General features: G+C 40.5%; 107 protein-coding genes, 1 tRNA gene and 1 pseudogene (1 of these 109 running past the window's edge). 56 read left to right on the top strand and 53 right to left on the bottom strand.

Annotated elements, in window-relative coordinates:
* From pstB to hemN, 8 genes are all read left to right on the top strand, one after another.
* A protein-coding gene (gene pstB, locus PSE83_RS11220; protein WP_004262838.1) for a phosphate ABC transporter ATP-binding protein PstB crosses the window boundary here: on the top strand, nucleotides 1-42 show its 3' portion. 735 nt of this gene lie to the left of the window's left edge; 42 of the gene's 777 nt are visible here — the last part of the coding sequence; the start codon falls outside the window, past its left edge; the stop codon is at nucleotides 40-42.
* Between the two features lie 13 nt (nucleotides 43-55).
* Complete coding sequence (gene phoU, locus PSE83_RS11215; protein ID WP_036958602.1) at nucleotides 56-769, top strand: phosphate signaling complex protein PhoU; 714 nt, start codon at nucleotides 56-58, stop codon at nucleotides 767-769.
* A gap of 539 nt (nucleotides 770-1,308) precedes the next feature.
* Entirely contained in the window at nucleotides 1,309-2,148 is an 840-nt protein-coding gene (locus PSE83_RS11210; RefSeq protein ID WP_004262826.1) for an ABC transporter substrate-binding protein, read from the top strand.
* 110 nt (nucleotides 2,149-2,258) lie between these two features.
* On the top strand, nucleotides 2,259-3,011 hold the full coding sequence (locus PSE83_RS11205) for an amino acid ABC transporter permease (RefSeq protein ID WP_004262824.1): 753 nt from the start codon (nucleotides 2,259-2,261) through the stop codon (nucleotides 3,009-3,011).
* Nucleotide 3,012: 1 nt separating this feature from the next.
* Entirely contained in the window at nucleotides 3,013-3,765 is a 753-nt protein-coding gene (locus PSE83_RS11200) for an amino acid ABC transporter permease (RefSeq protein WP_004262820.1), read from the top strand.
* Between the two features lie 185 nt (nucleotides 3,766-3,950).
* A complete protein-coding gene (locus PSE83_RS11195) occupies nucleotides 3,951-5,285 on the top strand; it encodes an NCS2 family permease (protein WP_004262814.1) in 1,335 nt (444 codons plus the stop codon).
* 452 nt (nucleotides 5,286-5,737) lie between these two features.
* Entirely contained in the window at nucleotides 5,738-6,253 is a 516-nt protein-coding gene (gene yihI / locus PSE83_RS11190) for a Der GTPase-activating protein YihI (protein ID WP_004262811.1), read from the top strand.
* Between the two features lie 332 nt (nucleotides 6,254-6,585).
* Nucleotides 6,586-7,959, top strand: a complete 1,374-nt coding sequence (gene hemN / locus PSE83_RS11185; protein ID WP_004262801.1) for an oxygen-independent coproporphyrinogen III oxidase — start codon at nucleotides 6,586-6,588, stop codon at nucleotides 7,957-7,959.
* Between the two features lie 213 nt (nucleotides 7,960-8,172).
* On the opposite strand, the gene ampC(Phz) is transcribed toward hemN, so the two are convergent.
* Nucleotides 8,173-9,315, bottom strand: coding sequence for a class C beta-lactamase AmpC(Phz) (gene ampC(Phz) / locus PSE83_RS11180; RefSeq protein ID WP_004262799.1), 1,143 nt, complete (start codon nucleotides 9,313-9,315; stop codon nucleotides 8,173-8,175).
* Nucleotides 9,316-9,497: 182 nt separating this feature from the next.
* On the opposite strand from ampC(Phz), the gene PSE83_RS11175 reads away from it, so the two are divergent.
* Nucleotides 9,498-10,379, top strand: coding sequence for a LysR family transcriptional regulator (locus PSE83_RS11175; RefSeq protein WP_004262796.1), 882 nt, complete (start codon nucleotides 9,498-9,500; stop codon nucleotides 10,377-10,379).
* 78 nt (nucleotides 10,380-10,457) lie between these two features.
* Here the strand turns inward: PSE83_RS11175 and PSE83_RS11170 are convergent, their stop codons facing one another.
* The 21 genes from PSE83_RS11170 to glnA form a co-directional block, all read right to left on the bottom strand.
* Nucleotides 10,458-10,745 (bottom strand): helix-turn-helix domain-containing protein, encoded by a 288-nt coding sequence (locus tag PSE83_RS11170; protein WP_004262793.1) that lies wholly within the window; start codon nucleotides 10,743-10,745, stop codon nucleotides 10,458-10,460.
* A gap of 100 nt (nucleotides 10,746-10,845) precedes the next feature.
* Complete coding sequence (locus PSE83_RS11165) at nucleotides 10,846-11,067, bottom strand: helix-turn-helix domain-containing protein (RefSeq protein ID WP_004262791.1); 222 nt, start codon at nucleotides 11,065-11,067, stop codon at nucleotides 10,846-10,848.
* Nucleotides 11,068-11,256: 189 nt separating this feature from the next.
* Entirely contained in the window at nucleotides 11,257-12,243 is a 987-nt protein-coding gene (locus PSE83_RS11160) for a fimbrial protein (RefSeq protein ID WP_004262787.1), read from the bottom strand.
* Between the two features lie 9 nt (nucleotides 12,244-12,252).
* Entirely contained in the window at nucleotides 12,253-12,537 is a 285-nt protein-coding gene (locus PSE83_RS11155) for a helix-turn-helix domain-containing protein (RefSeq protein WP_004262784.1), read from the bottom strand.
* 44 nt (nucleotides 12,538-12,581) lie between these two features.
* Nucleotides 12,582-13,079, bottom strand: a complete 498-nt coding sequence (locus tag PSE83_RS11150; protein ID WP_036958601.1) for a fimbrial protein — start codon at nucleotides 13,077-13,079, stop codon at nucleotides 12,582-12,584.
* A 13-nt stretch (nucleotides 13,080-13,092) separates the two neighbouring features.
* Entirely contained in the window at nucleotides 13,093-13,608 is a 516-nt protein-coding gene (locus PSE83_RS11145) for a fimbrial protein (protein ID WP_004262778.1), read from the bottom strand.
* A 9-nt stretch (nucleotides 13,609-13,617) separates the two neighbouring features.
* Nucleotides 13,618-14,589: a fimbrial protein gene (locus PSE83_RS11140; protein ID WP_181488885.1), complete on the bottom strand. Its 972-nt coding sequence runs from the start codon at nucleotides 14,587-14,589 to the stop codon at nucleotides 13,618-13,620.
* Between the two features lie 13 nt (nucleotides 14,590-14,602).
* Entirely contained in the window at nucleotides 14,603-17,113 is a 2,511-nt protein-coding gene (locus PSE83_RS11135; protein WP_004262772.1) for a fimbria/pilus outer membrane usher protein, read from the bottom strand.
* A gap of 26 nt (nucleotides 17,114-17,139) precedes the next feature.
* On the bottom strand, nucleotides 17,140-17,808 hold the full coding sequence (locus PSE83_RS11130; protein WP_115166388.1) for a fimbrial biogenesis chaperone: 669 nt from the start codon (nucleotides 17,806-17,808) through the stop codon (nucleotides 17,140-17,142).
* Nucleotides 17,809-17,867: 59 nt separating this feature from the next.
* Entirely contained in the window at nucleotides 17,868-18,392 is a 525-nt protein-coding gene (locus PSE83_RS11125; RefSeq protein ID WP_094960816.1) for a fimbrial protein, read from the bottom strand.
* Between the two features lie 632 nt (nucleotides 18,393-19,024).
* Complete coding sequence (locus PSE83_RS11120) at nucleotides 19,025-19,384, bottom strand: helix-turn-helix domain-containing protein (RefSeq protein ID WP_272660853.1); 360 nt, start codon at nucleotides 19,382-19,384, stop codon at nucleotides 19,025-19,027.
* Nucleotides 19,385-19,414: 30 nt separating this feature from the next.
* Nucleotides 19,415-19,693, bottom strand: coding sequence for a helix-turn-helix domain-containing protein (locus PSE83_RS11115; protein WP_181488875.1), 279 nt, complete (start codon nucleotides 19,691-19,693; stop codon nucleotides 19,415-19,417).
* Nucleotides 19,694-19,916: 223 nt separating this feature from the next.
* A complete protein-coding gene (locus tag PSE83_RS11110) occupies nucleotides 19,917-20,414 on the bottom strand; it encodes a fimbrial protein (protein WP_004262753.1) in 498 nt (165 codons plus the stop codon).
* Nucleotides 20,415-20,429: 15 nt separating this feature from the next.
* A complete protein-coding gene (locus tag PSE83_RS11105) occupies nucleotides 20,430-20,945 on the bottom strand; it encodes a fimbrial protein (protein WP_181488873.1) in 516 nt (171 codons plus the stop codon).
* Nucleotides 20,946-20,953: 8 nt separating this feature from the next.
* Nucleotides 20,954-21,949 (bottom strand): fimbrial protein, encoded by a 996-nt coding sequence (locus tag PSE83_RS11100; RefSeq protein WP_181488871.1) that lies wholly within the window; start codon nucleotides 21,947-21,949, stop codon nucleotides 20,954-20,956.
* A 14-nt stretch (nucleotides 21,950-21,963) separates the two neighbouring features.
* A complete protein-coding gene (locus PSE83_RS11095) occupies nucleotides 21,964-24,486 on the bottom strand; it encodes a fimbria/pilus outer membrane usher protein (protein ID WP_272660852.1) in 2,523 nt (840 codons plus the stop codon).
* A 25-nt stretch (nucleotides 24,487-24,511) separates the two neighbouring features.
* Nucleotides 24,512-25,180: a fimbrial biogenesis chaperone gene (locus PSE83_RS11090; RefSeq protein ID WP_036958627.1), complete on the bottom strand. Its 669-nt coding sequence runs from the start codon at nucleotides 25,178-25,180 to the stop codon at nucleotides 24,512-24,514.
* A gap of 57 nt (nucleotides 25,181-25,237) precedes the next feature.
* Nucleotides 25,238-25,768 carry a fimbrial protein gene (locus tag PSE83_RS11085; protein WP_164564313.1) on the bottom strand — a complete coding sequence of 177 codons (531 nt, stop codon included), beginning with the start codon at nucleotides 25,766-25,768 and terminating at the stop codon, nucleotides 25,238-25,240.
* Nucleotides 25,769-26,320: 552 nt separating this feature from the next.
* Entirely contained in the window at nucleotides 26,321-27,793 is a 1,473-nt protein-coding gene (gene glnG, locus PSE83_RS11080; protein WP_004262724.1) for a nitrogen regulation protein NR(I), read from the bottom strand.
* A 9-nt stretch (nucleotides 27,794-27,802) separates the two neighbouring features.
* On the bottom strand, nucleotides 27,803-28,852 hold the full coding sequence (gene glnL / locus PSE83_RS11075; RefSeq protein ID WP_004262719.1) for a nitrogen regulation protein NR(II): 1,050 nt from the start codon (nucleotides 28,850-28,852) through the stop codon (nucleotides 27,803-27,805).
* A gap of 156 nt (nucleotides 28,853-29,008) precedes the next feature.
* The gene (gene glnA, locus PSE83_RS11070; RefSeq protein WP_004262716.1) at nucleotides 29,009-30,418 is read right to left on the bottom strand and encodes a glutamate--ammonia ligase; all 1,410 of its coding nucleotides are present in this window, start codon (nucleotides 30,416-30,418) and stop codon (nucleotides 29,009-29,011) included.
* Between the two features lie 503 nt (nucleotides 30,419-30,921).
* Between glnA and PSE83_RS11065 the strand changes: the two are divergent.
* A pseudogene (locus tag PSE83_RS11065) lies at nucleotides 30,922-31,143 on the top strand (colicin Z C-terminal domain-related protein); the annotation flags it as partial.
* A 25-nt stretch (nucleotides 31,144-31,168) separates the two neighbouring features.
* Here PSE83_RS11065 and PSE83_RS11060 read toward each other — a convergent pair.
* Both PSE83_RS11060 and PSE83_RS11055 read right to left on the bottom strand, forming a co-directional pair.
* Nucleotides 31,169-31,567, bottom strand: coding sequence for a hypothetical protein (locus tag PSE83_RS11060; RefSeq protein WP_036958599.1), 399 nt, complete (start codon nucleotides 31,565-31,567; stop codon nucleotides 31,169-31,171).
* Between the two features lie 146 nt (nucleotides 31,568-31,713).
* Complete coding sequence (locus tag PSE83_RS11055; RefSeq protein WP_232062758.1) at nucleotides 31,714-32,523, bottom strand: PadR family transcriptional regulator; 810 nt, start codon at nucleotides 32,521-32,523, stop codon at nucleotides 31,714-31,716.
* 433 nt (nucleotides 32,524-32,956) lie between these two features.
* Here PSE83_RS11055 and typA point away from each other — a divergent pair, with 433 nt between their 5' ends.
* Nucleotides 32,957-34,780 (top strand): ribosome-dependent GTPase TypA, encoded by a 1,824-nt coding sequence (gene typA, locus PSE83_RS11050; protein WP_004262702.1) that lies wholly within the window; start codon nucleotides 32,957-32,959, stop codon nucleotides 34,778-34,780.
* Between the two features lie 81 nt (nucleotides 34,781-34,861).
* Here typA and PSE83_RS11045 read toward each other — a convergent pair whose 3' ends face one another.
* Entirely contained in the window at nucleotides 34,862-35,464 is a 603-nt protein-coding gene (locus tag PSE83_RS11045; RefSeq protein WP_004262700.1) for a hypothetical protein, read from the bottom strand.
* A gap of 351 nt (nucleotides 35,465-35,815) precedes the next feature.
* On the opposite strand from PSE83_RS11045, the gene yihX reads away from it, so the two are divergent.
* From yihX to fabY, 3 genes are all read left to right on the top strand, one after another.
* On the top strand, nucleotides 35,816-36,430 hold the full coding sequence (yihX, locus tag PSE83_RS11040; protein ID WP_004262697.1) for a glucose-1-phosphatase: 615 nt from the start codon (nucleotides 35,816-35,818) through the stop codon (nucleotides 36,428-36,430).
* 61 nt (nucleotides 36,431-36,491) lie between these two features.
* Nucleotides 36,492-36,929, top strand: a complete 438-nt coding sequence (gene dtd / locus PSE83_RS11035; RefSeq protein WP_004262693.1) for a D-aminoacyl-tRNA deacylase — start codon at nucleotides 36,492-36,494, stop codon at nucleotides 36,927-36,929.
* 23 nt (nucleotides 36,930-36,952) lie between these two features.
* Nucleotides 36,953-37,867 (top strand): fatty acid biosynthesis protein FabY, encoded by a 915-nt coding sequence (gene fabY, locus PSE83_RS11030; protein ID WP_036958598.1) that lies wholly within the window; start codon nucleotides 36,953-36,955, stop codon nucleotides 37,865-37,867.
* A 76-nt stretch (nucleotides 37,868-37,943) separates the two neighbouring features.
* Here the strand turns inward: fabY and PSE83_RS11025 are convergent, their stop codons facing one another.
* Entirely contained in the window at nucleotides 37,944-39,701 is a 1,758-nt protein-coding gene (locus PSE83_RS11025; protein WP_164564316.1) for an AsmA family protein, read from the bottom strand.
* A 126-nt stretch (nucleotides 39,702-39,827) separates the two neighbouring features.
* The gene (locus PSE83_RS11020) at nucleotides 39,828-41,216 is read right to left on the bottom strand and encodes a uracil-xanthine permease family protein (RefSeq protein WP_036958597.1); all 1,389 of its coding nucleotides are present in this window, start codon (nucleotides 41,214-41,216) and stop codon (nucleotides 39,828-39,830) included.
* 235 nt (nucleotides 41,217-41,451) lie between these two features.
* On the opposite strand from PSE83_RS11020, the gene gltS reads away from it, so the two are divergent.
* Nucleotides 41,452-42,666: a sodium/glutamate symporter gene (gltS, locus tag PSE83_RS11015; protein ID WP_004262677.1), complete on the top strand. Its 1,215-nt coding sequence runs from the start codon at nucleotides 41,452-41,454 to the stop codon at nucleotides 42,664-42,666.
* A 97-nt stretch (nucleotides 42,667-42,763) separates the two neighbouring features.
* Here gltS and recG read toward each other — a convergent pair whose 3' ends face one another.
* From recG to gmk, 5 genes are read right to left on the bottom strand one after another with little or no spacing between them, the layout of a single operon-like run.
* Nucleotides 42,764-44,845, bottom strand: coding sequence for an ATP-dependent DNA helicase RecG (recG, locus tag PSE83_RS11010; protein ID WP_096863550.1), 2,082 nt, complete (start codon nucleotides 44,843-44,845; stop codon nucleotides 42,764-42,766).
* 15 nt (nucleotides 44,846-44,860) lie between these two features.
* Complete coding sequence (gene trmH / locus PSE83_RS11005) at nucleotides 44,861-45,574, bottom strand: tRNA (guanosine(18)-2'-O)-methyltransferase TrmH (protein WP_036958596.1); 714 nt, start codon at nucleotides 45,572-45,574, stop codon at nucleotides 44,861-44,863.
* A 22-nt stretch (nucleotides 45,575-45,596) separates the two neighbouring features.
* Complete coding sequence (spoT, locus tag PSE83_RS11000; RefSeq protein WP_004262666.1) at nucleotides 45,597-47,714, bottom strand: bifunctional GTP diphosphokinase/guanosine-3',5'-bis pyrophosphate 3'-pyrophosphohydrolase; 2,118 nt, start codon at nucleotides 47,712-47,714, stop codon at nucleotides 45,597-45,599.
* Nucleotides 47,715-47,733: 19 nt separating this feature from the next.
* Complete coding sequence (rpoZ, locus tag PSE83_RS10995) at nucleotides 47,734-48,009, bottom strand: DNA-directed RNA polymerase subunit omega (protein WP_004262665.1); 276 nt, start codon at nucleotides 48,007-48,009, stop codon at nucleotides 47,734-47,736.
* 56 nt (nucleotides 48,010-48,065) lie between these two features.
* A complete protein-coding gene (gene gmk, locus PSE83_RS10990) occupies nucleotides 48,066-48,689 on the bottom strand; it encodes a guanylate kinase (protein ID WP_004262662.1) in 624 nt (207 codons plus the stop codon).
* Between the two features lie 320 nt (nucleotides 48,690-49,009).
* Between gmk and ligB the strand changes: the two genes are divergently transcribed.
* Entirely contained in the window at nucleotides 49,010-50,734 is a 1,725-nt protein-coding gene (ligB, locus tag PSE83_RS10985; RefSeq protein ID WP_004262661.1) for an NAD-dependent DNA ligase LigB, read from the top strand.
* 26 nt (nucleotides 50,735-50,760) lie between these two features.
* On the opposite strand, the gene PSE83_RS10980 is transcribed toward ligB, so the two are convergent.
* Complete coding sequence (locus PSE83_RS10980; RefSeq protein WP_004262660.1) at nucleotides 50,761-51,375, bottom strand: trimeric intracellular cation channel family protein; 615 nt, start codon at nucleotides 51,373-51,375, stop codon at nucleotides 50,761-50,763.
* 122 nt (nucleotides 51,376-51,497) lie between these two features.
* Between PSE83_RS10980 and PSE83_RS10975 the strand changes: the two genes are divergently transcribed.
* Entirely contained in the window at nucleotides 51,498-52,829 is a 1,332-nt protein-coding gene (locus tag PSE83_RS10975; RefSeq protein ID WP_004262659.1) for a DUF3748 domain-containing protein, read from the top strand.
* 302 nt (nucleotides 52,830-53,131) lie between these two features.
* Here PSE83_RS10975 and PSE83_RS10970 read toward each other — a convergent pair whose 3' ends face one another.
* Nucleotides 53,132-53,446, bottom strand: coding sequence for a YceK/YidQ family lipoprotein (locus PSE83_RS10970; protein ID WP_050763783.1), 315 nt, complete (start codon nucleotides 53,444-53,446; stop codon nucleotides 53,132-53,134).
* 391 nt (nucleotides 53,447-53,837) lie between these two features.
* Between PSE83_RS10970 and PSE83_RS10965 the strand changes: the two genes are divergently transcribed.
* Nucleotides 53,838-55,496, top strand: a complete 1,659-nt coding sequence (locus tag PSE83_RS10965) for a putative transporter (protein WP_004262657.1) — start codon at nucleotides 53,838-53,840, stop codon at nucleotides 55,494-55,496.
* 330 nt (nucleotides 55,497-55,826) lie between these two features.
* Here the strand turns inward: PSE83_RS10965 and PSE83_RS10960 are convergent, their stop codons facing one another.
* Both PSE83_RS10960 and PSE83_RS10955 read right to left on the bottom strand, forming a co-directional pair.
* On the bottom strand, nucleotides 55,827-57,083 hold the full coding sequence (locus PSE83_RS10960) for a valine--pyruvate transaminase (RefSeq protein ID WP_272660851.1): 1,257 nt from the start codon (nucleotides 57,081-57,083) through the stop codon (nucleotides 55,827-55,829).
* A gap of 205 nt (nucleotides 57,084-57,288) precedes the next feature.
* Nucleotides 57,289-57,852 carry a DNA-3-methyladenine glycosylase I gene (locus PSE83_RS10955; RefSeq protein ID WP_004262650.1) on the bottom strand — a complete coding sequence of 188 codons (564 nt, stop codon included), beginning with the start codon at nucleotides 57,850-57,852 and terminating at the stop codon, nucleotides 57,289-57,291.
* Between the two features lie 202 nt (nucleotides 57,853-58,054).
* On the opposite strand from PSE83_RS10955, the gene glyQ reads away from it, so the two are divergent.
* From glyQ to PSE83_RS10900, 11 genes are all read left to right on the top strand, one after another.
* Nucleotides 58,055-58,963, top strand: a complete 909-nt coding sequence (gene glyQ, locus PSE83_RS10950) for a glycine--tRNA ligase subunit alpha (RefSeq protein WP_004262647.1) — start codon at nucleotides 58,055-58,057, stop codon at nucleotides 58,961-58,963.
* Between the two features lie 9 nt (nucleotides 58,964-58,972).
* A complete protein-coding gene (gene glyS / locus PSE83_RS10945; RefSeq protein ID WP_004262644.1) occupies nucleotides 58,973-61,042 on the top strand; it encodes a glycine--tRNA ligase subunit beta in 2,070 nt (689 codons plus the stop codon).
* A gap of 220 nt (nucleotides 61,043-61,262) precedes the next feature.
* Nucleotides 61,263-61,339, top strand: a tRNA-Pro gene (locus tag PSE83_RS10940).
* Between the two features lie 177 nt (nucleotides 61,340-61,516).
* Complete coding sequence (locus PSE83_RS10935; RefSeq protein ID WP_096863555.1) at nucleotides 61,517-63,103, top strand: ShlB/FhaC/HecB family hemolysin secretion/activation protein; 1,587 nt, start codon at nucleotides 61,517-61,519, stop codon at nucleotides 63,101-63,103.
* A gap of 619 nt (nucleotides 63,104-63,722) precedes the next feature.
* Complete coding sequence (gene dppA, locus PSE83_RS10930; protein ID WP_004262639.1) at nucleotides 63,723-65,330, top strand: dipeptide ABC transporter periplasmic-binding protein DppA; 1,608 nt, start codon at nucleotides 63,723-63,725, stop codon at nucleotides 65,328-65,330.
* A gap of 168 nt (nucleotides 65,331-65,498) precedes the next feature.
* A complete protein-coding gene (dppB, locus tag PSE83_RS10925; protein ID WP_004262635.1) occupies nucleotides 65,499-66,518 on the top strand; it encodes a dipeptide ABC transporter permease DppB in 1,020 nt (339 codons plus the stop codon).
* A 10-nt stretch (nucleotides 66,519-66,528) separates the two neighbouring features.
* A complete protein-coding gene (gene dppC, locus PSE83_RS10920) occupies nucleotides 66,529-67,431 on the top strand; it encodes a dipeptide ABC transporter permease DppC (RefSeq protein WP_004262633.1) in 903 nt (300 codons plus the stop codon).
* Between the two features lie 12 nt (nucleotides 67,432-67,443).
* Nucleotides 67,444-68,424 carry a dipeptide ABC transporter ATP-binding protein gene (gene dppD, locus PSE83_RS10915; protein ID WP_094960799.1) on the top strand — a complete coding sequence of 327 codons (981 nt, stop codon included), beginning with the start codon at nucleotides 67,444-67,446 and terminating at the stop codon, nucleotides 68,422-68,424.
* On the top strand, nucleotides 68,421-69,425 hold the full coding sequence (dppF, locus tag PSE83_RS10910; RefSeq protein ID WP_004262626.1) for a dipeptide ABC transporter ATP-binding subunit DppF: 1,005 nt from the start codon (nucleotides 68,421-68,423) through the stop codon (nucleotides 69,423-69,425). The genes dppD and dppF overlap by 4 nt, the downstream gene beginning before the upstream one ends.
* A gap of 193 nt (nucleotides 69,426-69,618) precedes the next feature.
* Nucleotides 69,619-70,317: a HAMP domain-containing protein gene (locus tag PSE83_RS10905; protein WP_036958595.1), complete on the top strand. Its 699-nt coding sequence runs from the start codon at nucleotides 69,619-69,621 to the stop codon at nucleotides 70,315-70,317.
* Nucleotides 70,318-70,486: 169 nt separating this feature from the next.
* Nucleotides 70,487-71,983 (top strand): insulinase family protein, encoded by a 1,497-nt coding sequence (locus PSE83_RS10900; protein ID WP_036958594.1) that lies wholly within the window; start codon nucleotides 70,487-70,489, stop codon nucleotides 71,981-71,983.
* A gap of 66 nt (nucleotides 71,984-72,049) precedes the next feature.
* Here PSE83_RS10900 and PSE83_RS10895 read toward each other — a convergent pair whose 3' ends face one another.
* A complete protein-coding gene (locus tag PSE83_RS10895) occupies nucleotides 72,050-73,048 on the bottom strand; it encodes a serine hydrolase domain-containing protein (protein ID WP_004262614.1) in 999 nt (332 codons plus the stop codon).
* A 209-nt stretch (nucleotides 73,049-73,257) separates the two neighbouring features.
* Here PSE83_RS10895 and PSE83_RS10890 point away from each other — a divergent pair, with 209 nt between their 5' ends.
* On the top strand, nucleotides 73,258-74,319 hold the full coding sequence (locus PSE83_RS10890) for an NAD(P)H-dependent flavin oxidoreductase (protein WP_164564323.1): 1,062 nt from the start codon (nucleotides 73,258-73,260) through the stop codon (nucleotides 74,317-74,319).
* Nucleotides 74,320-74,365: 46 nt separating this feature from the next.
* Here PSE83_RS10890 and yhjD read toward each other — a convergent pair whose 3' ends face one another.
* Both yhjD and PSE83_RS10880 read right to left on the bottom strand, forming a co-directional pair.
* Nucleotides 74,366-75,358, bottom strand: a complete 993-nt coding sequence (yhjD, locus tag PSE83_RS10885) for an inner membrane protein YhjD (RefSeq protein WP_004262608.1) — start codon at nucleotides 75,356-75,358, stop codon at nucleotides 74,366-74,368.
* Nucleotides 75,359-75,562: 204 nt separating this feature from the next.
* Nucleotides 75,563-75,967 carry a DUF1090 domain-containing protein gene (locus PSE83_RS10880; RefSeq protein ID WP_036958592.1) on the bottom strand — a complete coding sequence of 135 codons (405 nt, stop codon included), beginning with the start codon at nucleotides 75,965-75,967 and terminating at the stop codon, nucleotides 75,563-75,565.
* A 233-nt stretch (nucleotides 75,968-76,200) separates the two neighbouring features.
* On the opposite strand from PSE83_RS10880, the gene PSE83_RS10875 reads away from it, so the two are divergent.
* Both PSE83_RS10875 and gorA read left to right on the top strand, forming a co-directional pair.
* On the top strand, nucleotides 76,201-77,043 hold the full coding sequence (locus PSE83_RS10875) for a 23S rRNA (adenine(2030)-N(6))-methyltransferase RlmJ (RefSeq protein WP_004262593.1): 843 nt from the start codon (nucleotides 76,201-76,203) through the stop codon (nucleotides 77,041-77,043).
* Nucleotides 77,044-77,181: 138 nt separating this feature from the next.
* A complete protein-coding gene (gene gorA / locus PSE83_RS10870; protein WP_004266020.1) occupies nucleotides 77,182-78,534 on the top strand; it encodes a glutathione-disulfide reductase in 1,353 nt (450 codons plus the stop codon).
* A gap of 57 nt (nucleotides 78,535-78,591) precedes the next feature.
* Here gorA and PSE83_RS10865 read toward each other — a convergent pair whose 3' ends face one another.
* From PSE83_RS10865 to mobA, 4 genes are all read right to left on the bottom strand, one after another.
* Entirely contained in the window at nucleotides 78,592-79,191 is a 600-nt protein-coding gene (locus PSE83_RS10865; RefSeq protein ID WP_272660850.1) for a glutathione S-transferase family protein, read from the bottom strand.
* 49 nt (nucleotides 79,192-79,240) lie between these two features.
* Nucleotides 79,241-79,939: a helix-turn-helix transcriptional regulator gene (locus PSE83_RS10860; RefSeq protein ID WP_272660849.1), complete on the bottom strand. Its 699-nt coding sequence runs from the start codon at nucleotides 79,937-79,939 to the stop codon at nucleotides 79,241-79,243.
* 78 nt (nucleotides 79,940-80,017) lie between these two features.
* The gene (mobB, locus tag PSE83_RS10855; RefSeq protein WP_096863562.1) at nucleotides 80,018-80,536 is read right to left on the bottom strand and encodes a molybdopterin-guanine dinucleotide biosynthesis protein MobB; all 519 of its coding nucleotides are present in this window, start codon (nucleotides 80,534-80,536) and stop codon (nucleotides 80,018-80,020) included.
* Nucleotides 80,533-81,126 carry a molybdenum cofactor guanylyltransferase MobA gene (mobA, locus tag PSE83_RS10850; RefSeq protein WP_004262582.1) on the bottom strand — a complete coding sequence of 198 codons (594 nt, stop codon included), beginning with the start codon at nucleotides 81,124-81,126 and terminating at the stop codon, nucleotides 80,533-80,535. The genes mobB and mobA overlap by 4 nt, the downstream gene beginning before the upstream one ends.
* A 216-nt stretch (nucleotides 81,127-81,342) precedes the next feature.
* On the opposite strand from mobA, the gene PSE83_RS10845 reads away from it, so the two are divergent.
* From PSE83_RS10845 to PSE83_RS20425, 5 genes are all read left to right on the top strand, one after another.
* A complete protein-coding gene (locus tag PSE83_RS10845; protein ID WP_004262581.1) occupies nucleotides 81,343-81,612 on the top strand; it encodes a YihD family protein in 270 nt (89 codons plus the stop codon).
* A 6-nt stretch (nucleotides 81,613-81,618) separates the two neighbouring features.
* Nucleotides 81,619-82,614: a serine/threonine protein kinase gene (locus tag PSE83_RS10840; RefSeq protein ID WP_272660848.1), complete on the top strand. Its 996-nt coding sequence runs from the start codon at nucleotides 81,619-81,621 to the stop codon at nucleotides 82,612-82,614.
* A gap of 33 nt (nucleotides 82,615-82,647) precedes the next feature.
* Complete coding sequence (dsbA, locus tag PSE83_RS10835; protein WP_004262579.1) at nucleotides 82,648-83,268, top strand: thiol:disulfide interchange protein DsbA; 621 nt, start codon at nucleotides 82,648-82,650, stop codon at nucleotides 83,266-83,268.
* A gap of 397 nt (nucleotides 83,269-83,665) precedes the next feature.
* Nucleotides 83,666-86,458, top strand: coding sequence for a DNA polymerase I (polA, locus tag PSE83_RS10830; RefSeq protein WP_272660847.1), 2,793 nt, complete (start codon nucleotides 83,666-83,668; stop codon nucleotides 86,456-86,458).
* Between the two features lie 366 nt (nucleotides 86,459-86,824).
* Entirely contained in the window at nucleotides 86,825-86,872 is a 48-nt protein-coding gene (locus PSE83_RS20425; RefSeq protein WP_438361642.1) for a hypothetical protein, read from the top strand.
* A gap of 112 nt (nucleotides 86,873-86,984) precedes the next feature.
* Here the strand turns inward: PSE83_RS20425 and yihA are convergent, their stop codons facing one another.
* On the bottom strand, nucleotides 86,985-87,596 hold the full coding sequence (gene yihA / locus PSE83_RS10825) for a ribosome biogenesis GTP-binding protein YihA/YsxC (RefSeq protein WP_036958591.1): 612 nt from the start codon (nucleotides 87,594-87,596) through the stop codon (nucleotides 86,985-86,987).
* 323 nt (nucleotides 87,597-87,919) lie between these two features.
* On the opposite strand from yihA, the gene ppiA reads away from it, so the two are divergent.
* The 3 genes from ppiA (at nucleotide 87,920) to PSE83_RS10810 (ending at nucleotide 90,864) form a co-directional block, all read left to right on the top strand.
* A complete protein-coding gene (ppiA, locus tag PSE83_RS10820) occupies nucleotides 87,920-88,492 on the top strand; it encodes a peptidylprolyl isomerase A (protein ID WP_004262568.1) in 573 nt (190 codons plus the stop codon).
* 431 nt (nucleotides 88,493-88,923) lie between these two features.
* A complete protein-coding gene (locus tag PSE83_RS10815) occupies nucleotides 88,924-89,499 on the top strand; it encodes an aminodeoxychorismate synthase component II (protein WP_004265957.1) in 576 nt (191 codons plus the stop codon).
* Between the two features lie 129 nt (nucleotides 89,500-89,628).
* A complete protein-coding gene (locus tag PSE83_RS10810; protein WP_164564338.1) occupies nucleotides 89,629-90,864 on the top strand; it encodes an aspartate aminotransferase family protein in 1,236 nt (411 codons plus the stop codon).
* A 368-nt stretch (nucleotides 90,865-91,232) separates the two neighbouring features.
* Here PSE83_RS10810 and PSE83_RS10805 read toward each other — a convergent pair whose 3' ends face one another.
* Nucleotides 91,233-92,516: a hypothetical protein gene (locus PSE83_RS10805; RefSeq protein WP_164564341.1), complete on the bottom strand. Its 1,284-nt coding sequence runs from the start codon at nucleotides 92,514-92,516 to the stop codon at nucleotides 91,233-91,235.
* A 193-nt stretch (nucleotides 92,517-92,709) separates the two neighbouring features.
* Nucleotides 92,710-93,342 (bottom strand): cAMP-activated global transcriptional regulator CRP, encoded by a 633-nt coding sequence (gene crp / locus PSE83_RS10800; RefSeq protein ID WP_004262556.1) that lies wholly within the window; start codon nucleotides 93,340-93,342, stop codon nucleotides 92,710-92,712.
* A gap of 356 nt (nucleotides 93,343-93,698) precedes the next feature.
* Here crp and PSE83_RS10795 point away from each other — a divergent pair, with 356 nt between their 5' ends.
* Nucleotides 93,699-94,100, top strand: a complete 402-nt coding sequence (locus PSE83_RS10795) for an OsmC family protein (RefSeq protein WP_004262554.1) — start codon at nucleotides 93,699-93,701, stop codon at nucleotides 94,098-94,100.
* A gap of 90 nt (nucleotides 94,101-94,190) precedes the next feature.
* On the opposite strand, the gene PSE83_RS10790 is transcribed toward PSE83_RS10795, so the two are convergent.
* The 3 genes from PSE83_RS10790 to PSE83_RS10780 all read right to left on the bottom strand — a co-directional run bounded on the left by PSE83_RS10790 (nucleotide 94,191) and on the right by PSE83_RS10780 (nucleotide 96,436).
* Nucleotides 94,191-95,060 (bottom strand): phosphoribulokinase, encoded by an 870-nt coding sequence (locus PSE83_RS10790; RefSeq protein WP_004262553.1) that lies wholly within the window; start codon nucleotides 95,058-95,060, stop codon nucleotides 94,191-94,193.
* Between the two features lie 177 nt (nucleotides 95,061-95,237).
* Nucleotides 95,238-95,456, bottom strand: coding sequence for a YheU family protein (locus PSE83_RS10785; RefSeq protein ID WP_004262551.1), 219 nt, complete (start codon nucleotides 95,454-95,456; stop codon nucleotides 95,238-95,240).
* Nucleotides 95,453-96,436: a hydrolase gene (locus PSE83_RS10780; RefSeq protein WP_036958590.1), complete on the bottom strand. Its 984-nt coding sequence runs from the start codon at nucleotides 96,434-96,436 to the stop codon at nucleotides 95,453-95,455. The genes PSE83_RS10785 and PSE83_RS10780 overlap by 4 nt, the downstream gene beginning before the upstream one ends.
* Nucleotides 96,437-96,537: 101 nt before the next feature.
* On the opposite strand from PSE83_RS10780, the gene PSE83_RS10775 reads away from it, so the two are divergent.
* A complete protein-coding gene (locus PSE83_RS10775; protein ID WP_004262547.1) occupies nucleotides 96,538-97,143 on the top strand; it encodes a LysE family translocator in 606 nt (201 codons plus the stop codon).
* Between the two features lie 77 nt (nucleotides 97,144-97,220).
* On the opposite strand, the gene murP is transcribed toward PSE83_RS10775, so the two are convergent.
* Nucleotides 97,221-98,687, bottom strand: a complete 1,467-nt coding sequence (gene murP, locus PSE83_RS10770) for a PTS N-acetylmuramic acid transporter subunit IIBC (RefSeq protein WP_004262534.1) — start codon at nucleotides 98,685-98,687, stop codon at nucleotides 97,221-97,223.
* Nucleotides 98,688-98,714: 27 nt separating this feature from the next.
* Nucleotides 98,715-99,626, bottom strand: coding sequence for an N-acetylmuramic acid 6-phosphate etherase (gene murQ, locus PSE83_RS10765; RefSeq protein WP_004262531.1), 912 nt, complete (start codon nucleotides 99,624-99,626; stop codon nucleotides 98,715-98,717).
* A gap of 255 nt (nucleotides 99,627-99,881) precedes the next feature.
* On the opposite strand from murQ, the gene PSE83_RS10760 reads away from it, so the two are divergent.
* Both PSE83_RS10760 and adiA read left to right on the top strand, forming a co-directional pair.
* Nucleotides 99,882-100,742: a MurR/RpiR family transcriptional regulator gene (locus PSE83_RS10760; protein WP_004262528.1), complete on the top strand. Its 861-nt coding sequence runs from the start codon at nucleotides 99,882-99,884 to the stop codon at nucleotides 100,740-100,742.
* A gap of 104 nt (nucleotides 100,743-100,846) precedes the next feature.
* On the top strand, nucleotides 100,847-103,114 hold the full coding sequence (gene adiA, locus PSE83_RS10755; RefSeq protein WP_004262522.1) for an arginine decarboxylase: 2,268 nt from the start codon (nucleotides 100,847-100,849) through the stop codon (nucleotides 103,112-103,114).
* Nucleotides 103,115-103,194: 80 nt separating this feature from the next.
* Here the strand turns inward: adiA and PSE83_RS10750 are convergent, their stop codons facing one another.
* A complete protein-coding gene (locus tag PSE83_RS10750; protein ID WP_004262519.1) occupies nucleotides 103,195-105,129 on the bottom strand; it encodes an ABC transporter ATP-binding protein in 1,935 nt (644 codons plus the stop codon).
* A 151-nt stretch (nucleotides 105,130-105,280) separates the two neighbouring features.
* On the opposite strand from PSE83_RS10750, the gene kefG reads away from it, so the two are divergent.
* The 4 genes from kefG to slyD all read left to right on the top strand — a co-directional run bounded on the left by kefG (nucleotide 105,281) and on the right by slyD (nucleotide 108,548).
* A complete protein-coding gene (kefG, locus tag PSE83_RS10745; RefSeq protein WP_004262516.1) occupies nucleotides 105,281-105,835 on the top strand; it encodes a glutathione-regulated potassium-efflux system ancillary protein KefG in 555 nt (184 codons plus the stop codon).
* Nucleotides 105,835-107,643, top strand: a complete 1,809-nt coding sequence (kefB, locus tag PSE83_RS10740) for a glutathione-regulated potassium-efflux system protein KefB (RefSeq protein WP_004262513.1) — start codon at nucleotides 105,835-105,837, stop codon at nucleotides 107,641-107,643. The genes kefG and kefB overlap by 1 nt, the downstream gene beginning before the upstream one ends.
* Before the next feature lie 9 nt (nucleotides 107,644-107,652).
* Nucleotides 107,653-107,856 (top strand): YheV family putative zinc ribbon protein, encoded by a 204-nt coding sequence (locus PSE83_RS10735; RefSeq protein WP_004262510.1) that lies wholly within the window; start codon nucleotides 107,653-107,655, stop codon nucleotides 107,854-107,856.
* An 86-nt stretch (nucleotides 107,857-107,942) separates the two neighbouring features.
* Nucleotides 107,943-108,548 (top strand): peptidylprolyl isomerase, encoded by a 606-nt coding sequence (gene slyD, locus PSE83_RS10730; protein WP_004262508.1) that lies wholly within the window; start codon nucleotides 107,943-107,945, stop codon nucleotides 108,546-108,548.
* Nucleotides 108,549-108,629: 81 nt separating this feature from the next.
* Here the strand turns inward: slyD and PSE83_RS10725 are convergent, their stop codons facing one another.
* Nucleotides 108,630-108,851, bottom strand: a complete 222-nt coding sequence (locus PSE83_RS10725; protein ID WP_004262507.1) for a SlyX family protein — start codon at nucleotides 108,849-108,851, stop codon at nucleotides 108,630-108,632.
* A gap of 245 nt (nucleotides 108,852-109,096) precedes the next feature.
* Here PSE83_RS10725 and fkpA point away from each other — a divergent pair, with 245 nt between their 5' ends.
* From fkpA to fusA, 8 genes are all read left to right on the top strand, one after another.
* Entirely contained in the window at nucleotides 109,097-109,840 is a 744-nt protein-coding gene (fkpA, locus tag PSE83_RS10720) for an FKBP-type peptidyl-prolyl cis-trans isomerase (protein ID WP_004262506.1), read from the top strand.
* Nucleotides 109,841-110,137: 297 nt separating this feature from the next.
* The gene (locus tag PSE83_RS10715) at nucleotides 110,138-110,842 is read left to right on the top strand and encodes a helix-turn-helix transcriptional regulator (RefSeq protein ID WP_004262503.1); all 705 of its coding nucleotides are present in this window, start codon (nucleotides 110,138-110,140) and stop codon (nucleotides 110,840-110,842) included.
* The gene (gene tusD / locus PSE83_RS10710) at nucleotides 110,839-111,243 is read left to right on the top strand and encodes a sulfurtransferase complex subunit TusD (RefSeq protein ID WP_272660846.1); all 405 of its coding nucleotides are present in this window, start codon (nucleotides 110,839-110,841) and stop codon (nucleotides 111,241-111,243) included. Before PSE83_RS10715 ends, tusD begins: the two co-directional genes overlap by 4 nt.
* Before the next feature lie 24 nt (nucleotides 111,244-111,267).
* Nucleotides 111,268-111,627, top strand: coding sequence for a sulfurtransferase complex subunit TusC (gene tusC, locus PSE83_RS10705; RefSeq protein ID WP_004262499.1), 360 nt, complete (start codon nucleotides 111,268-111,270; stop codon nucleotides 111,625-111,627).
* Nucleotides 111,628-111,684: 57 nt separating this feature from the next.
* Nucleotides 111,685-111,972, top strand: coding sequence for a sulfurtransferase complex subunit TusB (tusB, locus tag PSE83_RS10700; protein WP_036958589.1), 288 nt, complete (start codon nucleotides 111,685-111,687; stop codon nucleotides 111,970-111,972).
* Between the two features lie 136 nt (nucleotides 111,973-112,108).
* A complete protein-coding gene (gene rpsL, locus PSE83_RS10695; protein WP_004265905.1) occupies nucleotides 112,109-112,483 on the top strand; it encodes a 30S ribosomal protein S12 in 375 nt (124 codons plus the stop codon).
* Between the two features lie 97 nt (nucleotides 112,484-112,580).
* Complete coding sequence (gene rpsG, locus PSE83_RS10690; protein ID WP_004262486.1) at nucleotides 112,581-113,051, top strand: 30S ribosomal protein S7; 471 nt, start codon at nucleotides 112,581-112,583, stop codon at nucleotides 113,049-113,051.
* Between the two features lie 87 nt (nucleotides 113,052-113,138).
* The gene (gene fusA, locus PSE83_RS10685) at nucleotides 113,139-115,265 is read left to right on the top strand and encodes an elongation factor G (protein WP_165879081.1); all 2,127 of its coding nucleotides are present in this window, start codon (nucleotides 113,139-113,141) and stop codon (nucleotides 115,263-115,265) included.
* Nucleotides 115,266-115,343 lie beyond the last annotated feature (78 nt).

Here is a 115,343-nt window from a genome sequence, read left to right as displayed (position 1 = left end):
ATGAAGCAAACTGAAGATTATATTACTGGCCGCTACGGTTGATATGGAGCCGACGATGGATACGCTGAATCACAACAAACATATATCGGGGCAGTTCAATGCTGAACTGGAACATATCCATACTGAATTGATGACGATGGGGGGGCTGGTCGAAGAACAGCTTACCAAAGCCATTACGGCCATGCATAATCAGGATGAAGCCTTAGCGCGTGAAGTTATCGAAAATGACCATAAAGTCAATATGATGGAAGTGGCCATTGATGAAGAATGCGTTAAGATCATCGCGAAACGCCAACCAACGGCGAGTGATTTGCGCCTGATTATGGCAATTTCAAAAACCATTGCTGAGCTGGAAAGAATCGGCGATGTTGCAGACAAAATTTGCCAAACTGCATTGGAAAAATTCTCTCATCAACATCAGCCTCTGTTAGTGAGCTTAGAATCATTAGGCCGCCATACAGTGCAAATGCTACATGATGTATTAGATGCATTCGCACGAATGGATCTCGAAGAAGCCATTCGTATTTACCGTGAAGATGAGAAAGTTGACCAAGAGTATGAGGGCATCGTACGCCAATTGATGACCTATATGATGGAAGACCCTCGGACGATCCCAAGTGTATTAACGGCATTGTTCTGCGCACGTTCAATTGAGCGCATCGGTGACCGCTGCCAAAATATCTGTGAGTTTATTTTCTACTATGTGAAGGGGCAGGATTTCCGTCATGTGGGTGGGGATAGTCTTGAAAAGATGCTAACGAACAAATAAATGCTCGTCATATTTCGTACTGTGGCGGTGTTGGCTTCGCTCGGCTACTCGGGTCACATACTGGTGTATGCTCCCCGAGATATCCTTGCTTGCCGCCTAGCCACAATACGAACTATTTAGAGCATAAACGCTGGTCATATTTCGTGCTGTGGCGGTGTTGGCTTCGCTCGGCTACTCGGGTCACATACTGATGTATGCTCCCCGAAATATCCTAGCTTGGTGCCTAGCCACAATACGAACTATTTAGAGCATTGATACGTTTGAACAGTTATTTCTTTAATGACTATTGGCGTATATTTTCAGGTACAAAGCATCTAAAAATTTAGCTTAAGATTTTTATACCGACTTTCTTCTTGCTCAATAAGAGTCTATTGATGGTTTAACCATGTTGGGGCCTTTGTACAAAGCTTGCCCCTTTTTTGTGTGGTTTTATATTCTATTTTGTTATAAATATATTATTTAATATTATTTCAAGTGCTAAGCAATAGTTGATAGCTTGTGATGGTCGATTTACAAAAATTTACCGTCAGGGGTGTTCAATGAAAGCTCGTATTCTAACGACTGTTTTACTTACAGGTTTAGCGCTGACAGCGAATGTCGCTAGCGCAGATAAATTAGATGATATCAAACAAGCGGGTGTGATCCGCATTTCAGTATTTGATAGTAACCCACCATTTGGTTTTATTGACCCACAAACTAAAAAATTAGCGGGTTATGATGTTGATATTGCGCAAGAAATTGCAGATGGCCTAGGGGTAAAACTTGAGCTTCGTCCAACTAATCCAGCAAATCGCATTCCACTTCTAACTTCAGGTAAAGTTGACTTGATTGGTGCTAACTTCACCATTACAGATGAACGCGCAAAACAAGTTGATTTCTCAATTCCTGATTTTGCGACAGGCCAAAAATTTATTGCCCGTAAAGGCGTATTAAAAACACCTGACGACATCAAACCACTGCGTATTGGCGCAGACAAAGGTACTGTGCAGGAAGTGACTCTGCGTGAGCGGTTCCCTGAGACTAAAGTGATTTCTTATGACGATACCCCACAAGCTTTCGCTGCACTGCGTAATGGTAACGTCCAAGCTATCACACAAGATGATGCAAAACTGGTGGGCTTATTAGGTAATTTACCTGAAAAAGTGAAAGCAGATTTTGAGATTTCCCCATTTAGCCTGACGAAAGAATACCAAGCATTGGCAGCAAGCAAAGGTGAAACGCGTTTGGTTGAAAACGTCAACGAAACACTGTTGAAACTGGAGAAAGAAGGTAAAGCCGAGGTGATCTATAACCGCTGGTTTGGGCCAGATACCAAAGCTGCACAGCCACGCGGAGACTTTAAATTCGCACCACTGAGTGAGCAACAGCCACAGTCTTAATGGGTAACGGTAAGTACTCAGTGATTTGAAGCCCCGCACTCTGTGTGGGGTTCTTGGTTATAAAGGATGAGTTTTTAATCACAAGCTGTGAAGGCAATAGGTCGTGAACAATGTTTGAAAAATTTTTAAATGGTGATTTTTGGTCTGCCCATTTCTTGGCACCGCAGTATTTAGAATGGTTTGGCTACGGCTTTTTGATCACTATTTGGATCTCGATTTGTACCATTGTTGCAGCCACTGTATTGGGTTTTATAGTTGCATCAGCAAAGGATAGCCAAATTACTCTTGTGCGTTGGGCTGTGAGTATCTACATCTCTATTTTCAGAAATACGCCTTTGTTGGTGCAGTTATTCTTTTGGTATTTCGCTTCTGGTGAAATTTTACCCTCTGCTGCAATGGAATGGCTCAATACTCCCCATGAAGTCCATTTACTTGGAATCACAGTGGGTTGGCCGTCATTTGAATTTTTAGCCGGTTTTATCGGTTTGACCCTTTATACCGTGCCGTTTATCGCTGAAGAAATTCGTGCTGGGATCCGTGGCGTTCGCCAGGGACAGAAATATGCGGCGTTTGCTTTAGGGCTAACCTCATGGCAGGCCATGAAACTGGTGGTATTACCGCAAGCCGTTAAAATCGCGATGCCTCCACTACTGGGCCAATATATGAATGTGGTGAAAAATTCATCATTAACGATGGCGATAGGCGTCGCAGAATTGTCTTATGTCTCCCGCCAGGTTGATAGCCAGACACTGCAAACCTTTGCTGCATTTGGTGTCGCAACCGTTTTGTATATTGCCATTATTGCGGTAATGGAAGGTTGGGGCCAGTGGCGTCAACAGCGTAATTTGGCTCAGGGGGTATAAGATGGATTTTTCGATTATTGAGCAGAACTGGCAATATTTATTGTTTGGTACTTTTCCAGATGGGCCACTCGAAGGCGCTGCACTGACGTTAGTCATTAGTTTACTTGCTGGTGCGGCTTCTATTGTATTAGGAACATTGGGCGGAATAGCTTTAGCCATGCTGCGGGGCTTCTGGGTTAACCTATTTGCGGCGATTTTAGGTTTTTTCCGTGCAATTCCGGTCATTATGTTAATTTTCTGGACCTATTTTCTGTTGCCAATCTTATTGGGTATGGAAATTCCGGGTATTGCAACAGTCGTCTGTGCATTGGCATTAATTACTTCTGCATATTTGGCTCATGCCGTGAAAGCCGGCATTTTAGCGATAGGAGCAGGGCAGTGGCAGGCAGGGTTATCTTTGGGGTTTAGCCGCTGGCAGGTATTGTGGAATGTCGTATTGCCACAGGCCTTACGTATGATGGTTCCTTCATTTATTAACCAGTGGGTAGCATTAATTAAAGATACCTCGTTGGCTTATGTTGTTGGTGTTGCGGAGCTTTCTTTCTTAGCAACCCAAGTGAATAACCGTGAAATGGTTTATCCTCTCGAAGTTTTCTTATTCGTAGCATTTATTTATTTTGTTATGTGTTTTGCGGTAGAAATTATTGCGAATAGGGTGGCGACAAAGCTGAGTGCGCAACATCAACCCCAGAAACTGGCTGCGAAACATCGTTTATTGTTTTGGCGCCGACAAAAATTGTTAGCACTTTCCTAAATCAAAAGTGGTGGTGAAATACTCACCACTTTTTCACTCCACTATTTTGGTTTCTATTATTATTTCATCTTGGCGTATCAGTTAGTTAGGACATTTTTGCCCCTTATAGTTTACGCAATCGTTTTCTTTTGTGATTTTTAATTGTAGTATAGGGCGAAAAAAACTTTTTTTGGGCGCAATATCTAATGAGTAATCAATCTTCTAGCTCGGCACAACCGCAGGGCTTGTTTCAGCGTGTTTTTAAATTGCAAGAGCACGGCACGACAGCACGGACAGAAGTTGTTGCAGGCTTCACCACCTTCCTAACGATGGTATATATCGTTTTTGTTAACCCTCAAATTCTCTCAGTTGCAGGCATGGATATCAAAGCTGTGTTTGTCACCACCTGTTTGATTGCGGCTATTGGTAGTATTTTGATGGGGCTGTTGGCAAATTTACCGATTGCAGTAGCACCTGCTATGGGGCTGAATGCTTTTTTTGCTTTCGTTGTAGTTGGCGCGATGGGCTATTCATGGCAAGTTGCAATGGGGGCCGTATTTTGGGGGGCAGTCGGGTTATTTATTCTGACATTATTCCGTATCCGTTATTGGATTATCGCCAATATCCCGCTTAGTCTTCGCGTCGGGATCACCAGTGGTATCGGCCTATTTATTGCGATGATGGGGCTGAAAAACTCCGGTATCATTGTCGCTAACCCAGACACGTTAGTCTCTATCGGTAATTTGACTCACCATAATGTTTGGCTGGGAGCCCTCGGGTTCTTTATTATTGCAATCTTAGCGGCTCGTAATATTCATGCCGCGGTATTAGTTTCTATTGCAGTGACCACCTTGATTGGCCTAGCTCTGGGGGATGTGAAATATTCTGGGATATTCTCAATGCCGCCAAGTATCACGAGTGTCGTCGGGCAGGTTGATTTCGCTGGCTCTTTAGACTTAGCGTTATCCGGTGTGATTTTTGCCTTTATGTTAGTAAACCTGTTTGACTCATCAGGCACCATGATAGGTGTGACTGACAAAGCTGGTATCACAAATGAACGCGGAACTTTCCCACGGATGAAGCAAGCGTTATATGTGGACAGCTTGAGCTCTGTTGCAGGTTCAGCGATGGGGACATCTTCTGTCACCGCCTATATTGAAAGTTCTTCTGGTGTTTCTGTTGGTGGGCGTACAGGTTTAACTGCGATTGTCGTTGGTATTCTATTTCTATTGACTATGTTTATCTCACCTCTTGCCGGTATGGTTCCTGCTTATGCAACTGCGGGTGCCTTGATTTACGTGGGCGTGTTGATGACGTCAAGTTTAACCCGCGTGAAATGGGATGACTTAACTGAGTCTGTACCCGCATTTATTACCGCAGTGATGATGCCATTTAGCTTCTCAATCACAGAAGGTATCGCACTAGGCTTTATTGCGTACTGTGCAATGAAAATTGGTACAGGCCGCTGGCGTGATCTGGGGCTGTGTGTGATTTTAGTGGCGGCGATGTTTCTACTAAAAATGGTGCTCGTCGACGCCTGATATTCGTCATACTTCAAGCTGTGGCGTTGTTGTCTTCTCTCGGCTACTCGGGTCACATACTTATGTATGCTCCCCGAGATAACCTCGATTGACGCCTAGCCACAACTTGAATTATTTAGAATATTGCTCAAGATGACTCTCTATTTTCTGTCCTCTAACGGTACAGCTATTTAGAGTATTGGAACGTTTAGGCAGCTTGAATTAATTAGTGTATTGGCGAAGTGATCATTTTCTGTAGGTAAAGCTATTTAGAAGATTAATCCCCCTTCAGATGGCTTTCCCGTCTTGTTACTTGCATGCAACTCAAATTATTTAAGGTATAATCATTAAAGTACTATTGCGAAGGCAGGGTGGAGTAAAAAATCCGCTGAAATTGCAAACTAGTGCTTTCCCCCTTTATGGGATCCTGCTAGATTTCGCAGCAGAAACTGACTTTATCAAGGTATCAGACCATGAATGCACCAAAAAAACCGGCTGCTAAGCCAAAGAAAAAATACCGTAAAACTAAAGAAGAGATAAATGCGGAAGGCCGTGAGCGTAAGCGCGAGAAAAAACATCGTGGTCATAAATCTGGTAGCCGTAACCAAGAATCTGCTTCTAACAATGCTAAAGGTGGGATATCTACCACCACAGACCCGCGTATTGGTAGCAAAAAACCGATTCCATTAGTTGTGGATGATAACAAACCTGTAGCGCGTCCAGTGGTGAAAGAGAAGCCAGTCGCTAAAGAAAAACTGACGCCAGAAAAAGAGTTGGAAATGCTAGAAAGCGATGACCGCCTAGATAGCATTTTGGCGCGTCTGGAGGATGGCGAAACTATCACTGCGCAAGAACAGCAGTATGTTGATACCTGTTTAGACCGTATTGATGAACTGATGAATATTCTCGGTATTGAATATAGCGAAGAAGAAGAGGAAGAAGACGAAGAAAAACTTGATGACATTATGCGCATCTTAAAAAGTAAATAATTTCGTTTAAAAGATCCCTCGCGCTAGCGGGGGATTTGGCTATTTTTTCTGCTAACTCACTTTTCTTTGATGTTGAATCAAGTCTCTTTTCTCTAACATATTTATACTCGTCATATTCAAAGCTGCAGCGTTGTTGACTATGTTCATTCGCACGAGTCTCATACTTATGTATACTCCTAGCGACTCATTCACTTGTCGCTTAGCTGCAACTCGAAATATTTAGAGTCTATAATGCTTATGCAGGTTATAAAATTTTCACTCTCATCGAATAACAAATTAAATAGAGTGAAGTCATCGTTATAGTTTGAGCTTTTGGTCAATTGAGGAATGTTATGTCAGAGCAAAATATTGTTTGGGATCTTTCTCTCATTCAAAAATACAATTATTCAGGGCCTCGTTATACCTCGTATCCCACAGCCTTGGAATTCAATCAAGATTATGATGAGAATGCGTTTGTTCAAGCAACACAACGTTATCCTGATCGACCTTTATCGCTCTATGTCCATATCCCTTTTTGCCATAAACTTTGTTATTTCTGTGGCTGTAATAAATTAGTGACACGCCAAAAACATAAAGCCGATGAATATCTTAAAGTAATTGAAAAAGAAATTATTCAGCGCGCAGCTTTATTAAAAGGTCGTATTGTGACCCAGATGCATTGGGGCGGTGGTACTCCGACTTACCTCGATAAAGCTCAAGTCAGCCATTTGGTTGGTTTATTGAAAAAGCATTTTCATTTTGCGGATGATGTTGAAATGTCCATCGAAGTCGACCCGCGTGAAATTGAACTGGATATGATAGACCATCTGCGCCATGAAGGGTTTAACCGCTTAAGCATGGGAGTTCAGGATTTTAATAAAGAAGTTCAGGTGCTGGTTAACCGTGAACAGGACGAAGAATTTATTTTTGCCCTAATTAAACGAGCCAAAGAAACGGGTTTTACCTCAACGAGTATTGATTTGATTTATGGTTTACCTAAACAAACTCCTGAAAGCTTTGCATTTACCTTAAAGAAAGTGGCTGAATTATCACCAGATCGCTTAAGTGTGTTTAATTACGCGCATTTGCCTAATTTATTTGCGGCGCAGCGTAAAATTAAAGATGCTGATTTACCAAGTGCAGAGCAAAAACTCGATATTCTGCAAGACACAATCGCAACCCTCACCAGAGATGGCTATCAATTTATTGGTATGGACCACTTTGCTCGCCCTGAAGATGAGCTCGCTGTGGCCCAACGAGAAGGGGTTTTACACCGTAATTTCCAAGGTTATACGACTCAAGGCGACTGTGATTTATTAGGATTAGGCGTTTCTGCGATCAGTATGTTAGGCGATAACTACGCGCAAAATCAGAAAGATTTGAAAACCTATTATGCGCAAGTTGAAGAGCAAGGCCAAGCGCTGTGGCGAGGTCTCGTCTTAACCGATGATGATTGCTTGCGCCGTGATGTTATTAAAACCTTAATCTGTAACTTCCAATTGGATTTTGCACAAATTGAAGCAATCTATCCAATTGACTTTAAATCTTATTTTAAAGAGGATTTAGAGCTATTGAAGCCAATGGCAGAAGATGGATTAGTCGAAATGACAGACAAAGGAATTAAAGTTACGCCGCAAGGGCGTTTACTTATTCGTAATATTTGTATGTGTTTTGATGTTTATTTACGTAGTCAGATGAGGCAGCGGCAGTTTTCCCGCGTTATCTAAATGCTCTTCATAATTCGTGCTGTCGCGTTGTTGTCTTTAATACTCTTCATATTTCGCGCAATAGCTGCGTTGGCCTTATTCGGCTACTCGGGTCATATACTTTTGTATACTCCCCGAGATAGCCGAATTTTGCCGCCTTGCTCTAGCACGAACTATTTTGAGTATTACTGGTTCGTTATCTGATTATTTAGAACATTGGATGTTCTGCGTGGGCTAGTGTTTCGCTTTTTCGATTAGCTGGTAGGCCGCAGTGATGCGGTCAGGGATTGGATACCATTTGTTGGATAAAATAATAATACCCACTTGGTTTTCCGGAATAAATGCTGCATAGGTTGCAAAACCATTGGTTGAGCCGGTTTTGTTGTAGAAAGCCTGTGTTTCAGGTGGCATTACTGGTGTAATTGCTTCGACCTTTTGTGGCTGTAATGCCATTTCATTTCGGTTACCTTGCTGTAATTGAGCAAGAGATACTGGCCATGAATAGCTTTCCCACATCATATCTTGCATAAATGAATCGGTCATATAGAACCCAGTATGGGTGTTCTCTACGGCTTCTTGCCATGGCTTAGCGACTTTCTTCGTTTGCATATTAATATCTAAGAAGCGAATTAGATCTTTAGCATTAGATTTCAAACCATAAGATTCAGCATCTAAAATTTGTGGTGCCACACGAATGGGCTGATCGTGCTTATTATAACCTTGAGCATAATTTTTATGTTGGTTTTTAGGGACATGAATATAGGTATGTTTTAGCCCAAGTGCAGGCAACATTAATTTTTCCATCGCTTGCTCAAATGGCATTTTGAGTTGTTTAGCGGTAACGATACCGAGTAGCCCCACGCCAAGATTTGAATAAGAGCGATATTGCCCAATGGCTTTGGTCGGTTTCCAATGTTGGTAATAACGGATTAATTCCGCTGAATTAGTAATGCTATCAGGCACAAATAACGATAAACCGGAAGTGTGAGTAGCCAAGTTCATTACTGTGACTTGGTCAAAAGCAGACCCTTTTAATTCAGGAAGATAGTGGCTTACCTTTTGCGAAAAATCGAGTTTTCCTTGGTCTTGTGCATAGGCTGCGAGTGTGGCAGTAAAGGTTTTAGACAAAGAACCAATCTCAAATAAAGTCTCATCACTGACAGGTACTAAGCTTTGCTTAGACTGCACACCATAGTGATAAATATAGTGTTTCCCTTCAACGGAAATTGCGACAGACATCCCAGGGATCTGTTTTTGTTCCATCAGAGGTTTAATAATGTCATCCACATCCTTTTGAGTGAACGCATTAGCGGATAGCGTGGTTAATGCCAAACTCAGTGCGACAAAAATTCGCCCCTGACGAAAAAGAGTTTTCATAGAGTTATTCCAATAAGTACAAGTTTAAGTTATTGCTAACAGGAACTGAAAGCACTTCATTGTAAATTTAAAGTGCTTTAATATAGGCTATTAGGCGGTTAAACCGCGATTGCAAAGCAGTATGCATGCTTTCGGTCAGTATTTAAAACGATATAAAATTCGATGAGGTAAAAGAAAATCTTATGGCAGAAAATTATCGTCATCGGCTTCCACTCAATGCGCTTAGGGCATTCGAAGCTTCAGCACGGCATTTAAGTTTTACACGAGCAGGAATAGAGTTGAATGTCACTCAGGCAGCTGTTAGTCAACAAGTTAGGTTGTTAGAGGAGCAGCTGGGACTAGAACTCTTTATTCGCTTACCTCGAGGGCTTGCATTAACTGATGAAGGGCTTGCATTGCTACCCGTATTGAGCCGCTCTTTTGACCAGATTGAGTCACTACTACTGCAATTTGAAGATGGCCATTATCGAGAAGCTTTAAGTATTTCAGTGGTCGGTACATTTGCTGTGGGCTGGTTATTGCCAAGGTTAACCCAATTCTCGGAACTATACCCTTATATTGATTTACGCATTATGACTCATAACAATGTGGTGAATCTCGCTGCCGAAGGCGTTGATTTTGCTATTCGCTTTGGGGAGGGCTTATGGCCACTGGTTGAAAATATCCCCCTATTTTCAACAGCTCATACTGTACTTTGTTCAGAGAAAGTCGCAAGCCAGCTCAGACATCCATTAGATTTAAAATCCCACCAGTTAATGCGTTCATATCGTAAAGATGAATGGGAAAAATGGTTTTTAGCTGCGGAGATTGAACCTTGGCGTGTCAAAGGCCCAGTATTTGATTCATCGCGTTTAATGGTTGAGGCTGCGTTATTAACTGACAGTATAGCATTGGTGCCAAGTTGCATGTTTAGTCATGAATTAAGTGCTGGGGCGTTAGTTCAACCTTTTGATATATCTGTAACACTGGGTGGATATTGGTTGAGCCGTTTAAAGTCGAGAGTCATGACACCAGCAATGGCGATATTTCGTCATTGGTTGGTGGAGGAGTCTAAAAAAGAATAATAAGTCGGTGCTATACTATAAATAGAAATAGCACCGATATTTAATTTATTGGCATATTATAATGCTCATATTTAGAGGTTAGAATACCAAAGCTTCAGCAGAGAAATAATTCTTTTTATTAACAGAGAGCTCTGTACTATTAATATCCGTAATGGTTTCAGTAAAGAAATAGGTCGGCGAAACATTAAATATTTGTGCCAACTGGTAAATAGTATCGACATGAATATTAACCTCACCATTTTCATAGCGTGATTGGTGTTGTTGGCTAATGCCTAACAATATGCTTAAATCTTTACCACTCATTCCGTGACTTTCTCTTAATGATCTTATTTTTAAACCGACGGATTTGGATATTTTTCGTTTCATGATTTTCTCTCTAATTTATTTTAAATATTATAATGTGAATATAATTAAATATTTTTAATGTAATTGGATCTTCTAGTGATATGTATTATTACTTAATTTATTAAAAATCATGGGACTGAAAGAAGGTTTTAATATCAATTTCAAAATACGTTGCATACTGGAACAATCTATCTAAAGTAATTCTATTTACTCCTCTTTCATATCGTGACTGTTGTTGTGGGCTGATGCCAATAACCTCGGATAGTTCATTAACTGAAAGTCCATTCGTTTTCCGATAATAAAGTATTTTTTTGCCAATTAGGTGAGATGTTGAATAAGGCATATATACTCCTATAATTATATTTTTTATTTCTAACTAAACACGATGAAAGATTACCTCTCTATCTTAACCATTTTAATAAAATAGTAAATTTGCTATTTATCAATTGTTCGATGATATTTTTCGATGTTAGCAATAAAAATCAAGTTATAAATAAATTAATATCTTTTTATGATTAATGTTGGATGCTATTTATTCATATCTTATGTTAACCGAAGCTGTTGAGTTTGCAGTTCCTGCAGTTATATTATTAGCAGTCTTAATATATCTAGCTTTCCAATTAAAAATATAATCGCCACCTGCAACATTGTTTTGCAAAGTGAACTTTGAGTTGAGCTTTATCGGGTTACTATTTCTATCCAATAATTGAATGGCGACTCCGGTTGCTTGCCCTTGCCCAGACAATTTAATCTTCCCTGTATTGATATCAACATACCCAGCACTACTTGTGACTGTCACTTTTAGATTGGTGCCTGCAGCGCAGCTTAATGTAATGGGTATATTGACACTATTGCTAGTAGAGCCAATAGCTTTAAACTGAGTATCATACCAAGTCCCTAAGTTAACATTGTAACTTGTCGCTTTTGTTGAGCACTTTAATACATTAATTTTGATAGTACCTGCTGGAATATTCAGCGATGTTAAATTCCACGTACTGTTATGTGGCGCAGGGTTACGCTGTGTTAGTCTTCCCACATGCCCTGCCTTTAAATTTCCCCCTTGTGTGACTTGTCCTGTTTTTTTTATGGTAATCGTCCAATATGGGTTAGCAATAGTCCAAGCGGCTGGGTTAGCTGCTGTTGGTGGTCCATAACGTGTATTTAAAAAACCGATATTGGTTGCTTTCACTTGAATGCTGATGCCCGGTATATTACTGGCTGCAATTTTATTGCCGTTTGGTACCCAACCATTGACATAGTCAGCGTGTAAGTAGGCATCACCACATTGACCATTACTTTTTGGGCCTGAAAATGTATTGACTTGTGAGCCTTTAAAATTGACCTGAATAGTGGCTAAATCGCGAGCCCCTGTATCATCATATTGCAGCGAATAGGTTCTTGCTGGTACATTCACCACAACATTCCGTAAATTAGGATTTTGAATACAGGCCGCTTGTGTATATGCAGAATAAGCAAAAACCGAGCCTATTATTACCAGTAAAATTTTCTTTTTAGTCATAAAATATCCTTAACATTTACTTTTTTTATTTAAATATTTTTCTTCTGCATGCTCAATCTCATTGATCTCTCTAGAATTGAAAATAAAAAAAGCCATAATATCAATTTCAAATATCTTAGAGTAATGATAAAGCCTATCAATATTAATTCGATTAATACCACGCTCATAGCGTGACTGTTGTTGTTCACTCACACCCACGATATTAGATAAATTTTCTAATGTCATGCCTTTCATTTTTCGGTAATAGGTGATTTTATTGCCAATTATTTTTGATATAAGATAGTAATTAGGCATACCGCTTTCCCCTATTAAAACTGATATAATTAAAACAAACTTACTTACTGATATGTAAATGTAAATTCTAAATGGCTTTTAAATGAACCTGCAACCATACCACTTCCATAACCCGAGACTCTTGCCGATAATGGGATTTCAACATTTCGCGTTTGAGTATTAACATTCGCGGTAATGGTATCGCCATTTTTTATTGTTGTTTTATTGCCGGTATTGGCTAAATTTAATGCCACATTTTTCGCCGTACCATTATTAATAAAATGTTCAGTTATTGTTGAGTCTGGCGTACCTGATATTTTCATTACAGCTTTGGTGGTGCCTACAGGGCAATTTTTTAGCTTCACGGAAAAATCAACCCACGGAGATTTTTGCGTATCTTTGATATTCCAAATATTAATTTTTTTCAAATCGATTAAATAATTATTTTTTTCAACCTCACAAGGAGCAGCAATAACGACGCCATGCACTTTAATATTTGCTGTTAGCCCAAATGCAGTTAAAGAACAGCTCATTAGTGATAGTAATAGGATAAAATGTCTCATATTATTTTCTCTTTTATAAATAGGTAATTGTTGCCGTAATATTGGCGGAAATAGTTCCCGGAGTGGCATTACCTAATGAGCTAAAGGCACGTGTGCGTAATGGAATATTAATATTCGCTTGCCCATTTGTCGGAACTTGTAATACTTTTTGGTTACCTAAAGCGGTTGTTCCATTACCATTTTGTAGTTGAACGGCTAGGTTTTTAGCCGTACCTTGATTTTTGTATAAGCTTGCTGCATCCGCAGTATCTGCGGTTCCTGTAAACGTCAGTTTTACTTGGTTAATAAAAGATGAACAATTATTAAGGCTAATATTAAATGTGTTCCAGTTAGAACCTGAACTCGCATTACGAAATACATCAGCAGAAATATTTTTCAGGTCAATATCAATATTATTCCCACCGGTAATATTGCAAGTTGCGGCTCTAATATTTCCGGTAAAGTTCAATGTCACTGTGCTAGCAGCAAATAAATTCCCACTGAATATTAAGCTACTAAGTAAAAGTAAATTTTTAGATATTTTTTTCATTTTTTATTCCTACTCATAGCGAATATTTACAGTAGCAGAGGCATTCGCTGTACCCGGCGTGATGTTATCTGCCGTTTTGATATAGCGAGCTTTCCAATCAAACATATAATCACCAGCCGGCACATTATTTTGCAGGCTATTTAAAGTGTTCAACTTGATCGGGTTATTATTTTTATCTAGCAATTGTATTGCGACACCAGTGGCGCTATCAGGTCCCGTTAGAGCTAATTTTCCTGTAGCGGTATCTTCATATTTAGAACTTGTGACCGTCGCTTTAATATTGGTACCCGCTGCACATGTTAAGGTAATTGGAATATCTACAGGCGCACTGGTTGAGCCTATATTAGGGAATTGTGTATCATACCAATCTTGCATATCAATATTGTAGGTTGACTGGTTGTTTTTTAATGAACAGCTAAGTACATTGATACGAATCGCATTTGCAGGCATGTTTAAAGTTGTTAAAGTCCAAGTTACATTTGTTGGCGCACGGTAAGTTGTAGTTAACCTTGCAACATTCCCCGCTCTTAATGTGCCACCTTGTACTACCGAACCGAGTTTTTTTACCGTAATAGTCCAATGTGTTGTTAATATATTATAATTAGTGTTGTTTCTATCCCATAATGCATTAAAATCTCCAATACCTGCGGTTGTAACAGAAATACCAATACCAGAAATATTAGATAGAGCAACTTTATTGGCATTAGGTGACCAGCTATTAATAAAGCTACCAGTTAAGTATGAAGTAGCACAAGTACTCGCATCACTAACTACCCATTGAGATGTAGATGAAAAATTGGTGTAGAGAGAACCTAAGTCTCTGGAGGTATTGTCATCATATTGAACGTTATATACTGCACTCGGTATATTAGCTATTTTGTTATTTAAATTTGGGTTTAAGGTACATGCTGCATTAGCATATCCTGAGTATAAATATATACAACTCACTGCCAATATTGATTTATAAATGAAATTTTTCATTATTTACTCCTTATTATCGGCAAACAGCAGTTGTTTTATATAACCCCATATAATTCGATATACCTGCTAAGTTATAATTTACTTGGCATTGTTGTTTATCGTTATATTGAATAATAAAATTGCCATTTTCAGCTAAACCAGATAAATAAATTTCGCCATCATTGCCTACTATATTATTTAGCTGTGGATTATCTTTAAATATGGCCTGAGCACCGAAAGGCACGGGTTTACCATCAGCAAAACTTAATATCATGATGGCACGGTACCCGACATTCGCTGCAAAATTGGCTTTCACCAGTGCACCACGACTTGGAGCAACACTTTGGCTGGTTAATTCCATTTCGGTATTTTCAGGCAACCCCGAGGTATCGATATCAATCACATTTTTGCGATAAGCCGTGACATAAGGTACTAGCGCATAACCTTGGTTATTAGTGACAACCCCTGCTTGGTTTAATACTGGTACATCACCTGCATCTGGGATTTCAACAATAGCCGCGGTTTCGCCTAATTGTTGACCGAGTACAAGGCCGCCAGAGTGAGCCACTAAGCTACCATTAACACCGTAATAGAGGTTATAGTTGTCTTTGCTATAGCCTGTTCCACCTGAAATTTCACCATATTGGCCTTTATAAGAAGCGTTCATATTACCGCTCGTACCTTGTTCTTGAGTGGTGAAACCCTGCTGCATGCTCCAATTTAAGCGGTTATTAAGTTGTGAAGCGGAAAGCCCAATACTGCCTGTGCTTGGGCCGTTGCTGCTACTATTACTGTTAAAGTTGTAATAGAAGGTGTTATCAAACACGGTAAATGGCACACTGACAGAGAAGGCAAGCTGATGATCATCTTCACTTTTCGTACGGCTACCGGAAGTATATGAGTAGCTATTGGTATTTTTGTTATAGGTATAATTCAAACTATAACTAATGCCTTGCCAACTGTTGTTATAACCCACGGTGGCAGACTGAGTTTTACGGTCACTATTCCAGTAGTCTTCATTGATATAGCCTACGGAGATTGAACCAAAGTTATCCCCTAAGTTTTGGCTGAGGGTGATCTCACCGCGATTACGGCGGCGTTCAATTTCAGGGATATAGTTTGTATTTCTATAGCCGTCAAAGACTTCCGCTAAACTGTAAAAACCTTTAGTGGAATAACGATAACCAGCCAATGCGATATTAGTACCAATATCGTTGATATTTTTGTTATAGCGGAAACGGTATGATTGGCCTTTTTCCTTAACGTCATTACCTAGCGTTGAATTTGCATGGGTAACGTCAATGGATAACGCACCAAATCGCCCAAGGTTTTGGCCTGCGCCGATGGAGTAAGATTGGTAATGCTCACTCACTTGGCTACCACCATAAGCGGTAATACCATAAGGTAGACCATAGATTAAGGTAAATTGGCCAAATTTTGTTTTATCAATGCTACTGTCATAAGCGCGGTATTCCCCGCCCGTTACGCTATAAGAAAAATATCCTTCACGTTGTAATACAGGTAATGAAGCAAAAGGAACGATTTGATATTGCTCGCTACCGTTGGATTCTTTGATGGTGACATGCAAATCACCGCTTCCCCCTGTTGGGTATAAGTCGTTGATTTCAAAAGGGCCCGCAGCCACCTCGGTTTGGTAGATAATGTAACCATTTTGGCGGATCGTCACCTGTGCGTTGCTACGAGCAATCCCACGTACAACGGGCGCATAGCCGCGTAAACTCTCAGGGGACATATCATCATCTGTCGCAAGCTGAGCACCCCGAAATGGCACGCTATCAAAAACCATCGAAGGTGAGACACTATCCCCCAAGGTCAACTGACTTTTGATGCTATTAATACCGCGTGATGCGTAGGTATAGATGGTATCCCATTTACCGGATTGGTCGGTACTACTTGACCATGTTGTGTAATTGCGTAGCCGCCATGCTCCAATATTTAAGCCAGGTCTTAAATTTACATAATGGGATGTGTTATCCGAACCACTACTTTTACGATCGTAATTTTTAGAGCCGTTATAGCTGTAATTTAATAGCAGTGCGTTGATGCCATTATCGATATTGGCTAAGTCAACGTAACCCCTTGGGTTTCTATCCAATGCGATTTGGGGGATGCTTAAATATAAACGTTGAGAATCAAACTCAAAATTACTTGTGGCATCAGGGATCGCTGCAAGGTTTACACAGTGACTTCCTGCGGTTTGTAATTCAGGGTATTCCGCTGTTTTGATACCAAACTCTTTAATATCAGCAAGTGATAAACATGGAACTAATTGGTTACGGCTATTTTTTTCAAATTTAAGATTTTTAGCACCAATTAAGTTGGTGTTGACATAAATATCAACATAGTAGTCACCGGCTAATTGCTCATTATTCTCGAACTGTGACAAATCAACCGAATCTTTATTCGGTAGCTCTAAAAAGTCAGGATCAAAGTAGACATTATTTTCTGTTTTTTCTTCAGCATATAGCGATGCGGTATAGCCTAAATATAATAGTAGGCCTAGAGATATTTTATTTATTTTCATGATAAAGCCCAACTTATTTTATAGTTTTATATTTTCTTTTCGAGTGCTTCTGGTGCTGCACCATAATCATTAATAACTTCCCATTTAATTGTTCCATTAGTATTTGAGTTATTAACCTCGAAAGTCGCACTTGAGAAAGGTGCCGCATAAGAAACATCATTAGCCTTTGTTCCGTTAAAGCTGATGCTCTGGAAATTCATAAAATAAGGTGTTGGGTTTTTAACCGTAATTTTATTTCCAGATTTAGACCACACTAATTTTTTTTGCTCTTCAATAAAATTAACATCTTTTAATGCTTTAGGGCGATAAATTAATTTCATTTGCGTTTTAAAGGCAATTTGTAATGAGTTTTCTGTTCTTTCTGTTGCTGGAATAGTTTTTATATTTAACCAGAACAATGACTCTCTATCATTAGGTAATTTATTTTCTGTTAAAAATATTCTAAGCGCATTAGTTCTATCTGCATTTAGCCTAAATAATGGTGGTGTGATAGAAAAATCAGACTGTTTTTTTTCATCTATATTATCTATCCAAGATTGAATCAAATAAGGGATTTTATCTGGATTTTCTACGCTGATGCTGACATCTTTGTTTCCCTCATTATAAATAACACGGGTTCCACCAATAATAACACCAGCATTCGCAGTATTTATTAGTGCAAGTAAGGAAATGAAAATATAGATAATAGATTTCATAATACCACCATTGATTATTATTAGATAAGGCTTAAGTCCTTTTAAACCTTATTTATTACTTAGTTATAATTGATTGTGAAAGTTGCTGTCGCATTTGCAGGACCAGGAGTCACTGTGTCAGACTTAGCAATATAACGTGCTCTGAAATCTAAATTATTTTCCACATTTTGTTGTAATGGATATGCTTTAGAGGCAGTAAATAATGGAACAATTTTATTCGTATCATCAGTAATTTGAATTCCAACGCCAGTTGCAACGCCAGTTTCTTCTTTTAATTTAATAACTTCATCATCACCAATATAAGAATCAGCATCAAATTTTACTGAAGCCGTTGTTACTGTAGCAGGGCAATTAATTAATTTGATCGTAAATTTAGTTGCTGCCGCTGTACTTCCTGCGTTTGGTAATGCTTTTTTAGATACTTGTCCTAAGTTTACTTTTAGTGCATCAGAGCCAGCTGCTAATTCGCATGCTTGGTCGATGATTTCACCGGTAAAGTCGATAGTACCATCTGCTGCTAATGCATTATTAACAGCAAAGATTGAAGTTGCAGCAATTAATGATGCAAGTAAGTTCTTTTTCATTTGTTTTTCTCCAAAAGATAATTATTTATTTTTATTGAGTAGGTGGAATTACCAATTACTCAATTGGAGAGTATTTTGAAACTATTTATTAAAATAAACAAGTTTTGTAAAATTTGGTAAAATATAATTAAATTTTAAAGTATTTAATTTTTTTAATTAAGTTAACACATTATAAGAGAAGGATTAATACACTATATTGAGCTAAGTTAAATATAATTTTTTTTGATTTTTTCACTAAAGTTAAATAACGATATAAAACTAAGAATAATTATAAGGAGGGATATAAGTTTAATTTATCTCTCATATGGTGATAATTTGGGGTTATAAGGTTTTGACTTATTAGACCACATACAGTGGATGTTGTATTTTTACTATCGAAAAATGAAATAATAGTATAGTTATCGGATTTAGCAGGTCTAAATGTGCTATTTATTTGGTTTTTTATAGAGAAAATGGTGTTGCCATTCAGTAAATGAATAAAAATAGGGGTAACTTTGGTTTTAAGGAAACATTAAATGACTATCAAAATGTTCTTATTAAATTCAATTAAGTAGCCTTAATTTTAATTCGCTATGTTAAGGCTACGTGAGAGATTTCTTACTTATAGATACCTTTAGCTATAGTTGTCATGACTATAAACTTCCTATAAATAAGCTTAACTTTGTATTAACACTATTTGTATAAATTGAAATTATGTTCTGGCGATAATAGGCTTTCCGCTTGCAATATTTTTTTCTATTCTGTTTATTACTCATTGTGTTAACTGGTATTGGGGTAGCAAAGTCAACAATTAACTCTTGAATATCAAGGTCGAGTATTTCGGAAATAGAATATAACGTATCAACATGAATTCGGATTTCGCCTAATTCATGGCGAGATTGATGCTGCTGACTAATCCCAAGTAATGTACTGAGTTGCTGAATACTCATGTTTTGGTCTTTTCTTAGTGTGCGGATCCGCGCTCCGACAATTTTAGAGGTGTTTTTTTTCATACGGTAACCAATACTGATTAAGTAAAAATACTATAAAGAAAATGATTTTTTAAATTCATAACCATTTTTAATTTTTGTTTTTTCATCTTCACTAAATGAAAAAAAATAAATTATATTAATATCAAAATAATTAGAATATTGCTTTAGCCTATCTATCGATATTCGATTATTTCCTCGTTCATAACGTAGTTGCTGTTGCTCACTAATTCCAACAGTTTTAGCAAGGGCAGTAAGAGAGAGTCCTTTATTTTTACGCAATGATTTTATTTTATTACCAATAACCGCAGAGACAGGGTAATAATTGCTCATTATTTAACCTCATTGATTTTTTACTCTTAATTGGTATAGGGTTATATCTTTAACATCACGATATATTTATCAGGTATCCTTTATCCTATCTTGATTTAAATCATAAGTGATCAAACTATGTTTTTTATATTGAAAATATTAAATATTATCGTCATCTCAAAATTTGAACCATTCTAATTAAGATGGTTTATTTTAGATTATCAATATAAAGACACTAGATTTATTAATGATAAACAAATGTAAAATCAAGATGACTATTAAATGAACCACTTGTCATGCCTGATCCATAGCCCGCCATTCTCGCTGATAGTGGAATATCAACTTTGCGGGTTTGTTCATTAACCGGCACCGTAATTTTTTCACCATTTTTTATCGTGGTTTTATTTGCATGGTGGGCTAAGTTTAATGCGACGTTTTTAGCGCTCCCCGTATTGACAAAATAATCAGCAGAGGTCGAGTCAGGCGTGCCTTTAATCTCCATAATGGCTTCTTTGGTGCCCATAGGGCAATTTTTCAATTTAATTGAGAAATTAACCCATGGTGAAGTTTGTGTATCCCGAATATTCCAAACATTCACTTTTTTCAAATCAATTAAATAATTTGTGGTTTCTAATTCACAAGGCATGGCGGTGACATAGCCATGTACATTGATATTAATGTGTGGGTCTGCTGCCAATACGGGGCTGGAAGCAAGACAGAATAACAACACTATTTTCTTCATATTATATGCTCCGGTTTATAAGTAGGTGATGGTGGCGGTAATATTGGCTGAAATAGAACCGGGTACGACATTGCCTGCCATGCTAAAGGCCCGTGTGCGCAGTGGAATCGCGACATCAGATTGCCCATTTAAGGGCACTTGTAATATTTTTAGATTACCTAACGGTGTGGCACCATCGCCACTTTGTAGCTGTACAGCGATATTCTGTGCAGTACCTAGATTTTTATATAAGCTAGCCGTATCAGCTGTGTCTGCGGTGCCTGAAAATGTCAGTTTAATTTGATTGATAAATGACGAGCAGTTATTTAATTTAATATCAAAATTTTTCCAGTCGGATCCTGTTTGTGCTCCATTAAATATATCAATCGGTAAACGTTTTAAATCAATATCGATATTGTTGCCGCCAGAGATATTACAGGTAGCAGCTTTGATATTGCCTGTGAAATTTAATGTTACAGTATTTGTAGCATTAGCCAATAAGGGTAGAGAAAAAATATTTATAGTTAATAGTGTAATTATTATTTTTTTCATGAGTGCCTCTATTCGTAGCGAATATTAACTGTGGCCGTTGCATTTGCACTTCCGGGAGTAATTTTGTCTGCAGTTTTAATATAACGGGCTTTCCAATTAAACATATAGTCACCGGAAGGAATGTTATTCTGTAAGCTATTTTTAGTATTAAGTTTTATTGGTGCATTATTTTTATCGAGTAGTTGAATCGCAACCCCAGTAGCGGTATCGGTACCAGATAAAGCTAATTTTCCTGTATTAATATCAACGTAGCCTGCGGAACTTGTGACTGTTGTTTTAATGTTCGTTCCAGCCGCACAGGTTAATGTAATTGGAATATCGGCTGAGGTGCTGGTATCTCCAATATTATTAAACTGAGTATCATACCAGTCACCAAGGTGGATATCATAAGTACTCTTATTGTTTTTTATTGAACATGATACATTAGTAATTTTAAAATTTGATGGAATATAAAGGCTAGTTATTACATATGTTTCTCTTTTATGAGGATCTCTGTTTTGCATTCTAGCAAGAGGGCCAGCAGCCAGTGCCCCTGAATTTATTGAACCTGTTTTTATTATGTCAACATACCATACAATTTCATTAGGAAAAAGAGTAGTAGCTGAGAATTTAAATATACCAGGCGTTGTTGATACATGCGGGAGAGCCATTGTATTTTCTTTTCTAAGTCCATAAATTTTAATACCTATGCCAGGTACATTTGTTTGGGCAACTTTATTCGAATTTACTTTCCATCCATTTAGGTACATATATTCAATGAGTATATTACATACTGATCCTGCTAAAAATGTAGGGTAGCCTATAGGATAAATATGAACATTGTAGCTAGCTAGTACTGTATTTACAGGTATTGAGTTATCTGCTTGTATAATAATATTAGCTGGAGGAAGGTAACCCGTTTTGCCATTCTGGGGATTGGGCATACACTTGTTAGCATTTGCATTTGTGCAATATAAAAGTATCAAATTAATTATTATTATTAATTTATAAATAAAAGTCTTCATTATCTCTTTCCTTATTACCGGCATACCGCAGTAGTTTTATATAACCCCATATAATCCGAAACACCGGCTAAGTTATAATTAACCAGACACTGCTGTTTCTCGTTATATTGAATAATAAAGTTCCCACTCTCTGCTAAGCCGGATAAATAAACTTCGCCATCATTACCCACGAGATTATTGAGCTGCGGGTTATCTTTAAATATGGCCTGCGCACCGAATGGCACTGGCTTTCCATCAACAAAGGTTAAATTCATAATGGCACGATAACCGACATTGGCGCTAAAACTGGATTTCACTAGCGCCCCACGGCTTGGGGAGACTGACTGGCTGGTGAGTTCCATTTCCGTGTTGTCAGGTAACGCCGAAGTATCAATGTTGATGGTATTTTTACGGTAGGCTGTCACGTATGGCACTAACGCATAACCTTGGTTATTGGTCACTACACCCGCTTGGTTTAGTATTGGTACACCTCCTGCATCGGGCACTTCTACCAATGCGGCGGTTTCACCTAATTGTTGCCCTAACACTAACCCGTCCGCGTGGGCGACAAGGCTGCCATTAGTTCCGTAGTACAGGTTATAGTTATCTTTGCTATAGCTCGCACCACCAGAAATTTCACCATACCTGCCTTTATAGGTGGAGTTCGCATTACCAGAACTGCCTTGTCCCTGATCGGCTAAACTTTGTTGCATGCTCCAATTTAAACGGTTGTTCAGGTGAGATGCTGATACACCGATGCTACTCGAACTGGAGTCTCGGCTACTGTGGTTACTGGCAAAGTTAATGTAGGCGGTATCTTCAAACAAACTGAACGGAATATTGACCGAAAAAGTAAATAAATGGTCTTCATCACTGTATTTTTTTGCCCCAGCACTCTGCGAATAGCTGCTGGTATTCTTGTTATAGGTGTAATTCAGCCCATAACTGATCCCTTGCCAGCTATTGTTATAGCCAAGGGTTGCTGACTGTGTTTTGCGGTCACTATTCCAATAGTCTTCATTAACATAACCCATTGAAATAGAACCGTAAGTATCCCCTAGGTTTTGGCTGAGGGTGATTTCACCGCGATTACGGCGGCGTTCGATCTCAGGGCTGTAGGTGGTATCACGGAAGGTGTCAAACACCTCGGATAAACTGTAATACCCTTGGGTTGAATAGCGGTAACCTGCCAAAGCAATATTGGTGCCGATATCATTGAGGTTTTTGTTATATCTAAAGCGGTAAGACTGACCACGTTCTTTGCTGTCATCACGCATTTTGGCGTGAGATTGGGTAATATCAATAGACAGCGCCCCGAAGCGCCCCAAGTTTTGCCCAGCACCTATCGAATAAGATTGGTATTTTTCACTGAACTGACTTCCTCCGAACATAGTGATGCCATAGGGTAAACCGTATACCAAAGTGAACTGACCAAATTTGGTTTTATCTACATGGCTATCATATGAACGGTATTCACCTGCGGTGGTGCTATAAGATAAATAACCCTCACGTTGCAGCACGGGGAGTGAGGCAAAGGGCACAATTTGCACCTGTTCGCTGCCGTTCGACTCTTTTATCGTCACATGCAAGTCACCGCTGCTGCCCGTTGGGTAGAGGTCAGTGATTTCAAAGGGGCCTGCTGCTACATCAGTTTGGTAGATGGTGTAACCGTTTTGGCGAATGGTGACCTGTGCGTTGCTGCGGGCTATCCCACGCACAATTGGCGCATAGCCGCGCAGACTTTCAGGGTACATATCATCATCGGTGGCGAGCTGAGCCCCACGAAACGGTACACTGTCAAATACGTCTGACGGAGATACGCTGTCTCCCAAGGTTAGTTGGCTTTTTATGCGGTTGATCCCACGGGAGGCGTAAGTATAAATAGTATCCCATTTATTGGGCTGCCCTGTGCTGTTGGACCACGTGGTATAGTTGCGCAGACGCCATGCCCCAATATTTAAGCCGGGGCGTAAATTGACGTAGTTTGAGGTGGTGTCTTCTCCACCTTTACGATCGGTATTTTTAGAACCGCTATAGCTGTAATTCAGTAATAGGGCGGTAATACCGTTATCGATATCTGCAAGGTCAACATAACCCCTCGGGTTTTTCGCCAGCGCGATTTGCGGAATACTGAGGTATAACCGTTGTGAATCAAATTCAAACTGGCTTGTTGCGTCAGGAATGATTGCTAAATTGACGCAGCCTGTTTGGCTATTTTGTAGCTCAGGATAATCTGCAATTTTAATATCAAAGCTTTTTAAATCATCCAAAGTTAAGCAAGGAACCAGTTTGTTTTCAGTATTTTTATCAAATTTTAAACTTTTTGCCCCGATTAAGTTGGTATTGACATAAATATCAACGTAATAATTACCAGCCAATTGTTGGTTATTTTCAAATTGACTTAAATCGACCGCATCTTTATTAGGCAACTCTAAAAAATCAGGATCAAAATATACATTTCCCTCTGTTGTATTATTGCCGATGGCATTTTCAGCGTATAAAGGTACCGTATAGCCTAAATAAATAAGTAGGCTAAAGCATATTTTATTTATTCTCATTTTAACAACCTAAATCAATTTTGGGCTATATTTTCGCTTCAGCCAGTTCAGATGCGGAGCCGTAATCATTAATGACTTCCCATTTCACCGTACCATGATTCGCAGCATCGTTAATCTCAAAAGAAGTGCTAGAAAACGGTGCAGCATAAGAGACGTCATTCGCTTTTTTACCGTTGAAGGTAATACTTTGGAAATTCATAAAATACGGTGTTGGGTTTTTTACTGTAATCATATTGCCTGTTTTTGACCAAGTTAATTTTTTTTGTTCTTCAACAAAATCAACATTTTTAATTGCAGAAGGACGATAAATTAATTTCATTTGCGTTTTAAAGGCAATCTGCAATGAATTTTCTGTTCGCTCCGTTGCTGGGATTGTTTTTATATTTAGCCAAAATAATGATTCTTTATCTTTCGGTAAGGTATTCTCTGTTAAAAATATTCTTAGCGCATTGGTTTTATCTGAGTTTAATCTAAATAATGGAGGTGTAATAGTAAATGCGGATTGCTTATTTTCATCAATGCTATCAACCCATGATTGAATTAAATAAGGGATTTTATCAGGGTTTTCGACACTAATACTGACATCCTTATTTCCCTCATGATAAATAACACGAGTGCCGCCAATAATAACGCCTGCATGGGCTAAATTAATCAATAAAAATGAAGAAATAAAAAAATAAACTAAGCGTTTCATATTAGTACCATTGAATAGAGGAATAAGGTTTAAATCCATTTAAACCCTAAAAGCCTATTAGTTATAATTGATAGTGAAGGTTGCGGTTGAGTTTGCTTGACCAACGCCAACGCTATTAGACATTGCAATATAACGAGCGGTAAAATCTAAATTATTTACTGTCTTTTCTTTTAATGCATACGCGCTAGATTCAGTAAATAGTGGAACGATTGTTCCTGTAACGTCCTGAATTTGAATACCAACATTTTGTGCCGTTGTCGCTGCAGTAGGGTCGGTTAACTGGAGTACACTATTATCACCTGCATAACTGGTGGCATCAAATTTAACCGTTGCGCTAGTCACGGTTTGCGGGCAGTTTTCTAATTTGATGGTAAATTTAGTTGCTGCTGCGGTGCTACCTGTACTAGGTAATGCCGTTTTAGAGATTTTCCCTAAGTTTACGGTAAATGCATCAGAACCGGTTGCAAACTGACAAGCCTGATCGGTAATTTCACCTGTAAAATCTATCGTTCCATCAGCAGCTAATGCATTATTAATGGCAAAAACAGACGATGCCGCAATTAAATAGGCAAAGACATTCTTTTTCATTTTTTACTCTCCAAGAGGATATTTATTTGATGTGATTGAGCCAGTGAAAATATTCAGTTACTCAGTCGGGGAGTATTTTGACTTTTATTTTAAAAATAAACAATATGAGAGTAATTTGGGTTTAATGTCCTTATTTGATGCTATTTTTATATCTTGTATTTGGTATTCACATTATAAGTTGGGAGTTTTTTATGGATATTTTAAGAAATGTTGATTTTTTAATTATGGGATTTTTATTGCAGATAAAAATAAAGATTAAATAGTTAAATTAGTTTTAAATTGGTTCTTTTTGTTATTGTTTAACTCATAATGTGTTTTGATGGATTTTAATATTATTGCTGCATTTTAAATATTTCATTTTAAAACAAAAAACAGTCTAAAATGTATTATATTAAAGGTATCATCCGAAACCAATCATCATTAATGGTGATTTATTTAACGTTTTAATATCTTTTTTTGATGTAGATTGGTATGGCGTTATTGAATATTAAGATAAGCATGAAATAATAAATTAAGTCATGCCTATCTTAATAGGATAGTAAGTTTGGGGGGTTATTCAATTCCTAGCTCTTTTAATTTTCGAGTTAATGTGTTTCTTCCCCATCCTAATAAACGGGCCGCTTCTTGCTTATGGCCATTGGTGTATTTCAACGCGCAATTTAACATTGTACGTTCGAGTAAGGGAATAGTCTGTGCAAAGAGGTCTTCTTTGCCTTCTATTAACGCGTTATCGGTCCACTCTTCCAGTAATTCAAACCACTGAGCTGCAGAAATAGGATTTTGTGATGACAATGATTGTGTTGGCATGGAATCAGCTTGCGATGATTTTACCACTGCATTTTGTTGTGGGTGCTCTTCAAGTAAATCATCGGGCAAATCTTGCGGTAAAATTTCTTGGCTTGCTGCCATCACGGTTAACCAACGGCAGACATTCTCCAATTGGCGAACGTTACCTGACCAATAATAGCGCTGAAGAATTTTTTCGCTGTCAGGGTGGAGAACTTTAGCTTCGACACCGAGTTCTTTTGCCGTATTTTGTAGAAAATAATCGGCGAGACGTGGGATATCTTCAGTGCGTTCACGTAGCGGTGGTAATTGTACTCGAATGACATTTAACCGGTGAAATAAGTCTTCGCGAAATAAGCCTTCTTTAACTCGTTTTTCAAGATCTTGGTGGGTCGCTGCAATAATCCGTACATCCACATTGACTGGGGTATAACCCCCAATACGATAGAATTGGCCTTCAGCCAGAACACGTAACAAGCGAGTTTGTACATCAAGGGGCATATCGCCGATTTCATCTAAAAACAATGATCCATGGTTAGCTTGTTCAAATCGCCCCTGACGTACTTGGGTCGCCCCAGTAAATGCGCCTTTTTCGTGGCCAAATAGCTCAGATTCAATTAAGTCTTTGGGAATAGCCGCCATATTTAATGCAATAAAAGGGGCGTCAGCACGAGGGCTGTGTTGATGTAACGCGTGGGCAACCAGCTCTTTGCCTGTTCCAGATTCACCATTAATAAGCACACTAATTGATGAGCGTGATAAACGGCCAATAATGCGATAAACCTCTTGCATCGCTGGTGCTTCCCCGATCATGGTCGAAGAGACTGTAGGGGCAGGCTGCTTAGCTTCACGGCTAGTATGGTTTTGTTCACGGCTATGATTCAGAGCACGTTCGACTAATGCGACGGTTTCATCAATATCGAAAGGCTTTGGTAAGTAATCAAATGCCCCTGATTGGTAGGCATTTACGGCAGCATCAAGGTCAGAGTGTGCTGTCATAATAATAATCGGCAGAAGCGGGTGTGATTGCTTGATGGTATTCAGAAGCTCAATACCATTTGTGCCTGGCATACGGATATCAGATAACAACACATCAGGGAGTGAATTTTCTAATGCGGCGAGTACAGCATCCGCACTGTCAAAGCAGGTGCAAGCGAATTTTGCATTATCTAATGCACGCTCAAGTACCCAACGGATGGAACTATCATCATCAACCACCCAAATTTTTCCCTGCGTCATGGTTATCTCCTATTTCTTAATTGGTAGATAAATGGAAAACTCAGTGTGGCCTGGCCAACTGGTAAATTCGATTTTTCCTGCGTGTTGGTCAACTAAACTGCGAGCAATCGATAGGCCAAGCCCTGTGCCATCAGGCCGTCCGCTCACCATGGGATAAAATAATGTATCCTGAATTGCCAATGGAATACCCGGACCGTTATCTTCAATATCAATACGTGCAGCTAATCGATAACGTTCACCTTGTAGTGTGACTTGAAAAGCCGTTCGTGTACGCAAAGTGATATAGCCTCCCGTTTCGGCGAGGGCTTGTAAGGCGTTTCGGGTGATATTTAGCAGCACTTGCTCGATTTGGTCTGGGTAATACTCTAATTCGGGCAGGCTTGGGTCATAGTCACGAATTAGTGTCACATTATCGGGCTTTTCTAATGACACCAACCGCGTTACATTTTCCATAATATGATGAATACTTTGCTGTGTTTTTGGCCCTGGATATTGTGGACCAAGCAGCCGATCAACCAATGCTCGCAAGCGGTCGGCCTGTTCGATAATCACTTGAGTATATTCATTTAATTGTGGGTCAGGCAACGCTTTAGATAGCAATTGCGCAGCGCCTCGCAAACCTCCGAGAGGGTTTTTGATTTCGTGAGCAAGTCCACGGATCAGTTCGCGGGCAGCCAATTGCTGGGCATTCTGTGCGAGTTCTTGGCTCAAACGCCGTTGGCTATCTAATTGTGAAAGCTCAACTAAAATAAATTGCTCTGAAAAAGGCTGTGCACTGAACGACATCACGTGGGAATGGTTGTTAAATACTAAGGTGACTTCGTTCTCGGTAAAACTATGGCCATCTTTTAAGCTATTGAGCATGAGTTCATCATTGAGCGAACAATAACTGAATAATAGTGGCAGTGGCGTACCGTATAGCTTGCGCTGGCTTTGGGTTAAGATCTGGAGTGCAGCATGGTTGGCGTAATGGATAACCAAGTCGTAATCCAAAATTAGCACGCTATTAATGAGTGAGTCGAGAATATGTTCCGGTGCTGGCAAATGTTCGGTTTTCATGTAATGTTGCTCCTGCACTATTTTGGTGCATTATACCTGATAGACCAAACAACCGATATTTGATTTTTGTTGCGTAAATACGTTAGAGATAAAAGGCCCCATCAAAAGATGGGGCAAGTGCTTCACGGCAACAAAGACTAACAGTGGAACGGCGTGTTACACACTGTAGTACATTTCAAATTCGAGAGGGTGTGGCGCCATACGAACACGTTGGATGTCGGCACGGGTTAATTCGATATATGCATCGATAGCATCATTAGTGAATACGCCACCACGGGTTAAGAATTCACGGTCTTTATCTAATTCCGCTAATGCTTCGTCTAAAGAGCCAGAAACTGTTGGAATTTCTTTGGCTTCTTCTGGTGGTAAGTCATATAAATTTTTGTCCATCGCATCACCAGGGTGGATCTTGTTAATGATGCCATCAAGGCCTGCCATTAACTGAGCCGCAAACGCTAAATATGGGTTAGCTGCTGGGTCTGGGAAGCGAACTTCAATACGGCGTGCTTTAGTGCTCGCAACGACTGGAATACGAATCGAAGCAGAGCGGTTACGTGCAGAATATGCCAACATTACAGGTGCTTCAAAGCCCGGAACTAAGCGTTTGTATGAGTTAGTTGTTGGGTTAGTAAATGCGTTCAGTGCACGTGCATGTTTAATAATACCACCGATGTAGTACAGCGCCATTTCGGATAAACCGCCATATTTGTCACCTGCAAACAGGTTAACGCCACCTTTAGATAAAGACATATGGCAGTGCATACCAGAGCCGTTATCGCCCACTAAAGGTTTAGGCATAAAGGTGGCTGTTTTACCGTAGGCATGTGCAACATTGTGAACAACATATTTATAAATTTGAGTTTCATCCGCTTTTTTCGTCATAGTATTAAAGCGGGTCGCAACCTCGTTTTGGCCAGCTGTCGCCACTTCATGGTGGTGAGCTTCAACAACTAAGCCCATCTCTTCCATTGTGGTACACATGGCTGAACGTAGGTCTTGTGATGAATCAACCGGTGGAACTGGGAAATAACCGCCTTTTACTGCAGGGCGATGGCCTTTATTACCACCTTCGTATTTGGTTCCCGTATTCCATGCCGCTTCGATATCATCGATATGGTAGTAACTACCATGCATGTTGTTGCCAAAACGAATGTCATCAAAAACGAAAAATTCAGGTTCTGGCCCAAACAGGACGATATCGGCAATTCCACTTGAGCGCAGAAAATCTTCCGCACGTTTTGAAATTGAACGTGGATCTCTGTCATAACCTTGCATCGTGCCCGGCTCTAAAATATCGCAGCGAATGATCAACGTGATATCGGCAAAGAACGGGTCTAACATTGCAGTTGATGGGTCTGGCATTAATACCATGTCTGACTCATTGATGCCTTTCCAGCCACCAATAGATGAACCATCAAACATCTGGCCTTCTTCAAAGAAGTCTTCGTCAACTTGATGAGCAGGGATAGTGATGTGTTGCTCTTTACCTTTAGTGTCGGTAAAACGCAGATCAATAAATCTAACATTGTGCTCTTTAATTAACGATAAAACATGTTCAGCGGACATCTCGGCTCTCCTGGTCGGGTCTAATCAACAAATCACAGGCTATCATATTGATAATATGTTTGTTGTTTGTCTGGCGTGTTAGTCATATATAAATAGGTAGCACGCGCTCTATAAATAGATAAGCGAAAAGCGTGCCAACTTTTTAATTATAGTAAATACTGATTGTTACGAAGGAATGTCAATCGATTGAGTTAAAAATAGGCATGAATTGCACTATTTTGGTGCTTCTTGTTGGATGTTTGCACTATTTTGGTGCTAATTTAAACGCGGATCATTTATGTCATGCATTCATAATAAATGTAATATTTTATGTTCTTTGCTTATGTCAGTATTAATAAAGATATATTTGAGCAACATTTTGAGTTGAATCTAAATATATTTTTTGCACTTTACATAATACTCATGTGAAAAAGTGACGACATAGTTAATGGGGGAATAAATATATGGCAAGATCTCAAGGTTGGGCACCACCACTAGTATGGGGACCGTAGGTTAATCTCCATACGCACGTAGGGAATAGCGCTTATACTGTTTCATTTAATGCAGTATCAAGTCTGCAATCAACATTTGATGCTGAAATACAATATGTAACCAATTCAGGTGATAGAACCATTCACACTATGGGGCCAGGCTCATATAGAATTAATGGAAATAATGGGGCAGGACAAGACCGAATTAGGTTTAAGAGCCATCCAGTCGGGCTGACGATAGAGGTCAGGTACTAAATATAAAAGTTGCTTCATGCTAACTTTAATTATTCATCAAAGATTTAAATAAATCTAAATTAGATTGATTATTTAGATTTTGATAAAAACCATCATCTAATGAATGGATGTTTCCTAAATGAATATCTTTTTGAATAAGAACGTTGTTAAAATAAACATTCATTTTTTCATTTTTATTTTTTGTTAGAAACTCATATAATTTAGGTCGGCAATTATTTGTATTGCTAAGCGTTATAAAAACAGTATGTTCATTATTTTTTGATTCATCCTGATATGATTCGATACACTCTTTATCTAATTGAAAAGATGAATTATTTGTAGAGTAAGATAAAATGTTATCGCTTTTAATTTTGCAACTAATGAGCGATAGTCCCGTTATAATTGCGATAGATGAAACAAAAAAAATTTTTTTTGAATTGTTCATAAATGTTATTATTATTCCAAAGGCTAAATTTTTTATAATATATACCATAAACAGAAAATTTCATGTTATTTATTCTGATGTGCGAGAGGAGTAGAACTCGTATATATAAAGAAAGCCCATATAACAAAGAATATGGGCCTCTTGCATTATTCATCATCGCTATTGGTTAATAACGTATTCACTTCTTCAATCTGTTTTACTGCATCATTGATGATTGAGGCAATTTGGCGAGTTTGCTCTTCATTTAGTTGTTTTAAAACCATTTTGTGACGTAATAAAGCTTTAAAGCGACTGACTGCCACCTCAATGTCTTCTGCTAAATTACTGCCTTGTTGCATATCACGTGCTTTTGCCAGCTTACGAGCAATAACCGCTTCAATTTCTTTATTTTGAGCTAGATGGGCAGAGCCTTCAGGTGTAATCGTAAAACTTTTGCGATTGCGTTCAACAATCTGAGACTCCAAGAAACCTTGTTCTTCAAGCAGTGTTAGCGTTGGGTAAATAACCCCCGGGCTAGGAACATACAAGCCATTTGAGGCTTCTTGAATATCTTTGATAATTTCGTAGCCATAGCTTGGTTTTTTAGCGACTAACGAGAGTACCATAATATGAAGATCGCCATGGTCGAATAAACGACGAAGGCCTTTACCTCTTCCACGGCCTCTTTGGTTGTCATCACCATGGCCTCGACCATGACGGCCTTCGCCGTGGCAGCGTTCACCGTGCCCATGACCATGACGGCCTTCGCCGTGGCAGCGTTCACCGTGCCCATGACCATGACGGCCTTCACCGTGGCAGCGTTCACCGTACCCATGACCATGACGGCCTTCGCCGTGGCAGTGCTCGTCGTGTCCATGACTATGACGGTCTTCATTGTGACAACATCCACCGCGGTGGCCATGTTGATTTTCATCATGGCGTGCATAATATACATGACGACAAGATTTAATTAGCATATAGTTACTCCTTAGTTTGTAACTTTAGATATATCGAATTTATTTTATGGTTTTACTATATTTAGATATATCTAATTAGTCAATTTAGATATATCTAAATAATGCAAAAAGATATTTAAACTGGCAGTTAAGAAAGAAAGTCTATTTTTTGTTCTTTTTTTGGGCTGCGAATATTAAGTTTTTAGCGTATTATTCTGTCACTTCGTGGTTTCGCAGAGATGATGCTCATTATTTTGTGAGGGAATCTGGCACTGTTACGCAACTGAATGTTTTTTCGCTAAAAACTTTTTATACAGTGATGGGTTTCACATTTATTCCACTTGTGCGGAAAAACGTGTAAAATAACAGCAAATTAACGTAGAAAGTATGCTTTGGGTGTGAATAACGGCTCAGTAAGCATATTCCTTTCCTGTCAATTAAACGGTAAAAATCCTTGTCAATTCAAAATTTAAGAAACATCGCCATCATCGCTCACGTTGACCATGGCAAGACCACACTGGTTGGTAAATTATTGCAGCAATCAGGCACGTTCGGTGAACGTGAAACTGTTGATGAGCGTGTTATGGACTCCAATGACTTGGAGAAAGAGCGTGGTATTACTATCCTTGCTAAAAATACCGCTATCCAATGGAATGGTTATCATATCAATATCGTAGACACCCCAGGTCACGCCGATTTCGGTGGTGAGGTTGAGCGCGTTATGTCTATGGTTGACTGCGTACTGCTGGTTGTTGATGCGATGGATGGCCCAATGCCACAAACTCGTTTCGTAACGCAAAAAGCGTTCGACCACGGTTTACGTCCTATTGTTGTTATCAATAAAGTTGACCGCCCAGGCGCACGCCCTGATTGGGTTGTTGATCAAGTATTCGACTTATTCGTGAACTTAGGTGCAACGGATGAGCAACTCGATTTCCCTATTGTTTATGCATCTGCATTAAACGGTATCGCAGGCCTTGACCACGAAAACATGGCTGAAGACATGACTCCACTGTATGAAGCGATTGTGGAACATGTTGCACCACCAGCAGTGGATATCGACGGTCCATTCCAAATGCAAGTTTCGCAATTGGATTACAACAGCTATTTAGGTGTTATCGGTATCGGCCGTATCAAACGTGGTGTTGTTAAGCCTAACCAACAAGTAACAGTTATCGATAGCGAAGGTAAAACTCGTAACGGTAAAATTGGTAAAGTTCTGACTCACTTAGGTTTAGAGCGTATTGATTCACAACAAGCTGAAGCGGGTGATATCGTTGCTCTGACAGGTTTAGGTGAACTGAACATTTCTGACACCATTTGCCAAGTCGGTAGCGTTGAAGCATTGCCTGCGTTAGCGGTTGATGAGCCAACAGTTAGCATGTTCTATTGTGTTAATACCTCACCATTCTGCGGTAAAGAAGGTAAGTTCGTGACTTCACGTCAGATCCTTGACCGCTTGAATAAAGAATTGGTTCACAACGTTGCACTGCGTGTTGAAGAAACTCAAGATCCAGACGCATTCCGTGTTTCTGGTCGTGGTGAGCTTCACTTATCTGTTCTGATTGAAAACATGCGTCGTGAAGGTTTCGAATTAGCAGTATCGCGTCCAAAAGTTATCATTCGTGAAATCGATGGCCGTAAACAAGAGCCATTCGAACAAGTGACTTTAGACGTTGAAGAACAGCACCAAGGCGACATCATGAAAGCTTTAGGTGAGCGTAAAGGTGACCTGCGCGACATGATGCCAGACGGTAAAGGCCGCGTACGTCTTGACTACGTGATCCCAAGCCGTGGTCTGATTGGCTTCCGTACTGAATTCATGACAATGACATCAGGTACTGGTTTACTGTATTCAACATTCAGTCATTACGATGATGTTCGCCCAGGCGAAATCGGCGGCCGCCAAAACGGTGTTCTGATCTCCAATGGTCAAGGTAAAGCAGTTGCTTATGCGCTATACAGCCTGCAAGACCGCGGTAAGCTGTTCTTAGGTCACGGTGCTGAAGTGTATGAAGGTCAAATCATCGGTATTCACTCACGTTCTAACGACTTAACCGTTAACTGCTTAACGGGTAAAAAACTGACTAACATGCGTGCGTCAGGTACTGATGAAGCAACAACACTGTCACCACCAATTAAAATGACTCTGGAACAAGCACTAGAGTTCATTGATGATGACGAGTTAGTTGAAGTGACTCCGCAGTCTATCCGTCTGCGTAAACGCCACTTGACTGAGAACGATCGCCGTCGTGCAAACCGTTCTAAAGAAGACTAATTATCGTTACGTGATGTTGTTGATTACGTCATTGTAGTTATCCAGTAAGGCGCCGAAAGGCGCCTTACTTATTTATAAGGTTTATAATGTCTTGTCTTTTTTCATAAAATACAGCGACGAAATAAACAGTCCGATAATTAAAGGGATTTCGTATAATTCTTCGATAAGGCTTTGTAGTTCAGAATGATATAGGAAAACTGAACTGAGAAATCTATGGTGTTCAACACTATCTGAAATCACAAAAGCGCACAGGGTCAGTAGTAGGCTCCAAAGTGGAATAGCTGTGTTTTTTAGGTGAAAAATAATACTTTTTCTTAATGAAGAAGCAAATAGCATCAAAACTAAACTGCCAATCAAGATGATAGAAATTAGCCTGAAGTAAGAGTGATCCAGATTAGGAAAAAATTCACGCCCCCAATTTATTCCTCTGCCAAATAATGTTACCCACCAGATAGTTGCCCACACCCAAAATAATTTCATTCCCTGATTTTTTTGCTGTAATGGTTTCATATAAAACCAAGTGAAAATGGCACTGATAATTAGAATAATAGATTGAAAATGTTCAATAATTTTTGTTGTAAGGTCGATATTAAAATCCAGAGGGATAGTATTAAATAATGGAATTAAAAATAAGCTTCCCCACAGAATAGCAATCGGCCAAGAGATTGTTTTATCTATTTTCATAGTATGACTTTTATATTTTAAGATTTATTTATTACTGATATCGGATAGATATCAGCTCACATTGCTTGTGGCATGGCTTGCTACGTAAAAACTATTATGCAAAAAGCGTATGGAGGGACTTAACATTTAGTATCAAAAACCGATAGTGCTGTGTGAAATAGCACCTTTGGGATAAAAAGCGTTTTCTCATTAATGGAACAAATCGTCTGGTTTGTTGTTCATTAATTGCGCTAAGTGTGGATTGCTTAATCGATAAATTGACAAAATAACGTGAATTATCACTAATTAGGGCTGTTCAGTTGCGTGAATAATGATTAAAGTAAATTTAGTGAATAACAATGAGGAAAATTTATGCTGTATATCTTCGATATGGGTAATGTGATTATTGATATCGACTTTAATCGTGTATTTGATAAATGGTCTGAACTCAGTGGTACACCAAGTGAAGAGATCAAATCACGGTTTACTTTTGGTAATATCTTTCAATTACATGAGTGTGGAAAAATTTCAGACATCGAGTTTGCTGAGCTGCTTTGTGAAGAAATGGACATCACTCTAAGCTTTGAAGACTTTGCTGAAGGCTGGCACGCTATTTTTATTTCGTTAAGACCTGAAGTCATTGATATTATGGAACGCCTGCGTGAGCAAGGGCACCGAGTGGTGGTTTTATCGAATACCAACCGTCTACATCTAGACTACTGGCCAGCACACTACCCAGAAATTGCAGCCTCCTCCGATTTCCTATATCTGTCCCAAGATTTAGGCATGCGTAAGCCTGATCCTGAAATCTACAAATATGTACTGCAATCAGAAGAGTTTGATGCTGCAGATGCTATTTTCTTTGATGATGTCGAAGAAAATGTAAAAGCCGCAGAATCCCTTGGTATTCGTAGTATTCATGTTGTGGATAAAGACACCATTCCTGAATATTTTCGCACTTACGATTTTAGTGCAGAAGTTGAATAACATCCTGATTTTATAGTGGGGCAACGGCTAACGTTGCTCCATCTTTTTGTAAAGAGTCATCATGATTGCATTAATCCAAAGAGTCACTCATGCGAGTGTGGCTGTTGATCAGAAAATAGTAGGGCAAATAAATGCTGGGTTGTTGGTTTTGCTTGGCGTTGAAAAAGATGATGATGAGCAGAAAGCCAAACGTTTGTGTGAAAAAGTACTGGGCTACCGTATTTTTAGTGATGAACAAGGGAAAATGAATCTCAATGTTCAACAGGCGGGAGGCAGCCTTTTGGTCGTTTCTCAATTTACTTTAGCAGCTGACACTAAAAAAGGTATGCGGCCTAGCTTTTCAGGGGGAGCAGAGCCTGAAAGAGCGGATGCTTTGTACCAATACTTCGTTGAACAGAGCCGCCAACAAGGGGTTGAAACACAAACCGGTGAGTTTGCCGCTGACATGCAAGTGAATTTAACCAATGATGGCCCTGTTACCTTCTGGCTACAAGTGTGAGTTCATTTTTAAAGGGGGAAGCGATGTACCATTTACGTACACCGAAAGATGATATTGAATTTGCAACTTACTACCATTTTCGCTGGGAAATGTTGCGAAAACCGTTTAATCAACCCCTAGGTTCAGAAAAAGATGGTTATGATTTAACCGCACACCATCAAATGGTCGTGGATGATAAAAACCGTATTCTTGCCATTGGTCGCTTATATATCAATGCTGACAACGAGGGAGCAATCCGTTTTTTAGCCGTTAACCCTGCCATGCAAGGTAAAGGACTCGGTAAATTGATTATCATGGCCCTAGAGTCCGTTGCACGCCAAGAAGGCGTCAAACGCATCGTATCCAGTGTTCGTGAAGAAGCAGTACCCTTTTTCGATAAAATGGGCTTTGAGAACCGTGGGCAAGTTGCTGGGCAGTTAAAAACACCTGTGCGCCATTACTTGATGATCAAACCCATTGAGACATTAGACCAAATTCTACATCGTCCAGACTGGTGTGGTGAGTTACAACAAGCTTGGTATAAGTATATTCCATTAAGCGAAAAAATGGGTGTCCGAATCGACCAATACACGGGGACTCGTTTTATTACTACCATGCCGGAGGCGGGCAATCAAAACCCCCATGAAACGATTTTTGCAGGGAGCCAATTTTCATTAGCCACACTGACAGGATGGGGGCTGATTTGGCTGTTAATGCAAGAACACCAGCTTGGTGGCGATATTGTATTGGTCGATGCCAGTATTCGTTATGGTAAACCTGTAAGTGGCAGGCCTACAGCAACTGCGGACTTAGCTAATATGAGCGGTGACCTTGACCGTTTAGCTCGGGGTAGCAAAGCGCGAGTAAAACTGAAAGTCGAAGTCAGTAACCCCGATGGTAAAGTGGGCGCTGTATTCAGTGGTGTCTATATGGTGTTACCTGTAGAGCCCGCAAAGTAACGTTGTTTATTGAAAATTAAAAGATAAAGGCAGGTATGATTGACCTGCCTTTTGTATTTCTATGGATTGATAGTTTCTATGGATTGCTAAGAGCGGGGAGCGGCTCTACCAAAGAAGGCTCGGTAGGCTGTAAATCGGCTTCGGACTCTACTGAAGAAGTGACAACCCCGTTAACAACGGTACGGAATAGGCGTTTACCTTGCAATGGTATGGCCATCAATTCCCCATTCAAACTTTTTGCCACTGATGGGGCGAGTAAGTCCCCTTGTAATGTCGCATCAAAGTCACCGATAACTTGAGCTGGGAAGCCTGCCCAACCCCATTGGTTTAAATCGACGAGGTCAATATTAGAACCTGATGCCCTGAGTAAGAAGGGGACTTTTTTGGGCTCTTGTTTTACCAGCAAGCCAATTTTACTGATACCTTTATCAGTACTGACCGTTAAGCTCGCTGCCGCCGAGGATTTACCACTTTGGCGTATTTCGACAAATGGACGGCGCACTATAACTTGGTTGATTGTGCCGCTATCTGCATTGAATGTCGCTTTACCACTCCAAATTCCCCATTGTTTCTGTTTGATTAAATCAACATTTTCAATATTACCGCTTAATGCCGTCAACTCGAAAGGAAATTGCGGCTGGATATTCATCAAAAGTGATTGGGAAAGGGTGAATTTCTTAATATTTAAACCGGACAACCACGCTGGCGTTGGTTGCGCGAAGAAGGACAACCAATTTTCAGGTAAGGTATATAAGATACCCGCAAGTTTACCTTCATCGATAGTGAGTACTTGATTATTGCGTTGCCAAGACCCACTGAGGTTAAAAATGCCTTTATTATAGTAACCTGATAACTTGCTGATATTGAGGTTATCACCGTTAATATTCAGCTCTCCAATTAAGGTACTCAGCTGCTGGTCTTTCACGACGAATTGGTCGACATTAAAGCTAATGCTGCTTTTAGGGCTAGTCCAGCTGCCTCTAACGAAGCTGAGTTGGTCAATTTCGGTGCTTAAGCCAGAAAGTGCCCAATCTTTACCTTGAATATCAACATTGGTTAGTTCTACTTTTTTGACTTGTAGTGATTTATCACTCGTTATTGCATCAAATAGTGAATCGAAATCAACATTATTTTCCCAGCCAACTTTATTCATGGTGAGGGAGTCAACCATGATAGAGCCATCATTAAGTACCTTCCCAGTGCCCGCAATATAGCCATTATTTAAGTAGGCACTGGCTTGGCTTATTTCTGTTCCTTGCTGCTGTAATTTACCAGTAATGGCAATATTCTTGAATGCAAGGTCATTGAATTTTAATTGGTTAGAGGTAAATCGAAAATCACCGTAACCAAAAGGAGTGTTTTCGGTGGGTTTCCAAGGGGTCATTCCTCCCGTAAAGCCGGCGACTTGTACCGTATCATTGCCTTTTTTAAGCGTAATCTGGCTATTTTCAAATTGCAAAATAGTCGCGGAAATAGGGAACAACACCGTGTTTGGTGAGACTGTTGTAGATAATGTCCCTTGAGTGATAACCAAACGTTTTATTGCGGTGCCACTAAATAGGTTTAGCCAATTAACATCAACCACGACTTGCCGTGAATCTAAAGATAGGTCACTGTTTTTAGCCGTTAACTTAACATCTTGGAAGATGAACTCACCGGGGTTAGAAAACTCATGCCCCATAATTCCCACATCAATATCGTAATCGGTAAATTTACTTAAAAATTGACTGGAGTAGGATGCGCCCCAACGGGTTTGTAGCCCGATATAAGTAAAAATAAACAATAGCAGCAGTAACAAAAGTGCATAGGTAGTAAATTTGATTAACCATTTCACAGTTTACTGCTCCTTTGGTTTGTGAACGAATAGACACAGGAAGAAACCGTCTAATATAACGACAATTTAAGGATAGCATACAGAAAAACCGCCAGAGTGTTCAACACTGGCGGCTAGAATGAAAGGTTATTTTTCGAGAGGGAAGACTAAATTCAGAACAATTGCAGTTAAACCACCCGCAGCAATACCTGAAGAAAATAATGTTTTTAACCAGTCAGGCGCGAATTGCAAAATCAAGGGTTGCTGTGACACACCCATACCCACGGCGAGAGAAAGGGCTATAATCATGATGGCGCGGCGATTGAGTGGCTCACGAGACACGATACGCACTCCTGAAGCGGCAATGGTACCAAACATCACAATGGTTGCTCCGCCTAATACGGGCTCAGGGATTTGTTGTACAAAGCCTGCAACCGCAGGGAATAGCCCTAATAACACTAACATTAAAGCAACAATGTAACCGACATAGCGACTTGCCACCCCTGTTAATTGGATAACACCGTTGTTCTGCCCAAAACAAGAGTTAGGGAAAGTATTAAATACCGCTGAGACCATCGAGTTCAAACCATTGGCAAGTACGCCACCTTTGATTCGTTTCATATATAAAGGGCCACGAACGGGTTGTTCTGATACATCAGAAGTGGCGGTAATGTCACCTATCGTTTCTAAGGAAGTCACCATGAAAATGAGAATTAATGGGATCAACAGGTTCCAGTCGAAGGATAAGCCATAATAGAAAGGCTCAGGAACAGTAATAATTGGCTGATTGGCTTCCATTGGTTGCGCATTTGGCAACATGTCCATCCACCAAGCTGCAATATAACCAACGGCCATGGCAATAACTAAAGATGCGACACGTAAGTAAGGGTTTTTCTGCCGATTAAGTAAAATAATAACCGCTAAAACAACCCCAGCCAAAATCAGGTAATCTGGTGAACCGAAGGTATTATCGCTAATCGCACCATAACCACCACCAATGGAGGTCAAGCCGACTTGAATTAAAGATAAGCCGATGATCATGACAACGACACCAGAAACCAGTGGTGTAATGACTCGACGGGCTAGATGTAGAAAACGTGAAAGAATCACTTCGGTTAATGCGGCTACGAGTAAAGTACCAAACAAAGCTGCCATCATGGATGGGATATCAGCCCCACCTTGCTTGAGTGCAACACCTCCCATGATTAACGGTGCAACAAAGTTAAAACTGGTTCCTTGAATCGAAAGTAGGCCTGAGCCAATAGGGCCCCATGCACGAATTTGAATTAAAGAAGCAATACCGGAGGCAAATAAAGACATACTAATGATGCGCTGAGTATCGTGAGCTGGCAGCCCCAGAGCCTGACAAATCAGCATCGCTGGGGTAATAACAGCGACAAACATCGCCAGAAGATGTTGCCCGGCAGCAAACAAAGCTTGCGGCAGCGGTGGACGGTCTTCTAATTTGTAAATAAGTTCGCTTTGCGTGTGTATGGTCGCTTCAGTAGTTTGCTTTTCAGACGTCGCAGTATTCATTGCCTTCATTTCTCGCCAACAAAAAACGCATTGTAATGTGTCGAAATTAAAAAGCAATCGTTTGCTTTTAAAAAATATATTCATTAGTTAAATAGTGTCGTCACATTTATATATATTTTAACTTGTATTTATAACAGTTTTTTTTTCTAATCCTACAACCTGCTTTTGGCGTTTTAAGGAAGAAATTAACGTCTAACTAGTTTTTGATAATTTTAACAACAGACGAGGTACGTGAATGTATCATCTCGATGTCTACGGTACACTGGTAGCTGCTACCTTAGTATTATTGCTTGGGCGTAAACTGGTAAAATCAGTCCCTTTTCTTGAAAAATATACCATCCCTGAACCTGTTGCGGGTGGGTTGTTAGTTGCTTTTAGTCTTTTATTGCTTAAACAATTATTTGACTGGAGCCTTTCTTTTGACTTATCACTGCAAGAACCTATGATGCTGGCATTCTTTGCCACAATTGGTCTTAATGCCAACCTTGCTAGCTTGAAAGCTGGTGGTAAGGCATTGTTTATATTTATTTTTGTGGTTGTAGGCTTATTGCTAGTCCAAAACACAGTGGGGATTGCCCTTGCTGAATTATTGGGGCTAGACCCTTTAATGGGGCTGTTAGCTGGCTCAATTACCTTATCTGGCGGCCATGGTACTGGTGCGGCATGGGGTAAAATTTTCACTGAAAATTATGGTTTCCAAAGTGCAACAGAAGTTGCAATGGCGTGTGCTACATTTGGACTCGTTCTTGGTGGCTTAATTGGCGGACCTGTTGCACGTTTTCTAACACGTAATATTCCAACGCCAGGAACGGCAGAAGATGATAAAGATGTGCCAACTGCATTTGAGAAGCCTCAATCAGGGCGCATGATCACGTCAATGGTTTTAATTGAAACTATTGCATTGATTGCTATCTGTTTGCTGATAGGAAGTTATATTGCAGGTGAATTAGCCGATACTCCTTTTGCACTGCCTAAATTTGTATGTGTACTGTTTGTTGGTGTTATTTTAAGCAATAGCCTATCACTGCTTGGTTTTTACCGAGTGTTTGACCGCGCCGTTTCTGTTATGGGTAACGTGAGCCTATCATTATTCTTAGCGATGGCTTTAATGAGCTTGAAGCTCTGGGAATTAGCATCACTGGCCATTCCAATGATCATCATTCTTGCTGTACAAGCTTGTGTAATGGCAGGGTATGCAATTTTTGTTACCTTCCGTGTGATGGGGAAAAACTATGATGCCGCTATTTTAGCTGCGGGGCATTGTGGTTTCGGTCTTGGGGCTACGCCAACAGCGATTGCGAATATGCAAGCGGTAACGGATAGGTTGGGTCCATCTCACCTTGCGTTCCTTGTGGTCCCAATGGTTGGGGCATTCTTCATTGATATTGTTAATGCGATAGTCATTAAATTGTATTTAATGTTGCCACTATTCCCAACTATTGCGGGATAGTTTTTATTTAATAATAAATCAAGTTAAGCAGGTATTGCCGTGAAAATATTCACGGCAATTTTCATTTTAAGGAATGGATAAAAAGAAGATATAAAACTTAAGCGTGGCTGTATTGTTCTCGCTCAGGTAACCAGCGCTCAATAAGTTGTTGTGCATTTTCTGGGTAGTTTTGTTGAATATGGCGAGCGAGGCGTTGCACTTCTGGCAACATATATTGGTCACGTAACAAATCAGCGACCTTAAATTCTGCATTTCCTGTTTGTCTAGTGCCTAATAATTCCCCAGGCCCGCGAATTTCGAGATCTTTTTGTGCGATAACAAAGCCATCATTGCTGTCCCGCAACACTTGTAGCCGTTGTTTAGCGGTGTGGGTTAGCGGTGTCTTATATAATAATACGCAGTGAGATGCGATAGCTCCACGGCCAACTCGCCCTCTCAATTGGTGCAATTGAGCTAAACCAAGGCGCTCAGGGTTATCAATGATCATCAAACTGGCATTAGGCACATCAACACCGACCTCAATGACCGTTGTAGCCACAAGCAGTTGAATTTCATTCCTTTTAAAAGCCGCCATAATGCTTTGTTTTTCAGCAGGTTTCATTCGCCCGTGGACTAAGCCTACTTTTAATTCAGGTAGTGCCAGTGCGAGTTCTTCGCTGGTCACTTGAGCCGCTTGTGCTTCTAATAATTCAGAGTCTTCAATGAGTGTACAGACCCAATAGGCTTGGCGACCTTCTTCAATACAGGCTTGGCGAACGCGTTCAATAATATCGTTACGGCGAGTGTCTGGGATGGCGACAGTAGTGACAGGCGTACGGCCCGGAGGAAGCTCATCGATGACAGAGGTATCTAAGTCTGCATACGCTGTCATCGCCAGTGTCCGTGGGATTGGCGTAGCGGTCATGATCAATTGATGAGGGTGGTACCCTTGCTGCTCACCTTTCTCACGCAGAGCGAGCCGCTGATGAACGCCAAAGCGATGTTGTTCATCAATGATAACAAGCCCCAGCGCTTTAAAGCTCACTTGCTCTTGGAAAATAGCGTGTGTTCCAACAACCATCGCAACTTCTCCACTTGCGATGGCATCTTGCTGAGCCTGACGTGCCTTACCCTTCTGTTTGCCCGCTAGCCAACCCACTTTAATGCCTAAAGGCTCTAACCATTGTTTGAATGTATTGGCATGTTGCTCTGCAAGAATTTCGGTGGGAGCCATCAAAGCTACTTGTTTGCCATTCTCGATGGCACAAACGGCCGCTAAGGCTGCAACAAGCGTTTTTCCTGACCCTACATCCCCTTGAATCAAACGCATCATAGGGGCATCTTTGGCGAGGTCTGCTTCAATTTCGCTAACAACACGGTTTTGTGCATTTGTTGGCGAGAAAGGTAATTGTGCGAGTAACTGTGATTTTAATTGACCACTTGTTGTTAACGGCTCGGCATATAGGCGTTCGTTGCCTGCACGGATGGCTAGCATACTGAGGTGATGTGCTAAAAGCTCTTCGAGTATAAGCCGTTTCTGGGCAGGATGGTGCCCTTTCTCCAGTTCAATCAAAGCGACATTCGGTGGTGGATTGTGTAATAAGCGAATGGCATCTGGTAGGCTTATCATTCCACGGCTAAGCTCTTCTGGAAGCAATTCTTTTATTTTTCCGCTATCAAGTAACCTTAGCGCTTGTTCCATTACCTTGCGTAAAGTGGCCTGACGAACACCTTCCGTGGTTGGGTAAACAGGTGTTAAGTTCTCTTGTAAGCTGATATTGCTGGTGTCTTGGGAGACTTTATATTCGGGGTGAATGATTTCTGGCCCTGTATTTCCTCTGCGAACTTCCCCATAGGCGGTGACCTGTTTTCCTTCTGCTAAGTTATTCTTCATTGCAGCTGAAAAATTAAAAAAACGTAAGGTGAGGTTACCTGTGCCATCGGAAATCAAGCAGGTCATCATTCTTTTGCGGCCGAATACCACTTTAGTTTGCAGTATTTCACCGGTAATTGTTGCGGTCGTACCGGGGAGGAGATCTTTTATTTGATATAGACGGGTGTGGTCTTCATAGCGTAATGGGAAATGAAGAAGAAGGTCTTGAACGGTGTTCAAACCGATTTTACGCATTTTTTCTGACTGGCTTGCTCCAATTCCGTGCAATGAAGTCAGTGAAATGGTATCAAGTAGCCCATTATTCATGTTATTTCCTTTTATTTAACCAAACTGCCGTCTTTTCATTTTTTCGGTTAATTGCATTTGTGCCCACCACGAGTCATCAGCTTCAATTTGCCCTTGGTTATTGATAAATGGGCGAGGAAGTCCCTTACGTTTAGCAACTTCAGCCAGTACAGGGTAACCTCCTTCAAATAACCAAGTTTGTTGTTCATCTGGTGAGAGTAAGCAATGGTCACGCTTGTACATACCCGCCTGCTGCCGTTGCCGTTGGGCTTCATATAAAATCAGTGCAGAAGCAACGGAAACGTTCAAAGATTGCACCATGCCAGCCATTGGAATGATAATGTGTTTATCAGCCAGTGCGAGGGCTTGTTGTGAAATCCCTGTTTTTTCTTGCCCCATCATAATACAAGTTGGCAAAGTATAATCAATTTCACGAAAATCAACGGCATGTTCTGATAAGTTAGTCGCCAAAACCTGCATATTTTGTGATTTTATGTGGGCAATTGCTTCTTCGGTGGATGTGTGTGAAATAATTTTAACCCAGCTATTACTCCCCGCAGCAGAAGAAACGGACAGTTTGACTTGTTGGTCCGGCCAAATAGCATGAATTTGATGGATCCCTACGGCATCCGCACTGCGTACAATCGCAGAAACATTGTGCGGTTTATGAATTTCTTCGAGGCAGAGAGTTAGGTCAGGTTGCCGCATCGCCATCATTTGGCAAATGCGGCGATAGCGGCGTTCATTCATAGTTATTAATTACGTATGGTCGTTAATTACGGTTTCGGCTAACACGTAGAACGTCAGGCATAATACGGATTTTCCGCATCACATTTGCCAATTGAACTCGGTTTTTAGTTGTAAGGCGAATAAAAGCGCAATATACACGGCCATCTTTTTCTTCTGTATTCATACTTTGAATACTTGAATTGGCGTCATTAATGGCGGCAGTTAAATTCGCTAAAGCACCTTGGTGATTAATCATATCCACTTTAATTTCAGCGATAAAGTCGGTATCAGTGTCGTTGTCCCATTCAACAGCCATAAATTTATCAGGTTCTTTTTGATAACCACGAATGTTGCGGCAGGATTCATGATGAATAACGAGACCTTTACCAGGACTAATATGTGCAACAATTGGGTCACCAGGAATAGGGCGACAACATTTTGCAAAGGTGATTAAAACACCATCAGCACCTTTGATAGAGAGTTTATTCCGGCTTTCAACTAACACTTGTTCTTCAGGTGTATTTTGTGGATTGTTCTGTAGGTTACGTGCGACAACCACACTCATTGCATTACCCAACCCAATTTCAGCAAGCAAATCATCGATAGAGTGCAGCTTCATGCGTGCCAATTCCGCATCAATATTGGCTTGAGGGATATCAGTGAGTTTATTTCCTGCCCCTAGCGCATGGTTGAGTAAACGGCGACCTAAATTAATAGAATCTTCACGTTTTAAATTTTTCAATAACTGGCGAATTTTGGCCCGCGCTTTTGAGCTGACAACAAAATTGAGCCATGCTGCATTTGGCCGTGCGCCTGGCGCGGTAATAATTTCGACAGTTTGGCCACTCGTAAGGGATTGCGAAAGTGGGTAAGGCTGGCGATCAACGCGCGCGCCCACGCAAGCATGACCAATATCCGTGTGTACTGCGTAGGCAAAGTCAACAGGTGTTGCACCGGTAGGTAATTCAACAATACGGCCTTCTGGGGTGAAAACGTAGATTTCATCCGGAAATAGATCCGATTTAACGCTTTCAATAAATTCAAACGAGCTACCTGCACTTTGTTGTAACTCAAGTAGACTTTGCATCCAACGTTGAGCTCTAACTTGTGCCGTTGTACCTTGTTCACCTTGCTCTTTATAGGCCCAATGCGCAGCAACCCCCATCTCAGCCATTTGGTCCATGTCTTCTGTGCGAATTTGCACTTCGACAGGAACACCATGTGGCCCAATCAATGAGGTATGTAGCGATTGATAACCGTTGGCTTTAGGGATAGCAATATAGTCTTTAATACGCCCCGGACGCGGTTTGTATAAACTATGCATTTGGCCTAAAACGCGGTAGCAAGTATCCACATCTTTTACAATTACCCTAAAAGCATAGATATCCATAATGGAATGGAAACGTTGCTCTTTTTGGTGCATTTTGCGATAGATGGAATAAAGGTGTTTTTCTCTGCCACTTACGCGACAAGGAACTCCTGCCTCGGTTAGCCTACCGTCAATTTCCGAGAGAATTTTTTGGATCATCTCTTTTCGGTTACCGCGAGCAGCCTTGACGACTTCCTTAATAACACGATAACGGTTGGGATATAACGCTTCAAAACCCAGCTCTTCAAGCTCTGTTTTGATGTGGTGTATACCTAGCCTGTGGGCTAACGGGCTATATATTTCAAGGGTTTCACGTGCAATGCGCCGACGTTTATCGGGCCTAAGTGACCCTAACGTGCGCATGTTGTGAGTGCGGTCTGCCAGTTTTATCAAAATGACACGGATATCTTTTACCATCGCCATGATCATTTTGCGGAAGTTTTCTGCTTGGGCTTCTTTTTTGTCGCGAAAGTTGAGCTTGTCTAGTTTGGATACACCTTCGACGAGACCGGCGACGGTGGTACCAAACAATTCTTCTATATCTTGAAATGTCGCTGGAGTATCTTCAATCACATCATGAAGTAGCGCTGCCATTAGTGTTTCATGGTCCAAACGCATCTCAGCAAGAATACAAGCAACAGCAACTGGGTGAGTAATATAAGGCTCACCACTTGAACGGGTCTGTCCTTCATGGGCATCCCGAGCAACAACATAGGCTTTTCTTAGTAATTCAATTTGTTCTTTAGGAAGATACTTTTGAATGACTAAATTAAGGCTTTCAAACAGATACAAGGCAGACCCACCTTAGTGATTAGCGACGACCTTCAGCGATTGCAGAAACTGCTTGCATTTCAGCCGCTTCTTGCTCTTGCTGTTCTTGGCGCTCACGCACATCTAAAATGTGACCGTTGATTAAGCCTTCTTCTACTTCACGTAATGCGATAACAGTGTATTTATCATTTTCTTCAGGAACTAAAGGGTCTTTTCCACCCGTTTGTAACTGACGAGCTCTACGTGCCGCAACCAATACGAGGTCAAAGCGGTTACCAATTTTTTCTACTGCGTCTTGAACAGTTACGCGTGCCATAAATGTGCTACTCCAAAGAAATAAAAAAATGACCTGATATGATACTGAAACTATTCTCAGTCTGCTAGTAATTTGCTGATTAAAGCATCATGTCGTTGAACTTGACGCCCTAATTTTAAACGCTCAGTACGGATGATAGATTGTAAATCGCTCAGTGCGGTATTGAAATCATCATTAACAATAAGGTAATCATACTCGTTGAAATGTTCAATTTCACCTACTGCTTGTGACATGCGTTTTTCAATAACTTCATCGCTGTCTTGCCCACGACCACGCAGTCTGCGATAAAGTTCATCTTTTGATGGTGGGAGAATGAAAATACTACGCGCCTCAGGCATTTTGGCTCTTATCTGCTGCGCTCCCTGCCAATCGATATCAAGAAAAACATCAACACCACTATTTAATACATCTTCAATGATAGGTTTGGACGTCCCATAATAATTCCCAAAAACGCATGCATGCTCTAGGAATTCACCTTTGTCGACCATTTGTAAAAAATCAGTTTCAGATACAAAGAAATAGTGCTCGCCATGGACTTCTCCTGGACGTGCAGTTCGAGTTGTATGAGAAACGGAAACCTGTGTGTCATACAATGGTTGTGTTTTTAATAAAGCCTGAATCAGACTTGATTTCCCTGCTCCACTAGGGGCAGAAACAATATATAACGTGCCTTGTATCATGATGATTTCTTGAATAGTCGAGGATTAAACATAAAAGATGGTGATAAACCTGACATAGTATACACGGACTTGCATCAACATGCAGCGATATCAATAAATCATGAATTTTAATTAAATGAATTTGATTAGTAACTAAATTGTGAACGGGCTCGAGAAATTAACTTATTACTCATGAAAGCATCATTAGTTTTGCGAAGCCTTTTGCAAACAACTTCTTTTGAGGATGAAGACTTTGAGAAGTTGTTTGATGCTTAGCAACTGAGGGGAAAATGCTTTAAAAGAGTAATGTCTTAATGGATTGGTAATAACAAGGAATAGTTATGATTTATATTTTGTATGGTTATTGGTTCGCGTCAGTTTATAGACTAAGTGGGTTAATTGTTGGGGTAATGGTGTGTATTAATGTTGCTCAAGCAGCGCAGCAAATTGCCGTTAATAAACCGTGTGAAAAACAAAATAGTAAAATAATAAGTCAGGAAAGTCATCGGTTAGGAAAACAATTACAACTGTGGAACCAAGCTTACCGTTTGGCGGGTAGCAGTTCCATTAGTGATGAAGCTTATGACCAGCTATTTAATTTATGGCGTTCTTTGCAACGATGCCAGCAACTCCCCGAAGAATTGCCAGAAGTACTATTACCTGAAAAATCACAGCTAACTATGCATCCCATTCCTCATACAGGGTTAAAGAAACTCAATGAATTAGAAGTTTATAGCTGGATAGAAACACGTAAAAATATCTGGCTACAACCTAAAGTCGATGGTGTAGCAGTAACGTTGGTTTATAAAAATGGCAAGCTTATTTCCATGATTAGCCGAGGAAATAGTGTTGAAGGAATCGAGTGGCGGGCAAAAGCAGATTTTATTCCTGCGATACCCAAACAAATCAAATATTCAGGCATGTTAGTCCTTCAAGGCGAATTATTTTGGCGTATGAATGGACATATTCAAGCTAAAAGTGGGGGAGTGAACGCTCGTAATAAGATTGCGGGGTGGTTAATGCGAAAAAATGAACCAACCGCCCTTGAAGAAAATATTGGTATTTTTATTTGGGCATGGCCTGCGGGGGATGCTAATCCAAAAACACAGTTAACATTACTTTCTGAGATAGGTTTTCCGCTTGCTGAACAATATAGCCATAAAATTGAAAATAAGATTCAAGCTAAGCAACTAAGGGAATACTATTATCAAGGGCAATTACCATTTGCTACAGATGGCATAGTGCTTAAAAATTTTCCAGCGCCAGCAGCATTAGCCTGGCAATCAAAACAAAATAGTTGGGCGATTGCATGGAAATATCCATTACGCAGTGTGCTATCAGAGGTAACTAAGCTTCAGTTCAATATAGGAAGGACCGGGAGAATTAGTGTTGTAGCTAGCATAACACCCATCAATATTGACTCGAAAACTATTTCAAAGGTAAATGCTGGATCATTATCATCATGGGAAAAACGAGATTTACTTGTTGGAGATAAAATACTTGTCTCTCTTTCAGGGCTAGGAAGTCCAAAGATTGAAGACGTTATTTGGCGACGAGAGGAACGCGAATATCCAGAGACATCAACCTTAAAGCAATTTCACTCACTCAGTTGTCTTACTTATACTGAAGTTTGCTCACAGCAGTTTGTCGCAAGGTTAACGTGGTTAGGTAAACAACTACGTATGCGAGGAATAAGTGAGGCTACATGGCGCCAGTGGGTAGAAAACCATAACCTAACTCGATTAACAACTTGGTTGTCAGAACAATGGCAAAGCGATTTATCGAAAGGTAAAAAACATCAAATGTTAGTAAAGCAACTGAAAATGGCAAAGGATCAACCTATTTCGCTTTGGTTAAAAGGTCTCGCAATTCCACTAACTAAATTACAAGTAGGGAAAGTGACTGACATAGGTATGTTGTATGACCCATCATGGGTTAACAGTATAAATTTGACGAAACTGCAAAAGAAAAAATTAGCTAATTGGCTAGCGGAACCAGAAATTGAATCTATTTTACGTATATTGTCTGACATGAAAGCGATTCAGCCACCAATAGTAAATCATTAATGGCTGAAACTCTTTTATTGATTAGATTAATCTTGGTTTTCGTAATTAAAAATAGGCAAACCGAGACGATAACGAATGGCTATTAGCCTTGCACTCAAGCCAACAACGAGTGTGATAATAACCACGATATCTTTAGGTAAAGGCGTTTGTAATAGGCCAATATAGATCCAAGCGGCAGCGAAAGAAACGCCAGCATAGACTTCTTTTTGGAAAACTAAAGGGATTGTGTTACACAGCATGTCTCTTAACACACCACCAAAAACGCCAGTAATCACTGCTGCAATAGCTGCAATGATTGGGCTGTAGTGCATATCGAGTGCTATTTGGGCGCCAAGTATAGAAAATACAATTAGTCCGATAGCATCTAATATGAGGAATAATCGGCGTAAATGTTTCATCATAGGGGCTATCCAGATTGTCACAATCGCAGCGCCTGCAACAGTCAGGATATACTCAGGATGTTCCACCCAACCTAGGGGGTAATGGCCAAGTAAGATATCACGGACGGAACCACCACCAATTGCCGTCGCGGACGCAATAATAATGACGCCAAAGACATCCATTTTTCGTCTGCCAGCCGCAAGTGCTCCAGTCATGGCTTCTGCGGTGATACCAATAATATAAAGTACACTTAATAACATGGTAGTTTTGTTCGAGATTAAGGTTATTGCTAAAGGGTAATATTACTTATGAAACTTCTCGACTGAGATTTTCTAGTATTGATTAAACTAGATTAGTTAAAGTAATCCGATAGCGATATTAAATGATGTCAAAGGATAACAGATTGAATAATAAATTGCCCTATAAAGAAACACGTTTAACGCATGATGAACGAAGCCACCAACTAACGAATATTAATATCTGGACTCCAGACAGCCAGTGGTTAGCGTATGATATACGGCCGAGCGGTAGTTCTTTTACAGGTTTATCTATAGAAAAAATTCATGTAAAAACATTACAAGTCGTTGAGGTTTATCGTGCAAGTCATGGGGCTCATGTTGGAGTGGTAACGGTAAGTCCTCAACTGCCAACTCAATATGCTTTTATCCATGGCCCTGAGTACCCTGATGAACAGTGGCAATATGACTTTCACCATCGAAGAGGGGTGTATGTTAAAGAAGATCAATTAAATGTAGCTCACCCAATTGATGCAATGTGTATTACCCCTCCGTATTTAGTGGGAGCGTTGCGTGGGGGGACTCATGTCCATGTTTTTAGTCCAGACGGAAAGTGGTTGAGTTTTACCTATAATGACCATGTAATGCATGAATTAGATGTGCAATTAGACCAACGAAATGTGGCAATTGCAGTACCTATTGGGCCCGTTAATGTGAGTCCTAAAATACATTTTCGAGAATATAGTGGCGATTACTTTTGTTGTGTTGTGACGCGAACAACGCAACAGCCTAAGCCTAGCAGCGATGAGATTAGCCGTGCATATGAAGAGGGTTGGGTAGGTCAAAAAGGTTATCAAAAAGAGAATGGAGAGTGGCAAGAAAGAGCGCTGGTGTTTATTGGTGACACTCATTCTACAAATGGAGAAATTATTCCTGAGATCTATATTGTTGATCTACCTTCACAGCTTGAGGATTACATGATTGCGGGGGAATCTCCTATCCAAGGAACAGAATCAAGCATGCCTTCCCCACCAAAAGGTATACAGCAAAGGCGTTTAACTTATACACACGATAAAAAATTTCCTGGTTTAGCGAAGCAGCCACGACATTGGCTAAGAACTTCGCCAGATGGTAAATCAATCGCTTGTTTGATGAATGATGATGACGGTAATGCTCAATTGTGGTTAGTTGATACGCTGACTGGAGTGCAAAGGCAGATAACTCAGGGTTCTTCACCGGTTCAGTCTGCCTTTAGCTGGGATAGTAAAGGTGAGCACATTTGTTTTATTTGTGACAATAGTGTCGTGTATTGTCACGTCGTGAGCGGAACCATACAAAAATTAACACAGCGTACTGAACTTGCTCCTGTTGCTGATGCCGTTGTATTTTCACCTAATGATGAATTGATTGCGTTTATGCGAGATATTGATGGATTTAGGCAAATTTATACCGTAGAAACGGGTTTAAACAGCAAATAACATAATTATGTTACTACAGTCACGAATAAAAAAAGTATTGATAAGCTTTTTTTTATCTGTGACTGTTTTTATTTTTCTCTGATTAGCATTTAAAAAATTTAATTGTTAATTATTCATGTAATGAGTGCAAAAATACTTATAAATAGAATATTTAAGTTAAGAAGATAGTTATCATAATAAGATAATAACTAAACAGATATTATATAAATGATTGGTCAGATCTTAGATTAAAAAATAATGTATTCATAAATACAGTTAATACACAATGAAATTTTAATTACAAACGTTTGATTGAGCCTGAATTACTTTTTGGTTTTATCTTTATTTTCAAGTTCTTCTATGCGTTTTTTGGGTGAGTCTGCTTTATCATCATTACCCGATTTCGCGTAATCTAAAGGAATTAAAAGAGTATCCATAACAACAGAAAAGGGTAAATCAATAGCAAGTAAAGGTTTAACAATCCAGCCGGTCTCATCATCTTTAATCATTTTAATACTGTTTTTCGAACCAGGGTAATAACCTTCTGATGGGCCTGCATGAGTCATAATACTGGAGCAACCACTCAAAATAAGAGGTGCGATAAGAAAATATAATCGTATTGAAATTAAACTCGGCATAGACATTGTTAACCTGTATTTAGTTTGTCGTCCCCAATATTTACTTATAATAACTAAAAACAAGAAATTCACAATAATGGTGTCGTATTATTATTTTATTTAACCGTATGTATTTTTTTAGTTAATAGTTTACTTGTAGCTATTAACTAAAAATGTTTGTCTTAGGTAGCTATTTCGATGAATGATAAATAACGTTAAGAAATAAAGATATACTATTTTATATTTGTTATCAGGTTGAAAATTCTAAAAAAATAGATCATTTATTCCTTCTGAACTGTGCTCTATGGCACATATTACCCTTATGCTATTTGGCATAATCGATTCAGTAGTATGTTTTATCACCTATTTGGGTGTGTTTAACGGGTAACTTGTCGTCAAAAGGATGCGGTCTATGAGTGAATTAGCTCTTACTGTAAGTTTGTTGGCGTTAGCTGCTGCTTTAGGGCTATGGATTGGAAATTGGAAGATCCGTAGTGTTGGGCTAGGGATTGGTGGTGTTCTATTTGGGGGGATCATTGTTGGACACTTCGCCCAAAGTTATGGCTTGCAACTTAATAAAGACATGCTGCATTTTATTCAAGAATTTGGCTTGATACTGTTTGTATACACGATAGGTATTCAGGTTGGGCCTGGTTTTTTCTCTTCTCTACGCGTTTCTGGGCTGAAACTAAATGGCTTTGCGTTGATGGTCGTTGTCTTAGGCGCGGTGGTAACAGCAATCATATATAAAGTCGCGAATATTCCATTACCAATTATCTTAGGTATTTTCTCAGGGGCGGTAACGAATACGCCATCTTTAGGTGCTGGTCAGCAAATTTTAACTGACTTAGGATCTGACCCTAATCTTGTTGGCCAGATGGGGATGGGCTATGCCATGGCTTACCCTATGGGGATTTGTGGCATCTTATTGGTGATGTGGTTAGTACGCATTATCTTTAGAATTTCAGTAGAGAAAGAAGCTTCTGCATTTAATAGTTCCACTTTTCAACAGCGCGACTCTCTGCAGACGATGAACATTGCCATTCGTAACGCCAATCTTGATGGCTTAATGATGCAAGACATCCCACTGCTTGGTAGTGAAGCTATTGTTTGCTCAAGATTAAAACGTGGGGACATGCTGGTTGTTCCTCAGCCTACTACAGAAATTCATTTAGGTGACTTATTGCACGTTGTTGGTTTAAAAGATGATTTAAATAAAGTTCGTTTAATATTAGGTGAGGAAGTTGACGTATCCCTGTCGACATCAAGCTCTATTTTGCATTCCGTTCGTGTGGTGGTGACGAATGATGCCGTACTAAGTAAAAGGCTGAAAGACTTAAACTTAAAACAAAAATATGATGTTGTTGTGACACGATTAAACCGTACTGGTATTGATTTAGTTGCTAATAACAATTCGGTTTTACAATTTGGTGATATTTTAAATATTGTTGGACGTCCTGAGTCAATCGAAGCCGTCACCGCTTTGTTAGGTAATGCGAAACAGAAACTACAGCAAGTTCAAATGTTACCTGTATTCCTCGGGATAGGGCTTGGAGTTGTGCTGGGGTCAATACCTGTTTTTGTTCCTGGTTTTCCTGCTGCGCTGAAACTGGGATTAGCGGGAGGGCCACTGGTTGTTGCTCTAATTCTCGGTCGTATAGGGACTATAGGGCGTTTATATTGGTTTATGCCTCCGAGTGCAAACTTAGCGCTGAGAGAACTGGGAATCGTCATGTTCCTCGCTGTTGTTGGGCTCAATTCTGGTGGTGGCTTCATTGATACTTTAATTAAAGGCGATGGGCTAACGTGGATTGGTTATGGGCTATTGATTACATTTGTGCCACTATTTATTACAGGTGTTGTAGCTCGAATTTTTGGCAAAATGAACTATTTGAGCCTTTGTGGGGTGCTAGCGGGCTCTATGACAGACCCTCCTGCACTGGCTTTTGCAAATAATATTCATGCGGCCAGCGGTGCTCCGGCATTGTCTTATGCAACGGTTTATCCATTAGCGATGTTTTTAAGAATTATTTCTCCACAATTGCTGGCTATTTTATTTTGGGCGGTTTAGCTAGATGTGATTGTTAAACCGATGAATAGCAGAAATTCTATTGAAATTTCTAAAATTATAGCTTTTTCAATATGATATTTAGATTTTGATGTTTGATGTATAAGGCAGTAATGAAAGGTATCACGATATATAGGGGCAAAAAGTGCTTTTGTTTAAGCAATAACCAAATAGAAAAGATGTTCTAATAGTTTTGAATGATATTCGTATTGAAAAGTTAATTTGATTTCAATTACGGAGTTCTCGCTAATTTTTAGCCCCTTCTATATGAAAGGGCTTTTTTTTACCTAAATATTGCAATAACGGGGCTAAAAGTACCTTGTCGTTTCACAACTAGCAGGTCACTTCTTGATAAGCTTTTTCAAGCTCTTCAGCTAATATCTTGATCCCTTGTTCAATTTTTTCTGGCTCAGGGACATAGTTCATACGCATACATTGATGCGCATGTGGCCAATCCTGTTCAATACCAGGGAAGAAGTAATGGCCGGGAACCATCAATACACCACGTTTTTTTAAGCGTTGGTATAATTCTAAGCAATTAATTGGTAGGTCTTTAAACCATAACCAGAGGAAAATGGCACCTTCTGGCTTATGAATTAGACACTTATCTTCTGGAATATAACGACGAATAATTTCGATGGCTTCTTCTACACGTTGCTTATAAAAAGGGCCAATTACATTTTTAGATAATGAAATAAGGTCATCTTTTTTAAGCATTTCTAAAGCAAGTGCAGGGCCTATACCACCAGGAGCAAGGCTGATGATGCCATTCATATTACTAACAGCTTCAATGATTTCTTCGTTAGCGATGATAATGCCGCATCGAGTTCCTGGTAAACCAAGTTTAGATAAACTCATACAAAGAATGACATTTTCGTTCCAAAATGGCGTAGCTTCGCTGAAAATAATGCCAGGGAAAGGAACACCATAAGCATTATCTATTAGTAGTGGAATATTATGTTGTTTAGCTAGTTGGTCTAAATGCTCAACTTCTTCATCAGTAATGACATTACCAGTCGGATTTGTTGGGCGAGACACACAAATCACACCAATATCATCAGTAACCTCTAATGTGTTGAAGTCGACTCGGTATTTAAATTGACCATTAGGTAAAAATTCAATTTGTGGCTTATTAGCAGCGAATAAGCCATCATCAAGACCTGAGTCTGCATAACCGACATATTCAGGGGCAAGAGGAAATAGCACTTTACGGGTGATACCATCTTCAAAGCGACCGGCTAGCAAGTTAAATAGATAGAAAAAAGCACTCTGGCTGCCGTTAGATAGGGCAATATTTTTCGCGCTAATATTCCAACCTAGTTTTGCTTTTAGCGTTGCTGCAAGCGCTTTCAACATGGCATCTTTACCTTGAGGGCCATCATAATTACATAAAGTGTCCGTCAATTGGCCATTAGCACATATCTCAGCTAACAGATCTTGGAAATACTTATCCATTTCAGGGATATGAGCAGGATTTCCTCCCCCTAACATAATGGAGCCAGGGGTTCTTATGCCTTCATTCAAGTCTTTCATTAATAATGAAATACCTGAATTTTTAGCAAATTTATTGCCAAATTTAGAAAATATCATCGCATTTATTCACATATATTTATTAGATTGTTAATGGAATTTAAAACATACTCCGCTGCACCTCAGAGTTCAACCACCAATTTCTATCTTTTATTAAGATAAAATATCAATATGGATATATTTAGTAGTGTAAAGTGTTGCAATGTTAATGCTTTGGTGGTTTATTTTTCTTTTTACTCGATGAGTTACGCCGATAAAAACTAATTTATTTAAATTGGCAACAATTCACTAAATGGTCATTTATCATGCCAGTTGCTTGCATAAAGGCGTAGCAAGTAATTGAGCCGACAAATTTAAACCCACGTTTTTTGAGCGCTTTGGAGAGAAGCTTAGAAAGTTCTGTTTCCGCAGGAACTTGCGATGAGAGTTCCCAACCGTTGATAATGGGTTGGCCATTAACAAATTGCCAAATAAAAGTGGAGAAGTCCTCACCATTTTCTTTCATGGCTAAATAAGCTTTTGCATTTGCAATAATTGCATTAATTTTTAATCGATTACGGATGATCCGAGTATCTTGCATGAGTCGCTCAATATCGTCTTCATTCATTGATGCAATTTTTTCAGGGTCGAAATGATGAAATAGATCACGATATCCTTGGCGTTTTTTTAAAATGGTGTACCAAGAGAGCCCGGCTTGTTGGCCTTCAAGGCAGATCATTTCAAATAATGTTAAGTTATCATAAGTGGGTTTACCCCATTCATGGTCGTGATAAGCGATATATTCAGGATCTTGATTGACCCAATGGCAACGTGTTAGTGCGGTATCCATTTTTCATCCTTTTTACAATGGTAATTGGTTTGCTTCAAAAAACAAACTATTTATACTGTATAAATAACCAGCTTAAAAGGGGTGAAAGTATTTTTTTTTATTTTTAGAATAAATACAGACATATTCAATGCTGTATATCTTGCGGTCAAAGGGTATACTGGCGTACTTTCATTAAATTTTACGTATCGCGTGCGGATCTAACATGCAAAAGTTTGATACCAAAACCTTTCAAGGTCTTATCCTGACATTACAGGACTACTGGGCGCGTCAAGGCTGTACCATTGTTCAACCATTGGACATGGAAGTCGGCGCTGGAACTTCTCACCCAATGACGTGTTTGCGTGCATTAGGCCCTGAGCCTATTGCAGCGGCTTATGTTCAACCATCTCGTCGACCAACTGATGGCCGCTATGGTGAAAACCCAAACCGTCTACAACACTATTACCAGTTTCAGGTGATCATCAAGCCATCACCAGACAATATCCAAGAGTTATACCTTGGTTCTTTAAAAGAATTAGGTGTTGACCCAACAGTTCACGACATTCGTTTTGTTGAAGATAACTGGGAAAACCCAACATTAGGTGCCTGGGGATTAGGCTGGGAAGTGTGGCTTAATGGTATGGAAGTTACTCAGTTCACTTACTTCCAGCAGGTCGGTGGTCTTGAGTGTAAACCAGTAACAGGTGAAATTACATACGGTTTAGAGCGCTTAGCGATGTATATCCAAGGCGTGGACAGCGTGTATGACCTTGTTTGGTGTGATGGCCCATTGGGTAAAACTACCTATGGTGATATCTATCATCAAAACGAAGTTGAGCAATCAACCTATAACTTTGAATACGCAAATGTTGATTTTCTTTTCAAATGCTTTGAAGAGTACGAAAAAGAAGCTCAACACTTGCTGGCTTTGGAAACGCCACTTCCACTACCTGCATACGAACGTATCTTGAAAGCGGCTCATACTTTCAACTTACTCGATGCACGTAAAGCCATTTCTGTTACTGAACGCCAGCGCTATATCTTACGTATTCGTACCCTAACCAAAGGGGTTGCAGAAGCGTATTATGCTTCTCGTGAAGCGCTTGGATTCCCTATGTGTCATAAGAACTAAGAGGCTGTCATGACTCAACAGACTTTCCTTGTGGAAATCGGCACCGAAGAGTTACCGCCGAAGGCTCTTCGTTCATTAGCTGAATCATTTGCTGCAAATTTTACGGCTGAACTTGATGGGGCAGATATTGCTCATGGTGCAGTAACGTGGTTTGCTGCTCCTCGCCGGTTAGCACTTAAAGTCGCTGATTTAGCGGCTTCACAGCCAGACCGTGAAATTGAAAAACGTGGCCCTGCTATCTCTCAAGCATTCGGTCCAGATGGCCAACCAACTAAAGCCGCTGAAGGCTGGGCTCGCGGGTGTGGTATTACCGTTGATCAAGCTGAGCGTTTGACCACGGATAAAGGCGAGTGGCTACTCTATCGTGCCCAAATGAAAGGGCAGGCAGTCAGTGAATTACTGGCTGATATGGTTAGCCGTGCATTGGCCAAATTACCTATACCTAAATTAATGCGTTGGGCAGATAAGGACACACAATTTGTTCGCCCTGTGCACACGGTAACATTGTTACTGGGTAGTGATGTTATTGATGGCGAAATTTTAGGTATTAAGAGCGGGCGCACAATTCGTGGTCACCGTTTCATGGGTGAATCTGAATTTACTATTGATAATGCGGAACAATATCCAGCCATTTTACGTGAACGCGGTAAAGTCATGGCAGATTACGCAGAACGTAAAGCGGTTATTAAAGCAGATGCGGAAAAAGCGGCTCAGGCTCTTGGTGGTCAAGCTGACTTAACAGATAGTTTGCTTGAAGAAGTGACTTCATTGGTTGAATGGCCGGTCGTTTTAACAGCTAAATTTGAAGAGAAATTCTTAGATGTTCCTTCAGAAGCGCTAGTTTATACCATGAAAGGGGACCAAAAATATTTCCCAGTTTATGATAAGACGGGCAAGTTAATGCCTAATTTTATCTTTGTGGCAAATATTGAGTCTTCTGATCCTCAGCAAATTATTTCAGGTAACGAAAAAGTTGTACGTCCGCGTTTAGCAGATGCCGAATTTTTCTTTAAAACTGACCGTAAACAACGTTTGGAAGATAACTTACCACGCTTAGAAACTGTATTGTTCCAAAAACAATTAGGTACACTGCGTGATAAAACTGACCGTTTAGAAGCATTAGCTGGCTGGATTGCAAACAAAATTGGTGCAGATGTAAACCATGCAACACGAGCTGGTTTATTAGCAAAATGTGACTTAATGACTAATATGGTGTTTGAATTCACAGACACTCAAGGCGTTATGGGAATGCATTATGCACGCCATGATGGTGAGTCAGAAGACGTTGCATTAGCTTTAAAAGAGCAGTACCAACCGCGTTTTTCTGGAGATGCACTTCCATCGACTGATGTTTCAGCCGCATTAGCATTGGCTGAAAAAATGGATACGCTTGCTGGTATTTTTGGTATTGGCCAACATCCTAAAGGCGATAAAGACCCATTCGCTCTGCGCCGTGCTGCATTAGGTGTCTTACGCATCATCGTAGAAAAAGGCTACCAGCTTGATCTTGTTGAAATGACAGAAGAAGCAGCTCGTTTATACGGTGATAAATTAACCAATAAAAATGTGGTTAATGACGTTGTCGAGTTCATGCTTGGTCGTTTCCGTTCTTGGTATCAAGAATTAGGCTATAGTATTGATACCATCCAAGCGGTATTAGCTCGTCATCCAACACAACCTGCTGACTTTGATGCACGAGTGAAAGCCGTTACTCACTTCCGTTCATTAGAAGAGGCGCAGGCACTTGCAGCGGCAAATAAACGTGTTTCCAATATTCTGAGCAAATCAGAAGAAAAATTGGCTGATAACGTTTTAGCTTCTGTTCTAAAAACACCTGAAGAAGTCAAACTTGCGACCCATGTTGTGGTATTGCAAGATAAACTTGCGCCAATGTTTGCAGAAAGGAATTATCAAGAGGCTTTAGTTGAATTAGCTTCTTTACGCGATATCGTAGATGAATTCTTTGCAAATGTTATGGTAATGGATGAAGACCAAGCGGTTCGTATTAATCGTTTGACGCTATTAAGCCAATTACGTGAGTTGTTCTTAAAAGTAGCGGATATTTCTTTGCTTCAATAGCCTTAAAAATAGGTTATTAGCTTGTAGTTAACGTTATTTTTATAAACGCTAACCTGTTTGATAAATAAGCACTAAAATATTCTAGTGCTTATTTTTTACTTAAAATAAGGTAATTTGCATATAAGCCTTACCGTTTTGGTGGTTTTATCAGCAAACGAACAGAATTGGCGAAAAATGGGTTGACGATCTCCGTTCTTGGCAGTATTATTCACACCGTTTTCGGCGAGTAGCGCAGCTTGGTAGCGCAACTGGTTTGGGACCAGTGGGTCGGAGGTTCGAATCCTCTCTCGCCGACCAAATTTTAGAACCCACCTCATTGAGGTGGGTTTTTTCGTTTATATCCCTTCTTATTTTTCACCCCAACTATTTCAGACTAACTTGGCTTGCACTCAATAACCTATCTCTGTTGATATATAAGCTGATTCACTCATGTTGTTTTAGGTAAAAACGCTTTTTCATTACAAGGACTCGTTAATGAAAGTTAATAACGTTTTATCGATACATCTTTGTTTCTTCTTATTAAGTCTTTATACCGTTATTGGCTTTAAAGCTTATAGCGCGCCTATAGCCCCTCCAAATGGTATTGTTGAGATGCCATCTACTTGTATTATGATAAACCAAGTACATTTTATTGGGCTTGAGCAGATTAAGGAAATAGCTGTTAGCCAAGTCAATAAATGGCGGCAAAAGATAGAGGGCCAATGTATTGATGAACAAGGCTTACTCAACTATGCAGATGATATTACGGCGAAGTTAATTCATGCAGGCTATCTGACCTCTTACTTGTATTACCCTGAGCAAACTTTTCTGTTTGGTATTTTGCAAGCAAAAATAATAGCAGGAACGGTTTCTTCTGTGGTTTATCAAAATGAGCAGTCAGAAGACAAATCATTACCACACATATTTCCTTTCCAGTTAGGTGATACGCTTAATTTACGGCAAATTGAACAAGGCTTGTACAATTTGCAAAATACATCTTTACTTCCTTTCCATATCAAACTAATTCCTGATGATACTTATGGGAATGCCACGCAAATTGTCGTGGTAGGCCAGCACCGACGCGAATTCCAAGGTGCACTTTCTTTTGAATCACACTCAATTTCTCGGCAAGTCGGTAGCACTGTTGGCCATACTTTTATGGTCGCCAATCCTTTTTTACGAAGTGATTTTTTATATTCAGAAATCAGCCGTCAGTTTAGTAACACAGAAGAAACTGAAATTAAATCAGCAATATTATTTTACTCTCTCCCCTATCAATATTGGTTGTTTTCAATATTTAGTGGGTATCAGGAAAATAAAACAGTTATTACCAGCAATGATGTCGCTTTACCACTACAGCAGCATAACGGCTTCTTATTACTACAAGCCGAATATTTATTAAAACGAACAGAAAAAACGGTAACTTCATTAAGTCTAGGGTCTGAAAGCCAAAAAAGTGACACGTTTTTGGCTGACCTACACTTACGAACACAACAACGCTTGGCTCATTACATCATTGGTGGGTTAACTCATCAGGTCAATTTTTTACGGGGAAGTGCTTTAGTTACATTAACGTATAAACAAGGAACTAACTGGTTTGGTACCAATGTACAGCAAATTACGGGTTTAAATAAGCCACAGGTTTTACAGATTTCGGCTTCAGCAATGAAGGAAGCCTCCCCTTTTCAATATCAAAGCCAATTTGATATGCAATTAAGTCGTGACAAGCTAGATGTTTTATTAGACCAAGGATCACTTACTGGTTTTGGAGGTGTTAGTGGTTTTATCGGTGGAGCTGAGCACCTTGAAATGGGGGATAATAGCTTAAAGCTACAAAACGAGGTGCTCTGGCAGAGCCCATGGCCGCATATGGCTTTATATACCTCGTTAGGTTTAGGTACAACATCAAATGATAGAGCCACATTTTGGAAAGAAAACCTATTGCTGGGAGGGAGAGTCGGAGCTAAAGGTCAAATTGGGAGTTTGTCATATCATTTATTTGTAGAAGCGCCAGTTTGGCAAACTGATCGACTATTGGTAAATTCAATGAGTTCGAGCCTTCAAATGAAATTTCATTATTAGTTAAATCATAGGGTTAAAGCAGGTGATTGCATCTATTTAAAATGACCTAGGTAATATTAGGCAATTGTAGTTTTTATCATCGGTATTAAAGCATATTCTGTACTTTGGAAAATAAGAATACAAACTACAGCCAGTATTATTTTATTCTTTAAGTTATCAATTGGTAAAAATTATGTTTAGTGAAAGCAGTTGAATGTTTTTTATTTGCATAAAAAACAAACTAAATAATTACATACTAAAATAATTTCCACATCGATTCTCTCTAGTGTTTTATTTCGTATCATGCCAACAAAAGCACTATATTCGTTCAGTAATTCAGCACTTAATCACAAATATAAAAATAAATAACCTCGATATAAAACCCTATTCACTACTAATTATATGGTTATAACACCTGCATCTTGCACTTCATTATGAAATTTTAAGCTAAATTGCAATGCTAATTGTTTCTAATATGTTACATGAATTGTGGGCGGAGCGTAAATGTGGCTATTGACGAAGTGAGTGACAGTTGATTAATTGCACAATGAATAACAAAAAATACAGATACTACATCTGTCGCTTTTATGACGGATCTAGACATCAAGCAAAACAACATGAACACCATAGGAGCATACAGATGCGCTCTATTAAAAAGACAGGTCTACTGACTGTAGGACTTACATTGGCAGCATTAGCAGTATCAGCAACAGTACAGGCAAAAACGTTAGTTTACTGTTCTGAAGGTTCTCCAGAAGGCTTTAACCCACAGTTGTTCACATCAGGAACAACCTATGATGCAAGCTCTATCCCGCTGTATAACCGTTTAGTTGAATTCAAATTAGGAACAACGGAAATTGAACCGGGTTTAGCGGAAAGCTGGGAAGTGAGTGATGATGGTAAAGAGTACACTTTCCATCTACGTAAGGGTGTCAAATGGCACTCTAACAAAGAATTTAAACCGACCCGTGATCTTAACGCAGATGATGTGATTTATACATTTATGCGCCAAAAAGATGCAAATCACCCATATCACAAAGTTTCAGGCGGTAGCTATGAATACTTTATGGGAATGGATATGGATAAAATTATCGATAAAGTTGAAAAAGTCGATGATAATACGGTGAAAATTACGTTAACTCGCCCAGAATCACCATTCTTAGCCGATATGGCAATGGACTTCGCATCGATTCTTTCTGCGGAATATGCAGACCAGATGTTGAAAGCGGGTACGCCAGAGAAAGTGGACTTAAACCCAATTGGAACGGGCCCATTTGTTCTGCAACAATACCAAAAAGACTCTCGTATTCTTTATAAAGCCAATGACCAATATTGGGGCACAAAACCTAAACTTGACCGTTTAGTCTTCTCTATCACGCCAGATGCTTCCGTTCGTTATGCAAAACTGCAAAAAAATGAATGCCAAGTCATGCCATATCCAAATCCGGCTGATTTAGAGCGCATGAAGCAAGATAAAGACATTACATTAATGGAGCAACCAGGCCTAAACGTCGGCTATCTCTCTTATAATGTTGAGAAAAAACCATTAGATAATCAAAAGGTTCGCCAAGCACTGTCTATGGCGGTGAACAAAGATGCAATTATCGAAGCGGTTTATCAAGGTGCAGGCCAAAAAGCGAAAAACCTTATCCCACCGACAATGTGGGGCTATAACGATGCGGTAAACGATTACGAATATAATCCTGAAAAAGCCAAAGCCTTATTAGCAGAAGCGGGTTTCCCGAATGGTTTTGAAATTGACCTGTGGGCAATGCCTGTTCAACGACCATATAACCCAAATGCACGCCGTATGGCGGAAATGATCCAAGCAGACTGGGCAAAAGTTGGCGTTAAATCAAAAGTTGTTAGCTACGAATGGGGAGAGTACCTCAAACGTGCGAAAGATGGTGAGCCACAAACAGTAATGATGGGTTGGACGGGTGACAATGGGGACCCTGATAACTTCTTTGCAACCTTGTTTAGCTGTGCAGCAAAAGAGCAAGGTTCTAATTACTCAAAATGGTGTAATGAAAGCTTTGAGAACTTGATCCAACCAGCGCGCCAAACAGCAGATCATGACAAGCGAGTCGAACTGTACAAACAAGCGCAAGTTGTGATGAATGAGCAGGCGCCAGCCCTCATTATCGCGCACTCCACAGTGTTTGAACCCGTACGTAAAGAAGTCAAAGGCTATGTGGTTGACCCACTAGGCAAGCACCACTTCGAAAACGTCGATATTGAGAAGTAATCGTATCTAATCTGTCTATGCCCTTCGTTGCTGGTTTAGAGCGGAGGGCGTTTTCTTCTCTAGAAGAAGCAGAGAAGTTAAGTTGTTTGTGAGCACCCGGAAAAGCAATTTTCTGAGTAGCCAAACGGACTAAGAGCCGTCAACGGCATTATTAAAGAGATTCAGGATATGTTGCAATTTATCCTCCGACGATTGGGGCTTGTGATCCCCACGTTTATCGGTATTACATTATTGACTTTTGCCTTTGTCCACATGATCCCAGGCGACCCGGTGATGATCATGGCCGGTGAAAGGGGACTATCCCCTGAAAGGCATGCTTATTTAATGGCAGAGTTAGGGCTTGATCAGCCACTTTGGAAACAATATCTTCATTATATCAATGGGATATTTCATGGTGATTTAGGGATTTCCTTAAAAAGTCGCATCGGTGTATGGGAAGAGTTTTTGCCCCGTTTTTTAGCGACAGTGGAATTGGCAACTTGTGCCATGATTTTTGCAATTTCTGTTGGGATCCCAGTTGGGGTTTTAGCCGCAGTAAAACGTGGTTCAATCTTTGACCATACTGCGATTGGCCTTTCTTTAACAGGCTACTCAATGCCTATCTTCTGGTGGGGGATCATGCTCATCATGTTAGTGTCGGTGCAATTAGACCTCACCCCTGTAGCAGGACGAGTGAGTGACACTGTTTTTCTTGATGATTCCCAGCCTCTGACCGGTTTTATGCTAATTGATACCCTAATTTGGGGCGAAGATGGCGATTTTATTGATGCGGTAGAGCACTTGATATTGCCTTCCATTGTTTTGGGTACGATCCCATTAGCCGTTATTGTGCGTATGACTCGCTCGTCAATGTTGGAAGTATTGGGAGAGGATTATATTCGTACTGCACGTGCTAAAGGTCTTGGCCGCGCTCGCGTAATTTTAATTCACGCACTACGTAATGCATTATTACCCGTTGTTACGGTAATTGGCTTGCAGGTTGGGGTGATGTTAGCAGGGGCTATCTTGACAGAAACTATTTTCTCATGGCCTGGGTTAGGGCGCTGGTTAATCGAAGGGCTACAGCGTCGTGATTACCCTGTGGTACAAGGGGGAGTTCTGCTGGTTGCTACACTGATTATCTTCGTAAACTTAGTGGTCGACGTGCTGTATGGCATTGTAAACCCACGTATTCGTCATAAGAAATAAGGAGCGCTAAATGTCTCAATCTACTGAGCCAACCGTTGTCAGCGCCCCACAGCCGATGACACCATTACAAGAATTTTGGCATTATTTTAAACGTAATAAAGGAGCAGTTGTCGGGATGTTCTACATTATCCTGATGGTACTGATTGCAATTTTTGCAGGTATATTAGCTCCACATGCTCCAGATGAACAATTTCGTGATTTCTTACTTGCTCCGCCAGTTTGGGAAGATGGGGGAAGTTGGCAGTTTATTTTAGGCACTGATGATGTTGGGCGTGATTTACTCTCTCGTTTAATGTATGGCGCCCGCCTGTCACTGCTAGTTGGTTGTTTAGTGGTTGTGCTGTCGTTAATCATGGGGGTCACTATTGGTGTGATCGCTGGCTATTTTGGTGGTGTCGTTGACGCATTAATTATGCGAGTTGTCGATATCATGTTGGCATTGCCAAGTTTGTTATTAGCTTTGGTACTGGTCGCCATTTTTGGACCTTCGATTGTTAATGCTTCGATTGCTTTGACGTTTGTTGCATTACCTCACTATATTCGATTAACACGAGCGGCTGTTTTAGTCGAAGTCAACCGTGACTATGTGACGGCTTCTCGTGTTGCGGGTGCAGGGGCAGTACGCCAGATGTTCGTGAACATCTTACCTAACTGTTTGGCACCATTGATTGTACAAGCCTCTTTAGGTTTTTCGAATGCCATTTTAGATATGGCTGCTTTGGGTTTCCTCGGAATGGGCGCGCAGCCACCAACTCCTGAGTGGGGAACGATGCTGTCTGATGTGCTGCAATTTGCACAAAGCGCATGGTGGGTTGTGACTTTCCCTGGACTGGCAATTTTATTGACGGTGCTTGCGTTTAACCTGATGGGTGATGGGTTACGTGATGCATTTGATCCAAAACTCAAGCAGTGATGAGGTAACCAAATGGCATTGTTAAATGTAGAACAACTTTCGGTTCATTTCGGAGACGAAAAGGCACCGTTTCGCGCCGTTGACCGCATCAGCTATAGCGTTGATAAAGGCCAAGTCGTTGGTATTGTAGGGGAATCTGGTTCAGGTAAATCAGTGAGTTCACTGGCTATTATGGGGTTAATTGATTACCCGGGAAAAGTGATGGCGAATTCATTGCAATTTGATGGACGAGATTTACTGTCAATCCCTGAAAAAGAGCGCCGGCAAATCGTTGGTGCCGATGTGGCGATGATTTTCCAAGACCCGATGACCAGTTTAAACCCATGTTTTACGGTGGGTTATCAGATTATGGAAGCATTGAAAGTCCACCAAGGCGGCAGCAAAAGTACGCGTAAGCAACGGGCAATTGACCTGTTAGACATGGTGGGTATCCCTGACCCACAATCACGTTTAGATGTGTATCCTCACCAATTGTCAGGAGGAATGAGCCAGCGTGTGATGATTGCTATGGCGATAGCATGCCGGCCTAAATTATTGATTGCGGATGAGCCGACAACGGCATTAGATGTCACTATTCAAGCCCAAATTATTGAATTATTGTTGGAATTGCAGCAGCAAGAAAATATGGCATTAGTGCTTATCACGCATGACCTCGCTTTAGTGGCAGAAGCTGCGCATCATATTATTGTGATGTATGCGGGGCAGGTGGTGGAGTCCGCCAAAGCAAGTGATATTTTTAAACATCCTCGCCATCCTTATACACAAGCGCTATTACGTGCCTTGCCCGAATTTGCGACGAATAAATCCCGTTTAGCCTCACTTCCTGGTGTGGTACCCGGAAAATACGATAGGCCTGTAGGGTGTTTATTGAACCCACGTTGTCCGTATGCAACGGAGAAATGCCGTCAAGAAGAGCCAATGTTACAAACCGTTGGTGATCGCCAAGTCAAATGCCATATGCCGCTGGATGATATGGGGAGGCCAACATTATGAGTGATAAACAACACACTCCATTGCTCAAAGCGGTGGATTTGAAAAAATATTATTCCGTCAAAAGAGGGGTTTTTGCTGCTGAAAAAACCTTAAAAGCATTGGATGGAGTCTCTTTTGAGCTAGAACGAGGTAAAACACTGGCCGTGGTTGGGGAGTCGGGGTGTGGTAAATCGACATTAGGTCGTTTATTAACCATGATTGAGCAACCTTCTGAGGGCGAGTTGTATTACCAAGACCAAAACTTGTTAGTAAAAGATAAGTCTGCAGAGAAACTGCGTCGCCAAAAAATCCAAATTGTGTTTCAAAACCCTTATGGCTCTTTGAATCCACGTAAAAAGGTGGGGCAAATTTTGGAAGAGCCGTTATTGATTAATACTTCACTGTCGAAAGAGCAGCGCAAGGAAAAAGTATTATCGATGATGGCTAAAGTGGGTTTAAAAACAGAGCACTATAGCCGATATCCTCACATGTTTTCTGGTGGTCAACGCCAGCGTATCGCGATAGCACGTGGTTTAATGCTTGACCCTGACATTGTGGTTGCAGATGAACCCGTTTCCGCACTGGATGTTTCTGTTCGTGCTCAAGTATTAAATCTGATGATGGATTTACAGCAAGATTTAGGTTTGTCTTATGTCTTTATTTCACATGATTTATCGGTGGTAGAGCATATTGCTGATGAAGTCATGGTGATGTATTTAGGCCGCTGTGTGGAGAAAGGAACAAAAGAGCAGATTTTTAATAACCCTCTTCACCCTTATACTCAAGCGTTATTATCAGCGACACCAAGGTTGAACCCAGACGCTCGGCGCGAACGTATTAAGTTAACGGGAGAGTTACCAAGTCCTTTAAACCCACCACCGGGGTGCGCATTTGCAGCGCGTTGCCGTAGAGCATTTGGTCAGTGTACTCAATTTCAACCAACATTGAAGGAATATAACCAACAGTTAGTTGCGTGTTTTGCAGTTGATGAAGATGAAAAACAAACGGTTGTCGTGAGTTAAGGAGTGAAACGGTGGAAAGGCTAACTTTCTGCCGTCTTTTATTCTAGTGCCACTTTAAGCCGCTTTAACATGCTGTTTGTCCTAAATACCCAATCTTTCTTTTTAAGCTACTCTTTTACGGATAAAATCAAGTATACTGACTGATGTTTCCGTTTTCTTTAAAAAGCTGCTTGATTAGAAAGGTTGTGGCCAAATGAATACCCGAGTCCAACGCTCACTAACATTAAAAAGTATGGTCGTATTCTTTATGATTACGCTACTATCACTTGCGCTTTTTTTAGCTATTCAATTCAGTTACTTAGTTGAACAACGTAAGCAAGATTATTTAGACCAGCTCAGTAACGCTGTAGTGCAAATTCAAAAACCATTAACAGATTCCCTCCTAAGCTCCGACCTTAATGAAGTTAAACGGCTGCTGATAAGCTTAAAGACATCAGGCATTATGGGAAACGCGATTATTACTGTTGATGGCACAACGGTAATGAACCTAAGCTTTGCAACGCCGAAGCCGATACCCAATTGGGTTACCCATTTTGTGGGGATCCCTGTCGAGATGACCGTACCATTGTATGCGTATGGAAATGTTGTGTTGCAAGCGAAGCCTCAAGGGTATTTAACATTACAAGTGGATCCTAATCGTGTTTATCGGTTTGCGCTAAATACCCTTGCTTTGATGACAACAACTTATTTATTGTTGGTACTCATTATTGCTATTGGAATGACGTGGTGTGTCAGTCGTATGATAATAAGGCCGCTACGTAAAATCGCAATTGAATTACAGACAAATTCTGAAGTTAATCAAATTGTTGTGTCTGAATATCATCGTGACGATGAGCTCGGTTTACTTGCAAAAGGGTATAACCGTCAAAGAAAACAGCAAAAATCAGATTAAGTCATGAACATGAACTCAGCTTTATGGTCTAATATCGTTATAGTGGTAACAATGAAAAATGGAATAAAGCCAAACTATATCGTTTAACCCGATAAGTTCACGTTTTTCGTTAATTTATCTGTTGCTATTTGCGGTTAAATATAAAGATATAAAACACATAGGGGTTTACATGCAGGGCTTGAAAGTTCGGTATATCATTGGTGTTGTATTATTCTCAGTCGCGCATTTAGCGGGAGCTGAGCCTTTACAACCTGATCCAGCATGGCAGCAAGGGAAGCTAGAGAATGGCTTTAGCTGGCAATTATTACAAACACCGCAACGTCCTAATGATCGTATCCAGCTTAGATTAGCAATTAAAACAGGCTCATTAACAGAAAAAGCGAGCGAAAAAGGGTACAGTTACCTCATTCCTAAAATGGCGTTGCTTCATCAAACTGAAGCATTTCCAACAGCAACATTACAAGATTTCTGGCGTCAGGCCACAGACCCTGACATGCCAATTCCACCCGCTGTTGTTTCTTATGACTACACCATTTATAGCTTAAGTTTACCGAATAATCGCCCGGACTTAATTAAGCAAGCACTCAGCTGGTTAGCAACTTCTGTTGCAGGAGCTGAGTATACAGAAACGACATTACATAATGGTTTGACAGCACAAAATGTCCCAGTTGCAACACTTCCTTTAAATGCCAATGATCCCGTTTGGCGAGCGCGTTTAAAGGGGTCAACGATGATGGGGTATGACCCAGGCCAAAAACCGAATGATGTTGTAGCTCTTGATAGTGTGAATTCTTTTTATCAAAAATGGTACACACCGGACGTCATGACATTATATGTAGCGGGCCATGTTGATTCTCGAATGTTATCTGATTCAATTTCACAAACTTTCTCATCATTAGAAGGTAGGCGCTCTGAACCTGTTTCTGTTGCAGTACTATCGGCGGTAAAACCACAATCTATTGATATTTTACAGGAACAGCCTGCACAGGATACGCTTTCATTAATTTGGGATATTGATTGGCTCCCCATTAAAGACTCAAATGTTTTACTGCGTTATTGGTCGAGCGATTTAGCACGTGAAGCGGTTTATCGTTCTTTGCAAAAAGCGTTCAATCAAAAATTTAATCAAGGAGAAGTTGTTCCGGGGTTAGATTGTCGTGTGCAATATCAGAAAGCCAGTTGTACGTTAACGGTGACAGCAGCACCTGAAAAAATGGCAGCGGTAACGGATATTGTTGCGAGTGAGCTTGCATCGATTAACCAAAATGGTATTGCTGCTGAGCTATTTGACGATATGCTTAAAGAAAAACAAGTGCAGTTATCGCAACTATTTGCAGCCTATGCGCGTACGAGTACTGATGTTTTGATTAGCCAACGTTTGATTTCCCAACAAAATGGGGTGGTTGACATTGCTCCTGAACAATACCAGCGGTTAAGGCAATCTTTCTTGGCATCACAAAGCCTTGAACAGGTGAATATGGAAGCCCGTCGGTTATTATCTCAAGAGGCAGCGTTTGTATTAGCGCAGCCAAAAGATAAACAAATGATGGATGCAGAACAAATTCGCCAGAAATTTACCAAGGTGTTATGGCCCCAAATTGCTGCGCCAGTACCAACAGAAGCGGCTCCCGCTGCACCAGCAGAAGAAAACCACACCTCACAATAAGCATGAAAAGATAGATATATGAAAAGATAGTCATTGAATGATTCAGTGGCTACCTTTTCATTAATGTTATTGGCTTAATAGCGATTCAATAACGCGAATTAGAGTCTCTCGCGACTCTCTGTCATCAACAAATCCTGCCGCACTGATTTTTGCTTCTGGTGCGTAATAGGCTGCAGACCCCCAAAAGCCTAAATGGGAATACAGGGTGATACCATTGACCACATTAACCATAATGCCTAATCGGTAAAGTTTTGCACCTTCGTGAGAGCCCATACTAAGCATCGTCTTTAGCGTGTTCGGTGATGAAAAAATATCCCCCTCAAATAAGGCTTCTAGGAAGGTAGCCATTTGTTTCGATGACATAACTAAACCCCCACCGCCATAGGTATCCATGGAAGCATGAATATGTGTTCCATCCAATTTACCTAAATATTGACGAGCCCGTGGTGCTGCGATTTGCGGCGGTTGTTCTAATGACTCCCAATATGCGCTCTCAAGACCAATAGAATCGAAATGCAAAAGCTCCCTAACAGCTAGGCCAAGAGATTGCCCCGTAATCCGTTCAATAATATTACCGAGCAAAATATAACCCGTATCTGAGTAGATAAAGGATTTTGCAGGCGAAAACGTTGGAAATTGTTTACGCATGTACATTTCGATTTGTTCTGTTCGGCTCCAAACATAGTTAGGTTGTTTGAGAACGGCTTTTAGATAGTCACCATCTGCATGGTCTAGCAGGCCACTACTGTGCTCCAGTAAATGGCGGATAGTGATAGCGTGAGTATTATATTGGGTACTGAGTAGCGTATTATATTGAGGGTCAATATATTCAGATATTGCATCATCAATACTGAGTTTTTCCATTTCAGCAAGACGTAAAATTGCAGCTGCGGTAAATGTCTTTGTATTACTGGCAATTCGTAGTGGTGTATCAACAGTAAGAGGCCTACCTTCAATATCCATTCCTCTAGCACAGAAGGCACCCACGCTATTTTTGCTTTGATTATGATAGTAAAGGACGACGCCACAAGTTAAATTTTCGAGTTGTTGAATAGAGGTGGTCATAATAATCTCATTATTGAATGATTAAGATGAGGATATATGGCATCTTAATCATATCTATACGATCCCTGTACGCTTTAAATGCGCTTAAAGTGACAATATGGCGATGACACAATGGCCAGTGTTTTTTCTTTTTATATAAATTTGGTGCTATGTTTATCCTCAATATAAGAACATAAAATGTACCCAGACATTGAAGTAAAGGAAATAACATGAATAGCTCGAATATATTTCTACAACGGTTAGGTTTGCGTTATCCCATCATACAAGCCCCAATGGCGGGAGTTTCTACTCCGGCGCTAGCCGCTGCGGTTTCAGAAGCTGGAGGGCTTGGCTCACTAGGCCTAGGTGCAAATTCAGTAGAACAAGCTCGCCAATTGATTACTCAAACACAAGCACTGACAAGTAAAGCATTCAATGTCAATTTATTCTGCCATTTACCTGCGAAACGTCATCCTGATAATGAACTGGCATGGAGCCAGTATTTAGCGCCTTATTTCGCTCAATTTAATGAGACTCCTCCTACCTATCTCAATGAAATTTATCACACTTTTTTAGATAACTCAGAAATGTTATCTATGTTACTTGAAACAAAACCTGCAGTAGTGAGTTTTCATTTTAATATTCCATCCATCGAGGTGGTACAGCAATTGAAACAACATGGTATTTATACCATGGCGACGGCAACGAATTTACAAGAAGCACAACAAATTGAATTGGCTGGAATTGATGCTGTTGTTGCACAAGGTATTGAAGCGGGAGGGCATCGAGGCATGTTTGATTTGCAAGCTTTAGATGAAGAACTCACCACTTATGAATTAGTGACGTTAATCTCTCAACATATTGATTTACCTGTGATTGCTGCGGGTGGCATAATGGATGGGCAAGATATCAATAGGGCTTTAGAGTGCGGTGCTGCTGCCGCTCAATTAGGCACAGCATTTTTACTTTGCCCTGAATCTGCCGCGAATGCAGGTTATCGAGCTAAGATCAAATTGCAAACAGCGGATCACACTCAACTAACTTCTGCTATTTCAGGGCGCCCAGCGAGAGGGATTATTAATCAATTTATTCGAGCAGGTAACGGCTATGAGACAAGTCAATTACCTGATTATCCATTGGTTTATGATATTGGTAAGCAGCTCAATGCAGCAGCAATGAAGTCAGGTAGCGATGAGTTTGCGGCATATTGGGCGGGGCAGAATGTGGCGAAAGCTCGTGAGATGTCTGCGTCTTTATTGGTTAGAACGTTGGCAGAAGAAATGAAACGCTAGTTTTAAACAGTGGTAGGGCGGTTTGTCTTACCGCCCCAGTAAGTTGTTATTTAATTATTTCGTTATCCAATGAACCTTTTGGCTCATCAGTCGCTATCCAAGCTGCACAAAATAAGGTTAAACGCGCAAAGAAGTAAAAGAATGCCATTAGGCCAAGCACTGAACCAAAAGCCGCTCCAGAAGGTGACGAAGCAAGGTTAGGTAAAATCCATGTCATAATGGATTTAATGATTTCAAACCCAATAGCAGCAAGTAATGTTCCTTTAAATAGTGACCTGCGGCGATGCTGCATACGCGGTAGGATCCAAAAAATCCATAAAAATAGTAGGAAATTAGCTGTAATTGATATTGTTAAACCAATCAGTGTCCAAGCAGGTTTAAGCCATTCTATACCATCTAACCCAAGCGTACTGACAATCGTTGCTTGTGCAGAGCCAGCAACAGAGGTAAGTGTAATTGTCACAATTAAGGCAATAAGTAGGCCAATTAAGGCAAAGAAGTCGCGAATGTAGCGGAAAATAATATTTTCATGTTCATCTTCATTACGTTCCCATACAGAACGTGATTGTGCCAAAATAGCTAAACGTAAGTTATTAACCCAATTAACCCCTGAGTACACGGCTAAAGCCAACCCTGTCAGCCCAACTGTCGTACGTTGGCGGATTGCGGTGTCTATTGTTCTTTCTAATGTATTTGCGAGCGTAGGGTCAGTAATATTTGCAGAAATTCCACGAACTAATTTTTCAAGCAATTCAGGATTACTGGCTAATACAAAACCGGCAGCGGCGAATGAAAACATTAAAACGGGAATTAAAGAGAGAAAGGAGAAATAGGTAATTGCAGCCCCAAACTGGTTCCCCATTCGGTCATTAAAACGTTGCACGGTACGAATGATGTGAGCAATAAAAGGAATTGCACAAATAAAGTTCACAACTCGCATTGAGAAGGTCACTGCTTTTTTACTGCCATCAATACTTTTATTCAGTGTCGCTTTCAGTTTATTAGTATCTTTCTGTTCTTCTTCCTGCGTATTCGACATTTAATCCCCTTTTCCCGCAACTAAAAGTTGTCTGACTTTTCGACCTATTTAATGCCTATAAATGAATGATATGCATAATACTATAGCTTAAATTGGACAATAACTTCATCCCAATGACTGTTTTAAGAGACAAATAGTCATTGGAACGTTTGTTTAAAGTCAAAGCAACTGGTTAATTAATCAGAGGAAAAGGGGCGTTAGAAATTAAAGCGCATCTTTATAAACTTGCAGTTCAGCTTGGGCTTCTTTTAATTCTGCTTGAGCTTCCGCGAGTTTTCTTTCACGTTTTTTAATTTTACTACTGTCATCGCCTTTTAATTTTTCTTCCTGCAGCTCAGCTTCGCGTTCCTGCACCTTTTCTGTTTTCTCAGCTACATCTTTTTGACTATCACGATATAAAGATTCTGGAGTGCAATAACGATTCACATTATCTAATGCTTCTTCTAAGCCTTTAACTCGATGCTGATTACCATGTTGTTTTGCGTAATCAATTTGTTCTTGAATGCGTTGTTTCTTTATTTCGCAGCCATTTTGTGTTTTTGCTGCCATTACTGATGCGCTAGCAAAAAAGGAAATACAAATACTAGTTGTAAGGAGTAGTTTATTCATCATTTACCTCTGTTTATTTTAAAATTTGTGTTTAGGATAGCGTTTTATTTCTTTTCAGTCATGTGAATTTTAACACAGCTATGGTTATGACATTTGTAGTCAATTTTAGCTATAATGACGCGGATGAATAAATCCGGTCTATTTTTTGTTCAAAAGGGCTATCTTTAAAGAACCTATTTAATAATAGTCATCTTAGTGGCTAGTATTGAATTTCCTCAGGAAACAAACGTTACATGTTAAGTTATCGTCACAGCTTTCACGCAGGCAACCATGCTGATGTGTTAAAACACACAGTACAGAGCTTGATCATTGAATCTCTGAAAGAGAAAGAAAAACCGTTTCTGTATTTAGATACACATTCAGGTGCTGGCCGTTATCAATTAACGGGGGAACATGCAGAAAAAACAGGTGAATATCTTGAAGGGATTGCGCGTATTTGGGAGCAACCTGATTTGCCTGAGGAATTATTGCCGTATATGAATATTGTGCGCCAATTGAATGATAATGGGCGTTTACGCTATTACCCGGGTTCACCATTATTAGCGAAATATTTATTACGTGAACACGATAAGCTGGTATTAACTGAACTACATTCGAGCGATTATCCATTATTACGTACAGAATTTTCACGGGATAACCGCGCGCAAGTTTTCAAGGAAGACGGCTATCAACAGCTAAAATCGAAATTACCCCCACAGAGTCGACGTGGCTTTGCGCTGATGGACCCTCCTTATGAGATGAAGACGGATTATGAAGCGGTCGTGAAAGGGGTGGTGGAAGGCTATAAACGCTTTGCAACAGGAACATATGCAATTTGGTATCCTGTTGTATTACGTCAACAAATTAAGCGTATGGTCAATCAATTAGAAGCAACAGGCATTCGTAAAATATTACAAATTGAATTGGCGGTACGTCCTGATAGCGACCAACGTGGGATGACGGCATCCGGTATGATAGTGATCAACCCACCTTGGAAACTTGAGCAGCAAATGAAGAATGTGCTGCCATGGTTACATAAAACACTCGTCCCAGAAGGCACTGGGCATACGTTAGTTGAGTGGATTGTGCCAGAGTAAACTGTATTTTTGATAGGTAATACCGATTAAATTAACAGGTGTTATCTATCGTAAAGCGCTATTTATGCCATGACAATCAATAGTATGATGCGAGAAAATGCATTCATAAATCATTCAATCAATGGGAATAACCAAATTATGAGCAAACATTACGACTATATCGCAATTGGTGGCGGAAGCGGTGGTATTGCGTCGATGAACCGTGCAGCAATGTATGGGCAAAAATGTGCCTTAATTGAGGCGAAAGCATTAGGTGGGACTTGTGTTAACGTGGGCTGCGTACCGAAAAAGGTGATGTGGCATGCGGCACAAATCTCGGAAGCTATTCGCAATTATGGTCCTGATTATGGTTTTGATGCGACAATTAATCGTTTTGATTGGAAAACACTTATTGATAGTCGTACTGCTTATATTGACCGAATTCACCAGTCTTATGACCGTGTCTTAGGGAATAATAAAGTTGATGTCATCAATGGTTTTGCACGTTTTATTGATGCCCATACTGTTGAGGTAAATGGTGAAACCTACACGGCAGACCATATTTTGATTGCAACTGGCGGGCGTCCAGTGATCCCTGCTATCCCAGGTGCAGAATATGGCATGACTTCTGATGGCTTCTTTGAACTTGAAGCATTGCCAAAACGTGTTGCGGTTGTGGGTGCCGGTTATATTGCCGTTGAACTTGCTGGTGTATTAAATGGTTTAGGCGCAGAGGCGCATTTATTTGTGCGTAAACATGCCCCGTTACGTTCATTTGACCCACTGATTGTCGAAACATTAGTGGAAGTCATGAATACGGAAGGCCCTAAACTGCATACGGAATCAATTCCGAAAGAAGTCGTGAAAAATGCAGATGGTTCACTGACATTAAAATTGGAAAATGGCCAAGAACAAACCGTCGATGCATTAATTTGGGCTATTGGTCGTGAACCAATGACAGATAACCTGAATATTGAAGCCACAGGCGTCGCACTGAATGAAAAAGGTTATATCAAGGTTGATAAATACCAAAATACCAATGTACCGGGTGTCTATGCGGTTGGTGATAATACTGGCGCCGTTGAGTTAACCCCTGTTGCGGTTGCTGCGGGTCGTCGTTTATCTGAACGTTTATTTAATAATAAACCGGATGAGCACTTAGATTACAGTAATATCCCAACGGTGGTGTTCTCTCACCCACCAATTGGTACAGTTGGTTTAACTGAGCCAGAAGCGATTGAAAAATATGGTGCTGATAAAGTGAAATGTTATAAATCATCTTTCACTGCAATGTATACCGCCGTCACTTCACACCGTCAACCTTGCCGTATGAAATTAGTTTGTGTTGGTGAAGATGAAAAAATCGTTGGCATCCATGGTATTGGTTTCGGAATGGATGAAATCCTACAAGGCTTTGCGGTTGCATTAAAAATGGGTGCAACCAAAAAAGACTTTGATAATACGGTGGCCATTCACCCAACAGCGGCAGAAGAATTTGTGACCATGCGTTAAGTATTGGTTATTTAAATTAAAAGCTAAGTTCATTTGAGCTTAGCTTTTTTTGGGGCATTATTTTGTCAACAGTTCTGCAATCGCAGGAATAGTCGCTAAGCTATCAAGATATTTTTGCATCGCAGGGGTGGTTTCCATGATTTGGTATTTGACTAAAAACATCACAAATGCACCGACATACACATCGACAGCAGTAAATTGCTCACCACAAATAAACGGTTTAGCATTGTTTAAACCGATTTCTAAACAGGCCATTGTGCGTTCGACAGAACCAAAGCCAGAAGATTTTTGCTGTTCTTCATCTAATTGAACCCCTAAGTTATTGATAGTGAAGGCAGATTCAATTGGACCTGCAGTAAATAGGAACCAACGGTAGTAATCTGCACGTTTAGGGTCATTCAGGGCTGGCGCTAAACCTTTTTCAATAAATTTATCTGCTAAATACAAACAAATTGCAGCAGTTTCAGTGACAACAGCATCTCCATCAACAAGCGCAGGGACTTTTGCCATAGGGTTAATTGCAAGATATTCAGCGGTGTGCATATCTGCACCATAACCTAATTCAATACGCTTGTAAGGAACATCTAAAATTTTTAATAGTAGGTCGACCGTGTTGCCACGTGACATTGAATTAGTAAAAAGAACCAGTTCGCTCATGGTGATTTCCTTATATGAAGTTGAGTGCTTACTATAAGGGAGTGGAGTGTCAGAAATTGTCAGGAGAGACGCACAATACTTCTTTTTGCCAGCGCTCTAGTAGGTAATTTTTGGGGTAAGGTAGTTTATATGAAAGTGCATGATAAGACTGAATGCGGTCTAAACGAAAATGGCGGTAACTTTCACGTAATTCACACCAAGCGGCTAATACTTGGGAATCTTTCATATAACCAATGGCAATTGGCCAAATAATTCGTTCACTAGGTTGATTTTGCCCATCAAGGTAAGTCATTTTGGCTTTGCATTCTTCTCGTAAACTTAAACGTAAGTCTTTAACAATGACGTCATTAATTTCATAGAAATGTGTGGTGGGGGCAAATAAGGTATTTTGATTTAGGATTTTCTGTGAATGACCTGCAACTACAGCATTAATTTTGCTTATCGCCCGTATTGCTGAGTTTTTTAGTTCAGTGTCTGCGTTACTTTTTACCCAACGTAAACCTAATATTAAGGCTTCAAGTTCATTTTCATCGAAAGCTAAAGGCGGTAGTAATAGTCCCGCTTTTAATTGGTAACCAATACCGGCTTCCCCGATAATTTCAGCACCTTGATCACGCAGGGATTCAATATCTCGATAGATAGAACGCACGCTAACTTGAAGTTGTGATGAAAGTGCTTCAGCCGTAATAGGATAGCGATTTTCTTTGAGTATCTGCAATAGGGTCAGTAAACGTTGAGTACGGGTCATGAGTGTTTTTTAGGTTATTGTGAATGAATCTCTAAATTGCGTCTATTTTATCTAAACGATAGACGCAATATCAGAGAGTTACTTGCTTTTTTGCCACCAAGACACAATGTAATCTGCGATTTGCTCTGGGTTATTGATATCTAACTGCGGCACGTTGGTATCAATGATTTCATCACTGGCAACAGCCACCACATAGTTATCTATCAAACCGTTGAGAGGTTTGCCCACTTCAGAGCGAAACAAGGCGATTTTATCGATCGGTTCGTGCTTAAAGCCCTCAACTAAAATCAGATCTAATGTTGTGTGATCGAAACGACTGGCTAAATAGTGTAGATCCATTTCATTAGCTTCGGGGGTTTCGGTCATCAGCGCCCAGCGCTTTTCACTGGCAACAAGCGTTTGGTTTGCGCCTGCTTTACGTAATTCAAAACTGTCTTTGCCCGGTTTATCCACTTCCATGTCATGGTGAGTGTGCTTAATTAAACCAACACGAACGTTACGCAGCTTAAGCAGAGGGATAACTTTTTTTAATAAAGTCGTTTTTCCTGTGCCGCTATAAGCGGTAATTCCAAGTAGGGGTAGAGTATTTTGCTTCATAATTCTTTTTGTTGTAACTCCCAGTTACGGCTATCTTCCAGTGTATTAAGATTCGCAAATGAACCCGATTCGGGTGAGAAAATAACACCTTTTGCATTAATTTCATGCATAAAGAGCATTAATTTACGGTCACCTCTTGCAAGGTAATCATCAAGTTGAGCTTTTAGTGAGCGATGCAATAAAGCAAACGTAGGGTGCTCTCGTTCTGTATCACAAGCGTAGCAGGCTAAATGTTTTTCTTTCTCATTGAACATTTTTTCCGCTAAATTGAGAGGGAAAGCAGGAACATCGCAAGGCACAAACAGTAACCAATCTGTTTTGACATGGTGTAAAGCCGCTTGCATTCCTGCTAATGGGCCAGAAAAATGGTTATTTAAATCAGAGATAACCGTCAATTGGCTTTCACTGTAACGCGGTTGATTACGATTTGCATTGATGAGTACTTCGCCAACTTGGGGTTGCAAGCGTGCTAAAATATGTTGATAGAGCGGCTTTCCCGATAAAAGTACCAATCCCTTATCTTGACCACCCATTCGAGAGCCTCGGCCACCAGCAAGTATCACACCAGTTATTAACTGACGAAATGACATGTTCAATATCCTTGAATATCTTCAAGAAAATGTTTCAACATTCCTAGAAAACACTTTCGAGTATAGTAATTACTAAAATTTATTCTATTTTGCTATAAAATCAATGAATATTCGTGCGTATTGCAGTTAAACTTTACGTAGATTGACAACAGTTCGCTTTTTCTCTTGTATGATTATTGGTAACTTGTATCGAATATTCGTGATAAAGGAATAAACATGAAATGCCATCGCTTAAATGAAGTTATTGAGCTTCTGCATCCTGTCTGGAAAGATAATTCAGATTTAAACTTGGTAGAATTATTGCAAAAACTGGCTGATGAAGCAGGTTTTAAAGGCAGTTTATCTGAGTTAACAGATGATGTGCTAATTTATCATTTAAAAATGCGTGGTTCGGATAGCAATGAAGCGATCCCGGGTTTAAAAAAAGATTATGAAGATGACTTTAAAACCGCTATTTTGCGTGCCCGTGGCATTATTAAAGACTAAAACGCGATGGACGAAATAGAACATTCGAATTTCCATTTTAGTGGAATTTCCCCTGACTTAATTTTAGACGCCTTAATGGAAGTCGGGGTTTACCCCGAATCAGGTCTGCTTGAATTAAATAGCTACGAAAATCGGGTTTATCAATTCCAAGACGAAAATCGGCAACGTTATGTGGTTAAATTTTATCGTCCTGAGCGTTGGAACCGTTCACAAATTCAAGAAGAGCACGATTTCACTTTAGAGCTTCGAGATGAAGGGCTGTCTGTCGCAGCGCCTCTTGAGTTTGCTGGGCAAACGGTATTGGAGTTTGGTGGGTTTATATTTGCAATTTTTCCGAGTATCGGTGGCAGACAATATGAAACAGATAACTTGTTTCAATTAGAAAGTGTAGGCCATTTGCTAGGACGTATACACCAAATTGGCCAGCGTAAAAACTTTGCATTTCGTCCGACAATGGGTCTTGATGAGTATTTGGCACAGCCTCGCCAAGTGATAGCCTCAAGCCCTTTGATTGCAGAACGCTATAAATCTCAATTTATAGAGTCTTTAGATGCATTGATTGCACAAGTAAAATTACAATGGCCTGACTCTATTTCATCTATTCGCCTACAAGGTGATTGCCACCCAGGCAATATTCTGTGGCGCGATGAAGCTTGGCTGGTGGATTTTGATGACGCCCGAAATGGGCCTGCAATTCAAGACCTCTGGATGCTACTTAATGGCTCTCGCCAAGAACAAGTCATTCAATTGGATACGTTATTAGAAACGTATAATGAGTTTTGTGATTTTGATGTAAAACAGCTGAAGCTGATTGAACCTCTTAGAGCAATGCGTATGGTACATTACCTCGGGTGGATTATCCGCCGCTGGCAAGACCCTGCGTTTCCTCGAGCATTTTCATGGCTACAAGCTGATGATTTTTGGCAAAAACAATCGCTCGAATTTAATCAACAGATTGAACGGTTGCAAGACGCCCCTTTGCAGTTAACCCCTCAGTTTTAACTTTTAAGTTTTTGTTTTTGGAGAATGTAGTCTATGAAAAAAATTATGTTGGCTTTGCTTGGTATTGCCATGTCTTTTAGTGCTGCAGCGGCAAACTACACGGAAGGTAAAGAGTATACTGATGTTAAAGCTGTACCAAATTTACCTCAAGTTTTGGAGTTCTTCTCATTTTATTGCCCACACTGCTATCAATTTGAGAGCGTGTATAAAGTGCCTCAAACGGTAGAGAAAAACTTACCAGAAGGCGTGAAAATGGAGCGTTATCACGTTGATTTTCTTGGTCCTTTAGGTGCCGATTTAACTCAAGCTTGGGCCGTTGCGATTGTCTTGAAAGCAGAAGACAAAGTCACACCTATCCTGTTTGAAGGTATCCAAAAAACGCAAACTATCAACAGTAAAGCAGATATCCGTAATGCCTTTATCAAAGCAGGTATTTCTGGTGAAGAGTATGATGCAGCTTTAAACAGCTTCGTTGTGAAATCTATCGTTGCGAAACAGCAAAATGCAGCGCAAGACTTAAAACTGCGCGGTGTTCCTGCATTATTTGTTGATGGTAAATACCAAGTTCGTAATAACGGTATCTCAGTTGATAACGCAGCGGACTACGGCAAAGAGTTCTCTAATGTTGTGAACTTCTTAGTAAATAAAAAATAATCGTAAATAGACGGTGGTATACTCGCCATCGTCTCTTTTTTGTATTAATATCCACAACTCAAAGACTTTCTCTCACCTGTATTAAACCCATTCAATTATGCGCTAACCCATTGATTTTACTTTTCTGTTTATATTGTTAATATTCATATTACCTGTTGAATTTACTGAGTAACACAAATTTACACACAAGCTTATCCACAGGATGTTAGCCAGATACTTAGTTAATCGGCGTGATTAATTTTAATTAACTGTAATCAATGGTGTACTTATAATAGTGGATGATTTGGTGTGTTTTTAATTATCTAACTAAGCGGAATATAAAACTTGGGATGTATCTGAGGCCACATTATGGCATCCTATTGGTATTCGTTCCTGACTAAAAAGATGATGACAGATTATGGCTCAGATTGCAGAAAACCCTCTTATTTTGGTTGATGGTTCCTCTTACCTATACCGTGCTTACCATGCATTCCCTCCACTGACCAATAGTGCTGGTGAGCCTACAGGGGCAATGTATGGCGTGCTTAATATGCTACGTAGTTTAATTATGCAGTATAAACCTAGCCATGTAGCGGTTGTCTTTGATGCGAAGGGAAAAACATTTCGTGATGAATTGTTTGAAAGCTATAAGTCACATCGCCCACCTATGCCTGATGATTTACGCGCTCAAATCGCCCCATTACATGAAATGGTGGAAGCGATGGGCTTGCCTTTACTGGTGGTTTCAGGAGTGGAAGCCGATGACGTCATCGGGACATTAGCCTGTGAAGCAAGCCGAAAAGGTATGCCAGTGCTAATTAGTACGGGCGATAAAGATATGGCGCAATTAGTTGAGCCTAACATTACGCTCATCAATACCATGAATAACACTATTCTAGGGCCTGATGAAGTCAAAGAAAAATACGGTGTTCCCCCTGAACTTATCATCGACTTTTTAGCATTAATGGGGGATTCGTCAGATAATATTCCTGGGGTGCCTGGCGTTGGTGAAAAAACAGCACTCGCTTTACTGCAAGGTATTGGTAGCTTAGAAGCAATTTATAATGACCTTGAGGCTATTGCCCCGTTAGGTTTTAGAGGTTCTAAAACGTTAGCCCCTAAAATGGCGGAAAACCGTGATGTTGCTTTTTTATCATACCAATTAGCGACGATTAAAACGGATGTTGAGCTGGAAAAAACATGTGAAGAGCTACAAGTTGCTCAGCCAGATGTGGATAAACTGCATCAATTATTCAGCCGTTATGAATTTAAACGTTGGCTAGCCGATGTTGAAAATGGGACTTGGATGGAGGGTAAAGGCTCAAGTGCGAAACCTAGCCCAACACCAGCAGCGTCACCTGTGAAGCCATCAAACCCAACTGTGCCAACATTGTGTGCCGAAAATTACCAAACGATTCTAGAAAAAGCCGATTTAGAGCGCTGGGTTGAAAAATTAAGCAAATCATCATTATTTGCTTTTGATACTGAAACCGATAGTTTAGATACCCAAGAAGCTCGTTTAGTGGGGATGTCATTTGCAATTGAGCCGGGGCATGCCGCTTATTTACCATTAGGTCACGATTACCTTGATGCGCCAGTACAGCTTCCTCTGGAAGAGGTTTTGGAACTTATGAAGCCTATCCTTGAGAGTGAAAACATCCTCAAAATTGGCCAAAACTTGAAGTATGATGCAGAAGTTCTTGAAAATTATGACATCGAATTAAAAGGTATCGGTTATGACACCATGCTGGAATCGTATGTGTTAAACAGTGTTGCGGGGATGGGACGCCATGATATGGACAGCTTGGCCGACCGTCATTTGAACCATAAAACCGTGAGCTTTGAAGAAATCGCAGGTAAAGGTAAAAAGCAGCTGACATTTAACCAAATTGCTTTAGAAGAAGCCGCTAATTATGCGGCGGAAGATGCAGATGTCACGCTATTACTGCATCAAGCGTTATATCCACAATTAGAGGCTGAACCTAAGCTTAATCACATTTTCCAGAATATTGAAATGCCACTTGTGCCTGTGTTAGTCCGAATGGAGCGTAAAGGTGTTCTAATTGATGCTAACGTGCTTGCTGCGCAGTCAAAAGTGATTACCGCTCGTTTAGCTGAACTGGAAAAGGAAGCTTTTGAGCTTGCGGGGGAGGAGTTTAACCTCGCTTCACCAAAACAATTACAAACGATTTTATTCGAAAAATTGCAGTTGCCAGTGATCAAGAAAACGCCAAGTGGGGCAGCATCGACGAATGAGGAAGTGCTTGAAGAATTAGCGCTAAACCATGCATTGCCAAAATTGTTGCTTGAGCACCGTAGTTTAGCCAAATTAAAATCCACGTATACGGATAAACTGCCACTCATGATTAACCCGCGTACTCAGCGTGTTCATACTTCTTACCACCAAGCAGTCACAGCAACAGGGCGTTTATCTTCTCGGGATCCTAACCTACAAAATATTCCAGTTAGAACTGAAGAAGGCCGCCGGATCCGCCAAGCCTTTATCGCGCGTGAAGGCTACAAAGTGATGGCAGCGGACTATTCACAAATTGAATTACGTATTATGGCGCATTTATCCCAAGATAAAGGCCTATTAACTGCGTTTGCGGAAGGGAAAGACATCCATAAAGCGACAGCCGCTGAAGTCTTTGGTGTACCACTGGAACAAGTCACCAGTGACCAGCGTCGTAGTGCCAAGGCGATTAACTTCGGGCTTATCTATGGCATGAGTGCATTTGGTTTAGCGCGTCAATTAGGGATCCCTCGTGGTGAAGCTCAACGCTATATGGATCTCTACTTTGAACGCTACCCTGGTGTATTACGTTATATGGAAAACACACGCTTACAAGCTTCTGAACAAGGTTATGTTGAAACACTTGAAGGCCGTCGCTTATATTTAGCGGATATTAAGTCGAGTAATGGAATGCGCCGTAAAGCGGCAGAACGCGAAGCGATCAACGCCCCAATGCAAGGAACCGCAGCGGACATCATTAAAAAAGCCATGATTGCCGTTGATAATTGGTTGCAAACTGAAAAACCGCATGCAGATATGCTAATGCAAGTTCACGATGAGCTGGTCTTTGAGGTCAAAGAGTCTGAATTAGAGCGTGTTCAAGCTCAGGTCCAGTCATTAATGGAACAAAGCATGAAACTGGATGTGCCATTAAAAGTGGATGTGGGAATTGGTGACAACTGGGATGAAGCCCACTAATTTTTAATCATATTGAATATATAGAACCTCCATTATGAAGAGACCCCCAAGAGTTGGATAACCAATTACTGGGGGTTTTTTACGTTTAAGCGAAGGTATAACAGATAATTATGCATTTGAAATTATTAACTAGAAATTCAATATAACTCTGCAATAAATCAATTATTTTTGTGATGACAGTCAAGAAAATGGTTAACATTTTTATGCGACATACGTCTCATAAATATGTAATTAAAATCCGTTTTTTAGCTTATTTTATTCATACTTCTGTGCTGAATCGTAGAAAGCTTTGAAAAAAAATTACAAAAAGGCTTTTTTTCGAGCGAAAAATAAAGTACATTAATAGGCGTAGGGTACAGAGGTAAGATGTTCTATCTTTCAGACCTTTTACTTCACGTAATCGGATTTAGCTGAATATTAGCTGCTCCAGTCAAGTTTTTTGACTGGAGCATTTTTTTATCTAAAATTCAGTGGATTAGAATACGTAAGGGTGTTATGAGCCATTTCTGACTCACAACAAAAGAAATCAAGCCGGTGTGTTATACCAACTATCTAGCTTAATGCGGAGTTTATCGATACCAATCTTTTTCAGTGCTGAAAAGTATTCGACTTCAATATCCCCTTCAAGTGGAGCCAATGCTTGGCGAACTTCCATAAGTTGTTTTTTTCTTGCTCCAGAGGCCAGTTTGTCTGCTTTTGTGAGTAAAACTAAAACGGGTACATTCATCGCAACAGACCATTCAATCATTTGCATATCGAGGTCTTTTAATGGATGGCGGATATCCATTAATACAACAAGCCCCTTAATACATTCTCTCTTTTGGAGATATTCCCCGAGTGCTTGTTGCCATTTACGTTTCATTTCTTCAGGAACTTCGGCATAACCATAGCCCGGAAGGTCAACAAGGCGAACGCCTTCCTCAACTTCAAATAGGTTGATTAGCTGAGTTCTTCCTGGTGTTTTACTGGTACGTGCTAAGCTTTTTTGCTGTGTTAATGCATTCAATGCACTGGATTTCCCCGCATTAGAGCGGCCAGCAAAAGCCACCTCAATTCCAGTATCTTTAGGTAGATGACGGATATCGGGTGCACTGATGACAAACTTTGCCATCTGGTAGTTATGATTTTTAATTGCCATTTGTCGTTCTCCCTGAGTTAGCCTCAAAAGGCTTGGGGATTATAGCTTTGCTTAGCGCTTCCCGACAACTCGAAATCTCCTCTCAACCGCTTTTCTCTTGGAATCAGGTAATATTTTTCCTGTGTTGTGAGCCGCGCAATTGTAATAATAGAAAAATAGCCATTATTCATGACGCCTTTTGCTGAAAGTGGTCTAGAATTTAACGCATTTGATGCACTTTTGTTTTTGGGCGTAAATATAGGTAAATCTTCAGCATTCTTGTTAGCTTCACTCTAGAATTGCTTGATTGCAGTTGTAATGAGCTATAACGAAAGGGACCTTACATGTTAAAACGAATTTTTGTGCCACTTTTGGCCGTCTGCGCAATGAGCGCATCTTCTCTTGCTTTATCTGCGGGTGAGACTTATGTCAAGCTAGTCACGTCGGCGGGTGATATCGAATTAGAACTGAATAGTAAAAAAGCCCCTGTTACGACAGAAAATTTCGTTCAGTATGTTAATGAAGGTTATTACAACGGAACTACTTTCCACCGTGTTATTCCAGGTTTTATGATCCAAGGCGGTGGCTTTAATAAAGATTTACAGCAAAAGCAAACCCGTGCCCCAATCAAAAATGAAGCAGATAATGGCTTACGTAATTTGCGCGGTACTATCTCTATGGCACGTACTGCAAATAAAGACAGCGCAACGAGCCAATTCTTTATTAATGTTGCTGATAACGCGTTCTTAGACCACGGACAACGTGACTTCGGTTACGCCGTATTTGGTAAAGTGGTGAAAGGGATGGATGTTGCAGATAAAATCTCTAAAGTAAAAACAGAGAACGTCGGCCCGTATCAAAATGTTCCTGTAGAGCCAATTACAATCATTTCTGCTGAAGTGATTAAAAAGCCTTAGTGATTAAAAAACAGTAGTAATTAAAAACTATCGTGTCGAATACAGTGGGTAGGTTGTTTTAACGTGCCCACTTTTTTTAAAATCCGCTTTTCCTTCCCCTTTGAGTTTCTCTTTATTCACTATGTTAGTTAAAATGTGTCAGTGCTTATTATGTTTTAATCGCCTTTTATTTCATTGTATTTAAAGTAATTCTCAATCAAAATGTGAGTTTGTTATAGGGATGTAAATATAATTCCATGATTTTTATATGGAAATTTTCTCTGAGAAAAAATAATCATTGACTTAAATAGGCTATTTTCCTGCTTTGGCTGTGCTATGATAGCCGCCCTTATTATTTTTATGGTGTTTTAATCACCGTTCTGATTGCCAACACAATAAAAATATGCATAAGAAATAATACATAATGATAAAAATCAGTCGGATAGGCTAATATGCTTCTACTTATTGATAATTACGATTCATTTACTTACAACTTATACCAATACTTTTGTGAGTTAGGGGCTGAAGTTGTTGTAAAACGTAATGATGAAATTACCATCGAAGAAATTGAACAGCTTTCGCCTACACATCTTGTGATTTCACCTGGGCCATGTACACCGGATGAGGCTGGCATCTCCCTTGAGGCGATAAAATATTTTGCAGGTAAGCTTCCCATTTTAGGTATTTGCTTAGGGCATCAAGCCATTGGGCAAGCTTTTGGTGCATCAGTTGTTAAAGCACGAGAAGTTATGCACGGTAAAACCTCTGCTATTCACCATAATCATCAAGGGGTATTCAAAGGCTTGAACCGGCCCTTGACGGTGACACGTTACCACTCTCTGGTAATTGCGGCAGAGACACTCCCTGTTTCTTTTGATGTATCAGCATGGTCACTGAATAATGGTGATGTTGATGAAATCATGGGAATACGGCATAAAACCTTGCCTATAGAAGGCGTTCAGTTCCATCCTGAAAGCATTCTGAGTGAGCAAGGCCATGAATTACTAAATAATTTTCTAAAATATTAATTTATAAATCTGGTTCAGAATAAATTAATTATGCATATTATGCCCTTTGCTATTGCTCTTTTTTGATTTTTTATTCATATTTAATGATTATATTTTCATTGTCGCATTAAATAAGAGCAGGTGAGGGGTATGTCAGAACAATACGCAGCAGCAGAACAACACGCAGTTAATCGGCAGACTTTCGATCAAGTTATGTTGCCTATTTTTTCGCCGGCGGAATTTATTCCAGTTAAAGGTGAAGGTAGCCGAGTCTGGGATCAGCAAGGTAAAGAATATATTGATTTTGCTGGTGGGATCGCGGTTCTTGCTTTAGGGCATTGTCACCCTCGTTTGGTAGCTGCTGTGCGTGAACAAAGTGAAAAGCTATGGCATGTCAGTAATATTTTCACCAATGAACAGGCGTTAAAACTGGCTCAAAAATTAACGAAAGCAACATTTGCTGACCGTGCGTTTTTTGTGAATTCCGGCTCAGAAGCTAACGAAGCCGCGTTTAAATTAGCGCGTCGCTACGCTATCACCAAATATAACCCATATAAAACGAAGATTATTGCTTTCAAACAAGCCTTCCATGGGCGCACATTATTTACCGTCTCGGTTGGCGGGCAAGCGAAATATGCAGATGGTTTTGGGCCAAAGCCTGCGGATATTATTCATGTGCCTTTTAATGACCTGGATGCGGTCAAAGCGGTCATTGATGAAAATACCTGTGCTGTGGTGTTAGAGCCCGTACAAGGGGAAGGTGGTGTCACCCCTGCGACATCAGAATTTCTGCAAGGAGTGCGTAAACTTTGTGATGAAAATAACGCACTACTTATCTTTGACGAAGTGCAAAGCGGAATGGGGCGTACTGGTAAGCTATTTTCTTATATGCACTACAATGTCACTCCCGATATTCTAACGACAGCAAAAGCGTTGGGTGGTGGTTTCCCTATCAGCGCTATGATCACCACAGAAGAAATTGCGAAAACGATGGAAGTGGGTTCTCACGGGACCACCTATGGTGGCAATCCATTAGCTTGTGCTGTAGGCAATGCAGCGTTTGATATTATTAATACTGAAGAGGTGTTAAGTGGTGTCGAAAAGCGTCGTAAGCTATTTATCGCCCATTTGAACAAGCTCAATGAAAAATACGGCATTTTTTCAGAGATCAGAGGTATGGGGTTATTAATCGGCGCTGAGTTAGACGGCAAACTATTGAACCGTTCGAAAGATATCCTGCAAGCCAGTGCAGTAGAAGGGCTGATGATGCTCAATGCAGGCACTAATGTTTTACGTTTTACGCCTTCGCTGATTATTTCGGAAGACGAAATTAATAGCGGCATGGCGAAATTAGAAATGGCGATTGGTAAGCTGCTTCTGGGCTAATAGTAGCTCTCTCGTTACAGAGGCCTTTCGCCTCTGTAACGAGTTTCTTAATCAAGCGGTTGTTTTTTAATTCAATTTGCTTAATTTCTTTTAAAGATTAGCAATATGAACTTTTTCTTTGATTATTTTGTTCCCAAGATGTTTTATCTCCTTTAATGTTTTTTGTGGGGCTTGCAAGGTATACTCTTAGTTTTTAGCTTTTGGTGTTTTATTTTTAGAGGTTATTGTTTGTTCTTTTTTACTTTGCGATAAATTATATTCATTACTAATATGCTCATCGCGAGCTCTTGATTTTTTGGTGTGGTATATTTCGACATTAGGCTCGTTTTTTCTAATAATTAATTTTCCTTTCCGAACTGAATTATCTATTATTTTAGATTTTTGTGGTTTTCGGAGGTGGTTAAATTAACCACTGTTTCTTTCTTCTTGTTTTCTGAACTATATCCAGAGTCGATAGAACTCTCTGAAACATAACCAGATAAATTAGAGTTTATACTTTCATTACTCGAATAAAAACTAATGCTTGAATTCTGATGGTTATCACTAAAAAATTCATTAAATATTTTTTTTGTATCTTCACTGATAATATCAGAGCCTGACTTATTTATTATGCGGATTGCATTATTTATCATTTCTTGCGAATAATTATGTTTAACGAACTCTTCAATCCGTGTATTTTCACTCTTATTTAGTGAGTTATTCCAGTTAAGATCATTATCATCCCAAGTTAATTGTTTGTTTATGGTAGACTCATCTATATAATTTTCTAACCTTCTAATGGTTGATTTCATTTGATTAAAAATATTTTCGATCTTTTTGTGTTTTTCAGCTGGTGATTTAGTAAAGTCTAGAATATCGATGATATTTAATTGCTTAAACTTTTTATAATATTGAAATGGCTCATTATTCTTTGTTTTTTTGTCTTTAATTATAAGTTCCTTGGCTTTTGATTCAACTAAGCTAACTTCATTGAGTAGGATTTTATAGCTATTATATAAATCTGAATTTTCTTGCTGTACTGTATAAAATACGTTATTCGTAGCCTTGGCGTCATTAATGTTTTCGTGTTGTTTCATTAAATTTTGTCTGGCTATAGTGGCTTTGTCTATAATTTTAGCCTTTCCACTTTCAAACTTAACACATAGTTCTTCATTGTTATTTTTTTTAAGTATATTTTTTAAATAACGAATGCCTTTTTCATGTGTTGATTTTATTTCTAATATTAAATTTGAAAATCGACCAGCTGAGCGATTTAAACGGAAATCTTTAAAAACTTTGGTTTCTGTAGTGCTTATTTTATTAAGTGGCATTAGCTCGGTATCCTTTTTTTCACTGATAAGTGAATCATTTTTTATTTCAATGCTATTTTTGAAGATATCTAATGAGGAAACTAAATCATCCTCATGATAGGTATAAGGTAATAAGAGCTTTTCAACAGGTGGTGAATAGGGTAGTTGATTTAGTACGGGCTGTGCACTTTCGTGAAATTCACTATTCTGAATTGCAAAGTTTATTTTATTATAACTCTCTGAGCTCAATGGCTTAATAATATTTAGATTATCAATGACTGAGGTTTTTTTGTATGGAATTACTTTGTTGTTAATGTTAATAAATATACTGGCTTGATTATTTACTTTAGTATCTAACGTCACGACTAATAATCTCCTAATAATGGTTAACTCCCATTATATTAGTTCGATAATTAGCTAGAAGAATATAAAGAAACGATACTCATTAATGAAAGTATATAAATAGGCTATGGATAAGCAAAAATAGCGTTATACCGGAGGTATAACGCTATTCTAAAGTGGGCGCCTCGCCAAGAGAGCGAGGCTGAAAGGTTAATTAGCGAGTACCATAAACAACGATTGTTTTACCGTGTGCGGAGATCAGGTTTTGGTCTTCTAACATTTTTAGAATGCGGCCGACTGTTTCGCGGGAACAACCCACGATTTGGCCTATTTCCTGACGAGTAATTTTGATTTGCATACCGTCTGGGTGTGTCATTGCATCAGGTTGTTTAGCTAAGTTTAATAGCGTTTGAGCAATACGGCCTGTAACGTCTAAGAATGCGAGGTTACCGACTTTCTCAGATGTTGTTTGTAAGCGACTAGCCATTTGCGCAGAAAGGCGCATTAAAATATCAGGGTTTACCTGAATTAATTGACGGAATTTTTTGTAAGAAATTTCAGCAACTTCGCAGGCTATTTTGGCTCTAACCCACGCAGTACGTTCTTGCCCTTCTTCAAATAACCCAAGCTCACCAATGAAATCCCCCTGATTCAGGTAAGAGAGGATCATTTCTTTGCCTTCTTCATCTTTAATTAAAACAGCCACCGAACCTTTAACGATATAGTAAAGGGTTTCTGCTTTCTCACCCTGATGGATAAGAGTGCTCTTGGATGGATATTTATGAATATGGCAGTGTGACAAAAACCATTCAAGAGTAGGGTCTGTTTGTGGCTTGCCGAGAACCATTAGCGTTATCCTCTGTATGTTATTGCAGCCATTCAGAAAAACATACTAGAAAGGCTGGCTTTAAAGTCACTAGCTTAGCATATTAATTTGCCTTATATACCTTTAAATAATCTAACAGCTGATTGCTTCAGCGTTTTTGATTGCTTTGGGTAACGCAAATTGATATCAACACTATAATATGATCAATTAAACCGTTGAGTTTTGATCTTAATCCTATCAACTAAGTATTGTTTGTAGCATATCCAATAAAGAAAGTCTTCCCTGTATCGCTTCAGCCAAATAAAGTTGATATAACATTCATTGTATCTATGGAACAATGTAGCCTTTAAACCGATTTCATTTCAAGGGGAAATATAATGGAAGCAAGAGTTAAGTGGGTTGAAGGACTTTCTTTTCTAGGGGAGTCAGCGTCTGGGCACCAAGTGATGATGGACGGTAATGCAGGTGATAAAGCCCCAAGCCCAATGGAAATGGTGCTAATGGCTGCGGGTGGTTGCAGCGCGATTGATGTCGTTTCGATTCTACAAAAGGGCCGCTATGATATTACGGATTGTGAGGTGAAATTAACCTCACAGCGTCGCGAAGAAGCCCCTCGTTATTTTGTGAAAATCCATTTACATTTTATTGTAACAGGGAATGAATTAACGGAAAAAGCGGTCGAACGAGCCGTTCAACTTTCTGCTGAAAAATATTGTTCAGTCGCATTGATGTTAGAGAAAACCGTTGAAGTCACACACAGCTTTGAAATAAAAAACTAAAAATAAATTTAATTTTTATTGGTATATTTGAATTAAAAGATGCTTACCTTAATTAATGATAAGCATCTTATTTATTAATCAAAAAATAATTTAATTGTTGTTCTTTTGATTAATTAGTTTTTCGACTATTGGCGCCATAATTAATTCCATGGCTAAACCTAGTTTTCCTCCGGGGACGACAATTGTATTCATTGCAGAAATGAAAGAGCCAGATATCATTGATAGCAAATAGGGGAAATCAATTTGTTCTAGCCCACGAAAACGGATCACAATAAAGCTTTCATCTTGTGATGGAATAGCTTTAGCCGAAAATGGGTTAGAGGTGTCTACCGTTGGAACGCGTTGAAAATTGATGTGAGTGCGAGAAAATTGTGGCGTGATGTAATTAATATAGTCGCCCATAGAACGCACGACAGAGTCCATAACGGCTTCACGGGAGTGCCCTCGCTCTGTCGTATCACGGATTAATTTTTGGATCCATTCTAGGTTGACTATAGGGACAACACCGACAAGTAAATCAACATGTTGTGCGACATTATGTTCCGGTGTGACAACACCGCCATGTAGCCCCTCATAAAACAAAATATCCGTTTTATCTGGCAGCGGTTCCCAAGGGGTAAATGTCCCGGGCTGCAAGCCATAAGGTACCGCTTCATCATAAGTATGTAGATATTTACGGGATTGCCCACAACCTGTTTTTGCATAGTCGATTAAGGTTTGTTCAAGCAACGCAAAATCATTCGCTTCGGGGCCAAAGTAACTGATGTGCCGGCCTTGTTCTCTGGCTTTACGGATAGCCATATCCATTTCAGGGCGTGTATAGCGATGAAAGCTATCCCCTTCTAATGTTGCTGGTTGGATATTTAATTGGTGAAAAACTTTACGAAATGCTTGGCTAGTTGAGGTTGTGCCAGCTCCGCTCGAACCAGTGATAGCAATGATTGGGTGCTTTTTGGACATCGTGGACTCCCTGTGTTGCGCTTATAAGCACTATTTTAATCAATAGTGCATGAAGCGGATTAACGGGTGTTAGGGTTTTGAGTTTTATTTGATGGTTTTACGACATGATTGTGTGGAAAACCCGCAACTTAATTCATGATAGATGATGACGTAAAAATGAACCATAGAATAAAAACATCAGACAGAAAAACTCCCCTTAGGCATGAAATTAACTGATTCATGCAATTCAGACCAGACTAGCACAATTTCACCAGAAACTAACTGCCGTTTCACATCGTTGACCTTATCTTGTAAGCTTTTTTCATGGGAGCCGTAGTCGGTTCCTTCCCGTAAGACATAGCTTTCAATTAGGTTTTCCAATGTTTCAGGTTCAAGTTCTTGCCAAGGAATAATCACATTATTTCCTTATCTAAATAAGGCGTTAACCATTGAGGGATGCGTGTTTCTAACCACATTTGCGGTTTCCTCAAGGTACCGCTCACAAAGCCTACGTGCCCACCATGTTCTGTCATTTGGTATTCCACATTGTGGGGTAAAAATGATAAATCAGGAACAACCTCAGGCGCCATGAATGGGTCATCTTTAGCGTGGATAATCAACGTTGGTTTAGTGATATAAGCTAACTTGGGTAATGCGCTGCATTTTTGATAATAATCTGTCGCATCATCAAAACCATGAATACGAGCAGTGATCACATCATCAAATTCACGGATGCGTTTTAGTTGTTTAAGCTGCAGCAAGTTTAAAGGTAGTGAGCCAGGGTAGCGTACCAATTTACGCGTTGCATTACGTTTTAAGCCATTTAGTAAATAGCGTTGATAGAATTGAGATATTCCTTTTTCCATCCGCAAAGAACAGGCTTCTAGCATTAATGGGGCCGAAACCACGACGCCCGCATCTAAATCTGCATTTTGCCCACTTTCTGCGAGATAGCACGCTAACATATTACCACCAAGAGAATAGCCGACTGCGGCCGTCGGCGTATCACCATAGGTTTGTTTTAACCAACGGAGAAAATAGCGAGCATCACTGGTTTCACCTGAATGGTAAATTCGCTGTTGGCGATTGGGTTCACCGCTACAACCGCGAAAATGCATAATTACACCCAACCAACCATGCTTTTGGGCCGTTTCTAGCATCCCGTGGGCATAAGGGCTCTTAAAATTGCCTTCGAGACCATGGAAGATCACTAAACGTGGCTTATGTGCCGCTAGCTCAGGTTTTTCACTCCAAGCGAGATCGATAAAATCGCCATCAGGCAATTCAAGCCGCTGCCATATAGGTTTGATTTTCGGTGTTCTACGGAAAATCCTTGGCAGTAATGTTTGGAGGTGTGGATTTTTAGCCCAACTTATTGGACGAAAGTTTTCTGACATAGCCTTATTTTTATTTAATGGAGACTCTTGTGAGTCACATAACATACTGTTATTTTTTTGTGATGCAAGTAAACAAATTTGAGTTTGAGGCTAAATTATAAATGACATTAGGGCTGGTTTTTTCTCTTTTTACGTTTTTATTCATTGCTGCAGTCACTCCCGGCCCTAACAATATGTTGCTAACGTCAAGTGCAGCAAACTACGGTTTTCGCCATACAATAATATTATGCCTTGGTATTATGTTAGGGATGCAGTCAATACTCTATCTCTCCGCATTCGGGGTTGCTGCACTTTTATTGCTCTATCCTGCGCTTCATGTCGCCTTAAAATTCGCCGGAAGTCTATATTTGCTATGGCTAGCATGGAAAACAGCGACGGCAAATTATGCACCACTGAAGACGAATAGCGAAGTTGCGAAAAGCATTACTTGGTATCAAGGCGGCTTATTACAGTTTTTAAACCCCAAAGCATGGATGATGGGGCTAGGCGCTGTCGGGGGATTTAGCCTCCCCGGTGAATTATTTACCCAATCTATTTTAATGATGAGTATCGCATTTGTGATAGTTAACTTAGTGGCGGGTTTAATTTGGATGGGGTTTGGTTCATTAATCAGCCTATTTTTACGTAGCCGCCGTGCTTGGTTTATTTTTAACTGGGTAATGGGGATTTTAACGGCTTTGTGCGTTCCCCTGATTTGGTTGGAATGATTTTCTGATAAAAGTGCAGTTTATATGACCCATCAAAAAGCAGCCCATGGGCTGCTTTTTACATGTAAGGGAGGCGATTAATCTAAATCGACGTTTTTAGTGCCGAAAAAGTAGGTAAAAATAAAACCGAATAAATAGGAAACGAATAACCCGCCCACATAAACTAACATCCCTGGGAACACGCCATCAGCAGAGGTCATCATTGGGATAGCGACTAAGCCAGACGGGCCAAAGACAGTATTTAAACCAACTGGTAAACCCATCCAAGCCACGAGTCCAACAAAGAACCCCCCAGCAGCACCGCCTAAACATGCGGTGACAAACGGCTTCATTCGAGGAAGGGTTACACCGTAGATAAGTGGTTCACCGACACCTAAGAAACCTGGAATGATGGCCCCGCGAATCTGATTACGTAACACTGAATCTTTTGCGGCTTTAACATACAACGCCATTGCGGCACCAACTTGCCCACCACCTGCCATCGCTAGGATAGGGAAAAGTGAGTTAAAGCCTTGAGTTTCAACGAGTGCCATATATACGGGAACAAAACCTTGGTGCACGCCAAACATTACTGCAATTAAGAATAGCCCAGCAAGTATTGCGGTTCCGAATGGGTTGCTGCTTAAATGAACAAAAAGCCACGACATACCAGAGAATAACCAACTGCCAATTGGCATGATGAAGATAAACACTGCAGCACCAACAATTAACAAGGTAATTGTTGAAGTTAAAATCATATCAAGGTTAGCTGGAATAATTTTACGGACTTGTTTTTCGACCCATGCCCCAAAAATACACGCAATTAATACCCCAATAATGTTACCTCTTGGGTCGATAGCCAACCCGAAGAAGCTATTCATATCAGAATAGAACCCCTTAGCTATTTCAGGGTTGTACCCAAGAACAAACAGTGAAGCAATGATGGCGCCATTTACTGCGCTACCGCCAAAGGCTTTTTGAGTGTTATAACCGATAAGAATACTTAGGAAGCTAAACAGCCCTTTGCTAAATACCGACATATACAGAATCGTATGTACGAGTAGGGTCTGCTCTTCAGGTTTTGTCGGGAGCCCTGCTGGAAAATAGGTTTGTTTCGCCAGAGTTGCAAAACCTAATAGTAAGCCCGCAGCAATAAAACCTGGAATTAGCGGAGTAAATATGGTGGCAAATTTGGATAAAAATCGGTGAACGGCACTGGTTTGTTTCTTTTTCAGTTGCTGCTTATTTGCGGATGCAATATCGTTCAGATCCTGAGGCTGGGCTGCTGCTTCGTGGTTATCCTCTTCATCACTATCTAAAAGTTGGTTCATCAAGTCCGCGGCAGTTTGCGCTTTACCTGGGCCAAGGATCACTTGCAGTTGTTCATCACTTTCAATAACGCCAAGCACTCCTGCAATTTGTTTGAGTGCAGCTTTATCGACTAGCTGGTCATTGTTGAGTGTGAGCCGCAAACGGGTCATACAATTACCCGCTAATTTAATATTACGGCGTCCTCCAACGTGTTGCAGGATCTGCTGTATCATTTCTATTGTTATTTTAGCCATACTATTTATCCCATTGAAGTCCGCAAGTTAGGCGGATGAGGCCATATTGAGAGCCGTACGAATAAAACCGTTGTTATCTAAGAGTAGTTGACGTGCGTCATCGGCATTTAAACCCGATAACACCATTAAAATGGCAGTTTTGCAGTGCCGGTTACATTGTTGAAGGGCGGTCTCTGCGGTAGTTCGGTCGCAGTCGGTTGCTTCCATCACAATTTTAGTTTGTCTTTCAATGAGTTTGGCATTTGTTGCTTCGACATCGACCATTAAATTACCAAACACCTTTCCAATACGGATCATCGCCCCAGTGGTGATCATATTCAGCACTAATTTTTGTGCTGTTCCTGCTTTCATGCGTGAAGAACCGGTGACAACCTCTGCACCTACAATGGGAGTAATAGCAATATCTGCGGCATTGGCAATTGGGCTATTTGGGTTACAGCTAATGGCCGCTGTTGTTGCACCAACAGCCTTCGCGTATGCTAAAGCGCCTAATACATAAGGCGTTCGCCCACTGGCTGCGATACCAACTAACACATCATTATCATTAAATTGAATATCTTTGAGGTCTTGTTCACCCAGTTCAGGCTTATCTTCTGCATTTTCTACGGCACGGAAAATAGCTTGATGGCCACCGGCGATTAAACCCACAACTTGTTCATGTGGCGTCCCATAAGTTGGCGGGCACTCACTGGCATCAAGGATCCCTAAACGGCCAGAGGTTCCTGCACCTGAATAAATCAGACGACCGCCTTTTAAGAAAGCCTCTGCGACTTTATCAACCAGTTGAGCAATTTCAGGGAGCACTTTTTCAACTGCTAACGGAACGAGCTTGTCCTCATCATTAATGACCTTCAGCATTTCAGCCGTTGATAGTTGGTCGATATTAGTACTGGCTGCATTGCGGCTTTCAGTTACCATTTTGCTTAAGTCGATAGTCATAAAAATTGCTCCTAAATCAGTTATTGGGCTAATATAAGGAATTATTTATTCCTTATATGTGATTAACATCACGGTGCTATCTATTCTAACTTGTGAATATACAAGAATATTTTGTGATTAATTTTATAAGCTAAAGTCACGACTCTTTGAATTATAAGTATTATTCATCAGGTATCAGTGACTTGATTGAGGAATAATTTATTATTATTTTTTTATCTATAGGTCTGGCTATTACAATTATTATTAGAGGTCACCATGACATTATTGGACATCATTACCTACTCACTACCGCGATTAGCGGAAAACCAACGCAAAATTGCCCAATTTATCCTTGAAAATCCCGAAAATGTACTAAATTTGTCGTCTCAGCAATTAGCGGAAATTTTAGATGTTAGCCAATCAGCCATCGTTAAGTTTAGTCAGAAAGTTGGCGTAAAGGGGTATCCCGCTTTGAAACTTGCACTTAGTGAGATTATTGGGCGCCAACAACTCAAAGATGGAGCGCCTCATTCCGCTCTACATAACCGTATTGCGCCTGATGATAACTTGATGGTTGTTGCTCAGAAACTAGCAATGGAAAAAAATCACTCCATTACAGAAACAACAAAATTAATTGATTTCAAACAGTTTGAACGTATTGTTGAGCGAATAGACCAATCACAGCGAGTACAGATTGTCGGGATTGGTGGGTCAGGTTTAACAGCAAAAGACCTCAGTTACAAATTACAAAAAATTGGTATCACAACACTTGTGGAGTCAGACCACCATGTGCAAATTGCTGCGGCGCTGACTCTCAATACTCATGATGTACAAATCGTTATTTCTTTTACAGGAAGACGTAAAGACATGCTAACAGCAGCGAATATTGCGCGTAAGCAAGGGGCATGCGTCATCGCGATTACTCGTGATTGTGATTCCCCCTTGGGGCAACTTGCTGATTATGTTCTTGAAAGTATCGCGGAGGAAGATGAATGGCGTAGTTCATCAATTTCTTCAAGAACCGCACAAAATACGCTAACAGACTTGATCTTTATGGCGTTATTACAACGAAGAGAAGCGAAAGCGAAGTCGTTGGTTATGAATGCAAGAGTAGTAATTAATAAATTAGATGAATAGTTGGCGGCTTGAATTCTCATCGATAACTTTGCAATAAAACCTTATTTACGTTAAGACTAATATTATAAGTATTTTGATTTTAAAAAGTTAAAAGGGAGTTATTGATGAGAGCACTCATAGTTTATACGGAATTAACCGATGACGACTCCGTTATTAGCCATGCCGTAGCAAGACTCGCCAGTGAACTTAACGATGAGCACGTAGAAACCGTGATCATTCGTAATTTTGAAGATGGAATGGCATACATTCGGTCAAATACCAGCATTGACTGCTTGTTATATGGCCGTGATATGTCAGACAAGCAAGAACAAACTCAGGCACATCAGTTAATTACCCAACTTCACCGTAGGCAAGAAGATGTCCCCGTATTTTTATTAAGTGATCGTGAAGAAGCTTTGACGGCATTCGACCGCAAAATGATGGAACAAGTCGATGAATTTGCATGGATTTTAGAAGACTCCGCAGATTTTATTGCAGGCCGTGTCCTTGCCGCGATCATCCGTTACCGTGCCAATTTATTGCCCCCTTTGATGAAAAGCTTGATTAAATACAGTGATGTACATGAATATTCATGGGCAGCACCGGGGCATCAAGGTGGTGTTGGGTTCACCAAAACTCCCGCAGGTCGCATTTATCATGATTTCTTTGGTGAAAACTTATTTCGGACGGATATCGGTATTGAGCGGGTTGCTGTGGGTTCACTGTTAGACCATACCGGCGCATTTGGTGAGTGTGAAAGGAATGCTGCGCGTATATTTGGTGCTGACCAATCTTACTCCGTGGTTGTGGGAACATCGGGTTCGAACCGAACGATTATGCAAGCTTGTATGACAGATAATGATGTTGTTGTGATTGACCGTAACTGCCACAAATCTATTGAGCAAGGTTTGATCTTAACAGGGGCAAAACCGGTTTATATGACACCAAGCCGTAATCGTTATGGCATCATTGGCCCGATTTATCCTCAAGAAATGACACCCGAAGCGATTACTGAAAAAATCGCTAAAAATCCATTAACTTCGGATAAAATAGGCAAACGTCCTGCATATAGCGTCGTAACCAACTGTACTTACGATGGCGTGTGCTATCACGCACGTAAAGTACAGGATTTGCTGGATGAATCATTGGATAGAATCCATTTTGATGAGGCATGGTACGGCTACGCACGCTTTAACCCTATCTATCGCGACCACTTTGCGATGCGTGATGACCCTAGAAAAGACGATGAGCCCACCGTTTTTGCAACTCACTCTACGCACAAATTATTGAATGCACTTTCACAAGCTTCATTTATCCACATTCGAAATGGCCGTAATGCGATTGATTTTAATCGTTTTAACCAAGCCTATCATATGCATGCGACTACTTCGCCGCTATATGCAATTTGTGCCTCAAATGATATTGCCGCAGACATGATGGACGGTAATAGTGGGCGTTCACTCACTGATGAAGTCATCCGTGAAGCTATCGACTTCCGTCAATCACTGGGCTACCTATACAAAGAATTTATCAATGACGATGAGTGGTTTTTCAAACCATGGAATCAAGAAATGGTGAAAGACCCAGCAACAGGTAAGCGCTATGCTTTTGAAGATGCGCCTGTTGAACTGTTGATGAAAGAGCAAAGCTGCTGGGTGATGAACCCTGAAGATAAATGGCATGGTTTTAAAGATATCCCTGAAAATTGGGCGATGCTTGACCCGATTAAGGTGAGTATTTTGTCGCCGGGAATGGGAGATGACGGTAAATTACTGGATAGCGGCGTCCCAGCCGCGTTAGTCACGGCATGGTTAAATCACTATGGTATTGTGCCAACCCGTACGACTGATTTCCAAATTATGTTCTTGTTTTCTATGGGGATTACGAAAGGAAAATGGGGAACCCTGGTCAATGCGCTGCTGTCGTTTAAGCGCCATTATGACAACAATACGGCACTGAAAAAGGTATTACCTGAAGTGGTTGAAGCGTCTCCTGAGATCTATGGCGAGATGGGGCTACGTGATTTAGGCAGTAAAATGTTTGTGTATCTACAAAAAAATAACCCAGGTGGCCAGTTAAATCAGGCTTATGAGCAACTCCCCGCCGTGATGATGAGCCCACGCGATGCCTATCAAGAAATTGTTGCTAACCGCGTTGAGGCGGTTCCTTTAGATAAACTAGCCGGACGTATTGCGGCTAACTCGATTATTCCCTATCCACCGGGTATTCCTATGTTGTTATCAGGTGAAAGTTTTGGCGATAAAAATAGCCCGCATATCGGCTATTTGCATAGTCTTCAAGCGTGGGATAGCGAATTTCCGGGTTTTGAACATGAAACCGAAGGTACTGAAATTATTGATGGCCAGTATTATGTGATGTGTGTGAAAGAATAAGATTCAGTAATGATAAAAACGAAAAGCTATCAAAAGATAGCTTTTCGTGATTTTAATGGATTGTGATGTTTTATAACGAATTAATTTAATTCAAATTCACTGGTCATGGTTTCTAACTGCTCTTGCAGTTCCATCCACTCCATTTCCACATCTTCAAGAGCCGCTTTGTGTTCTGTTTGTTTTTTCAAACATTCCGTCAATTCGGCTTTTTTATCTTGTTCGTAAATGGTGGCATCAGAAAGTTTTGCTTCTAGCTCATTTAGGGCATTCGAGTGCTTATCCATTTGCTTTTCCAATTCCGTGATTTTTTTGCGGATCGGTTGAGTCAGTTGGCGGAACTCCGCTTCACGACGTTTTTGGTCTTTTCTATCTTGTGCCGTCACCGTTGCAGCGGCTGCTGGCTTATCTTTCTCTTGTTGATCACGTGCTTGCTGTAATTCGAGCTTATTTTGCTCTGCCAGCCATTGTTGGTAATCTTCTAAATCACCATCAAACTGCTCTACAGTACCGCCGTGGACCAAATACAGTTCATCGGTAGTGGTGCGCAGTAAATGCCTATCATGGGAAACGACAACTAAAGCACCTTCGAAGGCCATTAAGGCTTCAGTAAGCGCTTGTCGCATATCTAAGTCCAAGTGGTTGGTTGGTTCATCGAGCAGCAGTAAATTAGGGCGTTGCCAGACGATTAATGCGAGAACTAAGCGCGCTTTTTCCCCACCAGAAAAACGGCCGCTTGGGTCAGTGACTTGGTCGCCTTTAAAACCGAAGCCCCCTAAATAGTCACGTAATTGTTGCTCAGTTTGCTCAGGGGCAAGGCGAGCAAGATGCTGCAAAGGGGATTCTTCAGGGTGCAAATATTCTAATTGGTGCTGGGCGAAATAACCGAGTTTAATCCCTTTTGCGAGGGAAATTTCCCCCTGTAACGGTGGCAAATCGCCCGCTAACATCTTAATTAATGTGGATTTACCTGCACCATTTCGGCCTAATAATCCAATACGTGAGCCTGGTACTAAGTTCAGCTTGATGGATTGTAAGATGACTTTTTCACCATAGCCTGCGCTGACTTTTTCCATTTTTAATAATGGATTCGGTAAGCTTTCTGGTTTACGGAATGAAAAATGGAATGGGTTATCCACATGAGCTGGGGCAACCATTTCCATTCTTTCAAGCATCTTAATGCGGCTTTGTGCTTGTTTAGCTTTGGTGGCTTGCACTCTAAAACGGTCAATATAACTTTGCAAGTGTGCAGCTTTAGCCTGCTGGCTTTCATATAGTGCTTGCTGCTGAGCCAGTTTTGTTGCGCGCTGACGTTCAAATGAAGAGTAGTTGCCCGTGTATTCGAACATGGTTTCTTGTTCGATATGCAGCACTTTATCAATAATCGGGTCGAGGAAATCCCTATCATGGGAAATCAAAATCAGGGTGCCTTGGTAGCTTTTCAACCATTTTTCTAACCAAATTACTGCATCTAAATCAAGGTGGTTGGTCGGCTCATCGAGCAGCAACAAATCTGAGCGGCATAACAAGGCTTGTGCCAAGTTTAAACGCATCCGCCATCCACCGGAAAATGATTTTACTGGAGAGTTTAATTGCGCTTGGCTGAAACCTAAACCATGTAGCAAACTGGCTGCACGGGAGCGGATGGTCCATGCATCAATGGCATCAAGTTGCCCATGAACCACAGCGATGGCATGGCCGTCATTTTTTTCATTGGCTTGTTGAAGTTTTTGCTCTAAAGCTCGGAACTCGCGATCACCATCAATCACATATTCAAGAGCGGGCACATCAAGGGCAGGGGTTTCTTGGTTCACCCATGCCATGGACCAATTGCTTGGAAAGGTTGCAGAACCTGCTTCAGCTTGTAATTCGCCTTTTAATAACGCAAGAAGCGTCGATTTACCGCAGCCGTTTTTACCCACTAAACCAACTTTTTGGCCGGGGTTAATAGTCGCAGTGGCATTGTCTAGTAGGACACGAACACCTCGGCGAATTTGGAGTGAAGAGAAAACAATCATAGCAACCGTCTATTAAAAATATGTTAAATTACCTTGGACTATACACCTGAATAATAATACAAAGACTGCAATATTTAGGGTGTAAACTCTATTTAGCAGGCTGCATGGTAACGGAAAATGTTCCGTCTGACACGCCTTTGAGGAGGGAAAGATGTCAAATACACCGAAAGTGCTGGTGGTCTACGCTCACCCGGACCCCGACGAATCGATGGCTAATAAGGCGTTATTGGAGGCAGTGCGTGATTTTGACCATGTGACTGTACACGATTTATACGCAATTTATCCAGATTATTTTATTGATGTAACCGCGGAACAAAAATTACTGTGCCAGCACGATATCATTATTTTTCAACATCCTCTCTATACATATAGTTGCCCTGCGTTGTTGAAAGAGTGGTTTGACCGCGTGTTAACCCGCCGTTTTGCGACCGATGTAGGGTACCAAAAATTAAAAGGCAAATACTGGCGTTCTGTGATTACCACAGGCGAGCCTGTTCACGCTTACCAATATGATGGATATAACCATTATCCACTTACAGAAATACTTCGCCCATTTGAATTGACCGCACTAATGTGTGATATGCAGTGGTTGGAACCAACCATTATTTATGCAGCACGTCGGCAGCCTAAAGAACGATTTGAACAGATTATCGATGACTACCGCCAATGGATGCAACAGCCGCTAGGTGCGGGAGGGTTATCCTAATGTCAGAACTAGGGCTATTTGAATCCGTTATCATCTTCCTCTGCGCAGGGGTAGTCATGGTACCTATTGCACAAAAAATCCGCTTAGGTGCTGTACTGGGGTATTTGCTTGCCGGGATCATGATTGGGCCATTTGTTTTTGGCTTTATTCGTAATGTTGATGATATTTTGCACTTCTCCGAAATGGGAGTGGTGTTCCTGATGTTTCTCATCGGGTTAGAGCTAAAACCTTCTAAATTATGGGAGCTTAGGCGCTCGATTTTCGGTGTAGGTACGCTTCAAGTGGTTGTCACTGCGGCTATCATGGCGTCACTGTTGTTTTTAGCCAAATTTTCTTGGCAAGCTGCCATTGTTGGTGGATTAGGAATGGCGATGTCATCAACGGCAATGGCACTTCAGTTGATGAACGAAAAAGGGATGTCCAACAAAGAAAGCGGGCAACTTGGTTTTTCTGTTTTACTTTTCCAAGATATGGCCGTGATCCCAATCATGGCACTGATCCCGTTGCTAGCTGGGGACTCAGCAACCAGTGATTGGCAAAAAATTGGCTTGAAGATAGTGGCGTTCGCAGGTTTATGGGTAGTTGGCCGCTATTTATTACGGCCGATGTTCAGGCTTGCCGCTAAATCTGGGGTACATGAAATTTTTACGGCTGCAGCGCTGCTGGTGGTATTAGGTTCCGCACTCATTATGGAAAGCCTTGGGTTTTCTATGGCTCTGGGAACCTTTATGGCAGGGGTCATGTTAGCGGAAACAGAGTTCCGCCATGAGCTGGAAATTAATATCGAACCGTTTAAAGGTCTGCTACTGGGGCTATTTTTTATCTCAGTAGGTATGTCATTGAATTTAGATGTGTTGTGGGCCTATTTACCACAAGTATTGATTGCTGTTGCAGTATTAGTCGCAGTTAAAGCGTTAGTGCTTTACGGACTGAGTTTAGCCGCTAGGCTTCGAAATGGAGCAAGAGCTCAATTTTCCGGGGTGCTTAGCCAAGGTGGTGAATTTGCTTTTGTGATCTATGCAACTGCTTTTGGTGCAAGTGTGATAAATGAACGGCAGATGGACTTATTACTGGTAGTTGTCACACTTTCGATGATGACTACTCCACTTGTGATGCAGTTGATAGATGCCTATTTAAACTACCGTTATAATCAACAACCAGCCTCGAGCGAAAAACCATTTGTAGAAGACAATGACCCACATGTTATTTTGGTCGGTTTTGGTCGCATGGGGCAGGTGGTTGGCCGCTTATTAATGGCGAATAAGGTTAAAATTACAGTACTAGAACAAGATGTTACGGCGATTAGTACCATGCGTCGCTACGGCTATACGGTCTATTACGGTGATGCACGTGAACTGCAATTATTACGCTCAGCAGGAGCCGATAAAGCAAAATCTATCGTCATCACCAGTGATGTGCCTGAAGAAGTGATGGAAATTGTGCAAATTTGCCAAGAAAACTTCCCTAACTTGCATATTATTGCACGTGCTAAAGGTCGCCTTGAGGCCCATGAGCTATTACAAAGTGGAGTGACTGATTTTAGCCGTGAAACATTCTCGAGCGCACTTGAATTAGGAAGCAAAGCGCTTGTTAGCACAGGGATGCATCCTCATAAAGCTTATCGCGCGAAGCAGCATTTCCGCCGTTTAGACATGAAAATGCTTAGAGATATTTACCCAGAGAATGAAAATAGTGATAGCGGGCAAATTTCACGCATTAAAGAGGCACGTCGTGAACTGAATGAACTCTTTGAGAAGGAAATGCAAAGAGAACATCGGCAGCCTCATAGCTGGAATAATGAACAATAAGGGTTAGAAATGGCTTCAACACGTAAACGCTTTATTGCCGGGGCGACGTGCCCTAAGTGCAAGTCACAAGACACATTAATGATGTGGCGTGAAGATAAAATTGATGTTGTCGAGTGTGTCAATTGCGGCGATCAGCAACGCCAAGCAGGGGATGAAGCAACGGGACATGTTAGGCAAAAAGAGCAGGTTATTGGAATTTTTACACCTGAATAATAGAAATTTGTCAATTCTCAATACATCACTATAGTTTTTCGGTACAATTGGCAAAAATTTTTCCCTTACGGGTAGTAGGAGATGTCATGAAAGTAGCAAAAGACTTGGTGGTCAGCTTGGCTTATCAAGTAAGAACAGAAGACGGTGTTTTAGTTGATGAGTCGCCAGCAAGCGCGCCAATGGACTATTTGCATGGTCGTGGGTCTTTAATTTCAGGTTTAGAAAAAGCATTAGAAGGTCGCTCTGTTGGCGAAAACTTCGATGTTGAAGTCGCTTCAGACGATGCATATGGCCAATACGATGACAACTTAGTTCAACGTGTTCCTAAAGATGTATTTATGGGCGTTGATGAGCTAGAAGTCGGCATGCGTTTCTTAGCTGACACTGACATGGGCCCAGTTCCTGTTGAAATTACAGGTATCGAAGGTGATGAAGTTATCGTTGACGGTAACCACATGTTAGCAGGTCAAAACCTGAAATTTAATGTTGAAATCATGGCTATCCGTGAAGCAACAGAAGAAGAAATCGCACATGGCCACGTCCATGGTGCAGGCGGTCACGACCATGACCACGACCACGAAGGTGGTTGCTGTGGCGGTGGCGGTCATAGCCACGGTTCAGAAGGCGGTTGCTGCGGTGGCGGTGAAGGTCACGGACACGGTCACAAACAAGGCGGCTGCGGCTGCCACTAATACTTCGTATTAGTGTTTATTAAAAAAAGGAAGCGAAAGCTTCCTTTTTTTAATTTAAAATCAATAGGTTCACATTTTAAATTAATAATGTGGTGGCGGCGTTTCTTCTTCAGGCCTTGCTAAGTGAGAATCTTGGGATGATTTCAGCCTTTCAGCTACAATGCGTAAATGTTCCTGCAGACGGCTCATTTGCATTTGTTGGTCAGTAATAACCTGGTTTAGTTGTTCAATCGCCAGTTCTTGAAAGGCAACTTTACTTTCTAAAAGTTCTAGGCGTTGTTCAAATGTATCAGATGAGTCCATATTCGACTCTCCTTAAGCGTTTATATCGTAATTAAACCATCATAATAACTGAACATTACAAATCAATAGATAAGTTTTAGTTAAAGATATAGGCGACGAAACGACTTTTTGTTAATGTGGTCTCAGTAGTTATTATATTTTTTAATACTCAATGGGGTAACGGGGTCTAAACTTAAAGAGCCCTACCCATAAAACGAATAGTTCGCTATTCGAATATAATCGAATAAAAGTTATCGGAGACTAGGATGAAATCACTGTTTAAGGCAAGCCTTTTAGCAACTACGCTAGCATTTACTTTTGCTGCTCCGCAAGTGATGGCAGCGGAAGCCAAAGCACAAAGCAGCGCATTCAAAAACGCAGAAGAGCGTAATGCGTATGCACTGGGTGCGTCTTTAGGCCGCTACATGCAGAATTCTTTAGAAGAACAAAAAACAATTGGTATTAATTTGGATAAGGCTCAATTACTCGCTGGTGTCCAAGATGCATTTAACGGCAAAAGCAAAATGACCGATGCAGAAGTTGAAGAAACATTGCGTCAGTTTGAAGGTCAAGTCAAAGAAGCTGCCGACAAAAAAATGAAAGAAGAATCAGCTAATAATGAGAAAAAAGGCGCTGAGTACCGCGAAAAATACGCGAAAGAAAAAGGCGTTGTTAAAACTAAATCAGGCTTACTGTACAAAATTGAAAAAGACGGTACAGGGGCGAAACCTAAAGCAGATGAAACCGTTGTGGTTCACTACAAAGGTTCTTTGATTGACGGTACTGAATTCGACAGCTCATATTCACGTAATGAGCCACTGACAATTCCATTAAATTCAGTGATTAAAGGCTGGACTGAAGGTTTAGTTAACCTGAAAAAAGGCGGCAAAATGCAGTTGGTTATCCCAGCTGAATTAGCTTACGGCGAGAATGGCGTGCCGGGTATCCCAGCAAATTCAACATTAGTCTTTGATGTTGAGTTATTAGACATCAAGCCTGCTGCTAAATAAGTCCTCACTAAGCATTAGCTAAGTGTATTTTGATGCCCAATGCATTCATGCCTTGGGCTTTTTTATATTTCTCATCAAAAAAACTCTCAAATTGTTTAAAACTTGTGATAAAACAGACTGTCTTGCATTCATTCGCTTGACGGCAACGCCGTGGAGTTTTAACTTCAGAAGACTCTATTTTATTTTTTATCATCACAATTGTTGGCTACAAACAAAGTAATGAAGGCCAAATAGTCGAATAATGAACGCCTTTTTAGTCAACAGGATGAGTTTTTACATTAGAAGGATGATGTTGAAATGTCTGATTCTATACAATCACACGACCTCAGCGATATTAACATATTGGATAACCAACCTTTTTCTGAGACAGACCATGAGATTTTAAAATCGTATGAAGCTGCTGTGGATGGTCTGGCAATGCTAATCGGTGGGCACTGTGAAATTGTTCTTCACTCTTTAGAAGACCTAAACTGCTCTGCAGTCAGAATCGCAAATGGCCAGCACACTGGGCGTAAAATCGGCTCACCGATTACAGACCTAGCGTTGAGAATGCTGCATGATATGGCAGACGAAGAATCGAATGTCTCGAAGGCTTATTTTACGAAAGCGAAAAGCGGTGATTTAATGAAATCCGTTACTATTGCTATTCGTAACCGCAAGCAACGTGTGATTGGCTTATTATGTATCAATATGAACTTAGATGTGCCGTTCTCTGAAATTATTCAATCGTTTGTTCCAGAAACTAAGCAAGAAGTTACTTCAGATGTAAACTTTGCCTCTTCAGTTGATGACCTTGTCGCACAAACATTGGAGTACACAATTGAAGAAGTTGGCGGTGATCGTAATGTCTCAAATAATGCGAAAAACAAGCAAGTGGTTCTTAACCTATATGAAAAAGGCATTTTTGATATTAAAGATGCCATTAACCAAGTTGCTGACCGTTTGAACATTTCTAAACACACCGTTTATTTATACATTCGTCAATTCAAGAGCGGTGAATGAGTAATACAAATTCGTTAACCTACTGCTTAGTTGTGACTGGCCCTGCTTATGGTACACAACAAGCAGCGAGTGCGTATCAATTTGCAAAAGCCCTTCTTCAAGAAGGGCATATATTGAAAACACTCTTTTTTTATCGTGAGGGTGTTTTTAATGCGAACCAGCTTACGTCACCAGCAACAGATGAATTCAATTTAGTTTCAGCTTGGCAGGAACTGGCAAAACAATCTGGGTGCGAAATGCATATCTGTGTTTCTGCCGCGTTGCGTCGGGGGGTTGTTGACCAAAAACAAGCGCAAAGTTTATCTCTTCCAACGGCTAACCTTGCTGAGGGCTTTATCATGAGTGGGTTAGGAAGCCTTGCGGAAGCGATGATAACCACAGACCGAACAATTCAATTCTAAGAACAGCTCAATACAAGGTACCGTGTGAAAAAAATAGCTTTTGTCTTTACAACCATGCCCCATGGAAATGCCAGTGGCCGAGAAGGGTTAGATGCATTATTAGCAACTTCAGCACTGACAGAAGACATTCAGGTGTTTTTTCTCTCTGATGGTGTTTATCAGCTTCTAGCAAACCAACATCCCGCTGAAGTGCTTGCTCGAGATTACATCGTAACATTTAAAATATTGCCGTTATATGACATTGAAAAAGTTTATCTCTGCGGCTCTTCGCTACAAGAACGGGGGCTGGGAGAGCATTGTGAATGGGTTTTAACACCAACAATTCTTAGCAAGAAAGAGGTAAGCGCTAAAATAGCGGAATGTGATGTGGTGCTTAATTTTTAATCCATTGTGTGAATTTTGAGCTTGGGTTGTTTTTTGATCTATAGTAGGATCTTTTCTATGCTGTATACATTAGCAACATCTCCGTTTAAATGTGATTTTTCTACAATGGTAGGCTTTATTACGGCTGAAGATGTCGTTTTACTGATGCAAGATGGCGTGGTTGCGGCAGTCGCACAGTCGCCTTATCTTGTTGCACTACAAAAAACAGGGGCGCAGTTGTACGCTTTGGATGTAGACATCAATGCTCGTGGGTTGCAAAATACCCTATCAACCGCAGTTTCTGTAATCACATATCAAGGTTTTGTGAAGCTAACAGAAGTCCAAAAACAACATTTTGCCATATAAAGGCACTAAAAGTTGTATATTTCTTGACACCTGAGCCAGTCAGCAATAAAATTTCGCGTCCTCGTGTATCGTCATGTTGGCGAACGGGGTCAAAATCCGTGTTTACGAAGCAATAAAACCAGGAGCTTTTTTAATAATGGCAACTATTAATCAGCTGGTACGCAAATCTCGTAGCTCGAAAGTTGTTAAAAGCAACGTTCCAGCACTGGAAGCTTGCCCGCAAAAACGTGGCGTATGTACTCGTGTATATACTACCACTCCTAAGAAACCAAACTCAGCATTACGTAAAGTATGCCGTGTTCGTTTAACTAACGGTTTCGAAGTTTCTTCCTACATCGGTGGTGAAGGCCACAACTTGCAGGAGCACTCCGTTATCCTTATCCGTGGTGGTCGTGTTAAAGACTTACCAGGTGTGCGTTATCACACCGTTCGCGGCGCACTGGACTGTTCTGGTGTTAAAGACCGTAAGCAAGCTCGTTCTAAATACGGCGCGAAAAAACCTAAGGCTTAATGGATTTCCGTTAAGTAAGGCCAAACATTTTAATCTTAATGTCAAAATACTCTCGTAGAGTTTTGGACAAACCTGAATTAACAACGGAGTCATATCCATGCCACGTCGTCGCGTAATAGGTCAACGTAAAATTCTTCCAGATCCTAAGTTCGGATCAGAATTACTGGCCAAATTTGTAAATATCCTGATGGTAGACGGGAAAAAATCTACTGCTGAAGCAATCGTATATAACGCACTTGAAACCCTTGCTCAGCGTTCTGGTAAAACTGAACTTGATGCATTCGAATTAGCACTAGATAACGTGCGTCCGACTGTGGAAGTTAAATCCCGCCGTGTTGGTGGTTCAACTTACCAAGTTCCAGTTGAAGTTCGCCCGGTTCGTCGTAATGCCCTGGCAATGCGTTGGATCGTTGATGCTGCTCGTAAACGCGGTGATAAATCTATGGCGCTTCGCCTGGCAAATGAATTATCAGACGCTGCTGAGAACAAAGGTTCCGCTGTTAAGAAACGTGAAGACGTTCACCGTATGGCAGAAGCTAACAAGGCGTTCGCACACTACCGTTGGTAAGTTTCTTACCCACATTAGTGATGTATCTCAGGGTAGCCATTTGCTACCCTTTATATGAAGCATTGAACGCCCACGAGAGAGGAAAAAATGGCCCGTCAAACGCCCATAGCACGTTATCGTAATATCGGTATCAGTGCACACATCGACGCCGGTAAAACCACAACTTCTGAACGTATTCTGTTCTATACTGGTGTAAACCATAAAATTGGTGAAACTCACGAAGGTTCTGCAACAATGGACTGGATGGAGCAGGAGCAAGAGCGTGGTATTACTATCACATCTGCTGCGACTACTGCATTCTGGTCTGGTATGGCAAAACAGTATGAGCCACACCGTATCAACATCATCGACACCCCGGGACACGTTGACTTCACTATCGAAGTAGAACGTTCTATGCGTGTTCTTGATGGCGCAGTAATGGTTTACTGTGCAGTTGGTGGTGTTCAGCCACAGTCTGAAACTGTATGGCGTCAGGCTAACAAATATAAAGTTCCACGTATCGCGTTCGTTAACAAAATGGACCGTATGGGTGCGAACTTCTTACGTGTTGTTGAGCAATTAAAATCACGTTTAGCTGCTAACGCAGTTCCACTGCAATTACCAGTCGGCGCAGAAGAGTCGTTCACTGGTGTTGTTGACTTGCTGAAAATGAAAGCAATCAAGTGGAGTGATGAAGACCAGGGCGTTACCTTCGAATACGAAGATATCCCTGCGAACATGCAAGAAGCTGCTGAAGAGTGGCACAACAACCTGATCGAAACCGCAGCAGAAGCATCAGAAGAACTGATGGAAAAATATCTGGGCGGTGAAGAACTGACTGAAGCAGAAATTAAAGCTGCATTACGTCAACGTGTTCTTGCAAGCGAAATTATCCTGGTTACCTGTGGTTCTGCATTTAAGAACAAAGGTGTTCAGGCGATGCTGGATGCAGTTGTTGATTACTTACCTGCGCCAACAGATGTACCTGCAATTAATGGTATTCTGGACGATGGTAAAGACACTCCTGCAGAGCGTCACGCAAGTGATGATGAGCCATTCTCATCATTAGCATTTAAAATTGCAACCGACCCATTCGTTGGTAATTTGACGTTCTTCCGTGTTTACTCTGGTGTTGTTAACTCAGGTGACACAGTACTGAACGCAGTTAAAGCGAAGAAAGAGCGTTTTGGCCGTATCGTACAGATGCACGCTAACAAACGTGAAGAGATTAAAGAAGTTCGCGCTGGTGACATCGCGGCTGCTATCGGTCTGAAAGACGTAACTACAGGTGATACTTTATGTGCAGTTGATGCACCAATCATCCTGGAGCGTATGGAATTCCCAGAGCCAGTAATCTCTGTTGCAATCGAACCGAAAACTAAAGCTGACCAAGAAAAAATGGGTATCGCATTAGGCCGTTTGGCTCAAGAAGACCCATCTTTCCGCGTATCAAGTGATGAAGAGACTAATCAGACTATCATCGCTGGTATGGGTGAGCTGCACTTAGACGTTCTGGTTGACCGTATGCGTCGTGAATTTAAAGTTGAAGCGAACGTTGGTAAACCTCAAGTTGCTTACCGTGAAGCAATCACTATGAAAGTGACTGATATCGAAGGTAAACACGCGAAACAGTCTGGTGGTCGTGGTCAGTACGGTCATGTCGTTATCGATATGTTCCCTCTGGACAAAAGCGATAAAGACGGTGTTCCAATGGATTACGAATTTGCCAACGACATCAAAGGTGGTGTAATTCCTACTGAATACATCCCTGCCGTTGACAAAGGTATCCAAGAGCAGCTGAAATCTGGCCCATTAGCTGGTTACCCGGTTGTTAACATGGGTGTTCGTTTACATTTCGGTTCTTACCATGATGTTGACTCCTCTGAATTGGCGTTTAAACTTGCGGCTTCAATCGCGTTTAAAGATGGCTTCAAAAAAGCTAAACCAGTTCTGCTTGAGCCAATCATGAAAGTTGAAGTGGAAACACCAGAAGACTACATGGGTGATGTTATTGGTGACCTGAACCGTCGTCGTGGTATGATTGAAGGTATGGATGACCTGCCTACTGGTAAAGTCGTTCGTGCACAAGTACCATTGTCAGAAATGTTCGGTTATGCTACTGACCTGCGTTCTCAGACACAAGGTCGTGCTTCATACTCTATGGAGTTCCTGAAGTACAATGAAGCACCAAACAACGTTGCACAAGCTGTAATCGAAGCTCGTAACGCTAAATAATCGATTTTTATCGGTTAACTACTTTAATTTAAGTTCCTTCTTTATCGTGAAGAGGGAACTCCATAAGGAATAGAGTCG

The sequence above is a fragment of the Providencia sp. PROV150 genome (genome assembly GCF_028481025.1).
Lineage (GTDB): Bacteria > Pseudomonadota > Gammaproteobacteria > Enterobacterales > Enterobacteriaceae > Providencia > Providencia hangzhouensis.
Note: the sequence above shows the minus strand (reverse complement) of the source record. Positions and strands in the feature narration are given on the sequence as shown.

Coding starts and splice junctions, on each gene's coding strand:
- phoU (WP_036958602.1), top strand. CDS start 56: ATGGATACGCTGAATCACAACAAACATATATCGGGGCAGTTCAATGCT.
- PSE83_RS11210 (WP_004262826.1), top strand. CDS start 1,309: ATGAAAGCTCGTATTCTAACGACTGTTTTACTTACAGGTTTAGCGCTG.
- PSE83_RS11205 (WP_004262824.1), top strand. CDS start 2,259: ATGTTTGAAAAATTTTTAAATGGTGATTTTTGGTCTGCCCATTTCTTG.
- PSE83_RS11200 (WP_004262820.1), top strand. CDS start 3,013: ATGGATTTTTCGATTATTGAGCAGAACTGGCAATATTTATTGTTTGGT.
- PSE83_RS11195 (WP_004262814.1), top strand. CDS start 3,951: ATGAGTAATCAATCTTCTAGCTCGGCACAACCGCAGGGCTTGTTTCAG.
- yihI (WP_004262811.1), top strand. CDS start 5,738: ATGAATGCACCAAAAAAACCGGCTGCTAAGCCAAAGAAAAAATACCGT.
- hemN (WP_004262801.1), top strand. CDS start 6,586: ATGTCAGAGCAAAATATTGTTTGGGATCTTTCTCTCATTCAAAAATAC.
- PSE83_RS11175 (WP_004262796.1), top strand. CDS start 9,498: ATGGCAGAAAATTATCGTCATCGGCTTCCACTCAATGCGCTTAGGGCA.
- PSE83_RS11170 (WP_004262793.1), bottom strand. CDS start 10,745: ATGAAACGAAAAATATCCAAATCCGTCGGTTTAAAAATAAGATCATTA.
- PSE83_RS11165 (WP_004262791.1), bottom strand. CDS start 11,067: ATGCCTTATTCAACATCTCACCTAATTGGCAAAAAAATACTTTATTAT.
- PSE83_RS11160 (WP_004262787.1), bottom strand. CDS start 12,243: ATGACTAAAAAGAAAATTTTACTGGTAATAATAGGCTCGGTTTTTGCT.
- PSE83_RS11155 (WP_004262784.1), bottom strand. CDS start 12,537: ATGCCTAATTACTATCTTATATCAAAAATAATTGGCAATAAAATCACC.
- PSE83_RS11150 (WP_036958601.1), bottom strand. CDS start 13,079: ATGAGACATTTTATCCTATTACTATCACTAATGAGCTGTTCTTTAACT.
- PSE83_RS11145 (WP_004262778.1), bottom strand. CDS start 13,608: ATGAAAAAAATATCTAAAAATTTACTTTTACTTAGTAGCTTAATATTC.
- PSE83_RS11140 (WP_181488885.1), bottom strand. CDS start 14,589: ATGAAAAATTTCATTTATAAATCAATATTGGCAGTGAGTTGTATATAT.
- PSE83_RS11135 (WP_004262772.1), bottom strand. CDS start 17,113: ATGAAAATAAATAAAATATCTCTAGGCCTACTATTATATTTAGGCTAT.
- PSE83_RS11130 (WP_115166388.1), bottom strand. CDS start 17,808: ATGAAATCTATTATCTATATTTTCATTTCCTTACTTGCACTAATAAAT.
- PSE83_RS11125 (WP_094960816.1), bottom strand. CDS start 18,392: ATGAAAAAGAACTTACTTGCATCATTAATTGCTGCAACTTCAATCTTT.
- PSE83_RS11120 (WP_272660853.1), bottom strand. CDS start 19,384: ATGAAAAAAAACACCTCTAAAATTGTCGGAGCGCGGATCCGCACACTA.
- PSE83_RS11115 (WP_181488875.1), bottom strand. CDS start 19,693: ATGAGCAATTATTACCCTGTCTCTGCGGTTATTGGTAATAAAATAAAA.
- PSE83_RS11110 (WP_004262753.1), bottom strand. CDS start 20,414: ATGAAGAAAATAGTGTTGTTATTCTGTCTTGCTTCCAGCCCCGTATTG.
- PSE83_RS11105 (WP_181488873.1), bottom strand. CDS start 20,945: ATGAAAAAAATAATAATTACACTATTAACTATAAATATTTTTTCTCTA.
- PSE83_RS11100 (WP_181488871.1), bottom strand. CDS start 21,949: ATGAAGACTTTTATTTATAAATTAATAATAATAATTAATTTGATACTT.
- PSE83_RS11095 (WP_272660852.1), bottom strand. CDS start 24,486: ATGAGAATAAATAAAATATGCTTTAGCCTACTTATTTATTTAGGCTAT.
- PSE83_RS11090 (WP_036958627.1), bottom strand. CDS start 25,180: ATGAAACGCTTAGTTTATTTTTTTATTTCTTCATTTTTATTGATTAAT.
- PSE83_RS11085 (WP_164564313.1), bottom strand. CDS start 25,768: ATGAAAAAGAATGTCTTTGCCTATTTAATTGCGGCATCGTCTGTTTTT.
- glnG (WP_004262724.1), bottom strand. CDS start 27,793: ATGACGCAGGGAAAAATTTGGGTGGTTGATGATGATAGTTCCATCCGT.
- glnL (WP_004262719.1), bottom strand. CDS start 28,852: ATGAAAACCGAACATTTGCCAGCACCGGAACATATTCTCGACTCACTC.
- glnA (WP_004262716.1), bottom strand. CDS start 30,418: ATGTCCGCTGAACATGTTTTATCGTTAATTAAAGAGCACAATGTTAGA.
- PSE83_RS11060 (WP_036958599.1), bottom strand. CDS start 31,567: ATGAACAATTCAAAAAAAATTTTTTTTGTTTCATCTATCGCAATTATA.
- PSE83_RS11055 (WP_232062758.1), bottom strand. CDS start 32,523: ATGCTAATTAAATCTTGTCGTCATGTATATTATGCACGCCATGATGAA.
- PSE83_RS11045 (WP_004262700.1), bottom strand. CDS start 35,464: ATGAAAATAGATAAAACAATCTCTTGGCCGATTGCTATTCTGTGGGGA.
- yihX (WP_004262697.1), top strand. CDS start 35,816: ATGCTGTATATCTTCGATATGGGTAATGTGATTATTGATATCGACTTT.
- dtd (WP_004262693.1), top strand. CDS start 36,492: ATGATTGCATTAATCCAAAGAGTCACTCATGCGAGTGTGGCTGTTGAT.
- fabY (WP_036958598.1), top strand. CDS start 36,953: ATGTACCATTTACGTACACCGAAAGATGATATTGAATTTGCAACTTAC.
- PSE83_RS11020 (WP_036958597.1), bottom strand. CDS start 41,216: ATGAATACTGCGACGTCTGAAAAGCAAACTACTGAAGCGACCATACAC.
- gltS (WP_004262677.1), top strand. CDS start 41,452: ATGTATCATCTCGATGTCTACGGTACACTGGTAGCTGCTACCTTAGTA.
- recG (WP_096863550.1), bottom strand. CDS start 44,845: ATGAATAATGGGCTACTTGATACCATTTCACTGACTTCATTGCACGGA.
- trmH (WP_036958596.1), bottom strand. CDS start 45,574: ATGAATGAACGCCGCTATCGCCGCATTTGCCAAATGATGGCGATGCGG.
- rpoZ (WP_004262665.1), bottom strand. CDS start 48,009: ATGGCACGCGTAACTGTTCAAGACGCAGTAGAAAAAATTGGTAACCGC.
- gmk (WP_004262662.1), bottom strand. CDS start 48,689: ATGATACAAGGCACGTTATATATTGTTTCTGCCCCTAGTGGAGCAGGG.
- ligB (WP_004262661.1), top strand. CDS start 49,010: ATGATTTATATTTTGTATGGTTATTGGTTCGCGTCAGTTTATAGACTA.
- PSE83_RS10980 (WP_004262660.1), bottom strand. CDS start 51,375: ATGTTATTAAGTGTACTTTATATTATTGGTATCACCGCAGAAGCCATG.
- PSE83_RS10975 (WP_004262659.1), top strand. CDS start 51,498: ATGATGTCAAAGGATAACAGATTGAATAATAAATTGCCCTATAAAGAA.
- PSE83_RS10970 (WP_050763783.1), bottom strand. CDS start 53,446: ATGCCGAGTTTAATTTCAATACGATTATATTTTCTTATCGCACCTCTT.
- PSE83_RS10965 (WP_004262657.1), top strand. CDS start 53,838: ATGAGTGAATTAGCTCTTACTGTAAGTTTGTTGGCGTTAGCTGCTGCT.
- PSE83_RS10960 (WP_272660851.1), bottom strand. CDS start 57,083: ATGATATTTTCTAAATTTGGCAATAAATTTGCTAAAAATTCAGGTATT.
- PSE83_RS10955 (WP_004262650.1), bottom strand. CDS start 57,852: ATGGATACCGCACTAACACGTTGCCATTGGGTCAATCAAGATCCTGAA.
- glyQ (WP_004262647.1), top strand. CDS start 58,055: ATGCAAAAGTTTGATACCAAAACCTTTCAAGGTCTTATCCTGACATTA.
- glyS (WP_004262644.1), top strand. CDS start 58,973: ATGACTCAACAGACTTTCCTTGTGGAAATCGGCACCGAAGAGTTACCG.
- PSE83_RS10935 (WP_096863555.1), top strand. CDS start 61,517: ATGAAAGTTAATAACGTTTTATCGATACATCTTTGTTTCTTCTTATTA.
- dppA (WP_004262639.1), top strand. CDS start 63,723: ATGCGCTCTATTAAAAAGACAGGTCTACTGACTGTAGGACTTACATTG.
- dppB (WP_004262635.1), top strand. CDS start 65,499: ATGTTGCAATTTATCCTCCGACGATTGGGGCTTGTGATCCCCACGTTT.
- dppC (WP_004262633.1), top strand. CDS start 66,529: ATGTCTCAATCTACTGAGCCAACCGTTGTCAGCGCCCCACAGCCGATG.
- dppD (WP_094960799.1), top strand. CDS start 67,444: ATGGCATTGTTAAATGTAGAACAACTTTCGGTTCATTTCGGAGACGAA.
- dppF (WP_004262626.1), top strand. CDS start 68,421: ATGAGTGATAAACAACACACTCCATTGCTCAAAGCGGTGGATTTGAAA.
- PSE83_RS10905 (WP_036958595.1), top strand. CDS start 69,619: ATGAATACCCGAGTCCAACGCTCACTAACATTAAAAAGTATGGTCGTA.
- PSE83_RS10900 (WP_036958594.1), top strand. CDS start 70,487: ATGCAGGGCTTGAAAGTTCGGTATATCATTGGTGTTGTATTATTCTCA.
- PSE83_RS10895 (WP_004262614.1), bottom strand. CDS start 73,048: ATGACCACCTCTATTCAACAACTCGAAAATTTAACTTGTGGCGTCGTC.
- PSE83_RS10890 (WP_164564323.1), top strand. CDS start 73,258: ATGAATAGCTCGAATATATTTCTACAACGGTTAGGTTTGCGTTATCCC.
- yhjD (WP_004262608.1), bottom strand. CDS start 75,358: ATGTCGAATACGCAGGAAGAAGAACAGAAAGATACTAATAAACTGAAA.
- PSE83_RS10880 (WP_036958592.1), bottom strand. CDS start 75,967: ATGAATAAACTACTCCTTACAACTAGTATTTGTATTTCCTTTTTTGCT.
- PSE83_RS10875 (WP_004262593.1), top strand. CDS start 76,201: ATGTTAAGTTATCGTCACAGCTTTCACGCAGGCAACCATGCTGATGTG.
- gorA (WP_004266020.1), top strand. CDS start 77,182: ATGAGCAAACATTACGACTATATCGCAATTGGTGGCGGAAGCGGTGGT.
- PSE83_RS10865 (WP_272660850.1), bottom strand. CDS start 79,191: ATGAGCGAACTGGTTCTTTTTACTAATTCAATGTCACGTGGCAACACG.
- PSE83_RS10860 (WP_272660849.1), bottom strand. CDS start 79,939: ATGACCCGTACTCAACGTTTACTGACCCTATTGCAGATACTCAAAGAA.
- mobB (WP_096863562.1), bottom strand. CDS start 80,536: ATGAAGCAAAATACTCTACCCCTACTTGGAATTACCGCTTATAGCGGC.
- mobA (WP_004262582.1), bottom strand. CDS start 81,126: ATGTCATTTCGTCAGTTAATAACTGGTGTGATACTTGCTGGTGGCCGA.
- PSE83_RS10845 (WP_004262581.1), top strand. CDS start 81,343: ATGAAATGCCATCGCTTAAATGAAGTTATTGAGCTTCTGCATCCTGTC.
- PSE83_RS10840 (WP_272660848.1), top strand. CDS start 81,619: ATGGACGAAATAGAACATTCGAATTTCCATTTTAGTGGAATTTCCCCT.
- dsbA (WP_004262579.1), top strand. CDS start 82,648: ATGAAAAAAATTATGTTGGCTTTGCTTGGTATTGCCATGTCTTTTAGT.
- polA (WP_272660847.1), top strand. CDS start 83,666: ATGGCTCAGATTGCAGAAAACCCTCTTATTTTGGTTGATGGTTCCTCT.
- yihA (WP_036958591.1), bottom strand. CDS start 87,596: ATGGCAATTAAAAATCATAACTACCAGATGGCAAAGTTTGTCATCAGT.
- ppiA (WP_004262568.1), top strand. CDS start 87,920: ATGTTAAAACGAATTTTTGTGCCACTTTTGGCCGTCTGCGCAATGAGC.
- PSE83_RS10815 (WP_004265957.1), top strand. CDS start 88,924: ATGCTTCTACTTATTGATAATTACGATTCATTTACTTACAACTTATAC.
- PSE83_RS10810 (WP_164564338.1), top strand. CDS start 89,629: ATGTCAGAACAATACGCAGCAGCAGAACAACACGCAGTTAATCGGCAG.
- crp (WP_004262556.1), bottom strand. CDS start 93,342: ATGGTTCTCGGCAAGCCACAAACAGACCCTACTCTTGAATGGTTTTTG.
- PSE83_RS10795 (WP_004262554.1), top strand. CDS start 93,699: ATGGAAGCAAGAGTTAAGTGGGTTGAAGGACTTTCTTTTCTAGGGGAG.
- PSE83_RS10790 (WP_004262553.1), bottom strand. CDS start 95,060: ATGTCCAAAAAGCACCCAATCATTGCTATCACTGGTTCGAGCGGAGCT.
- PSE83_RS10780 (WP_036958590.1), bottom strand. CDS start 96,436: ATGTCAGAAAACTTTCGTCCAATAAGTTGGGCTAAAAATCCACACCTC.
- PSE83_RS10775 (WP_004262547.1), top strand. CDS start 96,538: ATGACATTAGGGCTGGTTTTTTCTCTTTTTACGTTTTTATTCATTGCT.
- murP (WP_004262534.1), bottom strand. CDS start 98,687: ATGGCTAAAATAACAATAGAAATGATACAGCAGATCCTGCAACACGTT.
- murQ (WP_004262531.1), bottom strand. CDS start 99,626: ATGACTATCGACTTAAGCAAAATGGTAACTGAAAGCCGCAATGCAGCC.
- PSE83_RS10760 (WP_004262528.1), top strand. CDS start 99,882: ATGACATTATTGGACATCATTACCTACTCACTACCGCGATTAGCGGAA.
- adiA (WP_004262522.1), top strand. CDS start 100,847: ATGAGAGCACTCATAGTTTATACGGAATTAACCGATGACGACTCCGTT.
- PSE83_RS10750 (WP_004262519.1), bottom strand. CDS start 105,129: ATGATTGTTTTCTCTTCACTCCAAATTCGCCGAGGTGTTCGTGTCCTA.
- kefG (WP_004262516.1), top strand. CDS start 105,281: ATGTCAAATACACCGAAAGTGCTGGTGGTCTACGCTCACCCGGACCCC.
- kefB (WP_004262513.1), top strand. CDS start 105,835: ATGTCAGAACTAGGGCTATTTGAATCCGTTATCATCTTCCTCTGCGCA.
- PSE83_RS10735 (WP_004262510.1), top strand. CDS start 107,653: ATGGCTTCAACACGTAAACGCTTTATTGCCGGGGCGACGTGCCCTAAG.
- slyD (WP_004262508.1), top strand. CDS start 107,943: ATGAAAGTAGCAAAAGACTTGGTGGTCAGCTTGGCTTATCAAGTAAGA.
- PSE83_RS10725 (WP_004262507.1), bottom strand. CDS start 108,851: ATGGACTCATCTGATACATTTGAACAACGCCTAGAACTTTTAGAAAGT.
- fkpA (WP_004262506.1), top strand. CDS start 109,097: ATGAAATCACTGTTTAAGGCAAGCCTTTTAGCAACTACGCTAGCATTT.
- PSE83_RS10715 (WP_004262503.1), top strand. CDS start 110,138: ATGTCTGATTCTATACAATCACACGACCTCAGCGATATTAACATATTG.
- tusD (WP_272660846.1), top strand. CDS start 110,839: ATGAGTAATACAAATTCGTTAACCTACTGCTTAGTTGTGACTGGCCCT.
- tusB (WP_036958589.1), top strand. CDS start 111,685: ATGCTGTATACATTAGCAACATCTCCGTTTAAATGTGATTTTTCTACA.
- rpsL (WP_004265905.1), top strand. CDS start 112,109: ATGGCAACTATTAATCAGCTGGTACGCAAATCTCGTAGCTCGAAAGTT.
- rpsG (WP_004262486.1), top strand. CDS start 112,581: ATGCCACGTCGTCGCGTAATAGGTCAACGTAAAATTCTTCCAGATCCT.
- fusA (WP_165879081.1), top strand. CDS start 113,139: ATGGCCCGTCAAACGCCCATAGCACGTTATCGTAATATCGGTATCAGT.